The organism is Arthrobacter methylotrophus (genome assembly GCF_039539965.1).
Taxonomy (GTDB): Bacteria; Actinomycetota; Actinomycetes; order Actinomycetales; family Micrococcaceae; genus Arthrobacter; species Arthrobacter methylotrophus.
Genome location: NZ_BAABED010000001.1, coordinates 4,571,828 through 4,683,459 on the forward strand (window position 1 = coordinate 4,571,828; position 111,632 = coordinate 4,683,459).

116 protein-coding genes, 3 pseudogenes and 2 riboswitches (1 of these 121 cut by a window edge) are annotated in these 111,632 nt (G+C 64.3%); of the genes and pseudogenes, 74 read left to right on the forward strand and 45 right to left on the reverse strand.

Going from position 1 to position 111,632, the window contains the following annotated elements:
- The 3 genes from ABD884_RS23520 to ABD884_RS23530 all read right to left on the reverse strand — a co-directional run.
- Positions 1-157: the start of a hypothetical protein gene (locus ABD884_RS23520; RefSeq protein ID WP_345052923.1), read on the reverse strand. Its footprint begins 497 nt before the window's first position; the window shows 157 of its 654 coding nt (coding positions 1-157); its start codon is at positions 155-157; its stop codon lies beyond the left edge, outside the window.
- 44 nt (positions 158-201) lie between these two features.
- Complete coding sequence (locus tag ABD884_RS23525; protein ID WP_345052929.1) at positions 202-1,170, reverse strand: acyl-CoA thioesterase; 969 nt, start codon at positions 1,168-1,170, stop codon at positions 202-204.
- Positions 1,171-1,311: 141 nt separating this feature from the next.
- The gene (locus ABD884_RS23530; protein WP_345052934.1) at positions 1,312-1,746 is read right to left on the reverse strand and encodes a DoxX family protein; all 435 of its coding nucleotides are present in this window, start codon (positions 1,744-1,746) and stop codon (positions 1,312-1,314) included.
- A 398-nt stretch (positions 1,747-2,144) separates the two neighbouring features.
- On the opposite strand from ABD884_RS23530, the gene ABD884_RS23535 reads away from it, so the two are divergent.
- Both ABD884_RS23535 and ABD884_RS23540 read left to right on the forward strand, forming a co-directional pair.
- Positions 2,145-2,678, forward strand: coding sequence for a type 1 glutamine amidotransferase domain-containing protein (locus ABD884_RS23535; RefSeq protein ID WP_345052939.1), 534 nt, complete (start codon positions 2,145-2,147; stop codon positions 2,676-2,678).
- Positions 2,675-3,679, forward strand: coding sequence for a PDR/VanB family oxidoreductase (locus ABD884_RS23540; RefSeq protein ID WP_345052945.1), 1,005 nt, complete (start codon positions 2,675-2,677; stop codon positions 3,677-3,679). The genes ABD884_RS23535 and ABD884_RS23540 overlap by 4 nt, the downstream gene beginning before the upstream one ends.
- A gap of 93 nt (positions 3,680-3,772) precedes the next feature.
- On the opposite strand, the gene ABD884_RS23545 is transcribed toward ABD884_RS23540, so the two are convergent.
- Positions 3,773-5,041, reverse strand: a complete 1,269-nt coding sequence (locus ABD884_RS23545; RefSeq protein ID WP_345052949.1) for an amidase — start codon at positions 5,039-5,041, stop codon at positions 3,773-3,775.
- 170 nt (positions 5,042-5,211) lie between these two features.
- Here ABD884_RS23545 and ABD884_RS23550 point away from each other — a divergent pair, with 170 nt between their 5' ends.
- From ABD884_RS23550 to ABD884_RS23590, 9 genes are all read left to right on the forward strand, one after another.
- Complete coding sequence (locus tag ABD884_RS23550; protein ID WP_345052952.1) at positions 5,212-6,435, forward strand: aromatic ring-hydroxylating oxygenase subunit alpha; 1,224 nt, start codon at positions 5,212-5,214, stop codon at positions 6,433-6,435.
- Positions 6,436-6,580: 145 nt separating this feature from the next.
- Positions 6,581-7,504 carry an NAD-dependent epimerase/dehydratase family protein gene (locus tag ABD884_RS23555; protein WP_345052957.1) on the forward strand — a complete coding sequence of 308 codons (924 nt, stop codon included), beginning with the start codon at positions 6,581-6,583 and terminating at the stop codon, positions 7,502-7,504.
- Between the two features lie 14 nt (positions 7,505-7,518).
- Entirely contained in the window at positions 7,519-8,139 is a 621-nt protein-coding gene (locus ABD884_RS23560) for a hypothetical protein (RefSeq protein WP_345052962.1), read from the forward strand.
- Positions 8,136-9,326, forward strand: coding sequence for an oxamate carbamoyltransferase subunit AllG family protein (locus ABD884_RS23565; protein WP_345052969.1), 1,191 nt, complete (start codon positions 8,136-8,138; stop codon positions 9,324-9,326). Before ABD884_RS23560 ends, ABD884_RS23565 begins: the two co-directional genes overlap by 4 nt.
- A gap of 95 nt (positions 9,327-9,421) precedes the next feature.
- Positions 9,422-10,105 (forward strand): cupin domain-containing protein, encoded by a 684-nt coding sequence (locus ABD884_RS23570; RefSeq protein WP_345052976.1) that lies wholly within the window; start codon positions 9,422-9,424, stop codon positions 10,103-10,105.
- A 551-nt stretch (positions 10,106-10,656) separates the two neighbouring features.
- Positions 10,657-12,039: an MFS transporter gene (locus ABD884_RS23575; RefSeq protein WP_345052981.1), complete on the forward strand. Its 1,383-nt coding sequence runs from the start codon at positions 10,657-10,659 to the stop codon at positions 12,037-12,039.
- A 170-nt stretch (positions 12,040-12,209) separates the two neighbouring features.
- Positions 12,210-13,553, forward strand: coding sequence for an MATE family efflux transporter (locus ABD884_RS23580; RefSeq protein WP_345052986.1), 1,344 nt, complete (start codon positions 12,210-12,212; stop codon positions 13,551-13,553).
- A 9-nt stretch (positions 13,554-13,562) separates the two neighbouring features.
- Positions 13,563-14,117 (forward strand): hypothetical protein, encoded by a 555-nt coding sequence (locus ABD884_RS23585; protein ID WP_345052990.1) that lies wholly within the window; start codon positions 13,563-13,565, stop codon positions 14,115-14,117.
- A 73-nt stretch (positions 14,118-14,190) separates the two neighbouring features.
- On the forward strand, positions 14,191-14,550 hold the full coding sequence (locus ABD884_RS23590; RefSeq protein WP_345052993.1) for a hypothetical protein: 360 nt from the start codon (positions 14,191-14,193) through the stop codon (positions 14,548-14,550).
- Between the two features lie 128 nt (positions 14,551-14,678).
- Here ABD884_RS23590 and ABD884_RS23595 read toward each other — a convergent pair whose 3' ends face one another.
- Complete coding sequence (locus tag ABD884_RS23595) at positions 14,679-15,227, reverse strand: CGNR zinc finger domain-containing protein (protein WP_345052998.1); 549 nt, start codon at positions 15,225-15,227, stop codon at positions 14,679-14,681.
- Positions 15,228-15,297: 70 nt separating this feature from the next.
- Here ABD884_RS23595 and ABD884_RS23600 point away from each other — a divergent pair, with 70 nt between their 5' ends.
- Both ABD884_RS23600 and ABD884_RS23605 read left to right on the forward strand, forming a co-directional pair.
- A complete protein-coding gene (locus ABD884_RS23600) occupies positions 15,298-16,329 on the forward strand; it encodes an EamA family transporter (RefSeq protein ID WP_345053001.1) in 1,032 nt (343 codons plus the stop codon).
- A 39-nt stretch (positions 16,330-16,368) separates the two neighbouring features.
- Positions 16,369-16,641: a DUF2277 domain-containing protein gene (locus tag ABD884_RS23605; RefSeq protein WP_028267849.1), complete on the forward strand. Its 273-nt coding sequence runs from the start codon at positions 16,369-16,371 to the stop codon at positions 16,639-16,641.
- Positions 16,642-16,720: 79 nt separating this feature from the next.
- On the opposite strand, the gene ABD884_RS23610 is transcribed toward ABD884_RS23605, so the two are convergent.
- The 5 genes from ABD884_RS23610 to ABD884_RS23630 form a co-directional block, all read right to left on the reverse strand.
- Positions 16,721-18,964, reverse strand: a complete 2,244-nt coding sequence (locus ABD884_RS23610) for a heavy metal translocating P-type ATPase (protein WP_376953832.1) — start codon at positions 18,962-18,964, stop codon at positions 16,721-16,723.
- Positions 18,965-19,035: 71 nt separating this feature from the next.
- Positions 19,036-19,275 (reverse strand): heavy-metal-associated domain-containing protein, encoded by a 240-nt coding sequence (locus tag ABD884_RS23615; protein WP_345055262.1) that lies wholly within the window; start codon positions 19,273-19,275, stop codon positions 19,036-19,038.
- 49 nt (positions 19,276-19,324) lie between these two features.
- Positions 19,325-19,675, reverse strand: a complete 351-nt coding sequence (locus tag ABD884_RS23620) for a metal-sensitive transcriptional regulator (RefSeq protein WP_028267846.1) — start codon at positions 19,673-19,675, stop codon at positions 19,325-19,327.
- Between the two features lie 80 nt (positions 19,676-19,755).
- Positions 19,756-20,154, reverse strand: a complete 399-nt coding sequence (locus ABD884_RS23625; RefSeq protein ID WP_028267845.1) for a VOC family protein — start codon at positions 20,152-20,154, stop codon at positions 19,756-19,758.
- 35 nt (positions 20,155-20,189) lie between these two features.
- On the reverse strand, positions 20,190-21,635 hold the full coding sequence (locus tag ABD884_RS23630) for a sensor domain-containing phosphodiesterase (protein WP_345053013.1): 1,446 nt from the start codon (positions 21,633-21,635) through the stop codon (positions 20,190-20,192).
- A 289-nt stretch (positions 21,636-21,924) separates the two neighbouring features.
- Here ABD884_RS23630 and ABD884_RS23635 point away from each other — a divergent pair, with 289 nt between their 5' ends.
- The 3 genes from ABD884_RS23635 to ABD884_RS23645 are packed head-to-tail and all read left to right on the forward strand — an operon-like array spanning position 21,925 to position 23,645.
- The gene (locus ABD884_RS23635; protein WP_028267844.1) at positions 21,925-22,125 is read left to right on the forward strand and encodes a hypothetical protein; all 201 of its coding nucleotides are present in this window, start codon (positions 21,925-21,927) and stop codon (positions 22,123-22,125) included.
- A gap of 57 nt (positions 22,126-22,182) precedes the next feature.
- On the forward strand, positions 22,183-23,349 hold the full coding sequence (locus tag ABD884_RS23640; protein ID WP_345053019.1) for a WD40/YVTN/BNR-like repeat-containing protein: 1,167 nt from the start codon (positions 22,183-22,185) through the stop codon (positions 23,347-23,349).
- A gap of 8 nt (positions 23,350-23,357) precedes the next feature.
- On the forward strand, positions 23,358-23,645 hold the full coding sequence (locus tag ABD884_RS23645; RefSeq protein ID WP_345053023.1) for a MoaD/ThiS family protein: 288 nt from the start codon (positions 23,358-23,360) through the stop codon (positions 23,643-23,645).
- A 16-nt stretch (positions 23,646-23,661) separates the two neighbouring features.
- Here the strand turns inward: ABD884_RS23645 and ABD884_RS23650 are convergent, their stop codons facing one another.
- Both ABD884_RS23650 and ABD884_RS23655 read right to left on the reverse strand, forming a co-directional pair.
- The gene (locus tag ABD884_RS23650) at positions 23,662-23,898 is read right to left on the reverse strand and encodes a hypothetical protein (protein WP_028267841.1); all 237 of its coding nucleotides are present in this window, start codon (positions 23,896-23,898) and stop codon (positions 23,662-23,664) included.
- A 187-nt stretch (positions 23,899-24,085) separates the two neighbouring features.
- Complete coding sequence (locus ABD884_RS23655) at positions 24,086-25,402, reverse strand: MFS transporter (RefSeq protein WP_345053027.1); 1,317 nt, start codon at positions 25,400-25,402, stop codon at positions 24,086-24,088.
- 206 nt (positions 25,403-25,608) lie between these two features.
- On the opposite strand from ABD884_RS23655, the gene ABD884_RS23660 reads away from it, so the two are divergent.
- The 12 genes from ABD884_RS23660 (at position 25,609) to ABD884_RS23715 (ending at position 37,120) form a co-directional block, all read left to right on the forward strand.
- Complete coding sequence (locus ABD884_RS23660) at positions 25,609-26,379, forward strand: IclR family transcriptional regulator (protein ID WP_345053031.1); 771 nt, start codon at positions 25,609-25,611, stop codon at positions 26,377-26,379.
- 166 nt (positions 26,380-26,545) lie between these two features.
- Positions 26,546-27,469 (forward strand): shikimate dehydrogenase, encoded by a 924-nt coding sequence (locus ABD884_RS23665; protein WP_345053035.1) that lies wholly within the window; start codon positions 26,546-26,548, stop codon positions 27,467-27,469.
- Complete coding sequence (locus tag ABD884_RS23670) at positions 27,469-29,379, forward strand: bifunctional sugar phosphate isomerase/epimerase/4-hydroxyphenylpyruvate dioxygenase family protein (protein ID WP_345053039.1); 1,911 nt, start codon at positions 27,469-27,471, stop codon at positions 29,377-29,379. Before ABD884_RS23665 ends, ABD884_RS23670 begins: the two co-directional genes overlap by 1 nt.
- Before the next feature lie 78 nt (positions 29,380-29,457).
- Positions 29,458-30,330, forward strand: a complete 873-nt coding sequence (pcaH, locus tag ABD884_RS23675) for a protocatechuate 3,4-dioxygenase subunit beta (RefSeq protein ID WP_345055269.1) — start codon at positions 29,458-29,460, stop codon at positions 30,328-30,330.
- A 4-nt stretch (positions 30,331-30,334) separates the two neighbouring features.
- Positions 30,335-30,910: a protocatechuate 3,4-dioxygenase subunit alpha gene (gene pcaG, locus ABD884_RS23680; RefSeq protein ID WP_028267835.1), complete on the forward strand. Its 576-nt coding sequence runs from the start codon at positions 30,335-30,337 to the stop codon at positions 30,908-30,910.
- Positions 30,907-32,331 (forward strand): lyase family protein, encoded by a 1,425-nt coding sequence (locus ABD884_RS23685; RefSeq protein ID WP_345053044.1) that lies wholly within the window; start codon positions 30,907-30,909, stop codon positions 32,329-32,331. Before pcaG ends, ABD884_RS23685 begins: the two co-directional genes overlap by 4 nt.
- A complete protein-coding gene (locus ABD884_RS23690) occupies positions 32,324-33,133 on the forward strand; it encodes an alpha/beta fold hydrolase (RefSeq protein ID WP_028267833.1) in 810 nt (269 codons plus the stop codon). Before ABD884_RS23685 ends, ABD884_RS23690 begins: the two co-directional genes overlap by 8 nt.
- The gene (gene pcaC, locus ABD884_RS23695; protein ID WP_028267832.1) at positions 33,130-33,570 is read left to right on the forward strand and encodes a 4-carboxymuconolactone decarboxylase; all 441 of its coding nucleotides are present in this window, start codon (positions 33,130-33,132) and stop codon (positions 33,568-33,570) included. The genes ABD884_RS23690 and pcaC overlap by 4 nt, the downstream gene beginning before the upstream one ends.
- Before the next feature lie 79 nt (positions 33,571-33,649).
- Positions 33,650-34,879, forward strand: a complete 1,230-nt coding sequence (locus ABD884_RS23700; protein ID WP_345053052.1) for a thiolase family protein — start codon at positions 33,650-33,652, stop codon at positions 34,877-34,879.
- Between the two features lie 3 nt (positions 34,880-34,882).
- Positions 34,883-35,542: a 3-oxoacid CoA-transferase subunit A gene (locus ABD884_RS23705; protein WP_345053055.1), complete on the forward strand. Its 660-nt coding sequence runs from the start codon at positions 34,883-34,885 to the stop codon at positions 35,540-35,542.
- A gap of 1 nt (position 35,543) precedes the next feature.
- A complete protein-coding gene (locus ABD884_RS23710) occupies positions 35,544-36,206 on the forward strand; it encodes a 3-oxoacid CoA-transferase subunit B (protein ID WP_345053063.1) in 663 nt (220 codons plus the stop codon).
- An 89-nt stretch (positions 36,207-36,295) separates the two neighbouring features.
- Positions 36,296-37,120 (forward strand): IclR family transcriptional regulator domain-containing protein, encoded by an 825-nt coding sequence (locus ABD884_RS23715; protein ID WP_345053069.1) that lies wholly within the window; start codon positions 36,296-36,298, stop codon positions 37,118-37,120.
- A 16-nt stretch (positions 37,121-37,136) separates the two neighbouring features.
- On the opposite strand, the gene ABD884_RS23720 is transcribed toward ABD884_RS23715, so the two are convergent.
- Positions 37,137-37,748: an NADPH-dependent FMN reductase gene (locus tag ABD884_RS23720; protein ID WP_345053074.1), complete on the reverse strand. Its 612-nt coding sequence runs from the start codon at positions 37,746-37,748 to the stop codon at positions 37,137-37,139.
- 156 nt (positions 37,749-37,904) lie between these two features.
- Between ABD884_RS23720 and ABD884_RS23725 the strand changes: the two genes are divergently transcribed.
- The 3 genes from ABD884_RS23725 to ABD884_RS23735 are packed head-to-tail and all read left to right on the forward strand — an operon-like array spanning position 37,905 to position 40,854.
- On the forward strand, positions 37,905-39,113 hold the full coding sequence (locus tag ABD884_RS23725; RefSeq protein WP_345053079.1) for a Re/Si-specific NAD(P)(+) transhydrogenase subunit alpha: 1,209 nt from the start codon (positions 37,905-37,907) through the stop codon (positions 39,111-39,113).
- Positions 39,113-39,484 carry an NAD(P) transhydrogenase subunit alpha part 2 gene (locus tag ABD884_RS23730; RefSeq protein ID WP_345053085.1) on the forward strand — a complete coding sequence of 124 codons (372 nt, stop codon included), beginning with the start codon at positions 39,113-39,115 and terminating at the stop codon, positions 39,482-39,484. The genes ABD884_RS23725 and ABD884_RS23730 overlap by 1 nt, the downstream gene beginning before the upstream one ends.
- Before the next feature lie 14 nt (positions 39,485-39,498).
- Positions 39,499-40,854 carry an NAD(P)(+) transhydrogenase (Re/Si-specific) subunit beta gene (locus tag ABD884_RS23735; protein ID WP_376953835.1) on the forward strand — a complete coding sequence of 452 codons (1,356 nt, stop codon included), beginning with the start codon at positions 39,499-39,501 and terminating at the stop codon, positions 40,852-40,854.
- Between the two features lie 58 nt (positions 40,855-40,912).
- Here the strand turns inward: ABD884_RS23735 and ABD884_RS23740 are convergent, their stop codons facing one another.
- The 7 genes from ABD884_RS23740 to ABD884_RS23770 all read right to left on the reverse strand — a co-directional run bounded on the left by ABD884_RS23740 (position 40,913) and on the right by ABD884_RS23770 (position 47,273).
- Positions 40,913-41,050 (reverse strand): hypothetical protein, encoded by a 138-nt coding sequence (locus ABD884_RS23740; protein ID WP_345053095.1) that lies wholly within the window; start codon positions 41,048-41,050, stop codon positions 40,913-40,915.
- Positions 41,051-41,244: 194 nt separating this feature from the next.
- A complete protein-coding gene (locus ABD884_RS23745) occupies positions 41,245-41,592 on the reverse strand; it encodes a DUF202 domain-containing protein (RefSeq protein ID WP_345053100.1) in 348 nt (115 codons plus the stop codon).
- 3 nt (positions 41,593-41,595) lie between these two features.
- Positions 41,596-41,994, reverse strand: a complete 399-nt coding sequence (locus ABD884_RS23750) for a YidH family protein (RefSeq protein ID WP_345053103.1) — start codon at positions 41,992-41,994, stop codon at positions 41,596-41,598.
- A gap of 101 nt (positions 41,995-42,095) precedes the next feature.
- On the reverse strand, positions 42,096-43,541 hold the full coding sequence (locus ABD884_RS23755; RefSeq protein WP_345053106.1) for an MFS transporter: 1,446 nt from the start codon (positions 43,539-43,541) through the stop codon (positions 42,096-42,098).
- A gap of 112 nt (positions 43,542-43,653) precedes the next feature.
- Positions 43,654-44,904 carry an MFS transporter gene (locus ABD884_RS23760; protein ID WP_345053113.1) on the reverse strand — a complete coding sequence of 417 codons (1,251 nt, stop codon included), beginning with the start codon at positions 44,902-44,904 and terminating at the stop codon, positions 43,654-43,656.
- Positions 44,905-44,937: 33 nt separating this feature from the next.
- Positions 44,938-45,864: an MBL fold metallo-hydrolase gene (locus ABD884_RS23765; protein ID WP_345053117.1), complete on the reverse strand. Its 927-nt coding sequence runs from the start codon at positions 45,862-45,864 to the stop codon at positions 44,938-44,940.
- A 29-nt stretch (positions 45,865-45,893) separates the two neighbouring features.
- The gene (locus ABD884_RS23770; protein WP_345053121.1) at positions 45,894-47,273 is read right to left on the reverse strand and encodes an aldehyde dehydrogenase family protein; all 1,380 of its coding nucleotides are present in this window, start codon (positions 47,271-47,273) and stop codon (positions 45,894-45,896) included.
- A 158-nt stretch (positions 47,274-47,431) separates the two neighbouring features.
- Here ABD884_RS23770 and ABD884_RS23775 point away from each other — a divergent pair, with 158 nt between their 5' ends.
- From ABD884_RS23775 to ABD884_RS23795, 5 genes are all read left to right on the forward strand, one after another.
- Entirely contained in the window at positions 47,432-48,232 is an 801-nt protein-coding gene (locus tag ABD884_RS23775) for an SDR family oxidoreductase (RefSeq protein ID WP_345053126.1), read from the forward strand.
- Positions 48,233-48,375: 143 nt separating this feature from the next.
- Positions 48,376-49,212, forward strand: coding sequence for an IclR family transcriptional regulator (locus ABD884_RS23780; protein WP_345053131.1), 837 nt, complete (start codon positions 48,376-48,378; stop codon positions 49,210-49,212).
- A gap of 163 nt (positions 49,213-49,375) precedes the next feature.
- Positions 49,376-50,341, forward strand: a complete 966-nt coding sequence (locus ABD884_RS23785; RefSeq protein ID WP_345053136.1) for a PDR/VanB family oxidoreductase — start codon at positions 49,376-49,378, stop codon at positions 50,339-50,341.
- Between the two features lie 45 nt (positions 50,342-50,386).
- Entirely contained in the window at positions 50,387-51,586 is a 1,200-nt protein-coding gene (locus ABD884_RS23790) for a cytochrome P450 (protein ID WP_345053145.1), read from the forward strand.
- 132 nt (positions 51,587-51,718) lie between these two features.
- Positions 51,719-52,009, forward strand: a complete 291-nt coding sequence (locus tag ABD884_RS23795; RefSeq protein WP_345053150.1) for a hypothetical protein — start codon at positions 51,719-51,721, stop codon at positions 52,007-52,009.
- On the opposite strand, the gene ABD884_RS23800 is transcribed toward ABD884_RS23795, so the two are convergent.
- Positions 51,984-52,280, reverse strand: coding sequence for a type II toxin-antitoxin system RelE family toxin (locus ABD884_RS23800; RefSeq protein ID WP_345053155.1), 297 nt, complete (start codon positions 52,278-52,280; stop codon positions 51,984-51,986). The genes ABD884_RS23795 and ABD884_RS23800 overlap by 26 nt on opposite strands.
- On the reverse strand, positions 52,255-52,935 hold the full coding sequence (locus ABD884_RS23805; RefSeq protein ID WP_345053160.1) for a hypothetical protein: 681 nt from the start codon (positions 52,933-52,935) through the stop codon (positions 52,255-52,257). Before ABD884_RS23805 ends, ABD884_RS23800 begins: the two co-directional genes overlap by 26 nt.
- 381 nt (positions 52,936-53,316) lie before the next feature.
- Here ABD884_RS23805 and ABD884_RS23810 point away from each other — a divergent pair, with 381 nt between their 5' ends.
- The 4 genes from ABD884_RS23810 to ABD884_RS23825 all read left to right on the forward strand — a co-directional run bounded on the left by ABD884_RS23810 (position 53,317) and on the right by ABD884_RS23825 (position 55,206).
- On the forward strand, positions 53,317-54,363 hold the full coding sequence (locus ABD884_RS23810; RefSeq protein ID WP_345053164.1) for an iron ABC transporter substrate-binding protein: 1,047 nt from the start codon (positions 53,317-53,319) through the stop codon (positions 54,361-54,363).
- A gap of 51 nt (positions 54,364-54,414) precedes the next feature.
- Complete coding sequence (locus tag ABD884_RS23815) at positions 54,415-54,591, forward strand: hypothetical protein (protein ID WP_345055357.1); 177 nt, start codon at positions 54,415-54,417, stop codon at positions 54,589-54,591.
- Entirely contained in the window at positions 54,525-54,908 is a 384-nt protein-coding gene (locus ABD884_RS23820; RefSeq protein ID WP_345053182.1) for a VanZ family protein, read from the forward strand. Before ABD884_RS23815 ends, ABD884_RS23820 begins: the two co-directional genes overlap by 67 nt.
- 94 nt (positions 54,909-55,002) lie before the next feature.
- Complete coding sequence (locus tag ABD884_RS23825) at positions 55,003-55,206, forward strand: cold-shock protein (protein ID WP_035743560.1); 204 nt, start codon at positions 55,003-55,005, stop codon at positions 55,204-55,206.
- Between the two features lie 298 nt (positions 55,207-55,504).
- On the opposite strand, the gene mscL is transcribed toward ABD884_RS23825, so the two are convergent.
- The 5 genes from mscL to speB all read right to left on the reverse strand — a co-directional run bounded on the left by mscL (position 55,505) and on the right by speB (position 61,442).
- A complete protein-coding gene (gene mscL / locus ABD884_RS23830) occupies positions 55,505-55,930 on the reverse strand; it encodes a large conductance mechanosensitive channel protein MscL (RefSeq protein WP_345053189.1) in 426 nt (141 codons plus the stop codon).
- 110 nt (positions 55,931-56,040) lie between these two features.
- Positions 56,041-57,336: a D-arabinono-1,4-lactone oxidase gene (locus ABD884_RS23835; protein WP_345053192.1), complete on the reverse strand. Its 1,296-nt coding sequence runs from the start codon at positions 57,334-57,336 to the stop codon at positions 56,041-56,043.
- Between the two features lie 28 nt (positions 57,337-57,364).
- Positions 57,365-58,891, reverse strand: coding sequence for an aldehyde dehydrogenase family protein (locus ABD884_RS23840; protein WP_345053196.1), 1,527 nt, complete (start codon positions 58,889-58,891; stop codon positions 57,365-57,367).
- A 77-nt stretch (positions 58,892-58,968) separates the two neighbouring features.
- Positions 58,969-60,426 carry a purine-cytosine permease family protein gene (locus ABD884_RS23845; RefSeq protein ID WP_345053201.1) on the reverse strand — a complete coding sequence of 486 codons (1,458 nt, stop codon included), beginning with the start codon at positions 60,424-60,426 and terminating at the stop codon, positions 58,969-58,971.
- Complete coding sequence (gene speB / locus ABD884_RS23850; RefSeq protein ID WP_345053206.1) at positions 60,423-61,442, reverse strand: agmatinase; 1,020 nt, start codon at positions 61,440-61,442, stop codon at positions 60,423-60,425. Before speB ends, ABD884_RS23845 begins: the two co-directional genes overlap by 4 nt.
- Before the next feature lie 243 nt (positions 61,443-61,685).
- On the opposite strand from speB, the gene ABD884_RS23855 reads away from it, so the two are divergent.
- A complete protein-coding gene (locus ABD884_RS23855) occupies positions 61,686-63,179 on the forward strand; it encodes a PucR family transcriptional regulator (protein ID WP_345053211.1) in 1,494 nt (497 codons plus the stop codon).
- Between the two features lie 28 nt (positions 63,180-63,207).
- Here the strand turns inward: ABD884_RS23855 and cycA are convergent, their stop codons facing one another.
- Together cycA and ABD884_RS23865 are read right to left on the reverse strand one after the other, a co-directional pair.
- The gene (gene cycA, locus ABD884_RS23860) at positions 63,208-64,683 is read right to left on the reverse strand and encodes a D-serine/D-alanine/glycine transporter (protein ID WP_376953823.1); all 1,476 of its coding nucleotides are present in this window, start codon (positions 64,681-64,683) and stop codon (positions 63,208-63,210) included.
- A 3-nt stretch (positions 64,684-64,686) separates the two neighbouring features.
- Complete coding sequence (locus ABD884_RS23865; protein WP_345053219.1) at positions 64,687-64,848, reverse strand: hypothetical protein; 162 nt, start codon at positions 64,846-64,848, stop codon at positions 64,687-64,689.
- Positions 64,831-64,928, reverse strand: a riboswitch (glycine riboswitch). Its footprint overlaps the gene before it by 18 nt.
- A 194-nt stretch (positions 64,929-65,122) precedes the next feature.
- Positions 65,123-65,237, forward strand: a riboswitch (glycine riboswitch).
- Positions 65,238-65,315: 78 nt separating this feature from the next.
- On the opposite strand from ABD884_RS23865, the pseudogene ABD884_RS23870 reads away from it, so the two are divergent.
- The 4 genes and pseudogenes from ABD884_RS23870 to ABD884_RS23885 all read left to right on the forward strand — a co-directional run.
- Positions 65,316-65,718: pseudogene (locus ABD884_RS23870) on the forward strand (glycine dehydrogenase (aminomethyl-transferring)); the annotation flags it as partial.
- 2 nt (positions 65,719-65,720) lie between these two features.
- A pseudogene (locus ABD884_RS23875) lies at positions 65,721-66,024 on the forward strand (serine hydroxymethyltransferase); the annotation flags it as partial.
- Between the two features lie 93 nt (positions 66,025-66,117).
- A complete protein-coding gene (locus ABD884_RS23880; RefSeq protein ID WP_345053222.1) occupies positions 66,118-67,170 on the forward strand; it encodes an FUSC family protein in 1,053 nt (350 codons plus the stop codon).
- Positions 67,171-67,317: 147 nt separating this feature from the next.
- Positions 67,318-68,088 (forward strand): GAF and ANTAR domain-containing protein, encoded by a 771-nt coding sequence (locus ABD884_RS23885; RefSeq protein ID WP_345053229.1) that lies wholly within the window; start codon positions 67,318-67,320, stop codon positions 68,086-68,088.
- A 23-nt stretch (positions 68,089-68,111) separates the two neighbouring features.
- Here the strand turns inward: ABD884_RS23885 and phnF are convergent, their stop codons facing one another.
- A complete protein-coding gene (gene phnF / locus ABD884_RS23890; protein ID WP_345053234.1) occupies positions 68,112-68,852 on the reverse strand; it encodes a phosphonate metabolism transcriptional regulator PhnF in 741 nt (246 codons plus the stop codon).
- Between the two features lie 173 nt (positions 68,853-69,025).
- On the opposite strand from phnF, the gene phnG reads away from it, so the two are divergent.
- From phnG to phnN, 9 genes are read left to right on the forward strand one after another with little or no spacing between them, the layout of a single operon-like run.
- Positions 69,026-69,508: a phosphonate C-P lyase system protein PhnG gene (phnG, locus tag ABD884_RS23895; RefSeq protein WP_345053238.1), complete on the forward strand. Its 483-nt coding sequence runs from the start codon at positions 69,026-69,028 to the stop codon at positions 69,506-69,508.
- The gene (gene phnH, locus ABD884_RS23900; RefSeq protein ID WP_345053243.1) at positions 69,505-70,134 is read left to right on the forward strand and encodes a phosphonate C-P lyase system protein PhnH; all 630 of its coding nucleotides are present in this window, start codon (positions 69,505-69,507) and stop codon (positions 70,132-70,134) included. Before phnG ends, phnH begins: the two co-directional genes overlap by 4 nt.
- A gap of 3 nt (positions 70,135-70,137) precedes the next feature.
- Positions 70,138-71,226 (forward strand): carbon-phosphorus lyase complex subunit, encoded by a 1,089-nt coding sequence (locus tag ABD884_RS23905; protein ID WP_345053246.1) that lies wholly within the window; start codon positions 70,138-70,140, stop codon positions 71,224-71,226.
- Complete coding sequence (locus tag ABD884_RS23910; protein ID WP_345053250.1) at positions 71,223-72,116, forward strand: alpha-D-ribose 1-methylphosphonate 5-phosphate C-P-lyase PhnJ; 894 nt, start codon at positions 71,223-71,225, stop codon at positions 72,114-72,116. The genes ABD884_RS23905 and ABD884_RS23910 overlap by 4 nt, the downstream gene beginning before the upstream one ends.
- Entirely contained in the window at positions 72,113-72,916 is an 804-nt protein-coding gene (phnK, locus tag ABD884_RS23915; protein WP_345053257.1) for a phosphonate C-P lyase system protein PhnK, read from the forward strand. The genes ABD884_RS23910 and phnK overlap by 4 nt, the downstream gene beginning before the upstream one ends.
- Positions 72,917-72,918: 2 nt before the next feature.
- Positions 72,919-73,659, forward strand: a complete 741-nt coding sequence (gene phnL, locus ABD884_RS23920; protein WP_345053262.1) for a phosphonate C-P lyase system protein PhnL — start codon at positions 72,919-72,921, stop codon at positions 73,657-73,659.
- Positions 73,656-74,423 carry a DUF1045 domain-containing protein gene (locus ABD884_RS23925; RefSeq protein WP_345053264.1) on the forward strand — a complete coding sequence of 256 codons (768 nt, stop codon included), beginning with the start codon at positions 73,656-73,658 and terminating at the stop codon, positions 74,421-74,423. The genes phnL and ABD884_RS23925 overlap by 4 nt, the downstream gene beginning before the upstream one ends.
- Entirely contained in the window at positions 74,420-75,592 is a 1,173-nt protein-coding gene (locus ABD884_RS23930; RefSeq protein ID WP_345053268.1) for an alpha-D-ribose 1-methylphosphonate 5-triphosphate diphosphatase, read from the forward strand. The genes ABD884_RS23925 and ABD884_RS23930 overlap by 4 nt, the downstream gene beginning before the upstream one ends.
- A 13-nt stretch (positions 75,593-75,605) precedes the next feature.
- Positions 75,606-76,190 carry a phosphonate metabolism protein/1,5-bisphosphokinase (PRPP-forming) PhnN gene (gene phnN / locus ABD884_RS23935; RefSeq protein ID WP_345053273.1) on the forward strand — a complete coding sequence of 195 codons (585 nt, stop codon included), beginning with the start codon at positions 75,606-75,608 and terminating at the stop codon, positions 76,188-76,190.
- 569 nt (positions 76,191-76,759) lie between these two features.
- Here the strand turns inward: phnN and ABD884_RS23940 are convergent.
- The 4 genes and pseudogenes from ABD884_RS23940 to ABD884_RS23955 all read right to left on the reverse strand — a co-directional run.
- Positions 76,760-77,032: pseudogene (locus ABD884_RS23940) on the reverse strand (P-loop NTPase family protein); the annotation flags it as partial.
- A 79-nt stretch (positions 77,033-77,111) separates the two neighbouring features.
- On the reverse strand, positions 77,112-77,414 hold the full coding sequence (locus tag ABD884_RS23945; RefSeq protein ID WP_345053277.1) for a hypothetical protein: 303 nt from the start codon (positions 77,412-77,414) through the stop codon (positions 77,112-77,114).
- Positions 77,415-77,675, reverse strand: coding sequence for a type II toxin-antitoxin system RelE family toxin (locus tag ABD884_RS23950; RefSeq protein WP_345053282.1), 261 nt, complete (start codon positions 77,673-77,675; stop codon positions 77,415-77,417).
- Complete coding sequence (locus tag ABD884_RS23955; protein ID WP_345053287.1) at positions 77,672-77,938, reverse strand: type II toxin-antitoxin system Phd/YefM family antitoxin; 267 nt, start codon at positions 77,936-77,938, stop codon at positions 77,672-77,674. Before ABD884_RS23955 ends, ABD884_RS23950 begins: the two co-directional genes overlap by 4 nt.
- Before the next feature lie 184 nt (positions 77,939-78,122).
- On the opposite strand from ABD884_RS23955, the gene ABD884_RS23960 reads away from it, so the two are divergent.
- Positions 78,123-78,356, forward strand: coding sequence for a hypothetical protein (locus tag ABD884_RS23960; RefSeq protein WP_345053290.1), 234 nt, complete (start codon positions 78,123-78,125; stop codon positions 78,354-78,356).
- A 63-nt stretch (positions 78,357-78,419) separates the two neighbouring features.
- On the opposite strand, the gene ABD884_RS23965 is transcribed toward ABD884_RS23960, so the two are convergent.
- From ABD884_RS23965 to ABD884_RS23985, 5 genes are all read right to left on the reverse strand, one after another.
- A complete protein-coding gene (locus tag ABD884_RS23965) occupies positions 78,420-78,983 on the reverse strand; it encodes a dihydrofolate reductase family protein (RefSeq protein WP_345053293.1) in 564 nt (187 codons plus the stop codon).
- A 183-nt stretch (positions 78,984-79,166) separates the two neighbouring features.
- Positions 79,167-80,906: a PhnE/PtxC family ABC transporter permease gene (locus tag ABD884_RS23970; protein ID WP_345053296.1), complete on the reverse strand. Its 1,740-nt coding sequence runs from the start codon at positions 80,904-80,906 to the stop codon at positions 79,167-79,169.
- Entirely contained in the window at positions 80,903-81,775 is an 873-nt protein-coding gene (phnC, locus tag ABD884_RS23975; RefSeq protein WP_345053300.1) for a phosphonate ABC transporter ATP-binding protein, read from the reverse strand. Before phnC ends, ABD884_RS23970 begins: the two co-directional genes overlap by 4 nt.
- Positions 81,776-81,800: 25 nt before the next feature.
- Complete coding sequence (locus ABD884_RS23980) at positions 81,801-82,781, reverse strand: phosphate/phosphite/phosphonate ABC transporter substrate-binding protein (protein ID WP_345053303.1); 981 nt, start codon at positions 82,779-82,781, stop codon at positions 81,801-81,803.
- 175 nt (positions 82,782-82,956) lie between these two features.
- Positions 82,957-84,093, reverse strand: coding sequence for a TIGR03364 family FAD-dependent oxidoreductase (locus ABD884_RS23985; RefSeq protein ID WP_345053308.1), 1,137 nt, complete (start codon positions 84,091-84,093; stop codon positions 82,957-82,959).
- A 192-nt stretch (positions 84,094-84,285) separates the two neighbouring features.
- Between ABD884_RS23985 and ABD884_RS23990 the strand changes: the two genes are divergently transcribed.
- From ABD884_RS23990 to ABD884_RS24040, 11 genes are all read left to right on the forward strand, one after another.
- Entirely contained in the window at positions 84,286-84,990 is a 705-nt protein-coding gene (locus ABD884_RS23990) for a phosphonatase-like hydrolase (protein WP_345053312.1), read from the forward strand.
- Positions 84,987-86,111 carry a zinc-binding dehydrogenase gene (locus ABD884_RS23995; RefSeq protein WP_345053317.1) on the forward strand — a complete coding sequence of 375 codons (1,125 nt, stop codon included), beginning with the start codon at positions 84,987-84,989 and terminating at the stop codon, positions 86,109-86,111. Before ABD884_RS23990 ends, ABD884_RS23995 begins: the two co-directional genes overlap by 4 nt.
- A 5-nt stretch (positions 86,112-86,116) precedes the next feature.
- On the forward strand, positions 86,117-86,827 hold the full coding sequence (locus tag ABD884_RS24000; RefSeq protein WP_345053324.1) for a GntR family transcriptional regulator: 711 nt from the start codon (positions 86,117-86,119) through the stop codon (positions 86,825-86,827).
- Positions 86,828-86,938: 111 nt separating this feature from the next.
- A complete protein-coding gene (locus ABD884_RS24005) occupies positions 86,939-87,502 on the forward strand; it encodes a hypothetical protein (RefSeq protein WP_345053327.1) in 564 nt (187 codons plus the stop codon).
- 47 nt (positions 87,503-87,549) lie between these two features.
- On the forward strand, positions 87,550-88,314 hold the full coding sequence (locus ABD884_RS24010) for an IclR family transcriptional regulator (RefSeq protein ID WP_345053334.1): 765 nt from the start codon (positions 87,550-87,552) through the stop codon (positions 88,312-88,314).
- 123 nt (positions 88,315-88,437) lie between these two features.
- The gene (locus ABD884_RS24015) at positions 88,438-89,625 is read left to right on the forward strand and encodes a 4-hydroxybenzoate 3-monooxygenase (protein WP_345053340.1); all 1,188 of its coding nucleotides are present in this window, start codon (positions 88,438-88,440) and stop codon (positions 89,623-89,625) included.
- A gap of 94 nt (positions 89,626-89,719) precedes the next feature.
- Positions 89,720-90,259 carry a flavodoxin domain-containing protein gene (locus ABD884_RS24020; RefSeq protein ID WP_345053344.1) on the forward strand — a complete coding sequence of 180 codons (540 nt, stop codon included), beginning with the start codon at positions 89,720-89,722 and terminating at the stop codon, positions 90,257-90,259.
- Positions 90,260-90,548: 289 nt separating this feature from the next.
- Positions 90,549-92,495: an acetate--CoA ligase gene (gene acs / locus ABD884_RS24025; protein ID WP_345053348.1), complete on the forward strand. Its 1,947-nt coding sequence runs from the start codon at positions 90,549-90,551 to the stop codon at positions 92,493-92,495.
- Positions 92,492-93,709: a dimethylsulfone monooxygenase SfnG gene (sfnG, locus tag ABD884_RS24030; protein ID WP_345053353.1), complete on the forward strand. Its 1,218-nt coding sequence runs from the start codon at positions 92,492-92,494 to the stop codon at positions 93,707-93,709. The genes acs and sfnG overlap by 4 nt, the downstream gene beginning before the upstream one ends.
- On the forward strand, positions 93,709-95,076 hold the full coding sequence (locus ABD884_RS24035; RefSeq protein ID WP_345053356.1) for an O-acetylhomoserine aminocarboxypropyltransferase/cysteine synthase family protein: 1,368 nt from the start codon (positions 93,709-93,711) through the stop codon (positions 95,074-95,076). Before sfnG ends, ABD884_RS24035 begins: the two co-directional genes overlap by 1 nt.
- Positions 95,073-95,564, forward strand: coding sequence for a CoA-binding protein (locus ABD884_RS24040; protein ID WP_345053359.1), 492 nt, complete (start codon positions 95,073-95,075; stop codon positions 95,562-95,564). The genes ABD884_RS24035 and ABD884_RS24040 overlap by 4 nt, the downstream gene beginning before the upstream one ends.
- Before the next feature lie 168 nt (positions 95,565-95,732).
- On the opposite strand, the gene ABD884_RS24045 is transcribed toward ABD884_RS24040, so the two are convergent.
- Positions 95,733-96,887: a hypothetical protein gene (locus ABD884_RS24045; RefSeq protein ID WP_345053364.1), complete on the reverse strand. Its 1,155-nt coding sequence runs from the start codon at positions 96,885-96,887 to the stop codon at positions 95,733-95,735.
- A gap of 464 nt (positions 96,888-97,351) precedes the next feature.
- Here ABD884_RS24045 and ABD884_RS24050 point away from each other — a divergent pair, with 464 nt between their 5' ends.
- Genes ABD884_RS24050 through ABD884_RS24075 form a run of 6 tightly spaced genes read left to right on the forward strand, consistent with a single transcriptional unit; the run spans position 97,352 to position 105,213 of the window.
- Complete coding sequence (locus ABD884_RS24050; protein ID WP_345053369.1) at positions 97,352-97,450, forward strand: potassium-transporting ATPase subunit F; 99 nt, start codon at positions 97,352-97,354, stop codon at positions 97,448-97,450.
- Between the two features lie 6 nt (positions 97,451-97,456).
- Positions 97,457-99,124: a potassium-transporting ATPase subunit KdpA gene (gene kdpA, locus ABD884_RS24055; RefSeq protein WP_345053378.1), complete on the forward strand. Its 1,668-nt coding sequence runs from the start codon at positions 97,457-97,459 to the stop codon at positions 99,122-99,124.
- A complete protein-coding gene (kdpB, locus tag ABD884_RS24060) occupies positions 99,121-101,259 on the forward strand; it encodes a potassium-transporting ATPase subunit KdpB (protein WP_345053385.1) in 2,139 nt (712 codons plus the stop codon). The genes kdpA and kdpB overlap by 4 nt, the downstream gene beginning before the upstream one ends.
- A gap of 7 nt (positions 101,260-101,266) precedes the next feature.
- Positions 101,267-101,878, forward strand: a complete 612-nt coding sequence (gene kdpC, locus ABD884_RS24065; protein ID WP_345053393.1) for a K(+)-transporting ATPase subunit C — start codon at positions 101,267-101,269, stop codon at positions 101,876-101,878.
- A 12-nt stretch (positions 101,879-101,890) separates the two neighbouring features.
- Positions 101,891-104,539: a DUF4118 domain-containing protein gene (locus ABD884_RS24070; RefSeq protein WP_345053399.1), complete on the forward strand. Its 2,649-nt coding sequence runs from the start codon at positions 101,891-101,893 to the stop codon at positions 104,537-104,539.
- Positions 104,536-105,213, forward strand: coding sequence for a response regulator (locus ABD884_RS24075; protein ID WP_345053403.1), 678 nt, complete (start codon positions 104,536-104,538; stop codon positions 105,211-105,213). Before ABD884_RS24070 ends, ABD884_RS24075 begins: the two co-directional genes overlap by 4 nt.
- On the opposite strand, the gene ABD884_RS24080 is transcribed toward ABD884_RS24075, so the two are convergent.
- Entirely contained in the window at positions 105,203-107,083 is a 1,881-nt protein-coding gene (locus ABD884_RS24080) for an ABC transporter ATP-binding protein (protein ID WP_345053408.1), read from the reverse strand. The genes ABD884_RS24075 and ABD884_RS24080 overlap by 11 nt on opposite strands.
- A 98-nt stretch (positions 107,084-107,181) precedes the next feature.
- Here ABD884_RS24080 and ABD884_RS24085 point away from each other — a divergent pair, with 98 nt between their 5' ends.
- The gene (locus tag ABD884_RS24085) at positions 107,182-107,640 is read left to right on the forward strand and encodes a MarR family winged helix-turn-helix transcriptional regulator (RefSeq protein ID WP_345053412.1); all 459 of its coding nucleotides are present in this window, start codon (positions 107,182-107,184) and stop codon (positions 107,638-107,640) included.
- A 95-nt stretch (positions 107,641-107,735) separates the two neighbouring features.
- Positions 107,736-108,248, forward strand: a complete 513-nt coding sequence (locus ABD884_RS24090; RefSeq protein ID WP_345053416.1) for a carboxymuconolactone decarboxylase family protein — start codon at positions 107,736-107,738, stop codon at positions 108,246-108,248.
- Here ABD884_RS24090 and ABD884_RS24095 read toward each other — a convergent pair.
- Genes ABD884_RS24095 through ABD884_RS24110 form a run of 4 tightly spaced genes read right to left on the reverse strand, consistent with a single transcriptional unit; the run spans position 108,229 to position 111,582 of the window.
- A complete protein-coding gene (locus ABD884_RS24095) occupies positions 108,229-108,498 on the reverse strand; it encodes a hypothetical protein (protein WP_345053420.1) in 270 nt (89 codons plus the stop codon). The genes ABD884_RS24090 and ABD884_RS24095 overlap by 20 nt on opposite strands.
- 31 nt (positions 108,499-108,529) lie before the next feature.
- Entirely contained in the window at positions 108,530-109,783 is a 1,254-nt protein-coding gene (locus ABD884_RS24100) for a hypothetical protein (protein ID WP_345053423.1), read from the reverse strand.
- Entirely contained in the window at positions 109,773-110,534 is a 762-nt protein-coding gene (locus ABD884_RS24105; RefSeq protein WP_345053426.1) for a TIGR03943 family putative permease subunit, read from the reverse strand. Before ABD884_RS24105 ends, ABD884_RS24100 begins: the two co-directional genes overlap by 11 nt.
- Positions 110,524-111,582, reverse strand: coding sequence for a permease (locus ABD884_RS24110; protein WP_345053430.1), 1,059 nt, complete (start codon positions 111,580-111,582; stop codon positions 110,524-110,526). Before ABD884_RS24110 ends, ABD884_RS24105 begins: the two co-directional genes overlap by 11 nt.
- Positions 111,583-111,632 lie beyond the last annotated feature (50 nt).

The window sequence follows — 111,632 nt, forward strand, 5'->3', positions numbered from 1 at the left end:
AGAGATCCTCCGTGCTCGGGTCAAGCCTTGACGCCGCAGGTCCGGACGGGCTGACTGGAGCCGGAGCGCCGCTAGCGCACCCCCCGAGCGCTGCGGCGACGATGACGGCTGACAAAAGTGTTGATATTGGCCTGTGGAATGGACTCGGGATTTTCATGGGTAGCCTTCGGCATCGGTGGGACCCTCATGGTCGCGCAGCGCCTACCCGCCAGTCAGCAAGTGGTCCGGCAGCCGGTTTCCCGGAGCCCGTCCGCGGATCTCGAGCAGCTCGCGGGCGTGCGCGTGCAGGCGCCGGTCCTCGTCGGTTTTCGGGACCCATGGCGGGATCGGAACGGACGTTCCGCTCTCGTCCCTTGCCACCATAACTGTCAGGCAGTAGGTAGTGAGGTTCATCTCGCGGCTCTTCGGGTTTCCTGAGCGCACGTGCACGGCAATATGCATGCCCTTGTTGCCGGTGTAAACCAGCCGGGCTTCGACTTCCACTACATCGCCGATCAAGAGGGGACGGTAGAAGCGCACGCCGCCGGAGAACACGGCCACGGTGTCCTTGCCGCTGTAACGGGAAGCGCAGACATAGGCGGCCTCGTCAATCCACTTCATGACGATGCCGCCGTGGACCTTCCCGCCCCAGTTCACGTCGGTGGGGGCTGCCATGAAGCGCAGGACCACGCGCTCGGCCGTGCCGGCGTCGGTATATTCCTGGGCGTTCATGGCTTCGACGATCTTCTCCCGCACGGCGATCCGCGCGAGGGTGTTGTCGCGCTGCTCCGTCTCCTCCGGCGTCGACGGCTCAAACTGGGGGACCGGAACCGGGCGACCGTCGGAACCGACTGCAACGAAGATCACCAAACACTGGCTGCTCATCGTGGCGGCCCCGCCCTTGGGGTCGCCAGAGGTCACGATGGTCCGGATATGCATGGAAGAGCGGCCCGTGTAGACGATGGTGGCTTCCACCTCAACCATGTCGCCGCTGTTCACGGGATCGGCGAAATGGATGTTGCCGACGTACGCCGTGACGCAGTAGGACTTCGCCCAGCCAACAGCTGCTGCATAAGCAGCCTTGTCCACCCACTCAAGGACTGTGCCGGCGTCGACGGATCCGCTGTGTCCGACGTCGGTGGGGGAAGCAAGGAACCGCAAGGTGACGGAGTGGGAGGGGAGCTCGCTCATGACGTGAGTGTATCGACGGCGGGTCTGGTGATGCGCTGTATGACGTCAAATCGATCTGGGACGCGCAAACGGACTGGCGACGCCCGGATACGAGAGTCGCCAGCCCGTTCAGGTGTCGCCGGCGTGGAAGCGAACGCGATACTAGGCGAGGACGCCCAGCCTGGAACCCTTCCGACCGAAGACCGCGGCGTCTACCGAGATCCGACCGGCGCCGGTCAGTGCAACTGCAGCCGCTGCGGCGGCGAGGGCCAGGACCAATTCGTAGCCGCCCTTGTCTGCGAATAGGCCGGCGGGGGCGTGGACCAGGAACAGGGCGCCGAGCATGTCCAGCGCAAGGAGTGCAGCGAAGACGCGGGCCAGAACACCGGCGATGAGAGCGATGCCGCCGACCAGCTCAAGGGTAGCGACGATCGGGGCCACCATGTCTGCGGCCGGGACGCCCATCTTGCCGAAAGCGGCTTGGGTGCCGGTAATGGTGAATTCGTTGAATTTCTGCCAGCCATGCGCGGCGAAGATGAAGCCGACGATGACGCGCAGGACGGTAAGGGCTGTGTTGGTCAGGGTGGACTTGTTCATGTGATTGCATCGTTTCCGGGTAGCGGTTGGCTGTCTCGAAGCCTGCGGCGAATGCCGATTTGTTGAAGCTTCAAGTCAAGTTTCGCGAACTTTGCTTGAAGTGTCAAAAAGCGCGACCGGGGTGCATCTCGGCACGAGACACAGAGGCGCGGGAATCCGAACCCCTCTCCTGCGCCCGGCAGCCGTCTTGGCTGTGAGCATGCTCCTTCAGGCAGGTGTTAGGTAACAACCAACATTAGTCAAGGCAGGCAGGGTCAGTGCATTCTGAAATTTGTGAAATGTGCCCAAAATCCGGCGAAGTGAGCCATGGCTGCATCGCAGGTTCTTGACAAGTGTTCACTTACACAGAACACTGATGTCAGTTGATTCCTCCCCTTCCACCAAGAAAGGTACCCACCGTGTCCCTGGAGAACATCCACGTCGTAATTGTCACCGCCGACTTTTTCGAGGAGTCCGAAGTGATCTATCCGTTGTACAGACTTCGAGAAGCCGGGGCCACCGTCACGCTCGCGGGTCCCCAAGGTGGGCCGTTGGCGGGTAAATCCGGTCTTCGCTCTCTGGCCGCGGACAAGAGCTTCGAGGAACTGGAGGCGGGTTCTTTTGATGCCGTACTGATTCCGGGCGGCTTTGCGCCGGACATTGTCCGGCGGTCCGAGCCCGTGCTCCGGTTCCTATGCAGCATGAACGCCTCCGGCAAACCCATCGGCATGATTTGCCACGGGGGATGGGTGGGCATTTCCGCCGGAATAGTTGCCGGTCGAAGCCTGACCAGCGTTCCGTCCATCCGGATTGACCTGGAAAACGCGGGCGCGACTTGGATCGATCAGGGCGTTGTGGAGGACGGAAGCCTGGTGACAGCACGAGTGCCGGACGACATGGGCGCCTGGATGAAGGCATTCGTCGGCCTTTTGGAAAGGACCACGGGAAAATGACTGACGTAACGCTCCAGCGCCCGGATGGAGAGCTTGACTCCCTCCAGGAGAGTTATCCGGTGCGGGTCATCGAACGCCGTGACGTGGCCGAGGACACCATTTCCCTGGCCCTGAAGCGAATCGATGGTCTCGACTTCCCCGCGTGGGATCCGGGTGCCCACATCGATGTGGTCCTGGGGACGGACGGCAACGGCGAAGCTCTCAGCCGCCAATACTCCCTGTGGGGGGATCCGGGGAACAGATCCGTCTGGCGAATTGCCATACTGAAGGATCCCAAGAGCCGAGGCGGGTCAGTAAAGGTTCATGAGACTCTGGCCGAGGGCGTCCGTTTAACCGTCAAGGGACCCCGCAATCATTTTCCATTGGAACCTGCCGGGGAGTATGTCTTCTTCGCGGGCGGAATCGGGATCACTCCCATTCTCCCTATGGTGCGTGCCGTCGCGGCGAAGGGTCAGCCGTGGCGACTGTATTTCTTGGCCCGGAACAGGGCCCGGCTCGCCCTCCTGGACGAGATCGCATTGCTGCCCCACGGCCGGGTTGTGTTGCACTGCGACGAAGAGGCCGGACTGATCGATCTTCCGTCCATCACAGGGGAGCTGGGTCCAGATGCCGACGTGTATGCCTGCGGCCCGGGCCCCCTGTTGGATGCTTTGGAGAACCTCTCGGCACTTGGTCCCTGGACATTCCACTGTGAGCGGTTCGCCGCCCCGGCCAGCATGCCAGGTTCCGATGAGCGTCCCTTCGACGTGGTCATGTTCAAGTCCGGCAGAACGGTTCACGTTCCGGTGGGGGTGTCCTGCCTTAAGGTGTTGCGCGACAACGGCGCCGACGTGGACTGGTCCTGCGGCGAGGGCGTCTGCGGGACATGCGAAACAGAGGTGGTGGAGGGCACGCCCGACCATCGAGATGCAGTGCTGACTCCCCAGGAGCGCGGGGCTAACGAAACCATGATGCCTTGTGTCTCACGTTCAAAGTCGGCCCGTATCATCCTGAACATCTGACGGTATGTCCTCGTTCGAAAGAGTAATTCGAGAGAGTAATGAGCCGGGAGGCTGACAGGAATGTCTTGTCAGCCTCCCGGCTCATCGTCGTCTTCAGATCCCCCACAAGGATTCAAGCCGCGTCCCTGCAGCGAAGAGACTCCCCTCTTGACCCGGGAAACCAACGAATTGGTGTCCAAGCGGCATGCCCGACTGCCCGCGTGCGCCCGGCACCACGACTGTTGGGAGACCCAGTGCTTGCCATGGCCGGCTCAGCAGTGGATTTCCCGTCGATTCCAATCCAACGGGGGCGTGCGACTGTGCGGCAGGTGCAAGGACCAGCGCGCCTTGAAGCTCGGACCTTAACCAGGATTTCAGCTCCCGGATCGACTTCAGAGCCGAGATGTACGCGCGTTCCTCAATCGTCCTGCCGCGCCTAAAGAGCAAACGCAGCGGCTCGCTGAGTGACTCAGAATGCTGGGCCTCTTCCGAGCGAAGCCGCACGCTCTCATACGCCATGACGGTCATGTGGGCATCCACCAACTCTTCGGCCTGAACATCAAAGTTCAGCCCGCGCACTTCCAGACCTGATCTTTCCAGCATCTCGCCCGCGGATTCTAGAGTCGATGCCATGTCATCCGCTACTTCGAACGAAGAGCCGGGTTGCCACATCCGAACTTGTAGCGGTGCTGCCTGGACCGGGGCAGGGCCCCGGCCTACCCTGTCGACGACCCTGAGATCCTCAATCCCGGCCGTGAAAAATCCCACGGCGTCCAGAGTGCTGCTCAAGCCGGTAATGCCGGCGTGAGGATAGTCTCCAGGGGCTGTCACATGGGCCGCCACCCCGCAGTACGCGGCCGGCCGGGCAACTGATGCCGCAGTTTGAGAGCCGAGGGCAAGGGGCACCATGCCGGCTGCAACGGCCGCAGCGGACCCGGATGAGGACCCTCCGGGTGTATGACGGGCGTCGTTTGGGTTTGAGGTGGGCCCCGGACTGAAGTATGCGAATTCAGTCGTCACGGTCTTTCCCATGACAATTGCCCCGAGGGTCCGCAGTTTCCGGACCAACGAGGCGTCCGAAGCTGCCACATGGTGTTGACGGAGGATGGAGCCGCACCGCGTCGGTAATCCGGCGACATCGATAATGTCTTTGACTCCGATGGGGACCCCGTGGAGGGGCTTCCTTTCGGAAGGCGGAATCCGGTCCAGTGCGGCGGCATCCCTCAATGCGCCGTCAGCGTCCACCATCACCCATGCCGAGACCACGTCTTCGACTTCATGAATCCGGTCCAGCGACTTACCCACGGCGTCCGTTGCCGATACCTGGCCCGACTGTAGCTGGTCTATCAAACCAAGCAATGGCCACGGTCCAAATACATTCACTGCGAGCTCCTTCCGGCGACCCTGGAGACCACCATTGCCTCGAGACCTGTAGTTCAGGAATTGCTCGAGTGGATTCTCTCAGAGAACGCCCGTTGACATATGTTCTGTGTAATAGAACACTATATGAGAGCAGTCATTCCCGACAGACCCTAAACGAGAAGGAGACCACCATGCGCAGCCCCATACCCGTCGAGGCGTTCGATGCAAGTTGCGGAGACATCAACGAAGTAGTCGCCTTCCCTCCGGAGGCATTCACCTCACCCGAGTTCCACGAGTTTGAAATGGACGCCGTGTTCGGCCACGAATGGCTGTGCATTGGGCGCGCGACGGACATCCCGAACAAAGGTGACTACTTCACCGTTGACGCTCTGGATGAACAGCTTCTGATCGTCCGTCAGAGTGACGGAACCATTCGCGCGCAATCCAATGTCTGCCGCCACCGTGCCATGAAGCTGGCCGATGGGCAGGGAAACGCCCGACGGTTCAAGTGCGACTACCACTCGTGGGTCTACGGGCTGGACGGGGTCCTGCAATCTGCCCCGGATCTCAATGACAACCCCTGCTTCGTCAAGTCTGAGGTTCAACTCCCGGAGATCCGCTCCGAGGTCTGGGAAAACTTCATCTTTGTCACCTTTGACCCGGACATCCCGCCGTTGAAGGAACGGCTGTCGGCCCTCGCCAAGTACCTCACTAACTGGGGCATCCCCCACTTGAAGTCTGCAACGCCGCAGGAATTCTTCCCCGTCGATGTGAACTGGAAGATTTTCGGAGACGAGTGCTACCACTGCGCACATCTGCACTCCAAGAGCTGGTGCCCGATGTACGACACCGCCTCCGAACGCATCGACTACGACTCTCCGGTCAACGAACCGGAAAAGGGCGTCATTGCCTACGACCTGATCAGTCTGGAGAAGGATCTCTCACCTACAAGGACGGGCAAGAACCTTCAGCCGGTGCTCCCGGATCTGACAGATGACGAGCGTCGGCGCCTTATCTATGTCACGGTTGCCCCGAATCTGCTCTTGATCGCCATGCCGGACAAAGTGAAGTACTTCATGTGGCTACCGACAGGACCCACGACGTCGGTGTTCTCGGCCACGTGGATGTATCCCGAATCCACGCTTCAGAAGCCAGGCTTCGAAGAGGAGTGGAAGATGGAGGTTGAGGACCTCAAAGAAGTCATGGAGGAGGACGTCTACGCGTGGACATCAGTCCAGAAAGGGATGTTCTCCAGGAACGCCCCGCGGGGACGCTACGCACCCAGCGAGGTAGTTCTGGTCCGTTTGAATGAATGGCTTGTCGAAAAGTACCGTGCGGCCGACGCGAAGGCCCGCAATGCCCAGACTGTTCAGGACGCTGATCTGGCTCCAGCCCCGGTGAGTGCCGGGGTCTGAACTCCGGCATGGCCGCTGGCCGCAACGGACCCGCTAAGAATTCACGACATCGCAGCAGGTGGCGTATTGCGTCAGCCTTCCGTGCCCGGCCACCGAGGCAGGGCACCAGGATCCATTCAAGAATCGTTAGGAATGAGACAACTTCATGGCACCCAAAAGAATAGTAGTTACGGGCGGATCAGGGCGTGTGGGGCGCTATGTACTGGCAGAATTGGCGTCGAACTTCGAAGTGGTCAACGCTGATCTTTCTCCGGCGGATAGCGGCCCCAAGGGGGGAGCGGTATCCGATGTGGAATATGTCGCCACCGATGTCATGGACCTCGACGCCGTCAGATCCGCCCTTAAAGGCGCCGACGCGGTAATTCACCTGGCCGCCATCGACTACGACTGGAACGCCGCTCCGGAGAAATACATTCGCGTCAACACGCTGGGCACATGGAATGTGTTGCAGGCGGCACAAGAGCACGGCTTGGAGAAAGTGGTCCTTTGCTCCAGCATTTCAGCTTGCGGCCTTTCGGAAATGCGATCCGATTGGACCCCCCAGTACCTTCAAGTCGACGAAGAACATGAGATCAGGCCGGTCCAGGCATATAGCCTCAGCAAACAAATCATGGAGAACATGGGCCAAGCCGTTTCACGGGGCAGCGATGTCTCCGTCATCTGCATCCGACCGATGGCTGTCGTTCTGGAGGAGTCACTCGAGGACTTCATCCAGTTCATTGACGACCCCGATCTTAAGTGGCTCTTCTACTACATCGAGGCCGCCGATCTGGCGCGGGCCTTCCGGGCAGCCGTTGAAGTTGAAGATATCAAGTTCGGAACGTTCTTCATCAGCGCTGATGACACTTGCCATCCTGAGCCGACCCTGGAATGGTACAGGCGCTTGTTCCACGAGGAACCTGCGGAAACCGCTAGCAGTCGGGGGGTTTTCGACATCAATGCGCGGGCCTCGATATTTTCCTCGAAAGCGGCAAAAGAACGACTTCGTTGGAAGCCCACCACCAATTTCCTCGAGCTTCGCGAAAGAGGCGGGTTCTCCGTTCCTCTGTCCGTGGATTCAAAGAGTTAGGCGCCCTGCGAGAGATGAATGAAAGAGAAACCATGCCCGATGTAGTCCGCCCCGGTGCCGTCGCCTGGACCGGCGACAATCCCTTCATATACCTGAAGACCGACCCGGACGGTACATGGTCGTCCCTGTCAGTCTATTTCCGCATCGCGGCATCGAGATTTGGCCCCGGAAAGGTGAGCGTTGTTGTCGAAAACCCCTACGAAGCCCGGGAACCGGCTACCCGTCTGGTTCTGACCGACAATCTAGACCTTGCCAGGTTCCTCATCAAAGATTTCGTGTCGAAATTCGTCCTCTTCCGGCCTTCCGAGGTCATGGATGACCTCGAGTACCTCGAAGGAGCGGCGTTTACCCAGTCCCTCGATGGCCACGACTGGACGGAACGCGCAACGGTCGGCCCGCGAAGTATCGAAATGACGTGGCGAGGACTCTCGGAGCCCTTCGCGGTCGACGTTCCCGCACCCGAATCGGGGACCGGGTCCCATGAAATGTTTGCGGTCTTCAGGATCGCTGATGCAGGGGAAGTCATTGTGGATGGTCGCCGGCTACCGGGGTCGACCGTCGAGCGTGACTTCCTCAACGGGCCCGGCCAGTCCGCAGGAATGGCCATCTCCGAGACCTGGGTTGAACAACCGTGAACGTCAACGACCTGAGGGCAGCAACCGCCATCATGGCCGTAGAACCACGCTGGACAGGAATGACCACGCTGGAGACCGTCCTTCCGGAGGCAAAACGGCGGAAGTGGCTACTCCATGCCGGCCCGCCATTTAGCTCTTGGGCCGAGGTCCCGGAACCGCTAAGAAATTCGGCGATGCAGGCATGTCAGCTTGAAGGCTGGGCGGACTCGGAGGACGAGTCCCTCAGACTGCTCTCGGACGGAGACATCACACTCGAACCCGCTCAGAACCACGACTGCGTGGTTCCCTTGGCGGGAGTCATCTCGCCTGGGATGGCGCTGCATGTTGTCGAAGACGGGACCAACGCAGGCTCCCGCAGCTATGCCGCCGTCAATGAAGGAATGCAGCACTGCCTCAGACTGGGCATTAGGGACCCCCACCTCACCGCACACCACACCTGGCTCAACAGCACACTTGCTCTGTGGCTCACCGCGGTACTACGCGAAACAGGACCGGTGGACCTCCTGCCACTGATGAGGAACTCCTTGGAGCTCGGTGACGATGGGCATAACCGCACGATTGCAGGCAGCCGGCTTGTTACCGAGAGGCTGCTCTCCAGCGCTACGGGTGAGACTCCGCCGGGAATCAGGGACTTCCTTGATTCCTGTCCGGCCTTTGCATTAAACCTGTGGATGGCGGCCGCAGCGCTGTGCCTCAGAGCTGCCGAGGGAATCCCGAAGACATCGTCGATTACCCGGGCGGGCGGGAATGGAGTTTCGTTCGGAATCCAAATAGGCGCCAAACCAGGAGTCTGGTTTAGTTGCGCAGCAGAGCCTCCTCGCGGACCCCGCGAACGAAACTACGATGGACTCAAAGTCCTCGGGGCCATCGGAGACAGCGCGGTCGTGGACTTCTTTGGCATGGGCGGGGGCGCGCTCGGCCACGCGCCGGACACCGTGACGGCGCTGTCAGACTATGCGCCCTTCAATGCGCTCAGCCGTCCGCAATCCGTGATGACGGCACAACATACAGCCTTGCCGATCCGGACGGGGGTCTCTTGTGATTCCGTGCTGAATGCAGGATTGGCGCCCATCGTTCTCCTCGGGATGATTGAAGCCTGCGGACTCGAAGGACGAATCGGCGGCGGAGCATACGAACCATCTCTTCAACTATTCAAAGCAGCCGCGATTTCGGAAGAATCCGTCTGAACAACGAACCGGACCGTGTTCGGGCTGCACCGTAGGGTGCCGCCCGAACACGGCCTTCCGCTGTCATCAAATACCGAACGAGTACCACATAATGGATGGTGACAACTTACATTCCAAAAGCGGAGGTACCGACTGTGGCAACGACGGCGGAATCCAAGGAACGCAGCGCCACGGAAGCCTCCCGCCTGGCTGTCGGAACCAGAATCCGTTCTGCACGTACCGAGCGAGGGACCTCGCTGCGCGAGCTGGCCAGAAGGCTTGGCGTCTCGGCCGGACACATTTCTCAAGTGGAGCGGGGCATGGTGGCGCCTTCGATCAGCCTCCTGTATTCCATCGCATCGGAGTTGTCACTGTCCATGGATACTCTCTTCGGCGAGGACAGAACAGGCCCGGGGGAGTATGAAGGAATTGAAAAGAGTCCCGGCGAAGAAAGGTTCATTACCCGCTCGGCCGAACGCCGGAAGATCGACTTGGACACCGGCGTCCGCTGGGAACTCTTGACTCCCACGCCACATGAAGTCGTCGATTTCCGGGAGATCGTTTATGCCCCCGGGGGCGGATCTTCCAAGCCCGGAGAGTTCATTCGCCACAGCGGACGTGAATACGGCTTAGTCCTTGAAGGCGTGCTTCATGTTCAGCTTGAATTCGAGGACTTCATGCTGGGACCAGGCGACTCCATAGCCTTTGACTCCAGAGTCCCCCACAGGCTCTGGAATGAGAATGACAAGACCTCGGCGCGAGCGGTGTGGTGCACCTATTCCGAACCGGTTGATTCCTGATTTGACGTGCTGATAGCACGTCCTTTGCGTCGCCCCTGCTCCGAAGGGCAATTTGGCGCGCCCGAACGCGCCGCGCCCAAGCCGGCAATGATGAAGTGCCCGGATCGTGTGGCCTCGTTCCGCACCGCGATGCCAGATCCTTCTTCAACCGACCACAACCGCTCCCGTGGCCGAGTTGAAGTGTTTTCTTAAATCAAACGTTTTGTGAGACTTCGGAGTCGGTGAAATCCACCCGACGCGAAGCCTAACGCGATGCATCCTTCATGGGCACGCGAGAAAACCCTGCAACAAAGCGGCAAAAGCCCACCTCACGTTATGGGCGCGGGGTGTCTGGGAGCTAATTTCCCTAAGAAATTTTCATGTGACTCTTGACACGCTGTATTCTGTGATCGAACATTGAATCTATCCCGGGCGAACAGGGCATCGAAAGAGCGGCCCTTTTTGTCCCACCATTTGTTTGTCCCACCTTGCCGGGACACCTGGTACTCATTACCACCCACCCAATCCGTTCATGCGCGGCTTGAAACCGACACACCCACGATGGAGTTTGGATGTCAAACAATTCGGTAATCGATAGCAGCCCTTTGCTGCCTTTTCACAAGAAGCTGCTCATCCAGTCCGCCGGAGGCCCGTTCCTGGACGGATGGCTGCTGAGCATCGTCGGCATCGCCCTCGTGGGGATGGTCCCCGAGCTTGGTCTCGGCACTGCGGAACTCAGCTTTGCGGGCGCAGCAGCGCTCATCGGGATTTTTGCCGGAGGACTCATCTTCGGACGTCTGACGGACCGCATTGGTCGACAACTGATGTACACGATTGACCTGATCGCCTTGGTTGTAGCTTCGCTGCTCTGCGCATTCGTGACCGAGGCCTGGCAGATCATCGCACTGCGTTTCATTATCGGCGTGGCCATCGGCGCCGATTACCCCATCGCCACAGCATTGCTGACTGAATGGCTCCCCATCAAGAAGCGTGCCGCCATGGTGGGCTCGCTGGTTGTCTTCTGGTTCGTGGGTGCCGCCGTGGCGACCATGGTTGGATTCGGCTTCGCTGCAGTATTCGGTGACGGGTCCTGGCGGTGGATGCTCGCCAGCGGGATCGTTCCCGGTGTCATCATCTTGCTGCTGCGCATCGGCACGCCGGAGTCCCCTCGCTGGCTTATCTCCAAGGGCCGTTTCGAGGAAGCCCACGCCGTCGCACGACGGGTCTATGGCCAGGACGTGGATGTTCACAATCTGGTTGCCACGGAAAGCGAAGAAGTCAAGAAAGCCGGTTTTGCCGCCCTGCTCAAGGGGGCATACCTCCGTAGGGTCGTCTTCTGTGGAGGCTTCTACCTGGCAGCAGTCACCCCGCTTTTCGCGATGTACACCTTTGGCCCGACCATGCTCGCTGCATTCGGACTCTCCAGCGGCAACAGCAGCTACCTGGGCGAAACCATTATCAGCGTCCTCTTCCTCGTCGGATGCATCATCGCTTTGCCGCTCACTGAATCTGTCGGCCGACGGCCCTTGCTGATCTGGTCCTTCGTCCTCATGCTCATTCCGTTGACAGTTCTCGGTGCTCTCCCGCAGGGGCCGGCATGGCTGATCATCGTCGCATTCAGCGCCTATGCCCTCTTCTCCGGGGGACCCAACATCCTGGAATGGTCCTACCCCAACGAAATCTTCCCCACCGAAATACGCGCAACGGCGATGGGCGTCGTCACCGCGATCAGCCGCATCGGCGCCGCGGTGGGCACCTTCCTGCTTCCCATCGGACTGGAAAAGTTCGGGGTAGGAGGAGTCATGTACATGGCAGCCGGGCTTACCGCCGTCGGCCTCATCGTCTCGGTCATCCTCGCCCCCGAAACGCGGGGCCGTTCCCTGGCTGAAGCCAGTTCGATCGAGCCCGGCCGCACCACGCAGAAAGAGAGGGCAGGGATAAAAGTCGGTCTCTAGACCCCGGAACCTACTCGACATATAGAAGCGGAGGCGAGCGATCCAGGACGGATCGCCCGCCTCCGCTCGGTTCCGACCGGCGGGCGAGCTGATGGGACGGACTCCTGGCGGCTAGCGGATCGGGCACCTTCGACAATCTACCCGTCGGTGCCGCCCGCTAGGCTGGGAAAGTGCCCCAAACAGTGACCCGCCGCACCGCACCCTCCAACGCCCGCGAGATCCTGCGCCTGGCCGTCCCCGCTTTCGGTGCGCTCATCGCCGAACCCCTCTTCCTCTTGGCAGACTCCGCGATCGTGGGCCATCTCGGAGTCCCTCAGTTGGCTGGCGTGGGGCTTGCCTCCACCCTGCTGTACACCGCCGTCGGACTTATGGTCTTTCTGGCGTATTCGACGACCCCGGCCGTTGCGCGCGCCATCGGGGACGGAAAGCTCGCCAAAGCGCTGGCAGCAGGGCGCGACGGCGTCTGGCTGGCCTTGCTGCTGGGTACCGTGCTGGCGGTGGCCGGATTCCTCGCGGCCGAGCCGTTGCTCGGGCTGTTCGGGGCCGGCGGCGACGTGCGGGCATACGCCATCGAGTATTTGCGCTGGTCCATGCCGGGGCTCGTGGCCATGCTGCTGATCTTCGCTGGAACCGGCGTGTTACGCGGTCTGCAGGACACCCGTACCCCCTTGGTTGTCGCAACGGCGGGCTTCGCTGTCAACATTGGCCTGAACTGGATCCTCGTCTATGGCATGCACCTGTCCGTGGCGGGTTCGGCGATCGGCACCAGCATCGCGCAATGGGCCATGGCCGCCGTGTATCTGGTGATGGTGGGACGCAATGCCCGGCGACACGGCGTTCCACTCCGGCCGGATTGGCGAGGAATCCGCACCATGACCACTGTGGGTTCGTGGCTCATGCTCCGCACCCTCAGTTTGCGCCTGGCGATCCTGGGCACGATCCTGGTGGTCACCGCCCAAGGGCAGATGAACCTGGCCGCGCACCAGCTTGCGATGACCATCTTTTCCTTTCTTGCCTTCGCGCTTGATGCCTTGGCCATTGCTGCGCAGGCCCTTATCGGCAAGGAACTGGGAGCTTCGCATCCGGCACGGGCACGCGAACTGACCCGTACGATGATCCGCTGGGGCGTCGCCTTCGGCGTGGTGACAGGGGTGTTCCTCGCGGTGGCGGCACCGTGGGCAGGCTTCATCTTCACGTCCGACGCCGGCGTCCAGTCCGCGCTCACCGTGGCACTGTGGGTACTCGCCGTCGGACAGCCTCTCGCCGGCTATGTTTTCGTCCTGGATGGCGTCCTGATCGGCGCGGGCGATGCCCGCTACCTGGCGATTGCCGGCGTCGTGAACCTTGCCGTTTATCTGCCGCTTTTGGCGGCAGTCCACCTTGCCCGGCCCGACGGCGCGGCGGGGCTTGTGTGGCTATGGGCGGCGTTTGCGCTGGGCTACATGCTGGCCCGCGGAGTCACTCTGGGGCTGCGGGCGCGTACGGACAAGTGGATGGTCCTGGGTTCGCACTAAACTGGACTGGTGACTCTCCCCACCTCTTCAGCGACTCCATCCACGCCTACAGCAGCCGGCCTCTGGAAGCCCGTACTTGTCCGAGCCGGTGTTGCCCTGGTATTCGGGGCCGTGACAGTCTTCTGGGGCTCGCCATCCGTCCACGTTCTGGCCTGGGCTACCGGCGTCTACCTGCTCGCAACCGCGGGCGCCGCGTTCCTGGCTGAGAGTGTTCCGGCAGCCGCAGCGGTCGTCGTTGGCTTGGCAGGGGTGGGTGCCTTGATGACGCAGTCTGACACGGGGGTTGGCGTTTCCGCGCTCGTAGGACTGCTGCTGCTCGGAGTCTTTGAATTGGTCCAGGGGTACCGGAAGCGGGGACGGCATGTGCTTGGCCGCGACTGGATCATTTCCGGCGTGGTGGGCATCGGCACCGCCGTCGCACTGCCGTTCTTTATCAGTCTTGGAGCACACGCATTACTGGGTGTTGCCGGTGGTGGCGCCATCATCTCCGGAGTCTTGTGGGTGCTTTCCGGACTGAGCCTGCGGCACGATGGGCGAACCCCCTCCGCCGAGGCCGTAAACTAGTAATGGCACGTTCTACTCATCGTAGAAATCTCGCGGCGCGCACGGCGCCTGCACCCCACGCCACATTGGAGGAATGACCTTGGCTGACCAGAAACCAAGAGAGCCGCGCAAGATGCGGACCTCGGTGAAGGGACCGCTGATGTTCTCCGCGTTTTGGGGCGTCCTGATCTTTTTCGCCGTGCTGATTTTCGCCTCCGGGGGTAGCGCCCGCACCCCGCGCTTTGACCTCGCCTTTACCGGTGCAGGCATCGCATTCATTGTGAGCCTCGTCCTCGCCGCCATGCTTTCCATGAGCCACAAGGAAAACGCCGAGCACCTTGGCAAGGGATCTGGCATCAACCTGAGTTCCAAGAAGCCGGGTCACAGCCACGGTTCGGCGCCGTCCCCCGTCGCGGGCAGCGAGACCGAAGCGCCCGACGGCGACTCCCGCTAGCTCACTGTCAGGGTCGCGTCACGCCACGCAACTTTTAGCCGACTAGTGACCCCGCCAACTCCTCAAACATGCGGCAGGCCGCCGTCGTACGCGCTGAAAACTTGCCGCAAGTGACGCGGGCCGTTGGTTCATTCCTTGCCTGAGGCTTTCCGGGCGCGGTACGCGGCCACGTGAGTTCGATTGGCGCAGTTGCCGGTATCGCAGTAGAGCTTGGAGCGGTTGCGGCTCAAGTCCAGCACGACGGCGTCGCAATCATCCGCGGCGCACACCCGTAAGCGGTCCATTTCCTTACTGCGGATGGCGTCCACAAGTGCCATGGCGGCTTCCGTGCCCAGTCGTTCCGCAAGGGGTGCCTCAGGCGTTGTGGCGTGCAGGTGCCAATCCCAGTGATCGTGCTTGACGAGTTGGGGGAGTGCATGCGCGTCGGCGAGGAGTTGGTTGACGGTCTTCGCGGCCGCGTCCTCATCGGCTGTCCATAGAGAAGCCAGCTGGCTACGCAGGCCCTTCACACTGAGCAATTCTGATTCGGTTCCCTCCCTGGCTCCCGTGAATTGTTCCGCGTCCAGGAATGCTTGGAGCTCGGCGACGCCGGGGAGGGATTCGGTGCCGTTGGCGGCCGTATTGATCAAAGCGACCACGCTGCGCAGCGCCACTTCAGTGTCAGGTGCAAAAAGCACTTTGACTCCTTACATCTCGCGAGAGTATTGTCAGTAGCGTAACCCATTTTACTCCTGACAGGAGGCTGCTGTGTCAGCTGCAACCAACCGGGCTGGCGCCGCGGGCTTCATGGCATCGGGCCTGGGGCTCGCGCTTTTTTCCTCGGCGGTCTTCGGCTTGTCCGGCTCATTTGCAAAGTCCCTCCTGGAAACAGGGTGGACCCCGGGCGCGGCAGTTGCCATCCGGCTCAGTGGTGCTGCCCTGATCTTGGTGATCCCCGCTGTCGTCGCTCTCCGTGGCCGTTGGCACCAGCTTAAGGACAACTGGCTCACTATCCTCCTGTTCGGCGTGATTGGTGTTGCAGGCTGCCAGCTCTTCTACTTCAACGCGGTGTCCAGGCTGTCCGTGGGGGTCGCTCTCCTGCTGGAATACCTCGCGCCCACCATGATCGTCCTGTGGTTGTGGGCTGCGAGCCGACGCCGTCCCCGGAAGCTCACCGCCATCGGTACGCTGCTTTCCCTTGGCGGACTTGTCCTGGTGCTGGATCTCACCGGTGCCGTGACAGTGGACTTCGTCGGAGTCTTGTGGGGCATGGCCGCAGCCGTCTGCCTGGTGATCTACTTCTTCATCACAGCCAAGCAGAACGACACCTTGCCTCCCATCGTGCTGGCCTCCGGGGGCCTCATGGCAGGTTCAATCCTGATCTGGACCGCCGGGGGGACCGGGCTGCTGTCCATGACTTTCGCCAACGCAGACGTTCAACTCGGCCCGTGGACCACACCGTGGTGGGTTTCCATTGCCGGTCTCGTCGTCCTCTCTACGGTCCTGTCCTACGTCACGGGGATCATGGCCGCCCGCAGCCTCGGGTCCAAGGTTGCGTCATTTGTCTCGCTCACGGAAGTGCTGTTCGCCGTGGTGTGGGCTTGGCTCTTGCTGGCCGAATTGCCGGGAGCCATCCAGCTCGTGGGCGGCATGCTCATCGTGTGCGGAGTGATCCTGGTGCGCCTCGATGAACTGCGGGCCGGCAAGCGTGATGCCGCTGAGTCCGCAAACTTCAGGGCGGCGCGGGAGCTTGACCACGCGAACGACGTCGAGCCCGTCCCTTCCGAGAGGGTCCTCTAGACCTCCCCTGCCTAGGCCAGGCTGGCCTAGCATGTTGGTATGTGCCGCAACATCCACACCCTTCACAATTTCGAGCCACGAGCCACCTCGGCGGAGGTGGAAGCTGCAGCCCTGCAATACGTGCGCAAGATCAGTGGAAGTACAAAGCCGTCCAAAGCCAACGAGGAGGCTTTCGCCGAAGCCGTCCACGAGATCGCGCACATCACCCAGCATCTGCTTGATTCCCTGGTGACCCACGCGCCTGCTCGGAATCGCGACGAGGAGGCGGCCAAGGCCAAGGCGCGGTCCGCTGTTCGTTTCGGAACGGCCTAGGCGCCCAACTAGCTCGCATTTGGTGTCGTTTTGAGGCTCGAAAGCGACAACAAATGCGAGCTAGTTGGGGAGGCAGAGGCTACTTTGCGAAGGACCGCAGCCGAAGCGAGTTCGCGACCACCAGGACCGAGCTTGCAGCCATGGCCGCGCCGGCGATCATGGGGTTGAGCAATCCCAACGCCGCCACCGGGATGCCGATGGCGTTGTAGAAAAAGGCCCAGAACAGGTTTGTCTTGATGGTGCTGAGCGTCTTCCGGGACAGCTCGATGGCTTGCACCAGCTGGCCGAGATCGCTGCCCATCACGGTCAGGTCCGAGGCCTCAATGGCCACGTCCGTCCCCGATCCCATGGCGATCCCCAGGTCTGCTTGCGCCAAAGCTGCGGCATCGTTGACCCCGTCCCCGGCCATTGCCACCGTGAAGCCCTGGGCTTGGAGTTTCTTGACCGCGTCCACTTTTCCTTCCGGCAGCACACCGGCGAACACATCTTCCGGGGCAATCCCGACGGCGGTAGCCACTTGCGCGGCCACAGCGGCGTTGTCTCCGGTCAGCAGCAGGGGGCGGATTCCAAGCTCCTTGAGCCTCTCGATTGCAGCGGCCGAGCTTGCTTTGATGGAGTCCCGTAGCGTGATGATTCCTGCGGGCTTCCCGTCCACAGCAACCCAAATGGCCGTAGCACCACCGGTTTCCTCGGTGGCCAGTGCTTGGCGTTGAGCGTCGCCCGGGAAGATTCCGTTGTGTTCCAACCAGCCCGTCCTGCCCACCACGACAGTGCGGTCAGCGCCGGTTCCATTCAGCGCAACTTTCCCACGGACTCCGCCGCCCGGGGCTGAACTGAAGTCCTTCACGGCAGGGAGCGGGCCGGCGTCGCGCATTGCGGACTGTGCGGCAACGGCAATGGCATGGGCGATGGGGTGCTCGGATGCTGCCTCAACAGCGCCTGCGAGAGACAGGACGTCGGCAGGGGAGTGGCCGTCCAAGTCCAGCGTGTGCCCGACTGCCAGCTTGCCGAGGGTGACGGTGCCCGTCTTATCCAGCAGGATGGCGTCCACCGTGCGCGTATCTTCAAGTACCTGTGGACCCTTGATGAGGATGCCGAGCTGGGCCCCACGGCCGGTTCCGGTGAGGAGGCCGACAGGTGTGGCGAGTCCAAGCGCACACGGGCAGGCAATCACGAGCACAGCCACGGCCGCCGTGAACGAGGCGTTGAGGTCCCCGCTCAGGGCGAGCCAGAAAACGAAGGTGACAACGGCGATGAGCAGAACCACCGGAACGAAGACGGCACTGATGCGATCGGCGAGCCGCGCGATCGGGGCTTTGCCCGTCTGTGCCTGACTCACCAAGCGTCCCATTTGCGCGAGTGTGGTGTCGGAACCGACCCTAGTGGCTCTGACCAACAGCCGGCCCGAGGTGTTGATGGTGGCGCCTGTGACCTGGCTGCCGGGTCCGGCCTCGACGGGAACGGATTCGCCGGTGACCAACGAAGCGTCTATGGCAGATGCACCGCTCGTCACGACGCCGTCGGTGGCGATCTTCTCTCCGGGTCGAACCACGAAGATATCGCCGGCCAGGAGTTGTTCGGCCGGGATCTTGTGCTCGACGCCGTCGCGGAGCACCGTTGCGTCCTTGGCCCCCAGATCGAGGAGGGCCTTGAGGGCATCCCCGGCTTTGGCCTTGGCGTTGGCCTCGAGATAGCGGCCGAGAAGCAGGAACGTAGTAACCACTGCGGCCACTTCGAAGTACAGCCCGCCGCCCATGGACTCCATGCCAGGGTGTTCATTGATCATGGGGTCGGCGAAAAGCTGCCACGCCGAATAGAGGTACGCGGCCAGGACTCCAATGGAGACGAGCGTGTCCATAGTGGAGGCGAAGTGGCGGGCGTTGATTGCGGCGGCGCGATGGAAGGGCCAAGCAGCCCAACTCACCACCGGAAGTGCCAGGACGGCCGCCACCCAGCCCCACTGCGGGAACTGCAACGCCGGGATCATCGAGATGGCGAAGACCGGGACGGTCAGCACTGCGGCCGTAATCAGCCGTGGTTTCAGCTGGCGCGCAGCAGGCCCGTGATGCATGTGGTCGCCAGCCATGTGTCCCGCATGGTCGACCGCCATGACATGGTGCTCGATGAGCGGAGGGTTTGGCCTCGATTCGTGGATCCGGGCTTTGTAGCCCGTTGCGTTGACCGTGTCCACGATTTGTTGGTCCGTGACGTCGGCCGGGACTTTTACCTGGGCTGATTCGAGCGGGAGGTTGACGGAGGCCTCCACGCCGTCGAGCTTGCCTAGTTTCCGTTCCACACGGGCAACGCACGATGCGCATGTCATCCCCTCGATGTCGAGTTCGATGATGCGCGTACCCGACTGATGGAGGATGTCCTGATTGTTCACATTGGCCCCTAGGCCTCGTTGGCGACTACCAAGTAGCCGGCTTCGGCGACGGCTTCGCCGATCTCCGACGGCGACAACTCCTGAGTGGAGGTGATGGTGACTGTGGAGATTCCGCCGTCATTCAGATCGATCTCGACACTTTCCACGCCGGCCAGGGACTCGATTTCCTCGCTGACGGCTGAAACGCAGTGCCCGCAGGTCATGCCGGAAACACTGACGTTCGTTTGGATGGTTGCAGTGTGGCCCATGGCGTACTCCTTGGTGGTGAGTTGGATGGTGTGGTGGGTGCTGGCGGGATTACCGCAGCAGGCGCCCGATGGCATCAGCAGCCTCCTTGACTTTGATGTCGATTTTCTCCGCACGGATTTCCGGGTCTGCCTCGGAGGCGGCGCCCGCTACGCAGTGTCCGATATGTTCTTCGACGAGTCCTAGGCTGACGGCGTGCAAGGCCTTGGTGGCGGCAGCAACCTGGGTGAGGATGTCGATGCAGTATTTGTCCTCCTCCACCATGCGGGCAATGCCGCGGACCTGACCCTCGATGCGTTTCAGGCGGCGCAGGTAGGCGTCCTTATTGGCTGAGTATCCGTGCACGGCTGCAGGCTCAAGCTCGATGACCGGGGGGTTGATTTGCAGGTCTGCCTTGCTCATGTCATTACGATATACCCCCAGGGGGTATCAATACAAGTACCCCCTGGGGGTATATCAATCTAGTGACAGGGTGTCCAGCGTCAGCTTCCTGGCCGGCTCACTAGCTGGATGAGGTTACCGCAAGTGTCATCCAGGACTGCCGTAACCACGGGACCCATGGGCGTTGGCGGTTGCATGAAGGTCACGCCCAAGGCTTGGAGTTCCTGGTGGGCTGAAGCGACGTCATCCACCGCGAACGAGGCCGCGGGAATTCCATCGGCGACGAGTGCCTGTTTGTAGGTCTTCGCAGCAGGGTGCTGGTCCGGTTCAAGGAGTAGTTCAACGCCTTCGGGTTCTCCGGCGCCAACAACCGTCAGCCACCGGTAGTCCCCGGCGGGCACGTCCGCCTTGGGAACGAATCCCAGTTTCCCGGTATAGAAGGCCAGCGCCTTGTCCTGATCGTCGACAAAGACGCTGGTTACATGGATGCGGGGCTGCATGGGAATCTCCTGATCGTTCCGGGCACTGGTGGCGGTCATGGTTGTTCGGTGGTTGTCGATCCTACTCTTTGCCATCTCGAACCCGCCGACTCATTGCCCCACTCTGCCCAGTCTTCGGGTCGGAGCGAGGGGCGGCCGAGCAGGTAGCCTTGCGCCGCGGTCATCCCGAGCTTGGCGACCGCAGCCAACTCGGCTTCGGTCTCGATCCCTTCGGCCACTAGGGTTGCTCCTATTTCCGAGGAAAAACCAACCATTGCGGCTCCCAGGGCCCGCTGTCCCGGATCTGCGTCGATTCCCGCGATGATCCCGCGATCAAGCTTGATCAGCTCCGGCTTGAGCTGCAGGATGTGGCGCATGGAAGCAAAACCCGCTCCGGCGTCGTCGACGGCGATTCGCAGGCCCGCGCGACGCAGCGGTGCCAGTGCTTCAGCGAGCGGTTCATAGTTGCAGACTTCGTGGCGCTCGGTGAGTTCGAGCACGATACGGTGCAGGGGGAGGGCGGATTCTCTCAGTGCGGCCGCAAACCGAGGGTCAAGACACGAGCGTGGCGAGAGATTCGCACCCACGTACAGTCCCGGCGGAAGTCCGCCTGCGGAGGCCAACGCGGTCCGGAACGCAAGGATTTCAAGTTCGATATCCAGTCCGATGGAAGCCGCCTCAATAAAACGAACTTCAGTGGATGCTCCCGCCCGTCCGCCGAATCGTGTCAAGGCTTCCACTCCGACGACGTTGCCCGTTTCCAACGATGTGATCGGTTGGAAAGCCGTCGTGAGCGAGTCCCCCGTGAGCAATTCCCTGGTGCGGGCAGTGGCTGCCGCGCGGGACAACGCGGACTGTGCGTCCAGGATGCGAGAGTTACCCTCAAAGCCGCGAGCCTTGCCTTCCCGATCACGCACTGGCCTCCCGGACACGTCCACCAAGACCCGGCTGCCATTCCGGTGGCGGCATACCGTGACCACCCGGGACCATGAGGAGTCCCCGTCTTCCCTGGCTTTCCAGTCTTCCCGGGCTTCCGTCAAATCGGCGCGGTCGATCACCGCGGTGATGTGCCTTCCCAGCAGCTCCGCCGGTTCGTATCCGGTGATGTCCTTGCAGCCCGCACTGCAGAAGGTGAACCGGCCGTCGGGGCCGATGGCCCATAGCCAGTCGAGGCTTACGCGCAGGGCAGTGTCCATCAAATGGGAGGTGCGGAATGCTTGGCTTCGTTCCTGCTGTTGCTGCCGCACGAGGCGCCATGCTGCCAGGACCACCAGGGGCACTACCAGCAGCGAAAGAAGACCAGGGAAGGCCGTGGAATCGTCGATGCCTCCCCACGGCGGGTATCCAAGAGCCATGGGCAGGCGAATAGACAGGGCGACCGCGGCCTCGACAAATATGACGATCAGCAGCCACCATCCAGTCGAAGCCGACGCCAGCCGGGTCGCTTGGCGTTCTCTTCGGTAGGGCATCTTCTTGAGCCTTGGAACGCGCATGAAGGGCATCACCCAATAGTGCCACCAAGCTCGGGGATTGGGGGGCTTAAACAAAGAGCTCCGGAGTGCGTTATTGGGGGATACGCACTCCGGAGCGGACTTTGGAGCAGGTTCTTTGCTTCCTGCTGACAATTAGCTTACGTGCCCTGACTGCCCTCCGCTACCAATCCGAATAACTACTTTCACTTTACTTTTTACGGGCCTGAATCTGCGGCCGGATCCGGTGTTTGAACGACGCCCCCTTGTAGAGCACCCTGCGCGGGCCTAGCGTTAACTTGCACAGGAAGGGGTGGTCCACGTGGAGATCTTCATGTGGTGGCTGGACATAGACCTCAAGAGCAAGGAATGGTTGCGCGAAAACCTCCGTTCCACGGAACTTCCGCAGGAAGTTCTGCAATGTATCGCCGATGCCGGCGGCCCGCACCTTGATGACTTGGCCGGCGGCCTGAGTGATGCAGACTGGGACTTCATCGAGACGCAGTCCGAGTTCGTGGACTGAACCGGTTTCCTCGACCGGTCCGCAAAACCGTTGCGGCTCCCGCGCGGGAATGGTTGCATGGGGTTCATGGCTACCGCAGAGAGTTATGTCTTGGCGATCGGGACCAAAAAGGGACTGTGGCTGGCGCGCAGCACAGACCGCAAAGACTGGTCCCTCTCCGGTCCGCACTTCCTCATGAGCGAGATCCCCAGCATCGGGATCGACACCCGTGGGGACACTCCCCGGATCATGGTGGGCGTGCGATCCGAACACTGGGGGCCTACCGTGGCCCACTCCGATGACCTAGGCGCCACCTGGAGCGAGCCCGAACAAGGCGCCATCAAATTCCCCGAGGACACTGGGGCCGCGCTGGAGCGGATCTGGCAGATCTACCCCGATTCGGCGTCCCGGCCCGGCGTCGTCTGGGCCGGTTGCGAACCGATCTCGGTCTGGAAATCGACGGACGGGGGCGAGCACTTCGAGCTGAACCGGGGACTGTGGGATCACCCCCATCGCAGCGAATGGGGGGCAGGGTACGGCGGCGCTGCCGCCCACTCGATCGTGGTCAACCCTTCCGGGGAGAACGTCCACGTCGCCATGAGCACCGGCGGGGTTTACAGATCGCTCGACGGCGGGGCCTCCTGGGAGGCCCGCAACAAGGGGATTACGGCTCGCTTCATGCCGGATCCCTACCCGGAGTTCGGCCAGTGTGTGCACAAGATCGCCGCGGATGCCGCCGTCGAAGGCCGACTGTATGCGCAGAACCACCACGGCGTGTACCGCACGGACGACAACGGCGAGAACTGGATCTCGATCGCGGACGGGTTGCCAGCCGATTTCGGCTTCGTGATGCTCACCCATCCGCGCCGCGAAGGAACGGCCTGGGTGGTCCCGATCAAAGCGGACAGTGAGCGGATTCCGCCAGATGGCCGGCTTGCAGTGCACCGCACCGACGACGCCGGGAAGACCTGGAAACGCCTGGATGTGGGCCTCCCGGACCATGAATACAACGCCGTGCTCCGTGACGCGGCCGCGGTGGATTCGGCCGAACCCGTCGGGGTGTACTTCGGAACACGCGGTGGCTCGGTCTACGCCAGTGCCGACGAAGGCGAGACTTTCATTGAAGTTGCCTCGCACTTGCCTGATGTTTTGTGCGTCCGGGCTGCCGTTGTCTCAGGCGTTGTCTCCACAGATGGGGCCGCCGAAGTGGCCGCTGCCTCTGCGGCATCTGCCCTGCCAGCCTAGGACGGACCTTGCCCGATATCACCGTGGTTTTGCCCAGCATCCTCCAGCCACTCGCCGGCGGGCAGTCCTGCCTGACTGCGCCCGCCGACGGAGCTGTAACCGTGGAAAGCTTGCTCGACGCGGTGACCGGGGACTACCCGGTGCTGGCCCGGAGGCTCCGGGATGAAACCGGTTCCCTCCGCCGCTACGTGAATATTTACGTGAATGGCGAGGAGGTCCGGCGTCTGAAGGGTCTGGATACTGAGGTTGCGGCCGGCCAGGAGGTCTTGATCATCCAGTCCGTGGCTGGCGGCTGAGCGGTTCGGGGCCAGGTCAGGCCACTCGCCAGACGGTGCATTCGTCGGTATTGATGGCCTTGCGCAGTCCGCTCAGCTGATCCATGATCCAGACGACGCCGATGCCCGGAGCCGTTTCCTGGACGCTGCCCCTGCGGATGACCACGTCATCGTAGGAGGGTCCGACGGAAAGGCGGGCTTCGATTTGGTCGCCGCGGTGCAACTGGTCAAGTGCGCGGACTCTTGTGGGCTGGGTTGATAGGTCCTTCAACATGGTTGGCCTCCCTGGCTGGAGCTGCCAGCGTTTGCCGGCCATTCCAGTGTGGCGGGCCAATGTTGCAGGGTGATTTCGGCAGGGTTAGCCGTGGGTAAGACTTCGGTAGCCAAAATAATCCATTGCCCCGCCTACCGGCGAAACGGCCGGGGAGCGGGGCAATGGATTGGGGGGTGAGGCGAGGGACTTACTTGAGGCCGAGTTCCGCCGTCGGGGTCTTGAAGGATTCCCGGGCAGTCATCGCGGCGACCGCTGCGATCACGCAGATGACGCCGGTGAAGATGCTGGTCTGGACCCAGCCGCCGGCTTTGGTGCCGCCCATCGCGGTGACGATTGTCGGGGCGAAGCCGGCCATGAGGAAGCCGATCTGGGTGCCGATGGCCAAACCGGAGAAGCGGACTCTGGTGCTGAACATCTCGCCGTAGAAGGAGGGCCACACAGCGTTCGCGGCGGCGTATCCGAGAGCGAAGTACACCACGGAGACCAAGAACATGAGGGGCACGTTTCCGGACTCGAGGGTCAGGAAGAACACCGGCGTCATGATGGCGCTGGCTATGGCGCCGTAGATGAAGACGGGCTTGCGGCCGATCCGGTCAGCGACCTTGCCGAAGACCGGCTGGGTGCCGAGAGCCACGATGTTGGCTGCCACGACGAGCCACAGGGTGATGGTGCTGTTGACGTGGGCCACGTCTTTGGCGTAAGCGATGGCCAAGGTGCCGAAGACGGTGCTCACGGCGGAGATGAAGGCGCAGCAGACAACGCGCAGGACGTCTGCCCAGTGCTGCCGGAGGAGGTCGGCCACCGGGAGCTTGGCGATCTGGTTGTTCTTCTTGGCCTCGGCGAATGCCGGCGGTTCGTGCAGGGTGCGGCGGATGAAGAACGCTACCAGGACCACCACGGCGCTGAGCCAGAACGGGATACGCCAGCCGATGCCGTACTTGACCTCGTCCGGCAGGGCGACGACGGGGATGAAGACCAATGCCGCGAGGATCTGGCCGCCCTGGGTTCCCGTGAGGGTCCAGGAGGTAAAGAAGGAGCGGCGGTTGTCCGGGGCATGTTCCAGCGTCATGGAGGACGCGCCGGCTTGCTCGCCCGCAGCGGAGAGGCCCTGGCAAAGGCGGGCGAAGACCAGCAGCGCAGGAGCCCACCAACCGATGGCCTTGAAGTCGGGGAGGCAGCCAATGATGAACGTCGCACCGCCCATGAGCACCAGTGTGAACATCAGCACGCGCTGGCGGCCGATACGATCGCCGAAATGTCCCAGGATGATGGCGCCGACCGGCCGAGCCACGTAGGCGAAGCCGAAGGTCGCGAAGGACATGATGGCGGCGTTGGCGTCGGCGCTGGGGAAGAAGACGTGCGGGAAGATCAGGGCCGCGGCCGAACCGAAGATGAAGAAGTCGTAGTACTCGACGGCGCTGCCGAGGAAGCTGGCGAGGGCGGCCTTCTTCGGCGTTCCTGCCGTGGCAGTGCCCGGCGTCGTAGACGGGATCGTGTGACTCATGGTGTTCCTTAGTGTGACGGCGATGTCGCATCTGGCTGAATATTGCGTACCTGAACACTGGGGTGGGTCCGGCAGCGGCCTCACACTGTAGCCACATTGTGAGAGCTACTTGTGCGATACAGCAATGATGGCTGTGAGCGTAGTCACTTGTCAAGATATTTACTCACCATCTAGATATAACTCTCACGATGTGGCAATCTTTAGCTATGGATGTGAAGGAAGACACAAAGACCGACATGATCGGCAAGGCCCTGGGCCTCCTCGTTTTGCTGGGCAATGAGCCGAAGGGCGCCAGCGCCTCCGACCTTGCCCGCCAAGCGGAGCTGCCGTTCAGTACCACTTACCGCCTGCTCGGATCCCTGACTCGGGACGGATTCGTGGACTACGAGCCCGATGGCCGCCGGTATCACTTGGGCCTCCGCGTCTTCCAGCTTGGGCAGCGGGTGTCCAATCACCATGGCTTTGCGGGAACGGCCCGGCCCATTCTGCAGCGCGTGACGGAGGCGACCGGCGAGGCCACCATCCTCTCGGTCCGGGATGGCCACCACCACCTCACTGTCAACAAGGTGGACGGTCCCCAGATGTTCCGGGTCACCAGCGATCCGGGGCATCTTGGAATGCTGCACACCACCGCCGTCGGCAAGGCGCTGCTTGCCTTCGCGGACGACGACGAGCGGCGGCGGCTGGTGGAAGAGCTTGAGCTGGAGCCCCTCACGGAGTCCTCCATTACCGATCGCGACGTCTTCCGCCTGGAAATCGAGAAGGTCCGGCGCCAGGGCTACGCCATCATGGACGAGGAGAACGAGGTGGGCATGCGGGCCGTCGCCGTTCCTGTCCTCAATTCCCAGGGTGTCGCCTTCGCGGCGCTTGCCACCGCGGTCCCTGTTTTCCGGATGAGCGTGGAGCAGTTGGTGGCGGTAGTTCCCTTGCTGAAGAGTGCGGCGTCCGAGCTTGCCGACCGTTTACCGCAACGCTGAAGCGTCAGCGGCACTCACTTTTGTTCGCGATAAGAACACTAGTGCAATATGTGAACATTTTGTGTAGTCTGATTCATACCGCCCGGGGGAGCAGCCCACTTTGGATGACTCAATGCGATCCAGAGAGAGCCAACCCGCGGGTGCAGTTGTCAAAGGAGCAATGAGCATGAGCAACCGAGCCGAATCCTTCTTGGTGGGCCTGATCGGTGAAGGCGTATCGCCTTCGCTGACGCCGCCCATGCATGAGAGGGAGGCCGACGTCCAGGGGCTCCGCTACCTGTACCGGCCCATCGACCTCCTGGAGCTCTCCCTGCCCGGCTCCGCCGTCGGCGATTTGCTGACCGCCGCTTTCCGGCTTGGTTACAACGGCCTCAACATCACGCATCCGTGCAAGCAACTCGTCCTGCCCTTCCTGGACGAGGTTTCCGAGGACGCAAGGCGGCTCGGCGCGGTGAACACCGTGCTGATCCAGAACGGCCGCTTCATCGGCCACAACACGGACTTTTCGGGTTTCGGTTCAGCTTTGGCCAACGGACTCCCCGACGCAGCCCTGGAACGCGTCGTTCAGCTAGGCGCCGGGGGTGCCGGCTCCGCCGTCGCATATGCCCTCCTTTCTGCGGGAGTCAAGACACTGGACCTTGTGGACGTGGACCCCGCGCGCGGCGCCGAACGGGCGGCGGAACTCGCTGCCCTGTTCCCTGACAGCACCGTCGCGGCGCGCACGACGGCGGAGCTCCCGCCGCTCATGCTGCTGGCCGACGGTCTGGTGCACTGCACTCCAGTAGGCATGGCCGCACATCCCGGCCTCCCACTGGACACGTCCCTCGTGGAACCCCGCCACTGGGTAGCCGACATCGTCTACCGTCCCATCGAAACCCAGCTGGTTCTCCAGGCCCGGGCCAAGGGCTGCCGCGTGCTCGACGGCGGACGCATGGCCGTGGGGCAGGCCGCCGACGCTTTCCGCATCTTCACCGGCCGCGACGCCGATCCGGAACGGATGCGGTCACATTTCCTGGAGCTGGTAAACGCCGAAGAATCCATGGCTGAAGAATCGAAGGCTGACAAGGCGCTCGCTGGAGCGGGGCACTGATGCGCACGGGAATCGCTACCGTCTGCCTCTCCGGCACGCTCAAGGAAAAGATGCAGGCCTGCGCCATCGCGGGCTTCGACGGCATCGAGATCTTCGAACAGGACCTCGTCACCTCCTCCCTGAGCCCCGAGGACGTGCGGAAAATGGCCGCGGACCTGGGACTCGGTCTTGACCTATACCAACCGTTCCGCGACTTCGACAGCGTCCCCGAGAACATCCTGCGGGAGAACCTGCGACGGGCCGACACCAAGTTCAAACTCATGTCCCGCCTGGGCATGGATACCATCCTCGTGTGCACCAATGTGGGAACCGCCACGATCGACGACGACGAGCTCCGGGCCGAGCAGCTCGGCCGCCTCGCGGAACTGGCGGAGAACCACGGCGTCAAAGTAGCGTACGAGGCCCTCGCTTGGGGCAAATACGTCAGCGACTACGAGCATGCGCACCGCCTCGTGGACGCCGTGGACCACCCCAACCTGGGCACGTGCCTGGATTCCTTCCATATCCTCTCCCGCGATTGGGACACGGCGCCCATCGAGGCCATCAAGCCTGAAAAGATCTTCTTCGTCCAGGTGGCCGACGCTCCGAAGCTCGCCATGGATGTGCTGTCCTGGAGCCGCCACTACCGGGTCTTCCCTGGCGAAGGACAATTCGAGCTGGCCAAGTTCATGGGCCACGTTGCCCGCGCAGGCTACTCCGGTCCCGTCTCCCTGGAGATCTTCAACGACGTCTTCCGCCAATCGGATGTGGAGCGCACCGCCGTCGACGCCATGCGTTCGCTGATCTGGCTCGAGGAACAGAGCGCCAAGTGGCTCGATGCGAACGGTGACGTTCCGGATAACGCCGCCAATCGCCGTCGTTATCCCATGGAATTGGCCACACTGCCTAAGGTGGCCGAACCGGCAGGATTCAACTTCGCCGAAGTCAAAACCGATGAACCCGCACAGCTCGAAACGCTGCTGGGCCGCCTCGGCTTCGAATTCGACGGCCGGCACCGGACCAAGGACGTGCAGTTGTGGTCCATGGGACAGGCGCGCGTCATCATCAACGAACAAGCGCCGTCGCACAGTGAGCCTGCCATCGCGGCGCTGGGGTTCGACGTCGACTCTCCTGTGATTGCCTCGGCCCGCGCCCAACAACTGAAGGCCCCCGTGGTGCCGCGCAAAGTCCAGGCGGACGAGGAAGTGTTCCAAGGCATCGCCGCACCGGATTCCACCGAGATCTTCCTGTGCCAAGGCAGTCCGGACGGCACGGCGGCCTGGACTAGCGAATTCGGGCAGAGCCGAGAGTTTGGCGAGGGTCTTGAGCACCCGTCGTCGGAAACCCAAGCGGTGATCGACCACGTGAATCTCGCCCAGCCATGGCAGCACTTCGACGAAGCCGTCCTCTTCTATACGAGTGCCCTCGCCCTCGAACCCCAGCCGTTTGCTGAAGTGCCGAGCCCCAGCGGATTGGTGCGATCGCAGGTCATGCAGACGGCCGACCGCGCGGTGCGCCTGGTGCTGAACCTTGCACCCGTCATCCAGCAAGAACCCGGCCGGCAGGGCGTTGGGCAGAGGAAGAGTTACCAGGAACACATCGCCTTCGCGGTGGACGACCTCGTGGCTACGGCACGGGCAGCGAAGGGACGCGGGCTGGAGTTCCTCCAGATTCCAGCGAACTATTACGAGGACCTGGACGCACGTTTCGCCCTGGACCCGGTCTTCCTTTCCACCCTCAAGGAACTGAACCTTCTCTACGACAGGGATGCCAACGGTGAATTCCTCCACTTCTACACCGCCACCGTGGGCAGCGTGTTCTTCGAAATGGTGGAACGCCGCGGCAACTACGACGGCTACGGCGCCCCCAACGCCCCTGTGCGGCACGCCGTCCAATACGACTCGCTTCACGCCCAGAACCTGCACCGCTAAGCAGAAACCCAAGCAGAAACCCAACTAGAAACCCAAGCAGAAACCACGAAAGCAACCACCCGAAAGGAGCCGGCCGTGCTGCTAGACGCAAATGCCGGGAACCACCAAGACGACGAGCTCGTACCGGCGGCCGAACCGCATGCCGGGCACGCGTCGTCGGACGCCGCTGCCGAGACCCAAGCGGATCTCAGCGCCGAGATCAAGGCCATTGGCGAGTCATACGCCCGGGCGCTCAAGGACGGTGCCGCACCGGAAACCCAGCCCCGCCTGGACTTCGCTCCGTACCGCAGCAGCATCCTGCGCCACCCCACCAAGAGCCTGCACCACGCTGACCCGGAGACCATCGAACTGTACTCGCCGGCTTTCGGGCACCAGGACGTGCATGCCTTGGAATCGGACCTCACCATCCAGCACAATGGCGAACCCCTGGGCGAGCGGATCATCGTGCAAGGCAAAGTGCTAGACGGCGACGGCCGCCCCGTTGTGGGCCAACTCGTGGAAATCTGGCAGGCCAACGCTGCCGGCCGCTACATCCACAAGCGTGACCAGCACCCGGCACCACTGGACCCCAACTTCACGGGAGTCGGACGCTGCATCACCGGAGCTGACGGCTCTTACCGCTTCACCTCCATCAAGCCCGGCGCCTACCCGTGGAAAAACCACCTCAACGCCTGGCGTCCGGCGCACATCCACTTCTCCCTGTTCGGCACGGACTTCACGCAGCGCATCGTCACGCAAATGTACTTCCCGGGCGACCAGCTGTTCCCGCTGGACCCCATCTACCAGTCGATTGTGGACCAAGAAGCCCGGGACAGACTCGTGGCCACGTACGACCACGATCTGACAAGCCCCGAATGGGCGCTCGGCTACACCTGGGACATCGTCCTGAGCGGCTCGAAGCGGACCTGGACCGAAAATGAAGCCTTTGGCGACGCCGGAGACGAGGAGTAAGCACATGAGCAAGTTGATCCCCACCCCCGGCCAGACCGTTGGCCCGTTCTACGGCTACGCACTCCCCTTCAATAAGGACAACGAGCTTCTTGCCCCGGGCAGCGTCGGAAGCATCCGCCTGCAAGGCACCGTGTACGACGGCAACGGGGAAACCATCCCGGACGCGATCCTGGAGATTTGGCAGCCCGACTCCGAAGGCAACGTGGTCCAGCGCACCGGCTCCCTGGTCCGCGACGGCTACACCTTCACGGGGTGGGGCCGCGCCGCGGTAGGCAACTCGGGTGTATTCACCTTCACCACGGTCAATCCCGGGCCCACTGAAGCAGGAGCTGCTCCGTTCATTTCAGTGGCCGTCTTTGCCCGTGGCCTCATGAACCGCCTCTTCACCCGCATCTACCTGCCGGAAAACGAGGAAGCGCTCGCGGCCGATCCGTTACTCAGCTCCCTCGACCCCGAGCGCCGAAGCACCCTGATAGCCCGCCGCGATCCGGATGGCGGCCTCACGTGGGACCTGCGCCTGCAGGGCGAGAACGAGACGGTATTTCTCGACTTCGAGCGCGTCGAAGGCGCCTCCCATTGAGTGGCGACGGCGATTTCGGGCTACTCAGCCCGGTTTCGGCGTCGCCCGCCGTGGCGGCACTGACGAGTGACCGTGCGGTCGTCGCGGCCATTCTCGACGTCGAGGTCGCCTGGGCGTCGGTGCTCGACGAGGCGGGCCTCGTGCCCGCCGGTTCCGCCGCCGTCGTCGCGCAAGCTGCCGACGACGGCGCCTTCGACGTCGCTTCCATCGCTGAACGCGCACAAGGCGGCGCCAACCCGGTCATCCCGTTGCTGGCCGACCTCCGGCTCCGGGTCAAAGAACTGGACGCCAGCGCGATGGCCGCCGTACACACCTCGCTGACCAGCCAAGACGTTCTGGATTCTGCCCTGATGCTGCTGGCGCGCCGCGTCGTCTCGGCGCTTCTCGTCGAAGTTAGAAGTACGACGACGGCGCTCGCCGCCTTGGCGGAGGAGCATGCCGAGACGCTGTGCGTGGGCAGGAGCCTCACCCAGCACGCGCTGCCGTATACCTTCGGGCTCAAAGCGGCGCAGTGGTTCCACGGGGTGGCCGCAGCGGGGCGACGCCTGGAATCGCTGCAGTTGCCCGTTCAGTTCGGCGGGGCCGGCGGCACCCTGGCTTCAGGCACCGTACTGACGGAAGGTTCGTCGTCGAACCCGTTTGCGCTGGCAGATGACCTGGCCGCGAAGCTGGGTCTGGCTGACGTTCCCGCTCCGTGGCATACCAGCCGGCTGGCCGTCACCTCTCTCGGCGATGCTCTGGCGTCCTTGACGGACTCCTTTGGCAAAATCGCTGCGGATCTCCTGTTCCTTAGCCGCCCCGAAGTCGCCGAGTTGGGGGAGCCCCTTGCCGCGGGCCGTGGCGTTTCCTCGGCGATGCCGCAAAAGCAGAACCCGGTGCTGTCTGTGCTCATCCGCAGTGCGGCGCTCCAGGCACCAGGCTTGGCAGCGCAACTGCACCTGGCTGCGGCCAATTTCAACGATGAACGCCCGGATGGGGCCTGGCACAGCGAATGGCAGGCTATGCGGGGATTGCTGCGGCTGGCTCTCGGTGCCGCAATCCAGCTCCGTCAGCTTGCCGAAGGACTTCGCGTCTTCCCCGAGGCGATGCGGCGCAACCTGGACATCTCCGGGCCATTGCTGCTCAGTGAAGCCGTGGTGTCCTCGCTTGCTCCGCTCCTTGGCGCGGACCGAGGTGAGGCGAAAGCAAGGCTGCAAGCCGTCGTCGACGAGACCCTCCAGGCGACCGCAGCGGAGCAGCCCCGGATCTACACCAAGCTTCTTCGCGAGGCCGTCCCGCCCAGCAAGCTGTCAGACGAGGAACTGACGGCGCTGCTGGACCCGGCCAACTATCTCGGCGAGGCCGTCGAAATCAGCCGCCGCATCCTGGCCGCTTACCCGGAATTTTCACACCCCAACCCGAAGGGAGCCGATCGTGGCTAAGCCCAACGTCAAGGCCGTGTTGCTATCCCCGCAGCGCATCCTGGGGGAGAAGCCCCTCCTCGTCGTGGGGAACTCGCTCGGAACGTCTACGGTGCTGTGGACCGAGACAGCAACCCTGCTGGGTGAGGAGTTCGACATCATCGGCTGGGACCTTCCGGGCCATGGAGTTTCGCCGGCGGCCGCCGAAACTTTCAGCGTGGCCGAACTGGCCGATGCGGTGGTGGACCTGGTGGATTCGATCGCGCCCGGCGCGGTGTTCCACTACGCGGGAGTTTCCCTGGGTGGGGCAACGGGCCTGCAATTGGGTATCAAGCACGGCGAACGCCTCAAGAGCCTGTCCGTGCAGTGCACCGGGGCGAAGATCGGCACGCCGGAAGGGTGGCTGGAACGTGCCGAGACGGTCCGGGCGCAGGGTACTGCCGTAATGATTCAAGGTTCCGCGCAGCGCTGGTTCGCCCCGGGTTTCATGGATCGTCAACCGGTGGTCAGCAGCCGACTCCTGCACGTCCTGCGGGATGCCGACCGCTTCAGCTATGCCTTCTGTTGCGAAGCCCTCGCTGGTTTCGATGTCCGCGCCGAGCTCGGCGGCATCACCGTCCCCACGCAGGCGCTGGCCGGCGTCGAGGACACTGTTGCGCCGCCGTCGTTCGCTGAAGAAATCGCCGATGGCATCAACAGGGGGACCCGCGCAGGCGGCGCTGTTTCCGTGGGGCTCGACGGCGTCGGGCACCTTGCGCCCGCGGAGGCACCCGGCGTCGTCGCGGAGCTCATGCGAACGTTCATGACGGAGGCCGGCAAATGAGCGCCAATCCGTCCCAAGGCGCTGTCCAGCGCGGTGCCACCTCGCAGGAAATCTACGACGCCGGTATGGTGGTCCGCCGTGAAGTGCTTGGCGATGCCCACGTGGACCGCGCCAACGCCAAGAAGGATCCTTTCACCGAGGACTTCCAGGACATGATCACGCGAATCGCCTGGGGCGGCATATGGACCCGACCGGGCCTGACGCGGCAAATGCGCTCTGCCGTCACGATCACCGCCATGGTGGCGCACGGGCACTGGGAGGAGCTGGCCATGCACATCCGCGCGGCCATCACGAACGGGCTGAGCAGGGACGAAATAAAGGAAATCCTGCTGCAGACCGCCATCTACTGCGGAGTCCCCTCCGCCAACACAGCTTTCAAGACTGCGCAGGCCGTCTTCGCCGAGCTCGACAACACCCCCATCCCTTCCCCCAACTAGCTCGCAGTTGTTGTCGGTTTGAGCCCTCATAACGACAACAACTGCGAGCTAGTTGGGACTACCGAATGTAGAGGAACTTATGAAGCAGGCTTTTGTGTACGATGCCGTGCGCACCCCTTTTGGAAAGTTCGGCTCCGGTCTTGCCGGGGTCCGTCCGGATGATCTCGCGGCCCATGTGGTGCGCGAAGCCGTCAAGCGCGCCCCGGCCTTGGATGTTGAGCGGATCGATGAGGTGGTCTTCGGGAACGCCAACGGTGCGGGGGAAGAGAACCGCAACATCGCCCGTATGGCCACCCTGTTGGCGGGGCTGCCGGTCTCGATCCCGGGCACCACGGTCAACCGCCTGTGCGGCTCGTCGCTGGATGCTGCCATCATTGCTTCGCGCCAGATCAACGCCGGCGACGCCGAGCTCATGTTGGTGGGCGGGGCCGAGTCGATGTCCCGTGCCCCGTGGGTACTGCCCAAGACTTCCAAGCCGTACCCGGCCGGTGACATGACCCTGGCTTCGACCACCCTGGGCTGGCGGTTGGTCAACCCGGCGATGCCGAAGGACTGGACCGTTTCCCTCGGTGAGGCCACGGAGCGGTTGCGGGAGAAGTACGGGATTACCCGGGAACGGCAGGACGAGTTCTCGGCTGCCTCGCACAACCTGGCTGCAGCTGCCTGGGATGAGGGCTTCTATGACCAGTTGGTGACCCAGGTTCCTGGCACGGATCTGGTCCGCGATGAAAGCATCCGGGCAGGCTCGACGGCGGAGAAGCTCGCCGGGCTCAAGACGGTGTTCCGGCCCGAATCGTCCGGTGTTGAGGGCGGAACCGTCACCGCCGGCAATGCCTCGCCGTTGTCCGACGGCGCCTCCGCGGCGTGGATCGGCAGCGAAAGCGCCGCCGGGCTGCTGGGACTGGAACCGCTGGCACGGATCGCGGGCCGCGGGGCCCACGGCAACGATCCGCAGTTCTTCGGCTACGCGCCGGTGGAGGCCGCGAACAAGGCACTCGCGAAGGCAGGCATCGGCTGGGACCAAGTGGGCGCCGTCGAACTTAACGAAGCATTCGCCGCGCAATCCCTGGCGTGTATTGATGCGTGGGGGATCGACCCGTCCATCGTGAACCGGCACGGCGGCGCGATCGCCATGGGCCACCCTTTGGGTGCTTCCGGGACCCGGATCCTGGGGACGCTGGCCCGCAGCCTGCAGGCTTCCGGTCAGCGTTGGGGCGTCGCGGCGATCTGCATCGGCGTCGGGCAAGGCCTGGCCGTGGTACTCGAAAACGTCACTGCCGGCACGTCGGCACAAGCGGTTAAGGGTTAGGAAATGCTGAATTTTATTGACACTGTCGGCGAGGCAGTCTCCGGCATCAAGGACGGCTCCACCGTGATGATCGGCGGCTTCGGCAATGCCGGGCAGCCGTTCGAACTGATCGACGCGCTGCTGGACTGCGGCGCCACCGAGCTCACTGTGGTGAACAACAACGCCGGCCAGGCCGATCAGGGCCTGGCGCTGCTCATCAAGGAAGGACGGGTCCGCAAGATGATCTGTTCCTTTCCGCGCCAGTCCGATTCCTGGCACTTCGATGCCAAGTACAGGGCCGGGGAAATCGAACTCGAGCTCGTTCCGCAAGGCAACCTGGCCGAGCGCATCCGGGCCGCCGGCGCCGGAATCGGCGGCTTCTTTACCCCCACCGGCTACGGAACCATGCTGGCAGAGGGCAAGGAAACCCGGCTGCTGGACGGCAAGTGGCAAGTGTTCGAGACCCCTATCCACGCCGACGTCGCGCTCATCAAAGCGCTCAAAGCGGACGGCAAGGGAAACCTCGTCTACCGCAAGACGGCCCGGAACTTCGGCCCCATCATGGCTGCCGCGGCCAAGCACACCATCGTCCAGGTCTCCGACATCGTTCCCACCGGCGCCATGGACCCGGAGAACGTGGTGACCCCCGGAATCTACGTCAACAGCATCGTGAAGGTGGCATGACATGAGCATCCAAACCAACATCCAGACTTCGGCCACGCCACTGGGTCGCGACGACCTCGCGCGGCTCGTGGCCCGGGACATCGCCCCTGGTTCGTTCGTGAACCTTGGCATCGGACAGCCCACGCTCGTTTCCAACTACCTCACGGAAGAGCAGAACATCACGCTCCACACGGAGAACGGGATGCTCGGCATGGGTCCTGAAGCCAAGGGCGACGAGATCGACGGCGACCTTATCAACGCCGGCAAGATTCCCGTCACTGAGCTCCCGGGGGCGAGCTACTTCCACCACGCCGATTCCTTCGCGATCATGCGCGGCGGCCACCTGGATATCTGCGTGCTGGGCGCTTTCCAAGTCTCCGCCACGGGAGACCTCGCGAATTGGCACACCGGCGCGCCGGACGCGATCCCGGCCGTCGGCGGGGCGATGGACCTGGCCACCGGCGCGAAGGACGTGTTCGTCATGATGACGCTCCTGACCCGCGACGGCGTGTCCAAACTCGTCGATACCTGCAGCTACCCGCTCACCGGTGTGGGCTGCGTGACGCGGGTGTACACGGAAAAGGCCGTGTTCCTGACAGGGCCCGACGGCGTGAGGGTGCGTGAGACGTTCGGCTGCACGTTCGAAGAACTCCAAGCCTTGGTCCCGGTCCCGCTGCTGCACTGACAACCGCCAGCGCGAACTGGCGGCAGATGCCCTCTGGAAAGACTTTAAAGGGCATCTGCTGCCAGTTCGCGCCAATAAGATTGGTAACCATGACCGATGCAGCAGTAGCCGGGGCGCCGCGGACACGCGCTCCTCAGGCGAGTGACCAGTACGTGCAATCACTGGCCCGTGGCTTGTCCGTGATCCGCGCGTTCGACGCAGCCCACCCCGTCATGACGCTCAGTGAGGTGGCGGCGCGTACCAACCTGACCCGCGCCACCGCCCGCCGGTTCCTGCACACCCTCGTGGAGCTGGGTTATGTCCGCACGGACGGTAAAACCTTCGCCCTGACGGCGATGGTGCTGCAGCTCGGCTACTCCTACTTGTCGGCATTGTCCCTGCCCCAGCTCGCGCAGCCGCACCTTGAAGACCTCTCACTGAACCTGGGGGAGTCCACGTCGGCCGCGGTGCTCGATGGCATGGACATCTTCTACGTAGCCCGGGTGACAACGCGCCGCATCATGACGGTCGGCATCTCGGTGGGCACCCGCTTCCCGGCCTACGCGACGTCCATGGGGCGCGTGCTTCTGGCGAATCTTCCGCCGCAGAAACTGGACGAATACCTGTCTGCGGTGGAGTTCAAAGCCCTGACGCCACGCACCATCACGGCCCGTGAAGAACTCGTGGCCGAGCTGAACCGCGTGCGCAAGCAGGGCTGGTGCCTGCTGGACCAGGAGCTGGAAATCGGACTCATGTCGATCGCCGCGCCCGTCTGGAACCACAATGCGGGCCATGTGGCTGCCGCGGTCAATGTCTCGCTTCAGGCCCAAAATGTCGCCGCGCAGCCGAACCCGGAGGCCTACCTCGAATCGGTCAGGGAGCAGATCGTGGAAACTGCCAGGGCGATATCGCGGGACGTCTCGGCAAAGCACTAGGCCGGGGGCGCCTGGGTTACCGCGTCAGTTTGGCATCGTCAGGGTGCTCGTCGCCGATGTGCCCTGGTGCGTTGGCGGCCAGGACCCGCTGGACGAAGGCGCCGTATTCCTCCATGTAGTGGCGTAGGACGGACGCGGTGCCTTCGTCTTGGACCGTTCCGTCCTCGTTGTAGGCGGCGGGATTGAATTTGATGTAGGCCTCCGGAGAGTTCAGTTGCGGTGCGTCGAGGAAGCTCAACACGCTGCGCATGGAGGCCTGCATCACGGCCGTACCGATGCTGCCGGGGGACGTGCCGATGATGCCCGTGGGCTTGCGCGCGAAGGAGTTGGTTCCCCAGGGCCGGGATCCCCAGTCGATGGCATTCTTCAGGGCGCCGGGGATGGAGCGGTTGTACTCGGGGGAGATGAACAGGATGCCGTCCGACGCTGCGATCGCCTCCTTGAGGGCGCGTGCCGCGGGAGGGTAGTCGGCGTCGTAGTCCGGGCTGTACAGGGGCAGGTCCTTGAGGAGAATCTCGGTGAATTCGAGTTCCTCCGGCGCTACGCTGATGAGCGCCTTGGACAGAACCCGGTTGATGGATCGGCTTGAGAGGCTGCCGACGAAGTATCCGATCTTGTACGTGGCCATGGCAGCGAGCTTAGTAGAGCAGTCTGAAGATGGAAATGGCCTGGCAGCCCCGGGCACCTACTCCCGCCCGCGCCTTCCGCGTCCTAGACTCAAGCCAACGACGGCTCGGGGCAATGATGTCCGGAAAGGCATTGAGGTTTCGGGAAGGGAGCGCGGGTGAAACTTGGCATAGCGCGGGAACGCCTGGACGGCGAACGGCGGGTGGCTGCGACGCCGGAAACCGTCAAGCAGTTGGCGGGACTCGGGCTGGAGGTCTTGGTCGAAAGCGGAGCAGGAACCGCCGCGGGCCACAGCGATGAGGACTACCGGCAGGCTGGCGCACTCATCGTCCCCGCGCTGGATCTCGCAGCTCTGAACGTTTACGCGCATGTCCGCCCCCTTGAGCCCACGACGGCGGCCGCGCTGCGCCGGGGGGCCGTCACCGTGGGCCTGGCCTCGCCGTCGTCGGAGCTTCCCACCGTCCGCGCGCTCGCCGAAGCAGGCGTGACCTCGTTTGCCCTTGAGTTGGTACCACGTATTTCGCGGGCACAGTCCATGGACGCGCTCACTTCCCAGGCGCTCGTGGCCGGGTACCGCTGCGTGCTCGAGGCCGCGATGCGCCTCCCGCGTTTCTTCCCGCTTTACATGACCGCGGCCGGAACCATCCCCCCGGCCCGCGTGCTGGTGCTGGGTGCCGGCGTGGCAGGCCTGCAGGCCATCGGCACCGCCAAACGGCTGGGCGCGCGCGTCTCCGCCAACGACATCCGGCCGGCGTCAGCGGACGAGGTCGCATCCATGGGCGGCACGTTCATCAAGCTCGACGTCGAGACGGCGGAGGCCTCGGGAGGCTACGCCCGAGAGCTCAGCGCAGACCGCGGCGCCTTGCAGCGCGAGCTGCTCGCCCCGCACGTGGCCCAGGCGGACGTTCTCATCACGACGGCGTCCGTCCCCGGGCGGCGGGCACCGCTTCTGGTAAGCCGCGAGATGGTGCAGCACATGCGCCCCGGATCGGTCGTCGTCGACCTCGCCGCGGAGTCCGGCGGCAATGTGGAAGGCTCGGTGCCTGGCTTGGATCTTGAGATCCCGACGGCGGATGGCCAGGGCATGGTCACCCTGGTGGGGATGAAGGATGTCGCCTCCGCGATGCCGGCGGACGCTTCGCGCCTCTACGCGAAGAATGTCGCGAACTTCATCGCCCTCATGGCCGCGGAGGGCCAGGTGGTGCCGGACTTCGGCGATGAGGTGGTGGCAGGTGCGTGCCTGACGCACGACGGCGAGGTGCGGCATGGCCCGACGGCTGCGGCACTTGCGGCGCTATCAGCCGAGGCTGCCGAATCCGTGGGCTCCGCAGGTTCCGTCAGCTCGGCGAACGAGGGGGTTTCCTGATGGACGGCATCGCACTGCTCACCATCACCGTGTTGGCGGTGTTCGTGGGCTTCGAAGTGGTCTCCAAGGTCTCGAGCACGCTGCACACGCCCTTGATGTCCGGGGCCAACGCCATTCACGGGATCATCCTGGTGGGCGCCATCATCGTCGCCGGGCAGGCCTCGGACCCGTGGGTTCTCGCGGTAGCCTTGCTCGCCGTCGTCCTCGCTACCGCCAATTTGGTGGGCGGTTTCGTGGTGACGGACCGGATGCTGGAGATGTTCCGCGGACGGAAGCGGGATTTATCGGCGGACAAGGAACCCGTGTCTAAGACCCCCGAGGTCAAATCCCCCGAGGTCAAATCCCCCGAGGTCAAGGAGGACTTCCGGTGACCGCCATCAATCCCATGGCGACCTCGCTCCTCTACCTCGCGGCTGCCGTGTGTTTCATCCTCGCCTTGAAAGGACTGAACTCTCCGCGCACGGCCAGGCGCGGCAACCTGGTGGGCGCTTTCGGTGCGGCGCTCGCCGTCGCGACGGTCTTCTTCTCGGTCAGAATGGACAACGTGCCCTGGATCCTGGGTGCGATGGTAGCCGGTTCGGGGGTGGCCGCGCCGGTCGCGCGGCAAGTGAAAATGACCCAGATGCCGCAACTAGTGGCGCTCTTCAACGGAGTGGGCGGTGGTGCAGCGGCGCTCGTGGCGCTGCTGGAACTCGCGCACACGGAGGACTCCTGGGTGCGTGTGGCCATTGTCTTCACCCTGTTGGTGGGGGCGGTGTCGTTTGCGGGTTCAGCCATCACGTTCTCCAAGCTGCAGGAGCTCATGACCACCCGACCGGTGGTGTTCCCGGGTCTGCCGACGCTCATGGGAGCGGTGCTGCTCGCGGCGGTGGGTGCCGCCGTCGCGGTCGTTTTCAGTGGCTCCCTCGCGCTCGCACTGGCGCTGTTGCTGCTGGGGCTCGCGGCGGGCGTGCTTCTCGTGTTGCCGGTAGGCGGCGCGGACGTGCCGATCGTGATTTCGCTGTTGAATGCCTTCACCGGACTGGCCGTGGCGGCGTCGGGATTGGTGCTGGGCAATGTGCTTTTGGTGGTGGCCGGCACGTTGGTGGGCGCCTCGGGCACTATCCTCACCCGGGCCATGGCCGCGGCCATGGGCCGCAGTGTTGCGGGTATCCTCTTCGGCGCGTTCAAGGGAGGCTCGACGGCGGGCTCGACGGCGGTGAGCGAGCGTCCCGTCCGATCCTCCAGCCCGGAGGACGTGGCAGTGCTTCTCGGCTATGCGCAGCGGGTGATCATCGTTCCCGGCTATGGGCTCGCGGTAGCCCAAGGGCAGCACACGGCCGCCGAGCTTGCGCTCACGCTTGAGGCTCGGGGGATCGAGGTGGATTTCGCGATCCACCCGGTGGCCGGTCGGATGCCGGGCCACATGAACGTCCTGCTTGCCGAAGCCAACGTGCCCTACGAGTCGCTCAAGGAAATGGGCGAGATCAACTCGGAGTTCCGCACGGCCGACGTCGCCTTGGTGGTCGGCGCGAATGACGTCGTCAATCCCGCGGCCAAGACCACTGCGGGTTCGCCGATCTACGGCATGCCTATCCTCGAAGTTGCCGACGCGCGTCAGGTGGTCTTCCTGAAGCGGTCCATGCGGCCGGGATTCGCGGGGATCGAGAACGAACTCATGTACGAACCGCAGACCACGCTGTTATTTGGCGACGCCAAGGAATCCCTGGCGAAGGTATTGAGTGCTGTTAAGGCGCTCTGATTTCCCCTAGGGTGCTGGGGTTTCGGCGAGGTCGAGCCGAGCAGCTCCCCGCTGGCCCTCACGACGCGCTGGCCGCCCCGGGCGATTCCATCCCGGTGGTGCCGCTCAGGCACCCGTCCGCGCGGCCATCGCCGTCGTCCTCATCCTTGTCGCCTTGAGCGCCATGCGGGACATGGCCGTGAACCAGCGGTACCACTGGGATGTCGTCGTCGCGCCGTCGCTCCCTAACCCGCGGGGGAGGAACTCACGGCAAACTGTCAGAAACCGCGGGGCGCATGGGATGTGCTCTTCGATGTCCAGGGTAAACGGCAGTCCGCGGGGATTGTCTGCAGTTGCGCCGATGACGAATTCGGGCCGAGGAAATCGTTCATTATTTGACCTTCGGTTCAGCTAGGGGTGTAGGGGTAAGAGCAAGACGGTGAAGATTCCCAGCCCTGCTAGGACGACAACGCTGGCAGAGAGGGCGGCTATTGAAGTCGTAGCGGGTGTAATTGCTTCCTGGTTGATGCCGTGTATCGCGCGGTGGAATCGTCGCTTGCGGGTGCTACCGATGGCCATGGCTGTGACGATTGAGGTCGCGACGAGGGTGCCGACGAACCAGCCATGGTGGGGCATCCACCGCAGGAACACGACGGCCGCGATCGTCATGGACATTGTGGTCCGGCCCCAGGCCAGCTCTGTGCGTTCCGGCTGCAGGCCGGCGTCGCCATGGGTTGGCGTGTAACGTCGCGAAGGCACGGGTCAGAGGGGACGAGCGAGAACGAAGACCACCAGTACGGCTGCGACGAGTGCCCCCCCGATCGCCAGGACCGGGGCAATCCAAGGCAAAGGAAGCGGAGTTTGGCGGCGAATCGACCGTTCAACATTCAGCCACCGGAAGAACGCGCCCCCGCCAATCAGCAGTGCCAGCATGAGCAGCAGAACGGAGATGGCTTTGCGCAGTTCTGGACCAAAGAGGTCCGCCATGAATGCTTCCACGGCAACACCGCCGGCGAGCAGCGCCAGCGAGGTGCGGATCCAGGCCAGGAATGTGCGTTCGTTGGCCAGAGTGAACCGCGGGTCCGGTTCCGTGCCGCCGCCCAGGATCCGCTCGGAGAGGCCGGTCCGTCCTCCGCCGCTCCGGGACTTGAGATCCTCCATGGGTGGTTCCTTCCTGGGTGTGTCGTTGTTTTTTCAGCTCATGCGATGGCAGGCGAGCCGCGATTGGGCGCCTTCGCTGGATGCTTTTGCGCCGTAGTGGCTTAGGCCTTGGTGACTGCCACTTTGGAAACAGGCTCCGCTCCGGCTGATGAGGCAGAGGCGCCCGGGGCTGGTGCCGCCGGCGAGTAGCTTACGGCTGTGTCGAGGCCCAACCTGCGGCGGTCGCGCTGCTGGTTGACGAACATCAGGGCCAGGATGCCGAAGGTCAGCATGAGGCCCCCCGCGAGGGCGAAGGCCGCACGGTATCCGTCACCAGGGGTGGCAGCGCCGCCGATCAGGAAACCCGAGACTGCCGGTGCGAACACGCCGCCGGTGGTGAGGACCGCGTTGGCGATCGAGAGGTTGGCGCCGCGCTGGCCAATGGTGGTCAGTTCTGCCACCACCAGGTATGTGATGGCGAAGAGCGCAGGGGCGGTGCCGAAGCCGAAGACCATGAGGGCGATGGACAGGACTGGGGAGGTGGTCATGGTTGCCCCCACCAAGCAGGCGCCGGCGAAGGTTCCGGAGGCGCCGAGTACCCAGCCGCGGGCCTTCCGCGTGGGAACGCCTTTCAGGTGCAGGCGCTGGGTCAGTGCGCTCAGGCCGACGGTGGCGATGGTGCCCCAGGCGGCGGGCAGGGCGATCATGGTGCCGGACTGCTGCCCGCTGAAGCCCAGGACGTTCTGGAAGTACGCCGGCCCCCAGGACATGGCCAGGGTGAAGGTCCAGTAGCCGAAGAAGGAGGCCAGCACTGCGAAGATCCAGCTGGGGGAGAGGATGGTGCGCCAGTAGCGGACCTTGGTCTCCGCCACCACAGGAGCTTCTTCCGGCGCGATGCCGTCGATGTCCTGCTCTGCCTTCCGGCTGGTGTAGGGGCCTTCCTTGCCCACGATGAACCAGAAGACGGTCCAGACCAGCCCCACGACGGCGAGCACGGCGAAGGCGGTCTGCCAACCGAACTGCCCGATCACCCAGGCCAGGACCGGGGCGAACGCCACGATGCCCAGCGTCACGCCGGAGGACGCCAGTGCCGCCGGGGTGGCGCCCTTCTTCTCCGGGAACCACTTGTAAATGCCGTGCATCAGCACCGGCGCCAGCGGGCCTTCGCCGGCGCCCAGTAGGAGGCGGCTGGCCCAGAGGGCGGGCAGCGACGCGAACAGCAGGATGGGTGCCTGCGCCAGGGACCACAGCAGGCACAGGACCAAGAGGATCCACTTGCTGGAGATCTTGTTGGCGATGGGTGCGGCCACGATCTGGGCCACGCCGAAGGTCAGGAACATGGCACTGCCGACCAAGCCGAACTGCTCCGGCGTGATGCCTAGCTCTTTCATCAGCGGCACGGCGGCGATGCCCAGCACTGCCTTGTCCGCCCAGCTGAGCATCATCAGGAAGAGCAGGGTGAAGGTGATGATCCAGCCGTAGCGGTTGCGTTTGGCATGGGGCCAGTTTCGGGGATTGCGGGAGTTCGCGGAGCCGGTGGCCACGTCCGGAAGGGGAGTTGCAGACACAGTATGCCCAATCGTTGAAGTGGGAGCCTTTGCTGGATTGCAGCGGCGTTTCCTTGACTCTAGGCTCGTGTGATCGGTCTTACATTTGAGTATTCCGTTGGATGGAAACCGTTTATCCGACTGCAGTCTCCTGGCGTTGCCGCTGGTCGGGTTTGCCAAGGAAGGCCAGCAGAACCATCCCTAGAGCACTGAGCCCGCAGGTCAGCCACCAGGTGGTGCCCCAACCCCCGGTTCTGGTGGCGAGGAGGGCAAACAGCATGGGACCCAAGAAATTTCCCACGTTGAAGATTTGCTGTGTGAGCCCCAGAACGGCCGTGACTGACCCGTCCGCGGGTGCCATGTGCACCGAGTAGCTGGTCACGGCGGCAGGAATGAGGCCACCGACGGCGGAAAACACGGCTATGAGGGCCCACTGGACAAGGACGCCGTTTGCCGTGCTTTCCCAGCTGACGGCGAAGGTGCCCACGGAGGCAGCGGACATCGTCAGGAAGGTCCAGAAGATAATCCTCCTCTCGGAGACTCCTCGTTGGATGAGGGGTCCTGCGCTGAGCGCTCCTATCGCGTTGATACCGCCCACGATGGCGCTGAGGATGCCGGGCCACGGCCCGCCGAGCCCGGCTGACCGGTAGATGGACGGCAGGAATCCGAGTACGGCCATCCACTGCGCCGTGTAGCAGGCGAAGACCACTCCGATGATCCAAGGGCCGCGGGTGGCGACCGTGCGGCCCACCCGGCGGAGCGCGGACCGGAACCTGGCGTCGGCCGCTAGCACGTCCCTGGGTATCCGGCGTAGCAGCAGCGGCACGGGGAGCAGCGTGACCATGGCCATCACCAGCCACCACTGGCGCCACCCGGCGGCCTGGAGGAACAGCGCACCCGCTGACAGGCCAATCATCGTGGCCACACCCTGAAACGTGGCCCACGATGCCAGCGCGACGTGCAGCCGTCGGGGGGCCGACACTTTGCGGATCAGGGCAGGAGCGGGAACGACGACCAGCAGGAAACCAACGCCCTCCAGGGTGCGTGCCGCCATCAGCAGTGTGGTGCTGGGGGCTGCCGCGCCGAGCACTGAGGCGATGCTGAGCAGGACCAGTCCTGCGAGAAGGAGGCGGCGGAGACCTACGATCTCCCCGCCCACGGCCGTGACCACGCCGCCCACCACGCTGGCCAGTTGGATCATGCCCAGCAGCAGTCCTGCCTGGACCAGCGTGATGCCCAGATCCGTTTGAATGCTGGCCAGCGCGGCTGGCAGCTTCCAGATATGCATCGCTGCCGCGATTCCCGCGGCGAGGACGGCGAGCCAGGCCCCGTCCCCGGCCGTTCTTTGGTCATCAGGTGCTGTGATTGGCGACGGGAATGCCAAGAGCTCTCCTTGCTGGAGCGTGAGCGGAATTCCTTAGGCGGGAGCGAGGGCGGGACTGCCCATACGGAAGCGCTGGCCACTGACGGCTACATCCACAAGCCCGTCAAAAGTTGAGGCGGCACGGCTGCGCCACCACTGTGGCTCGGCCCGGCCCGCCAGGTGGGAAAGCACCAGGCGCCCCACCCCGGCGGCCGCGGCCACGCGGCCGGCACCCTCCGGGGTGGTGTGCGCGATCCGTTGGTGGTTCAGGAACTCCGGCGCGAAACCTTTACCCGCATAGAAATCGAGGTTCACCGCTTCATGGACCAGGACGTCGGCGCCCCGGGCGAGAACTGCCATGGCATCGCATTCGGCGGTGTCGCCGGAAAACACCACCGATCCGGCGTCGGTATCGAAGCGGAACGCCAGCGCGGGGCGGACGGGCGGGTGCTCCACGAGGATGCCGGTGACCTTGACGCGGTCATCCTCGTAGACGTAGAAGGGGCGTCCTGCCTCCGGTGTCCCCACCGGGGGCGTGGTGAGGTCCACGGTGTGCACGAGGGAGGCCAGAGGTGGTCGTGCTTCATCGTGGACGCGGATGTCGATGTCGTAGGAGAAGGCCTCCAGCGAGTGGGAGACCAGCTCGCTGGTGCCGGAGAGCCCCGCGCCACCGGAGCGGGTAGCGTCCTTGCCCGGTCCCACCACGGAGACCGGGCCGGTGAAGCCCTCCACCGGGTTGCCCCAATTCCACAGCAGGAAGCCGGGCAGCTCCACCACATGGTCCGAGTGCAAGTGGGTGACGAAGCCGGCCACGAAGTCCTTGCCCCGAAGGCCTGCCTCATGGGCGGCGCGGGAGCAGCCGAGGCCGAAGTCCACCATGTAGAAGACATCGCCCACCACCAGTGCGCTGGAGATGCCGTTTTCCGGTCCGCGGATAGCCGGCCCGGCGGCGGTGCCAAGAGTGATCAGTTCGACGCTCACAGGAAAGTCCTTCTGCAGAGTTGGCGGGGTCAGGAGTGGGGGCGGGCGTTGATGACGCGGGTTTCCAGGTATTCCTCCAGTCCCCAGCGGCCGCGCTCGCGGCCGACGCCCGATGCCTTCCATCCGCCGAACGGGGCGTCCGGTTCCACCAGGGTGTGCTGGTTTACCCAGACTGTTCCGGCCTCAAGGCGAGAGGCGGTTGCGTGGGCGCGCTCCAGGTCGGGGCTCCACACGGATGCACCCAAGCCGAATTCCCCGGCGTTCAGCCCGGCGATGGTCTCATCGAGGTGGTCGTAGGCAACAATGGGCAGCGCCGCGCCGAACTGTTCCTGTTCCACTAGGTCCATGCCCGGTTCGGCGTCGATCACCACAGTGGGGGAGAGGAAGTAGCCTGGCAGGTCGCAGCCCGGGGTGCCGCCGGTGATAATGCGGGCTCCGGCACCTACAGCGGAGTCAACCAGGCTGTGGACCAGCTTGAGCTGGGATTCGTTGTGCATGGGGCCCATGGTGGTGCCGTGCGCGATGCCGTGGCCCAGCACATGGCGGGATGCTTCGGCGGCGATGGCCTCGGCCAGCTCCGTGCTGCGGCAACGCGGGACATACACGCGCTTGACCGCCATGCACACCTGGCCGGCGTTGCGGAAGGCGCTCCCCACGATCCCGCGGGCGGTGACGGCGATGTCCGCGTCGTCCAGCACGATGGCAGGATCGTTGCCGCCAAGCTCCATGGTGACGCGCTTGACCGTGGACGCGGCCTGCTGTGCGATGGAGATACCCACCTCCGTTGAGCCGGTGAAGGAGATCTTGCGGATGCCCGGGGAGATGCTCAGCGCGACGTTCACTGTCCGCCGCGAACTGGTCCGGGCCTGCAGCACGCCGGCGGGGAGGACCTCGTTGAGCAGGTTGACCAGCGCGAGGGTGGACAACGGCGTGGAGGGGGAGGGCTTGGCGATCACGGTGCAGCCGGCCAGCAGGGCAGGGGCGAGTTTCACGCAGAGCAGGGAGATGGGAAAGTTCCACGGCGTGATGGTGCCAACAATGCCCACCGGCCGGTACTGGACTTCAAGGGTACGGTCGGCGCGGGGTTTCAGCTGTTCGGTTTCGTCCCAGACCAGGTCCGCGTAGTACTCAAAGAGTCCTGCGGCCACCGTGAACTCACCGGCGGCGTCGGCCTTGGGCTTGCCCTGTTCCCGGGAGAGCAGGGTGGCCAGCGCGTCCAGGTCGCGACGGATCAGTGCCGCGCCTGCACGCATGGCGTTGCGGCGCGTTTCCCGGTCCGCGGCCCAGTCGGCCGATGCTGCTTGGGCTGCCGCAACCGCGGCCGCAACGTCCTCTGCTGTGTTTTCCGGAGCGTGTCCGATGAGCTCAAAGGTGGCCGGGTCGAGGACCTCGTACTGGGCTGCCGTCATGGTTTGTCCTTTCGGCCGGGAGGGAATTCCTATCCCAGTGTCATAGCACCGGTCACATCCGTGGGCACTCTTTCCATCCAACGGAAAGTGCGCTGCCAGAGCACGCGCTAGCTTGCCACTATGGAGTGAAGCACGTCACGCACTAACGAGGAGCCTGCATGTCCCAAGAGCAACTGCCCATCGTACTTACCGGGGTCTCCTCGGGCATCGGGGCCCGGACGGCCCGGATCCTCGCCGGCCGCGGCGTCCCGCTGATCGGCATTGACCGCAACGCGCCCACCGGGTTCAGCGGCACGTTTGTCCAGGCGGACCTTTCGAGCCAGGCCGGCATTGACACCGCCGCGGCTGCAGTCAAGGCTGCAGCGCCGAACGGCATCGCGGGACTGGCGAACATTGCCGGGGTCCCCGGCACCGCACCGTGGCGGACGGTGCTGTCCGTCAACGTCTTCGGCGTCCGCGGGCTGGTCCGGGCGCTGGCACCCTTGCTTGGCGAGGGGTCTGCCGTGGTGAACCTCGCCTCCAGCGTCGCCGTGAACTGGCGGGAGGTCAAGGCAAAGTGCTCCGCTTTCGCGCTTGCCGGCGATCAGGCTGCCGCCCTGGAGGCAGTTGCGGGCGATGACGAGGTCACGGCTGAGTCCTACCTCTTCTCGAAGCAGTGCGTCCGGCTCCTCACCGAGCACCTGGCCGCCGAACTCTTGCCGCGGCAGATCCGCGTCAACAGTGTCAGCCCGGGACCCGTGGCCACCCCCATCCTCGAGGACTTCAAAAAAGACCACGGCCGGGACAAGGTGGAGGGCGCCGGTGCCCTGCTGGGCCGCTTCGGCGAGCCGGACGACATCGCGCCCGTCATCGACTTCCTGCTCCGCCCCGAATCGGGCTGGGTAAACGGTTCGGATATTCGCGTGGATGGCGGCCTGGGTGCGCACCGCGGCTCCGGCCTCGCCGCTGTGGCCGGCTGAACGCCTTCGTCCCACGGCGGATGCACTAATGTACGACGCCGGCGCCTCGCCTTTCGCGCCAGGGGGCACCGGCGTCGGGCCTTAAAATGGCTGGAGAGCGCTCCGCCACATGCAACGCTCCCCAGCACTCAGAAGGGTGACTCATGGCAAACGCCGCCCCGACGGGCCGTACCACCCGGACGGTTACGGCGGCCGCGCCGAAGCGTCCGTCCGGCGACGGCGGTGCTGCCGACCACCAGGCGACCAGTGTCACGTCACGCGCCCTGGCGTTGCTGGGCACCTTCGATACCGAGCACTCGGTCCAAAGCCTCAGCTCAATGGCCCGGCGTGCAGGGCTGCCAGTGGCCACAGCTCACCGCCTTGCCGGTGAGCTGGTGTCGTGGGGTGGCCTGGAGAAGGTGAACGGCGAGTACCGTGTGGGTCAGCGGATCTGGCGCCTTGGCCTGCTGGCTCCCGCGCAGCAGAACATCGCCGAAGTGGCGGCTCCGTTTATGCAGGATGTCCTTTTCGTCACCCATAACGTGGTGAATCTGTTCATCCTGGATGGGGAGGAGGTCCTGCTGGTGGAACGGATGTCCGGCACTGGAGCGGGTCAGCCGTTCCGGCGGGTGGGCGCGCGGCTGCCGTTGCACGCCAGCGCTGCGGGCAAGATCATGCTGGCCTATGGGGCCAAGGAGCTGTTTTCCGCGGCTGCGCAGCGGTTGGAGCCGCATACGTCCCGCACCATCACCAGTCCCTCGGTGCTGGCCGCCGAGATTGAACGGGTCCGGACCAATAGTTACGCCACCACAGAGGAGGAGGCGGGGCCTGACAACTACGGCCTGGCCGTCCCGGTGTTTTTGCCGAACAAGCAGGTGGTTGCCGCCCTGGGCATCGTCACCCGCGGCCGTCCCGCACCGGTGGGCAGCGTGGTTCCGGTGCTCAACATCGCCTCGCGGGGAATCGCCCGGCGGCTGGGTGTGGAGCACCTGCCGCAGTAGTTCGTTCTTTCCGCCTGCGACAGGCCAGTCTTTCCGTTGGGTGGAAAGCTGTGCCTTGCCTGTGTCGTGGAACACCTAACCTCAAGTGAGCCGTTAAAGCGGCCGGATCTCCGGCCGAAGCCTGCTTTGCAGGCGAGCCGTTCCAAAGGAAGTGAATACCCTCATGACTGCACCTGCAGGAGCCACCATCGACGCCGTCGTCGACCAGGTGGACGTTGTGGCGGACCAAGTGGTCTCCCTGGTACTGCGGCGCGTGGACGGCCAGCCGTTCCAGCCCTGGCAGCCCGGCGCACACATAGATGTCCATGTGGGCGACGGCCTGGTTCGCCAGTACTCCCTGTGTTCCTCGCCGGATGAGCTGGACCACCTGCGGATTGGCGTGCTGCACGTGCCGGATTCCCGCGGTGGATCAAAGGCGGTGCACGCGCTGCTGGCCGGCACACCGCTGACCATCTCCGAACCGCGCAACAACTTCCCGCTGCGCGAGTCGCGGCGTTACCTCTTCATCGGGGGCGGAATCGGCATCACCCCGCTCATTCCGATGCTGGAGGCGGCCCAGGCTGCCGGCAAGGAATGGACCCTTATCTATGGCGGCCGGAGCCGGAACACAATGGCATTCGCGCAGCAGCTGGAGGACCAGTACGGCCCCGACCGGATCCGGATCATAGCCGAAGACGAGGTAGGCCGGCTGGATCTGGACCAGATCCTCGGCATGCCCCGGGCACACATGCTGGTGTACGCGTGCGGCCCCGGCGGGCTGCTTGGCGCGGTGGAGGAACGCTGCATGGGTTGGCCTCCGGGCACCCTGCACACCGAGCGTTTCGTTGCCTCCACACTGGGCGCAGCGGCGGCCAACGCGCCGTTTGAGGTGGAGCTGGCCCGGACCGGGGCCACCGTGACCGTGCCGAATGACAAGACCATCCTTGAAGCCGTGGAAGAGGTGGGCGTCCGCGTCCTGTCCTCCTGCCGCGGCGGATTGTGCGGCACCTGCGAAACCCAGATCATTTCGGGTGAGCCGGAGCACCGGGATGCCGTCCTCACCCAGGAGGACCGTGACGCCGGCGAAATCATGCTGGTCTGCGTCTCGCGTGCAGCCGCCGGCTGTCCGCGCCTCGTCCTGGACCTCTAGCCACTTCACTTACCCCGCCAAGTTTCGTCCCCAGGAGTGTTTCCCATGACCGTTATCACCCATGACGCCAACGTGTTAGGCGAGGATCCGTTCGACACCGTCAACCTTCTGGACCCGTACCCGTTCCTGGGGCGGCTCCGCGATGCCGGCGCCGTCTCCTATCTGGAGAGCACCGGCAGCTATGCCGTGGCGGGGTATCAGGAGGTCTATGAGGTCTTGACGGACTTCGAAACCTACATCTCCTCCGGTGGCCTGGGCCCGCGGGATATCCGGAAGGATTCGGGCTGGCGTCCGCCCAGCATCCTGGAATCGGATCCTCCCATCCACACCGTGATGCGCCGCGCTTTGACCGGCGTCATTAACCCCGGCACGGTCCGTGCCTTGCGGGAGCCGTTCACGCCGCCCGCCGTGGAGTTGACGGAGCAGCTGGCCCGACGCGAGCGGTTCGACGCCATCACGGACCTCGCCGAAAAGTACCCCCTGCGTGTCTTCCCGGACGCAGTGGGGATTCCCGACGTTGGCCGTGAACACCTGCTGCCGTACGGCAACATGGTGTTCAACGCGTTCGGCCCGGAGAACTACATCTTCAAGCAGGCTTTCGCCGAGGGCGATGAGCACGCTGCCGCGGTAATGCGGAACTGCCAGCGCGAAAACCTGGACGACGTCGGCTTTGGCGCCCAGATCTGGAAGCGCGTGGAGGACGGGCTGATCACCGAGCAGCAGGCCACGCTGCTGGTCCGTGCCCTGCTGTCCGCCGGAGTGGACACCACCATCTTCGGGATCGGCAATACGCTCTCGGTGCTGGCGCGCTACCCGGAAGCCTGGGCCCAGCTGCGGGAGAACCCCAAGATGGCGAAATTTGCCGTGGATGAGGCGCTGCGCCTGGAATCGCCGTTCCAAAAGTTCCACCGGACCGTTGCCGTGGACACCGTCCTCGGCGGCGTGCACCTGCCTGCCGGCGCCAAGGTCATGGTGTTCCTAGGGGCCGCGAACCGTGACCCGCGCAAGTGGGGTGAGAACGCCGATGACTTCGATCTCAACCGCAATGCGTCCGGCCACGTCGCGTTCGGCATGGGCCTGCACCAGTGTGTGGGGCAGCCGATCGCCCGGCTCGAAATGGAAATCGTGCTGCAGCAACTGCTCCAGCGGGTAGCCACCATCGAACCAGACGGCGCTCCGGTGCCGATTCTGCACAACGTGCTCCGCGGGTTCGAGTCCCTGCCGGTGCGGATCACGGCGGCTTAGGTCTTTGAAATTTGCTCGCTGGGACTTGAAGGTACTCATCTCATGCTGATCGAATAAGTGCTCCTAGCTGGCCCAGTCCACGTCCACTACAGAAAGGAGAGGCGGGCTGGGTCTTCTGAATCAGCTGACAGTATGACCACTAATAAGCTCGTGGACGCCGGGTCAGGCATCTGGTGTCAGCTCGAATCCGGGTTCCGTGGCGCGCCAAATCAGGTACGCCAGATCTCACGCAGTGGCCTCCCTCGGAAGAGTGCGGAGAACCGTCAGGGAGGCCCGAGGACCGCTCCTCTCACCGGGGCCGTGCTGCTGACCGGCGGAAACGCCGATTTCTTCAGGAACGGGAGTTCTCGCAGCTACTTCCAACCCCGTGCTTTTGACGCCGATAATGGACGCGTCGTCAGCCTGAGCTGGGGGATCGGCTAACGCGGTTTGTAGACGTCGGAGCGGTGTTCGAGCGGTGGACGTACAAAATGTGCTCTTCGATGTCGAGGGTGAACAGCACCCTGTAGTCGCCGCGCCTCGCGGTGCGGAGTCCGAGCCGTTCGTTCGTGAGGGGCTTGCCCAGCCCATAGGGATTGTCGGCAAGCGCGCCGGTGACGAATTCGACGATCGCTGCCGCGGCTTTCTCCGACAGCCGCCTTCGCCGGCCGGTTCGAAAGAGCCACTTACTAATGAAAACCAGCCTGACCCACACCCCGTTTATCGGACAGTCCCGAAACCGCGGGACTGCGGACAGCGCCGGGACCCGGTTCGGTCTCCACATAGTAGATCGTCCCGGCACCGAGGGCACGGAAGGGGTGTGGTGCGTGACGGGTTGGCCGGTAGTTGTGTCCGAAGGGGTCGCGCACTGTCACTCGTTCAAGATGATCCAGCCGAGCGAGGAGGCCATCGACTTCCCTGAGCGTCGCGGGGTGCGTTTCTTTGCCCCCTAGGTCCAGGAGCCAAGGGGAGTCGGTGGCCTCGCTCGCGATTTCGAGGGTCAGGGTTTCAAATATTCCGGCCAGAAGGGCATCCAGGTTTGTGGGGTAGAAGCGAAGTAAACGATGCGCTTCCGGGTCCCGACGCCGGTCGTTCATCCATGTCTGACGGAGCCAAGTGAATTCCACTCGGCCGAACGAGTGGCTAAGCCGGAGCGTCCGTCCTCCCTCCAACGTCAGGCGGAAGTCGTTGCCGGCGCGGTCGAAAATACTGGCCGCTTCGTTTACGGACTCCATGTCTTCGAGCATCGCCGTCTCGGACGGGTAGTAGGTGAAATCACCGAGATCATCGACCACGACGAAGTCTTTCCGAAGCGAGCCGGGGAGCTCCGGATCGTCTGCGGCACCGTTGGTGGGGATCATGCGTTTCATGGTGAATTCAGCTCCAATGGCGAGTCGGCCCGATGATAGGAGGGCCGTTTCTTCCCTCCTATCATCACATCACCCTTAGGGGCGGCCGCTTCCGATCTTGATGGATTCCTTACACCGACGGGCAGGGATTTTGCGCACTCTTAACGGGTGGAACCGACGGGGACGGTAGGGGGCTGAGCCACGAGGCCGGTGGCCGTTCGTTTGTAATACTGGATTACCGCGCGCCCAGAATTACGCAACAATGGCATGTTGTTATTATAGTTAGGTTTGCCTTGCCTAGCTCAACCGTTCAGGAGCTGGACGAACGCTTCAATTCAACAAGCAAACACCACCCCAACACTCAAGGGTTCCGCTCCCACCGGAACCTTCGAAAGGCCTCCCATGAGATTCGGCATCAAAACCGCAACGGCCTTCGCCGCAGCCACGGCCACGCTGCTGGCTCTTTCGGCCTGCAGTGGCGCATCCACAGGGACTGCGAGTGGTAGTTCCGCGGCCGGCGGCGACAGCATCGTCGTATACAACGCGCAGCACGAAAACCTCACCGGCGCGTGGGTGGACGCCTTTACCAAGGAAACGGGAATCAAGGTCACGCTCCGCAATGGAGACGACCTTGAAATGAGCAACCAACTCAGTGAGGAAGGCAAGAACACCCCCGCGGATGTCTTCCTGACGGAAAATTCCCCGGCCATGGTCCGCATAGCGGGAGCAGGCTTGCTCGCCCCCGTCGATCAGGCAACCCTCAATCAGGTACCGGCCCAGTACCGGCCCTCGACCGGCGACTGGACGGGCATTGCGGCCCGATCGACTGTGCTTGCCTATAACAAGAACAAGCTCACGCCCGAGCAGCTGCCCAAGTCCCTCATGGACCTCGCGGACCCGTCATGGAAGGGACGCATCGGCGCGTCCACTGGCGGCGCGGATTTCCAGGCCATCGTCAGCGCCATGCTTGAGCTTAAGGGAGAAGACGCAACCAAGAAGTGGCTGGAAGCCGCGAAGAGCAACTTCAAGTCCTACAAGGACGACACTCCGGTGCTCGCGGCGGTCAACTCGGGAGAGGTTGACGCCGGCGTGCTGTACCACTACTACTCCTTCGTGGACCAGGCCCAGACCGGAGAGAACAGCAAGAACGTCGATCTCCACTACTTCAAGAACCAAGACCCCGGCGCGTTCGTCAGCGTCTCCGGCGGGGCCGTCCTGGCCTCCAGCAAGAAGCAGGCCCAAGCCCAGCAGTTCCTGAAGTTCATCACCGGCAAGGAGGGTCAACAGGTCCTTCAAACCGGCAACTCCTTCGAATACACCGTGGGCTCAGACGTGCCGGCCAACTCGAAGCTGGTACCCCTCAAGGATCTCCAGGCTCCTTCGATGGACCCCGCCAAGCTCAATAGCGAGAAGGTCACCGAGCTGATGACCGAGGTCGGGCTTCTGTAACCAAGGCTGCTAGGCTCGCAACTGATACCCTTCTCCCGGATTGAGGTTGTTATGTCCCCTCTTATCGTCATCGGCCTGCTCGGAGCTGTTGGCATCGGAGCAGCATCCATGTTTTTCCGGCGCCCGGCCCGGGTTGGTCGCCGCGTTGCGTTGGCTCTCGGATGGTTTTGGGCATCCGTGGTTTTCTATGCCACCCTTGCCAGTCCTTCCGGGGAGGTTCGGTGCTGAATCTGGTTCCCCTCGATCTGACAAACCCGCTCGACCTTAAGGACTTTGCCCTTAATATCCTGTTGTTCCTCCCTGGAGGCGTCTTTCTTGGGATCTGGGGGATGCGCTGGACTCGAGTGCTCGTCCTCGGATGTGGAATGTCGATGGCCATCGAAATTACCCAGTACGTGACCGCCTCTGGCCGGACGGCAGACATTAACGACGTGTTAGCCAACACCACCGGAGCTCTGATCGGCTTTCTGCTGGTCGCAGGCGTCCGGAAGGTCGTTCGCCGTATGCGCGGAACTAAGCGTCAACGAATATCCTTGCGCGGCTGAACCCTGCACCGTAGCTTTGAGGAAGCGGACGTATGCGTTCGGGGGCATCGGGGTCGAAGCCGATGGTCAGTCAGATTCAGAGAAGGACACGGCTGTGGCAACAGGTATTGTCAAATGGTTCAACGCCGAAAAGGGTTTCGGCTTCATAGCCCCCGACGACGGTTCGGCGGACGTCTTTGCCCACTACTCGGCGATCGCCTCGAGTGGGTACAGATCACTGGACGAGAATCAGCGGGTCCAGTTCGACGTCGTACAAGGCCCGAAAGGCCCTCAGGCGGAGAACATCCAACCCCTGTGAGGTTAGGCCATCCATTCCCGCAGGGATGGTGGCGCCGTAAAGGTTCGTGCACAAGTAAATGAGCGCGTCCGGGTTCGAGGCTGAAAGTGCCAAGGACCCGGACAGCATTTTCACGTCCGTGACCCACGCAGGCCTTGGACGTGAGGGGCAGCATTGCGCCCCGGATCTGACCCTGCATGACGACGCGCAAATGGCTACGGGACGCGGAGAAAGCCCCGGGACGCGCGAATATGAGCCGCGCCATGGACTATCCGTGTCGCCAGGCTTTCGGAGTGTCCGACGGCGACCGTTGGATGGGCTACCGGGAGGCTTCTTTGTTGGCGGCGGCGAGTTCGGTCAGGAGGTCGCGGATTTCAACCAGCAGGGCGGTGTCGGCTGGCATGGGCTCGTCCTCGGGCTCTTCGATGGAGGCGCGGCGCTTGGTCAGCTCGTTGAGCTTGTTCATGGGAGCTACGAAGATGAAGTACACCACGGCGGCCGTGATCAGGAAGGTCACGAACGCGGTGATGACCGCGCCGAAGTTAACGAAGGTCTTCGCATTGTCCGGCCAAATGGAGAAGCCCAGGCCCTCGGCGTTGACGCCGCCAGCAGCGGCGATGACAGGGTTGATGATGTTGTTGGTGAATGCCGTGACCAGGGCCGTGAACGCGGTGCCGATGACCACGGCGATGGACAACTCGATGATGTTGCCGCGAAGAACGAAGTCTTTGAAACCTTTGAGCATGGAAAATCCTCCGGGCGGTGCGCGTGTCTGGCTCAAGCAGAGATCAAACTACCATTCCAAGGTTTCAACGAGTGTATTGGGCCCGGTTTCGCCGGGCCCAATACACTCACCTAGCCTAGGAGGGCGCGAGTGTGGTCGTTGAGGAACATTCCGTGCGGATCGAACTCGCGGCGTACATGGATGAAGGTGTCCAGCTCCGGGTAGAGGCGTTCCAAGCGGTTCCGGGTCATGAAGTGGATCTTTCCCCAGTGCGCACGTGGTTCGAATTCCTGGAGCAGCGCATCGGCATCCCGGAAGAACTGCCAATAGTCGGTACCGGGTTCGGTGGTGAGAGTAATGACGGTGCTGTCGCGGCCTTGGAACTGGGACATGTAGCCCTCGTCGGCCTTCACCCAGCGGACCTCCACGGGGTACCTCTGCTCGGGATACTTGGTGCGGATCAGGTCCTGGATGGCTTCGACGGCGGCCAAGCCGTCGTCGCTGCGGACGAAGTACTCGAGTTCGTGGAACTGCGTGGTGAAGCCGCCCGGATAGATCCGATAGGAGCGATCAAGGCGGGCGCCCTCAACGGTTGAGATATCTCGCTCGTCCTGGATGTGGGCCACGTTATATCGCTTCGTGTAGCTGCGGTTTGCCATGCTCAGGCCGGGCGCGCCGGGGAGGTCCAGAAGCTCGCACGAATCGTTCTCGGGACACCAGAGGAATGAGTAGTGCCTGTTGGAATCGATATCCGTATCCCAGGTCGAAGCGGTCTCAGCCCACGTGGGGTAGGTGATCTGCTCTTGCAGGTAGTAGCGGTCCTCAACAGCCAGTTCTACCTCCAGAAAAACCCCGAGGGTACCCAACGCGACCTGGGCGGCTCTGAGTTCGCGCAGTTGCCCCTCGCCAATCTCCACGATTTCGCCGTAGCCGTTGATCAGCCTTACCCAGCGAAGGTTGGACGAGAAGCTGCCCAGGTTCTTCCCCGAACCGTGGGTACTGGTAGCCAGCGCCCCGGCGATCTGCTGTTTGTCGATGTCGCCTTGGTTACCCAAAGCCAGCCCCTGCTCCCAGAGGGGATCGCCGAAGGCGTTGATGGTGGTACCGGCCAGGGCCCTTGCACGACGCCGCTCGCGATCGGTTCCGGTGATCGCCGAAAGAGCGGACATGTCCATCAGGACGCCACCTGTCTGGACCAGCGGCGAGGACGAATGCCCCGAGCCGACTGCCCGCACAGGCAGGCCTTCGCGGATGGCGAAACGGACGGCGTCGAGGGCTTCTTGTTCATTGCGCGGCCGGACGGTGAAGGCCGGCGTGGCGCTCTGGTTACCGCCCCAGTTGGTCCACGTGACGTCCGTGCCGAAGGGTGCGGACGGGGTGGCGGCGCGTGCCGGGGATGCCCTGCGGGGAAGGTTCGCGGTGGTCATTGATAAGCTCCGTTGCTAGTCTGAACGCTCATGCGCCGTGGTTGATCATGACGTGCTTCGTGCGGGAGTAGTCGTCCAAAGCGTAGAGCGAGAGGTCGCGGCCGAAGCCGGATCCCTTGAATCCGCCCCACGGTACCTCGCAAGCCAACACCAAGTGAGAATTGACCCAAACGGTACCGAAGTCGAGTTGCTTAGGAACGCTCAGCGAGAGGCTTGAATCCCGGGTCCACACTGAAGCGGACAATCCGTAAGGGCTCTCGTTTGCGCGGGTAATGGCCTCCACGGTGGAACTGAACGTCTCCACCGTGACCACGGGACCGAAGATTTCGTGGGTGGCGATTTGTGCCCCGGCCGGAACGTCGCTGATTACTGTTGGCTCGATGAAGTAGCCGGGGCCATCGAGGGCCGAACCGCCAATGGCGACGTGCAGTCCAGCGGCCTTCGCCTCGGCGAGCGATTCCTTGACGCGTTCGAAGTGCGGGCGCGAAATCATGGGACCGATTTCGACGTCGTCCCCCGCCCCTGGTGCCCCGACCACCAACGTGCTGACTTCGCGCACGAGGTGTTCGGTGAACTCGGCAGCCACTGACTCGTGGACGAGGACGCGGCAGGCAGCGCCGCAGTCTTGGCCCGCGTTCCAGTAGCCGGCGTTCCGCACGCCGGCAGCGGCCGCGCGGAGGTCGGCGTCGGGAAACACAACGACGGGAGCCTTGCCGCCGAGTTCCAGGTGGACGCGTTTGACCGACTTCGCGGCGGTCTGCGCCACGGCCTGTCCGCTGACGACGCTCCCAGTCAAGGCGACGAGGGCAACGCCGGGGTGTTCGGAAAGCCGCTGTCCAACGGTCCGGCCTTGGCCTGTGACGACGTTGAGGATGCCATCCGGAATGCGCCCGGCCACGAGTTCCGCCAGCTTCAGCGTTGACAGTGGCGTCTGCTCGGAAGGCTTGAGGACGATGCTGTTTCCGGCGGCCAAGATGGGCGCGATCTTCCAGGCTGCCATCAGGAGCGGGTAGTTCCACGGGGTGATGACGCCCACCACGCCCACGGGCTCCCTGAGGATGACCGAGGTGTGTCCCGTGGCGTAGTCGCCGCCGGCCATGGAGGTCAGCGTGCGGGACGCTCCGGCCATGAAACGGAAGGTGTCAATGGTGCTGGAGACGTCGTCTTCCGCGACGGCCCGCGGTTTACCCGTGTTGGCGGACTCGATGGTTTCGAACGCGTCCCGGTTCGCTTCGATGATGTTGGCGATCAGGTTCAAGACCTCGGACCGCTCCTTCGGGGTGGTGGCTCCCCAGGACTTCTGCGCAGCCACGGCTGCTTCAACGGCAACGTCAACATCTGCGGCGGTGCCGGCCTGAACGGAGGCGATGACCTGCTCGGTGGCGGGATTGACGACGTCGATCAGCTCCGCGGAATAGCCTGGAACAAACGATCCGCCGATGAAATGACCGCCGGGAGGCAGCGGCAAGATGCCCGGGACGTTGTGGGCCGCAGTGGAGCTATTGTCTTCGCTGACGCGGCGGACTGTGAACTGTTCGGTGTCAAGGGGTGTCATGATTTTTGCCTTTGTTTTCTGGCGCCGGTCGCGGCGTCGGGAGTTTATGGGAAGTGGGGGCCCAGCCCCGCGATGCGTTAGACCAAGTCGGTTGCGAGTGCGGGGGCCTGAAGCGGTGCGGCCGCGGTCTTCTTCCGGAACGTGCGTGCCGCGACGTAGTAGAGCGGAGCAACCACGACGAGTCCGACAATCCAAGAGAGGTCCACGCCGCCCATGGCTGCCGCGACGGGTCCGGTGTAGATCGCTGTTGCCGAGAATGGAAGCTGGACCAAGGCACCTGCCACGTAGGAACCGATGGCGACCCAGTTGAACCTCCCGTAAACTCCGCCGTCGCGCTTGAAGAAGTCTTCAACCCTGTAATCGCCGTGCCGGAGGAGGTAGTAGTCCACCAGGTTGATGGCCGTCCAGGGAACCAGCACATACATCAGGAAGGAGAGGAAGTTCGTGTAAAACAGGATGAAATTGTCGCGTGCGAACAACGAGATCAGGAGTGCGAACGTGAAGAGGATGATTGCCGCAACGCTCCGGGTCTTGGCGCGAGGCAACCAGCTCGGCTTGAACGTCTGCCCAATCGTGAGGCTGCACAAGACTCCGCAGTAGAGGTTCATGGCGTTCGACGCCGCGACGCCGAGGCAGAAGATTCCGACGACGGCCAGGGTCCACGGCTGGAGCAACGCTCCCATGCTGCCCACGATCTCGACATTGCCGGCGTCTGCACCGATGGTGACCGCGAGGGTTCCCACCAAGGCACCCAGGATCATCGGGAAGAGTGTTCCGAGGACGCAGCCCGAGTAGGACGCCCAGAAGGCCGGGGCCGAGCCGGTCCCTTGTGGCATGTAGCGGGAGTAGTCCGAAACGTAGGGAGCGTACGCGAGTTGCCAGAGGGCGGATACGGAGACGGTGGCCATGAAGCCGACCCAGTTGAAGTTTCCCTGGTACAGGAACGTGGCGGGCAGCCCGTGGACGAACATGATCCAGACGAAGGCCAGCAGCAACGCCAAACCAGCCACGACGCTGAGGAAACGAGCGTAGGCGTGGATGAGTCGGTAGCCGAAAATCGTGGCAACAACACTCACGACGCCGATGAGGATGATTCCTGCGTCAACACTGATGTCCGGGCTGACGGCGGCCATTGCTTCGCCGCCAAAGACGAGGTTGGCCGCGAAGAATCCGACGTACATGATTACCACGATGATCACGATCAGCAGCGCCCCGAAGGAGCCGAATTGGCCGCGCGTCTGGATCATCTGTGCCACACCCAGTTGGGGTCCCTGGGCGGAGTGGAGCGCCATGAAGACGCCACCGATGACGTTTCCAAGGATGATTCCCACGATGGCGGGCACAAAGCTGAGCCCGAACACCGTAGTGGCGAGTCCGCCGGTCACGATGGTCATGATCATGATGTTGGAACCGAACCAGATGGTGAAGAGGTCCCGGGCCTTTCCATGCCGTTCGTCGAGCGGGATGGGCTGGATGGTCTTGTCTTCGAGCCGGGGCACTTCGGTGGCTGGGGCAGGATTGCTTCGGGTGTTCATGATGCGGTCCAGGAGGCTGCTTGCAGCTCACGGGCATCGTCGAGGGAGACGGCGTTCGTCTCGGCCTTGCTGCGGTTTACCATCAGCGCGAGGAGGTCGAAGACAAGGGTGGCCGCGGCCACCGTGGTGATGTCTGCGTGGTCGTAGGCGGGAGCGACCTCGACGACGTCGGCGCCCACAATGTTGATGCCGTTCAGCCCGCGGAGCAGCGCCAGCAGCTCGCGGGAGTGGAGTCCGCCCATTTCGGGTGTGCCGGTGCCCGGTGCGTAGGAGGGGTCCAGGACGTCGATGTCGATGGAGACGTAGACGGGGGTATCTCCGAGCCGTTCCTTGACCCGCTCGATCGCTGCGGGAACGCCGATGACGTCCAGGTCCGAGCAACGGATGATCTGGAAACCGAATTCATGGTCGCGGAGGAAGTCGTTGCGGTCGTAGACCGGCCCCCGGATGCCGACGTGCATCGACTTGTCTTCTACCAGGAGGCCTTCTTCGAATGCCCTCCGGAAGATGGTTCCGTGCGTGACCGGCTGGTCGAAGTAGGTGTCCCAGGTGTCCAGATGGGCGTCGAAATGCAGCAATGCGACCGGTCCGTGGACCGTGTTCAAAGCCCGCAGCATCGGGAGGGCGATGGTGTGGTCGCCACCGATCGAGATGAGCTTCTTGTCTGCGCTGATCAGGGGCAGTGCCTGCTCTTCGATTTCGCGGACGGCCCGCGTGATGTCGTACGGGGTGCATGCAATGTCGCCGGCGTCCACAACCTGGACTTCGTACACGGGCTCGACATCAAGTTCGGGGTGGTAGCCGGGACGAAGCAGCCGGGAGGCTTCGCGGACCGCGGCAGGACCGAAACGGGCGCCGGGTCGGAAGGACGTTCCGCCGTCGAACGGTACTCCGACGATCGCAATGTCGTAGTCCGGCACGTGGTCGATTTGGGGAAGCCTGGCGAAAGTGCCGAGGCCCGCATACCGGGGGACTTTTGTTGCGTCGACTGGGCCGATGGGCTTGTGCGTTGTCATGCCGGGATCCTTCGTGCAGTGCTGCCGAGCGGCTTGCCGGCAGCTTTCGGTGTTGGGAGGAGGGTGCTCGCCTTTGAGCGGGAATGCGGAGTCGAAATGTTGGGGAAGTAAGTAATCCAATTCTTGGTGACGCACATCACTGCGTATAGCGGTAGATTGACTACAAATGGTCGAGGCGCTTAGACAAATGTCTAAGCGCCGCGAAAACGGCCGGAAACCAATGATCTGGGAGTGCATCTTTCAATGGCGATTACAGTGGCCGAGCTCGCGGAGGAACCCCAGTTGGGATTGACGCTTCTGGCCGGATATGCAGGCAGCGGCAACCGGATCACGTGGGCCCACACCTCTGACCTGCCGCGGCTGTGGGAATGGGTCACCGGCGGCGAACTGATGATGACCAACGGACTGTCCATCCCGGCCGACGCCCCAGGCCAAGTTGCACTCGCCGAGGCGCTCGTCGATGCAGGCGCCAGCGCGCTCGCCATCGGAGAGAAGATGCACGCGCCGGAGTTGACGCCGGAGTTCCTGGCCGTATGCGAGCGGTTGCCGCTGCCGCTGCTGAGCATTCCGTACCCGCTGCCCTTCATCGCCATCGCCCGCACCGTGGCCGAGTCTTCCCTACTGGAGGAATCACGGCGCCTGCGCCAGACCGCCAGGGTCTATGACTTGCTGCGCACCGCGGGAACAATTGAGGACCACTGGCACGGCCTCCTCCAAGGCCTCGCGGCTGAGCTCGATGCGGAGCTGTTCGTGGTGGACCGGAGCTGCCTGCATCCGTGGCATCCGGATGGCAAGCCGCTGCCGGATATTTTGCAGACGGAATTGGCTCCGCTGACGGGCCACATACCCTTGGCCGGGAAGAAGTTCCAGTGGCATCGGCTAGGGGATCGGCACGTGTTGATGATGGACATCCCCACCCACGCCAATGCACTGCTGGTGGTGCTGCCCAAAAGCGATCCGCACCCTGACGCCGTCGTACTCCTCCACGCAGCAACAGTGCTAGGGCTGGAACTTTCACGAACGGTCCTGTCCTTGGAAAGCCAACGCCGCCTGGCGGGCGAGTTCCTCCGGCCGGCCGTTGATGGACGCCTGGGAGTCGCGGAACTGGAGAGTCGCCTGAGTGCTTTTGATGTCCCGGCCCAAGATTTCGTGATGGTCGCGATAGCGGCCGACGACGGCGAGCGGCTGGCGAACGTCCACGTGGAACTGTGGCGCCACGGATTTCCAGCCGCCTGCCTCCGGCGTTTCAATACACTTCATGTGGCGGTCTCTACAGCGGTTACCGACGACGTCTTGATCCATTGCGCGGGGCCCGATGTCCGGATTGGCATCAGTTCACCGACGTCCGCCGCCGGCATCCAGCGTGCACTGCAGGAATCGCTGTGGGCGCTCGGTTCAGCCAAAGGCAACGCCGTCAACCTGGCCCACTACGCCGACGGACCGTCCTGGCTGGGCCTCACGAGTTTCGAGGAAGGCACGGCGTTGGTCCAGCGGCTGCTCGGCCCGATCTTCGCATATGAACAGGGCCAGGAAGGGGACCTCATCGTGACTTTGAGGACCTACCTGGACACCCAGAGGTCGTGGCAAAAGACCGCTGCGGCCCTCTTCGCCCACCGGCAAACCGTCATCTACCGTATCCGGAAAATCGGCGAATTGACGGGGCTGGACATGGGCGAAACGTCCACGTTGGCGCAGCTTTGGTTTGCTCTCCAGATTCACGAGGCCATGCATCAGTAGGCTCTCCTGCCGGGGCGTGCGGCTTGGGTCAGGGAAGAGCGGCGGCCTGGTTCGCGGCATCCTGCTCGGACTCGAGTTCTTCCTGGAATCTTGCGTACCGGGCCAAATGGGTGCTACGGCGCCGTAGGAAGAACCATGCGACGCCGAGCATGATGAACCATGCCGGGGTCGCCAAGAGCGCCACGAGGGTATCGGGCTGCGTTGTCAGGGTCCACAGGACAAAGCCGAAGAACGCGAACACTACCCAGACCATCACGATGCCACCGGGCATCTTGAACTTCGAGGTATCGTGCAAATGCGGGCGACGACGGCGGTAGGCGAGGTAGCTGGCCATGATGATCGACCACACGAAGACGAAGCAGACGGCCGACACGGTGGTCACCATGTCGAACGCCTTGCCGATGTCCTGTCCGGCGTACATCAGAACGACGCCGGACAGCAGCAGAACGCAGGACAGGAACAAGGCGTTGCGGGGGACCTTTCGGCGGGAAAGGCCGCTGAACACGGCGGGCGCGTCACCCTCCTGGGCCAGGCCGTAGACCATGCGGGACGTGGAGTAGATGCCGGAGTTGGCCGATGACATGGCCGAGCTGAGCACCACGAGGTTCACCACGGTGGCGGCGGCACCCAGTCCAGCAAGGGAGAACATAGCGATGAACGGGCTGTGGCCGGCGGCGAACTGGGTCCAAGGAGTGACGGACATCAGGATGATGAGGGCGCCCACGTAGAAGAGGAGCACGCGCACCGGGATGGAGTTGATCGCTCTGGGCAGGTTCTTCTCCGGGTCCTTCGCTTCTGCGGCGGTGGTGCCTACCAGCTCAATGCCGACGAACGCGAAGACTGCGATCTGGAAGCCGGCCACGAAACCCATGAACTCGTTCGGGAAGAAGCCCCCGTGGCTCCATAAGTTGCTGAAGCTTGCCGGTCCGGCGCCGGACCGGAACCCGCTGAAGATCATGAACAGGCCAACCACGATCAGGGCGGCGATCGCGATGATCTTGATGAGTGCGAACCAGAATTCGGTCTCGCCGAACGCCTTTACCGTGGTCAGGTTCAGGAGCAACAGGATGGCGATGGTCGCCAGGCCAGGAACCCATAGCGGGAGGCCCGGCCAGAGTTCCTTTGAGTAACCGGCGATGGCAATGACATCCGCGATGCCGGTGATCACCCAGCAAAACCAGTAGGTCCAGCCAGTGAAGAAACCTGCCCACGGACCCAGGAGGTCCGCGGCAAAATCGCTGAAGGACTTGTAGTGCAAGTTGGACAGCAGCAGTTCGCCCATGGCGCGCATGACGAAGAACAGCATGAAGCCGATGATCATGTAGACGAAGATGACCGAGGGGCCGGCCGCGGAAATGGTCTTGCCCGAACCCATGAACAGACCAGTGCCGATCGCCCCGCCGATAGCAATCAGCTGGATGTGCCGGTTGCTGAGCTGGCGGTCAAGATGTGGTGTTTCGACGGCTTTGGCGGGCGGGTGATGAATCGTCAAGAGGAACTCCATCGTTCAAGTGACACCAAAGGCGCCACGATGATTCGGGGTTCCTCCCCGCACTGTCTTGGACCTGAGAGATTCCGCAGCGCCGTGCTTTCGCATGGTTCCGCTTGCCCCGTCGGTGAGCCCGGTTGCCGGGCTGCTTTCCAGAGTTGCCTCGCCGCGGCGGTACATGGGCCTGAGAGTTTCCTGGGGAGGATTTGCTCCTACGGCGCCTACTGAATGTACCGGCAGGGCTCTCCCGCCGCAGATCATAAGCAGTATTCAGTTGGGTGAAGAGAATCGCGGATGTGGAGGATCGGCCCTTCCGGGTGGCCACCGATTCAGTGTGGGATAGCTCACCAAGAAATGTCAATTCCGCCTTTGTTTCGTCACCTAGGTGCCCGCTGAGTGCCGTTTTCGAACCAGATGTTGCCCCGACTCTGACCTTGTGTGTATGGTGTGAGCCGAATCACCCTCTGGAAAGCAGCAAGGCTCCGGCCTGGCTCACCGACGGTGCAAGCGCAACACAAGGTGACAATGTGTTCTGCGGAATCTCTCAGGTCCAAGACAGTGCGGGGAGGAACCCAATCCAAGCCGTGCCACTGTGGCCGGTCCTATCTTGGAGTTCCTCGTGACTGTTCAATCAACCCTCACCGCTTTTGGCCAACGCCTCCTTGCTGGACGAAGCGACCGCCGTGGCCGAAGCGGTGTTGATGATGCGCAGGGCGAACAAGAACAAGTCCGCTCATGATGGTAAGACCGTCCTTGACGCCGACTGCTTCGGGCCGGGTGTTCGATCACTCTGCCGTGATCGCCGCCGCGAATGAACGCGGCGCTTTGGTCACGGTTGCCGCTGATCTTTTGGCGCCGACCTTGATTTTGGCGCCGACCTTGATCATGCCTCCAGGCGAGCAGGGCGCCGACATCGCCGTCGGCTCCACGCAGCGCTTCGGCGTTCCGCTGTTCTTCGGCGGCCCGCACGCGGCCTACATCGCCGTCCAGAAGGGCCTTGAACGCTCGATGCCGGGCCGCCTGGTGGGCGTTTCCAAGGACGACGCCGGGCCGAGTTCAAGGAACGCCAGGAGCGTGTTCTGGCCGGTGCCCGGATCCTGGCCGACGTGACTGCGAAGGACCGCGACGCGGTTCCGTTCGACCCGCGCCCGCCCATGGTCACGTCCGGTCTGCGGATCGGCACCCCGGCACTGGCCACGCGCGGCTTCGGCGAAGCGGCGTTCCGCGAGGTTGCGGACATCATTGCCCAGGCACTGATCGCCGACGCCGACGCCGACCTTTTCCGGCCTGCGTCACCGCGTGGAGGCCCTCGCCGCCGCGCACCCGCTCTACCCGGGCGTCGCGAACCTTAGCTGATGGAGAAGCCCGGCGCCCGGAGCGTAAGATTCGAAACGGACGCCAGCGCCGCCGTCGTACTTCTTGACCCTGCGATGAGAGGCAAGCCGCGACGTGAACGCCTTGGCAGAGATGTTCAGGATCGGTCCCGGCAACAAGGACCATTACCCGGCTGTGCGCTGTGCCGTGGGCGTCTTCCTGCCGTTGATCATCCTCGTGTTGTTCGGACGGCTGGACCTTGTGGTTTTCGCCAGTTTTGCTGCGTTCACCAATATTTATGGCCGCAACGAGCCCCACAGCCACCGTTTTCGAAGCCAACTCCGGGCAGGTTCGTTGCTGCTGGGCATCATCCTGCTCGCTACTTTGACGGCCAGGGCTGCGCAGGGCTCCGACGCGTACGTGTGGATCCTCACGATCGGCACCACGTTGGTTGCTGCGCTTTGCTCCGTGACGACTGCGCTGTGGCGGCTTCGACCGGCAGGTTCCCTCTTCCACATTTTCGCTTTTGCTGCGATCGCCTCCGTGCCCCAGCAGCCGCCCCTCTGGGAAGGGATGCTGGCTGCCGTTTTGACTGCGGTGTTGGCGTTGCTGATCGGAATGTCTGCGCGGGTGGTCCCAAGCCACCGGACGCCGTGGAAGCGACCGCCGGCGGATCGGTTGTTGCCGCAGGAAATCCGGGCAGCGTGGCTGGAAGGCTTGGGCTACTTCGTGGCTGCCGGGCTGGCCGGGACGCTTGCCACCTTGGTTGGGCAGTGGCTCGGGTTCGGACACGGCTATTGGGCCATGGTGGCGGCAGTGGTTCCCCTGGTAGGGCGCAGTACCCGGCATCGGATGCAACGGGGAATCCAGAGGATCGTTGGGACCCTGCTCGGTTTACTGGTGTTGGCCGGAATCCTCTGGCTCGGCCCAGCGCCATGGCAGATGGTGTTGGTGATTGCCGCATGCCAGTTCGGTGCTGAGCTCTTCATTGCCCGCCAATATCTTGTGGCACAGATATTCGTCACGCCGCTGGCGCTCATTTCCACTCTGCTGGTTGCCAACGTCCCGCCGGGGCTCCTCCTGCGGGACCGCGTCGTGGAGACCGTCATCGGGGCCGCCGTCGGCGTGGCTGTCGTCGTGGCGCCCGCGGCATGGTCCCGGCTCAGGGCGCGGCGCCTTCGGGTCTAGCGAACGACGGCGAGCGGCCGCGGTTCAGGCGATGCCGAAAAGAACTTTTACCAGACTTATCCCACAAGGATATGGTGTGTGACTGTGGACGGAGGGGCTTATCATTTTCACACACCCCCACCCGCATATTCGCTTGGAGAACGCGCCATGCTCCCTGAAGAATCGACTCCAACCACCGTCGACCAAGTCCAGAACCTGATCCTGGAAAGTGCTGACTTCGAGGACTTCCTCAATGAACTGGCACGGTTCTCTGCCCACCAGATGGCGGGCGACGGCGATGATGCGCTCTGTGGAATAACCCTGCTGCGCGAGCGGAAGGCAGTCACCATCGGGTGGAGCAGCGATGTGGCGCGCGAAGTGGACGAGATCCAGTATTCCTTGGCCCAAGGGCCGTGCTTGACGGCCGCAAAGGAGGAACGGGAAGTCCTCGTTCCGGATCTTCTTGAGGAGAACCGCTGGGGCCCGGACTACGCGAGTGCGGTTGCGTCATACGGCCTGAGGTCCGTTCTCTCCCTGCCGTTCAACCTTGAGGGCGAGGCCAAGGCAGCCCTTAACCTTTACTCCGAGGCGCCGTACAAGTTCAACGAAAGGGCCACCGACCGGGCCCGGGGCTACACCCGCGAAGTATCACAGGCCCTGCGGCTTGCCGTCAGGTTCGCCGTCCATAAGGACAGTGCCAACAATCTCCGGGCTGCGATGGAGTCGCGCACGATCATTGACATTGCCGTGGGAGTTGTCATGGCGCAGAGCCGCTGCAGCCAGGAGGACGCCGTCCGGATCCTGACGGAAGCCTCGAGCAATCGCAACATTAAATTGCGGGATATTGCCAAATCCTTGGTGGATTCTGTTGGCGGAGCGGGCACCCTGACCCACTTCCAGGAGCCGGTATACCGTCAGGACCAAAGCCAAGCGGGGTAGTTTGATTCCACATGGCACCCGCCTCAGCCGGAGGCCGGGTGCTCGACGTCGAGCTCGACGCGAGAGGCGGCGAACCGTGTGACGCCAAACTGGAGCGGGGTCCCGTCGGGCAGGGCGTCGAGTGCCCGCACTTCGAGGACCACGGACCCCACGGGAAGCCCGAGGTCCTCGGATTCCTCAGGAGTCGCATGCCTGCCGCCGACGGAGGTCGACGCGCGCACGTAGTCAGTGATCCCCAGCGCGTGCAGCGCCCCTGTGATCGTCCCGAGGGCCGCGAATTGCTTGGGAAGGCCGGGCACGGAGTCCGCGGCGTACCACTGCGTGGCCCGTGAGACCGGGACGCCGTTGACCGAACGGACCAGCTCCAGCCGGAGCGCTGGCCGGCCGTCGAGCCGCAGGCGCGCGGCGATCCCCGCGGGCGGCGCGGGCTCAACGGCGCATTCGAGCAGCTGACCGGAAGCCACGGAGCCCTCCCGGAGGCTGTCGCTCAGCCGGGTGCGGGTTCCGATGCGGTGCACGAGCGTCCCGTGTGCGGCGACGAAGGTGCCGCTTCCGCGCCGGGAGTCCACCAGTCCCTCAGCCGTGAGGGCCGAGACTGCCTGTCTGACCGTGTTGCGGTGCACCCCGAACCGGGCCGCGAGCTCGTTCTCCGATGGCAGTCTCGATCCGGAGGGGGCTGCCCCGTCGAGGATGTCGCGCCGCAGACCCTCGGCGATAAGCCGCCATGTCGAATACCCACTGGGGGACCGGGTCTGTGATGACATAGTGGTTCACCCTATCGGACCTGTGCCCTCCGGGCGGCCATCTGTTCCCAAGGTTCTCCCGCCTGTTCCGGAACGTTCACTTTGGGGGCCCGTTCCGGCAAGCCACGTCAAGTTATCTAGGCATCTAGACAACTCTAGGTTGCGGTAAGTGCGGAGGACGCGTGGAGCAAGTGATGAAAGAGGCCGGACCGGCCGGGGATGCCATCCGGGAGAGGCAGGGCTGGATGCGCACCCTCGCGATGGCCAGCGGACAAGAGCTTGAGGCCGCCTGGAAGGCCTGGACTCCCCGCCCGACGGTCGAGGCGGTCCGCGGGCCCGAGGAGGGCCTCGTGATGGTCCGGAGCAGGATCGACGCGGCTGGTGCGCGCTTCAATCTGGGCGAGGCCACTGTGACGCGGGCCACCATGCGGCTCCACGGCGGCCCGCTGACCACTGACGTGGTGGGCAGCGCGTACGTGCTCGGTAGCGATCGCGAGCATGCGCGTCTCGCGGCCATCTTCGATGGCCTGCTGACCGACAAGGACCAGCGTCCTCGCGTCATGGCCGAAGTCATCGAGCCCCTTCAATCGGCACAAGACGAGCGTGACGCGGCGAGCCGCATTGACGCCCGAAGCACTCTTGTCGACTTCTTCACGGTCGCTCGGGAGCACGAGTGAGTGCCCCCGTCGGCCGGGCCCCCGCGATCCCGGCACCGGGCTTCGCCGATCCTTCAAGGGACGCCCAACGGGCGTTTCGGGCGATCCTCGACGCGCTCTCCCACCCCACTCGCAGCTATCCGCTGAGCGGACCGGCACAACCGCCGGCGGCGCTCGGGCCGGGACTCGCTGCCGTCGCGCTGGCTGTCCTAGATGAGGAATCGGCTATCTGGCTCGGCGGGGCGCTCGACGACGCGGAGGTCGCGGCGTGGCTTGAGTTCCACACCGGGGCGCGGCAGGTCGAAGCCGCCGCAGCGAACTTCGTCTTCGCGACTCCGTCCTCCATGCCCGCACTGGGGTCACTGCGCCTGGGCAGCGACGAGGAGCCGCACCTGTCGGCGACGATCGTCCTGGATGTGCGCGGGTGTGCCGGCTCCCGCCGCTTCGCGGTCCGCGGGCCCGGCATCAAGGGAACCGTGGAGCTCGAGGCGCCGTGGGCCGACCCCGGCTTCGCCGGGCAGTGGTACGCCAACACGGCTGCGTTCCCGCGCGGCGTCGACCTTCTGCTCATCGATGCCGAGCAGGTCTCGGCACTGCCGCGCACCACACGAATCGCGGCAGCGGCCGCCAACGGACAGGAGGGCTGAGCGGTGTACGTTGCAGTCAAAGGCGGCGAAAAGGCAATCGCCAACGCCCACGCCCTGCTAGCGAAAGAGGGGCGCGGAGCCGAGCAGTTCCCGCCGCTCGAATCCGGTGCGGTGGGAGGCCAGCTCGCGGTGCTTGTGGCCCGCGTCATGAACGAGGGCTCGCTATACGATCCCGAACTCGCGGCGCAGGCCATCCTGCAGGCCCAGGGAGACGTGCTCGAGGCGGTCACCCTGGTGCGCTCGTACCGCACGACCCTGCCCCGTTTCGGTTACACCGAACCGGTCGACACCGCGCAGCTTCCGCCGCAGCGCCGTGTCTCGGCCACGTTCAAGGACCTGCCGGGCGGCCAGCAGCTTGGGGCGACATTCGACTACACGCACCGGCTCTTTGCCGATTCCGGCGTCGACGGACCGCTCATCGATGCGGAGGCTGATGCAGAGGCTGACGTGGACCACGCGGAGGAGATGCCACGCGTCGCCGACCTGCTCGGCGCCGAGTCGCTCATGGAACCCGTGCCTGAACCATCGGGCTCCGGCGACCCTGAGCCCGCAGACCTGACCCGGGAGCCCACCGTCTTCCCCATGAGCCGGGCCGAGCGGCTCCAGTCGCTGGCCCGCGGGGACGAGGGGTTCCTGCTCAGCCTCGCGTACTCGACCCAGCGCGGCTTCGGCCGCACGCACCCGTTCGCCGGCGAGATCCGCGTCGGCGAGGTGGAGGTGGAGTTCGTCGCCCCCGGGCTGGGCTTCCCGGTGCCGCTCGGGCGCATCGCGGTGACGGAATGCCATATGGTCAACCAGTTCACGGGCAACGCGGACACTCCGGCGCAGTTCACCCGCGGGTATGGACTCGTTTTCGGGCGGGCCGAACGCAAGGCGATGTCGATGTCGATCGTGGACCGGGCGCTGCGTGCCGACGAGTTCGGGGAGCGCGTCGTCGCGCCCGCACAGGACGAGGAGTTCGTGATCCACCACGCGGACAACGTGCAGGCCACCGGATTCGTTGAGCACCTCAAGCTGCCGCACTACGTTGACTTTCAGGCGGAACTCGGCCTCGTGCGCAAACTGAACGCAGAACGTGAGGAAAACGCATGAGCACCGCCCGGAAGCCCAGCTACAACCCCGGCTACCTCGACGAGCAGACCAAGCGGATGATCCGCCGCGCACTACTCAAGGCGGTCGCCATCCCCGGGTTCCAGGTCCCGTTCGCTTCCCGCGAAGTCCCCATGCCGCGAGGCTGGGGGACGGGCGGCGTCCAGGTCACGGCGTCGATCATCGGCGCGGACGACGTGCTCAAGGTCATCGACCAGGGTGCCGACGACACGACGAACGCCGTCTCGATCCGGGCCTTCTTCGCCAAAGTGACGGGTGCACGGACCACCACGCATACCGCCGAGGCATCGATTATCCAGACCCGCCACCGCATCCCCGAGACGGAGCTGAGGGAAGGGCAGACCATGGTCTACCAAGTGCCGATCCCCGAGCCCTTGCGGTTCTTTGAACCGCGTGAAACCGAGACCCGGCGCATGCATGCGCTCGAGGAGTACGGGCTGATCTACGTCAAGCTGTACGAGGACATCGCGAAGTACGGGCACATCGCCACGACGTACGCATACCCGGTGCTGGTCAACGGCCGCTACCTCATGGACCCCTCGCCGACGCCGAGCTTCGACAACCCCAAGCTGAACCAGAGTCCTGCCCTCCACCTGTACGGCGCGGGCCGTGAGAAGCGCATCTACGCGGTGCCGCCCTACACGGACGTGGTCAGCCTCGGGTTCGAGGACCACCCGTTCGAGCCGCAGCGCTTCGACCAGCCTTGCGCCGTCTGCGGCTCGACCGGGGTGTACCTCGACGAGATCATCACCGATGACGCCGGCGGCATCATGTTCGCCTGCTCCGATACTGACCACTGCGAGCAAACTGCGGCTGCCGCCTCGGGTGACGCCTATACCGAGAACGACGTTACGGAGGAGCCGCAGAAATGACGCTCGACAGACTCAGCTTCGACGACGAACAACGGCCCTTGCTCGAAGTGCGGGGAGCCGGCCACCGCTACGAGGACGGCCACGGATGCCGGGACGTGAGCTTCGATCTTTGGCCCGGCGAGGTGCTCGCCGTCGTCGGTGAATCCGGCTCCGGCAAGTCGACGCTTCTCCGCACGCTCTCGCAGCACATCAGCCTCACCGAGGGGAGCATCCGCTACCGCCACGGCGACGGCACCGTCGTCGAGCTCTCCGAGCTCAGCGAGAGCCACGTCCGCCGGCTATGGCGCACCGAGTGGGGATTCGTCCACCAGAACGCTGCGGACGGCCTCCGCATGCATGTGAGCGCCGGGGGCAACGTGGGCGAGCCGCTGATGGCGACCGGCTGGCGGCACTACGGACAGATCCGGTCCGCCGCCGCTGAATGGCTGAAGCGGGTGGAGATCCCGGCGGACCGCATTGACGACACGCCCGCCTCCTTCTCGGGGGGCATGCGCCAGCGCCTCCAGATCGCCCGGAACCTCGTGGTTTCGCCGCGGCTGGTCTTCATGGACGAGCCGACCAGCAGCCTGGACGTGTCAGTCCAGGCCCGCCTCCTCGACCTGATCCGCACGCTCGTCGCCGATCTGGGCCTGGCCGTCGTCATCGTCACCCACGATCTGGCCGTCGCCCGCCTGATCTCGCACCGGACGCTCGTAATGAAGGACGGGTACGTGATCGAATCCGGCCTCACCGACCGCGTGCTCGACGACCCGCAGGCCGCCTACACCCAGCTCCTCGTTTCCTCGATCCTGCAAGGATGACCGTGACACGCATCAGCCCCCCAGAGCCGACCCTCGCCGTCGCGGGCGTAGGCAAAACCTTCACTATGCACCTCCAAGGCGGAAAGCAGATCGCCGTGCTGCGCGGCCTGAGCTTCACGGTGGACCCCGGGGAGTGCGTCGTGCTCGGCGGAACCTCCGGCGCCGGGAAGAGCTCGATCCTGAAGATGGTCTACGGGAACTACGCCGTCGACACCGGGAGCGTGGTCATCACCACCGGCCACCCGGCGTACGGCGGCCCGGTCGACATCGCAGCCGCGGACCCGCGTCGGGTTCTCGCCGCGCGCCGTGACGCCATGGGCTACGTGAGCCAATTCCTCCGCTGCGTGCCACGCGTCCCGGCCATCCAGATCGTGGCCGAGCCGCTCACGGAGCGCGGCGTGGGCTCCGAGGAGGCGCTCGACCGCGCTGCCGCACTCCTCACGCGTCTCGCGATCCCCGAGCGGCTATGGTCCCTCCCACCCGCGACGTTCTCAGGCGGCGAGCAGCAGCGCGTCAACATCGCCCGCGGCTTCATCCCCGAGCTGCCGCTGCTGCTGCTCGACGAGCCGACCGCCTCGCTCGACGCGCACAACAGCGATGTCGTGGTGGAGCTGATCGCCGAGAAGCGCGCCCGCGGAGTAGCGATGCTCGGGATCTTCCATGACACCGCGGTGCGCGAACGGGTCGCGGACCGCGTGATCGACGTCCAGGCGTTCGCACCGGTCCCGGCGGCGATGGCATGAGCGGGCGGGTCGCCATCTATGCGGCTCCCGGAACGTCCCCGACCGACGTCGACGGTGGGCAATTGCGCCGCCGGGCGGAGTTGTGGCTCGGCCGTAGCGTAGCAGGCTTCCCGGTCACCGCGTCCTCGCCCGAGGGGTGGACGCGGGGCGCCGTGGATGAGATCACGGCCGATGCACGCCGCTACGGTTTCCACGGCACGTTCAAGGCGCCCTTCCGCCTGGCGGAAGGGCGCACGCTTGGAGAAATCGACGCCGCCCTCGCCCGGTTCGCCACCGGGCATCCTCCCGTGGTCCTCCCCGAGCTGGCCCTGAGCCGGATCGGGAGCTTCTTCGCCCTCGTCCCCGGCGCCCCGGCCGAGCCACTCAACGCGCTTGCGGCCGAGCTCGTGCAGGAGTTCGACGGATTCCGTGCCCCGCCGGACGCGGCGGAGACCGCCCGCCGAAAACCGGGCGCCCTCAGTGGCCGGCAGCGCGAGGCGCTTGAGCGCTGGGGCTACCCATACGTGCTCGACGACTTCCGCTTCCACCTCACGCTCACCGACCGCATCGAGCTCCGACGCCAGGGTGAGGTCGACGCGGTCCTGCGACGTTGGTTCGCAGACAGCCTGGGCCGGACGATCCAGCTCGACACCCTGGCTCTTTTTACCGAGCTCGCGCCCGGCGAGCCGTTCATGCTCCATTCGGTGCATCCGCTGCGCGGGGCCATCGACCCGCTCCTCCCCGACCTGCACCGCCCCGACGTCATGGCAGAAGGAAACGCATGAGCCACGAAACCGTCCTCAGCAACGCCCGCCTCGTGCTTGCCGGAGAGGTGGTGCATGGCTCCGTACTCATCCGCGACGGTGCAATCGCCGACCTCAGTTCGAGAACCACGCCCTCGGGCGAGGATCTCGACGGCGACTACCTCCTCCCGGGGCTCGTGGAGCTCCACACAGATCACCTTGAGGCGCATGTCCAGCCGCGACCCGGCACACGCTGGGACCCGGTCCCCGCAGTGCTCGCACATGACGCACAGGTCAGCGGGGCCGGGGTGACCACCGTCTTCGACGCCGTCCGGATCGGTTCGATGACCGGGCGGGAGAACGACGGCACGGCCCTCGCGGCTGAGATCGCCGCGGCGATCACCTACGCCGCGGCCGCGGAGCTGACCCGGGCCGAGCATTTCATCCACGTCCGCTGCGAGGTCGCCGCTCCCGGCACGGTCAGCGAGTTCGAGGCGCTCGACAAGATCTCCGACATCCGCCTCGTGTCCCTCATGGACCACACCCCGGGGCAGCGCCAGTACGCCGACGTCGAGGCATTCCGAACCTACATGGTCGGCAAAGGCAGGGTATCGAACGACGCATTCCTGCCATTCGTCGACGAGCTCAAGAAGGTCGCAGAAGTCCACTCCGTGCCGAACCGGGCCAAGATCGCCCGGCTCGCCCTCGAGCGCGGCATTGCCCTCGCCGCGCACGATGACGCAACCCTTGAGCACGTCGAGGAATCCGCGGGCTTCGGCGTGCTCATCTCCGAGTTCCCCACGACGCGCCTCGCTGCCCAGGCGGCTCGCGAGCACGGTCAGCTGATCGTCATGGGCGCGCCGAACATCATGCGCGGCGGCTCGCAGTCCGGCAACGTTGCGGCCAGCGAGCTGCTTGAGGCAGGCCTGCTTGACATCCTCTCCTCCGATTACGTGCCCGCGAGCCCGCTCCAGGCCGTCTTCCTCCTTGAATCCGAGGGGGTGCTTCCGCTGCACGAGGGTGCCAAGCTCGTCGCGAGCAACCCGGCGCGCGTCGCGGGCCTCGAGGACCGCGGCGTCATCGAGGCCGGCCGCCGCGCTGACCTGGTGCGCGTCCACGCTCATGACTTGCCGGCCAGTCCGAATCGTCCGCGCGGCCACCGCGTCCCCGTGGTGCGAGCCGTGTGGCGCAGCGGAGTCCGGGTCTCCTGACGCGATGGGTGCAATGGACCATGCTCAGCCGGCGGCGTCGACGACCACCGGCCCGGGAGCCTTCCTCGCCATCGTCGGCGCGAGCGGCGTCGGAAAGGACGCGCTCATCTCCTACGCCCGCGAGCGGCTCGACGAGGCCGCGGTGCACTTCCCCCGGCGCGTCATCACCCGACCGGAGGGAGCGGGCGAGGACCATGAGCCGATCGACGAGGCAGGGTTCGCGGCTGGGTGCGCTTGCGGCGACTTCGCCGTCTCGTGGCGGGCCCACGGGCTCGGTTATGGCATTCCGGCAGCCGTTGACGACGAGATTCGATCCGGCCGCACAGTCGTCGCCAACGTCTCGCGTGGCGTGCTCGGCGTTCTCGCCGCGCGCTATCCGGGGCTCGTCGTGGTCCGCGTGACTGTCTCCGACGACGTTCGTGCAGAACGCCTGCTTGGCCGCGGCCGCGAGGCGGTGCACGACGTCGTCCAGCGCCTTTCACGCACTGACCCAGCGCCCGATCATCCCGTAGACGTCGAGATCCGCAACGACGGAACCGTCGCCGAAGGCGGCGACCGCTTGCTGCGGGCCATCATGAAGGCGCAACAGCTCGTCTGAACCCCGCCGGGTTTTCCGCCGGGTTCGGTGTATCCAGCAGTCAGCTTCCGAAGCCGTCTGCACGGAATGTCCGCTGCAGGCAGAAATCCCGGAAGGCGCGGGCGGGCGTGGTCAACACGTTCATGCTGCAAACCGTGCTCGAGGTCCCGGAGTTCAATGAATTGCTCGAGCCAGAAGACCGCAGGGGTCTGACGCCCTTGTTCTGGACTCATATCAACCCCTACGGACGATTCCCCCTCGACATGAACACCCGCCTTGACCTGGGTCCGGTGTCTCCGGAGCCGCGTGACCGTGCGGTGGGCCCGTCTGGTCCGGGCGGCTGGTGTAGCGAGCAGGGCACCGTCGGCGCCCTTGGTGATGATGGCCAGGCGCGCGCCATGGTGCAGCTAGTGGGAGGCCACGTCGTCCGGGGACCATCCGGGGTAGAGCCAGTGTGCATCTTCGTCGCTGAGTTTGACGACGTCCGTGAGCGGGAGCAGGTCCTCGAAGATCGTCGTTGCCTCGGTGTGGCTGCCAAGGAGAACGGGACGGAGGAGGGAGCTCCGGTGGAGCGCGGTGCCGGGTGCCTATCAGGCCTTTGCGGCTCCTGTCATGATGGCGACGGCGTCGGTCATGCTGTGGGACTGCGGGTTGATGGTGGCCACGCACTTGCCCAGGCGCTGGATGTGGATCCGGTCGGCGACGTCGAACACGTGCGGCATGCTGTGGCTGATCAGGATGACGGGCAGGCCGCGGTCGCGCAGGTCGCGGACCAGTTGGAGGACCTGGTTCGATTCGCGCACGCCCAGGGCCGCCGTCGGCTCGTCCAAGACGACGACCTTGGACCCGAATGCCGCTGGCCGAGGGGGATTGTTCGCTGAACGGGTCTTTTGCTGCGGGATCAGGGGGCGCGTTCTACGAAGACTTCGGTGACAGCTGGCTTCACCGGCTTGAAGTTGTCACCCGTCGGCCCCGGAACGAAACCGATCCTCCCGCGCGGCTGATCGCCGCGGCCGGCTCGAAGATTCGGGAGGCTTGCCGGGGTACAGGGAGATTCTGGATGTCCTCCCCGACTCTGCCGGCTCGGATCACGTCGAAGTGTCGGAATGGGTCGCCGGGGTTATGGGCACCGACGAACCTTACGATCCCGGCGGGCTGGATATCGAAGCGGTGAACCGTGCCCTCGCCGACAGGTCCTGGGCAGTCCGAATCCTGACATGCCGGGCGGTGGGGGATCCCCCGCATCTAGTGCTGGTAGATGTCCCGCCGGTGTCCCATGGCGAGCACCAAGACGATCAGTTGTGCGTCCCGGATCTCATAGATGATCCGGTAATCGCCGGTGCGGACACGCCAGTCACCGCTGCTGCCGGAGAGCTTCTTTGCTCCCGGCGGACGCGGCGTTTCGGCCAGGAGCTCGATCGCAGCCTGAATGCGCCTGCGAGCGTCCGGCGGGAGCTTGCGCAACTGCCGGACGGCGGCCGGCGCGACCTGCACGGAATAGCTCACGCCAGGCCCAGCTCCGCTTTGACTTCCTCCCACGGCACCGGGCTGTCGCCGGTCTCCGCCATTTCCGTCCGGGCCGCGTTCGCTGCCCGGAGATCCTCCAAATCCTCGGCCGCCTCGATCAGCGTGGCGAGATCCTCGGCGTCGATCAACGCGGCTACGCGGCGGCCCCGGCGCAGCAAATACACCGGTTCGTGGCTCACGCGCGCGGTATCGACCGCCTCGGAAAGCCGGCTCCGCGCGTCAGTCACTGTCATCTCGCTCATTGCTCAATATTAGGCCATGCGCGCCGAAATGTACATAATCGCGAGAAGTGCGAAAACGCCGATAATGCATCGTCGCCGTGGCGATGGGGCATCGCTCAATGGTCTACGGCGTCTGACAGCCCCGGAGCGCATGCAGAGGCCCGCCCGGTGTCGGGCCTCTCCATGCTCGTGCAATACTGCGTTGATGAAGATCCTCGAGTGGTGGCCTCTGGTCGGTGCGGAAACGCGCGACTGGCTCATTGAGCACAACGGCGAGCCGCTGCGGCCGAATGTAATCGCCGACATCATGGCGGTTACGGGCGGCACCACCGATTCTGAGTGGTGGGCTGCCGAATCAGCAGACGGTCCCCAGCTTTCCGACGCGGCTGTGGATTGGATCGAGGCTGTCGCCAACGACGAGGAGCCGACTGGCGAGTGAAAACTTCTCCCTCCCGCTGAGGGTTCGACTTACAGGCAGAGCTGCCTGCTGGTGGAATCGCGCTCAGCGCCTCGTCTCGTACCTGGTCAGGACCACGCCGCCGGGAAACGTCCGCGTCTCCACCAGGTTCAGGTTCACCCAGCTGTCCAGCGAGGTGAAGAACGGAGTGCCGCCGCCCACCAGGACCGGATGGGTAACGATCGCATACTCGTCGATCAGCCCGGCCCGCATGGCCGCCCCGGCGAGCGTTGCCCCGCCGACGCTCACCGGGCCGCCGTCCCCGGCCTTGAGCCGGGTGATCTCGGCGACCGCGTCGCCCGTGACCAGTCGGGTGTTCCAACCGACCTTCTTGATCGTCGAGGAGAACACCACCTTTGGCGTGTCCCGCCAGTTCCGCGCGAACTCGACCTCCGCCGGGGTGGCGTTGGGCTGCTGGTCGCCGGTGGGCCAGTAGGAGCTCATGGTCTCCCAGAGCTTCCGGCCGTACAGCGACAGGCTGCTAGCCCGCTCCTGATCGAGCCACCACTGGAACAGTTCCTCGCTCGGCCCGCTCCAGCCGATGTCGTCGCCAGCCGCGGCGATGTAGCCGTCCAGGGTCAGATTCATGCCGTAGATCAGTTTCCGCACGGCGCCAGCCTTCCGTCTCGTAGTGGGCGAGGGCGTCATGGAACTCTGTCGTCCCGCATATGATCGGAAGCATCCTGTCCCTCATGGAGCCACCGTAACTACCCATGATTCGGATGCGATAGCTTTCGGTCCGCGTTTCAACTGAGCTGCCCGGCAGCCGATGGGCTTGCGGGCGAGCGGTGTTCAGGCGAACACGCGGCGCATCCAGGCCGCGACGCCCTCGACAGCGAGTACCGCAACGACCACCATGAACACCAGCGTGGTCACTTGGCCGTGCAGCGTGAGGACAGTCGAGGCGTTTGTGAGGTAGAACCCGATCCCGCTTCCGCCGACGATCCCCAGGATCGTGGCCGCGCGGATGTTGGTGTCGACGAGGTACAGCGAGTTGCCGATCAGCGACGGCAGCCCCTGCGGCCACGTCGCGGCGAGATAGCGCTGCGACCGCGTTGCCCCCGCAGCGGTGAGCGCGCGCTCCGGACCGTTGGGGACCTCTTCGAACGAGTCCGCGATGAGCTTCCCGAGCAGACCGATCCCACCGAAGGCGAGGGCGACGGCGCCGGCCTGGTTTCCGAGGCCCGTCACCATGATGAGGAAGATCGCCAGCACGAGCTCGGGGACCCCCCGGAACACGACGAGGATGACCCGAAAGGTGTTCCGCACGGGTCCGCTCGGAGCAACATTGCGGGCGGCGAGCGAGCCGAAGATGAGCGAGAACACAAGGGAGAGAAGTGCTGCGGCGAAGGCCACCTGGATGGTGATGAGCAATGCCTCGGCGAAGTCGCCGAACGCGTACGAGCCCAGCGACGGCGGCCAAAAGCTCTCGATGGTGCGCGGGACGAACTGCCACTGCACCTGGGAGAAGTCGATGCCCGACATGAACCACGCGGCGATGACCACGACCACAGCGACAACGGCCCACCCGGTGTCGCGGGTGCGTTCACGGGTCCACGGGCGATGCAGCATCTGATGCACATCGACCGTGGCTGACGCCCCGGACATCCTGGGGGCAGGTGCGGGCCGGTTCCTTGTGGTCGTCCGGACGATCCGGTCACCGAGGCCCCTGCCGGAGGGCTGCACCCCGAGGAGGTTGCGGCGGATGGTGGAGGAGACGATCTCGAGGACGACGCACATCACGAAGATGACGCACGCGATCCCGAGGCCACGGCCGTAGCCTGTGGGGAAATCCGCGAACGCGACCTTCATGGCGTAGCCGAGACCGCCCACCCCGGCATAGCCAAGGATCGCCGAGCCGCGCAGGTTGATGTCGAAGCGGTGCAGGGCCGTTGCGATCCACGAGGGCAGCACCTGGGGGAAGGCTCCGGACCAGAATTCCTGGGCGCGCGAGCCGCCGGCTGCGCGGATCGCGAGGCGAGGTCCGTCGTCGGACTGCTCGATCGCGTCGGCGAAGAGCTTCGAGATCATGCCGATCGAGTGGATGCCGAGGGCGAGCACGCCAGGCAGTGGGCTGCCGAGCGCGAAGGTGAGGGCGAAGGCCAAGGCGAGGACGACGTCGGGCACGGCGCGGGTCACGACGCCGATCGCGCGTCCGAGCCAGCGGAGCCAGCGCGACGGCGCCGTATTCTGCGCGGCCATCAGAGCCACCGGGACGGAAATGAGGGCCGCGACGAGCGTGCCGAGCACCACGATGCCGACCGTAATCCCGATCAACGAAAACAGGTCTGTCGGCCCGGGCAGGCTGATCGGGTCCATGCGCGAGAAGACCTTCTCGGCGTTGGTCCAGCTCGTGGCGACGTGGGCCCACGAGAAGTCCAGCTGTCCGAGCGACCAGATCGCGAAGAGCAGCATGGCCAGGAGGACGAGGGTGGCGATCTTCCGCTCCACCGAGGCGGGGCGACGAGGGGCACGGTCGGCGATGTCCAGTGAGGACTCGACAGGGGTCGAGGCGAGGTCGAGGGCCGTCATCGGGTGCCGCCCACGGTGAGCCGCGAGGCTCCAACGGAGGCCTCTGCCTCCATGGTGAGCCTCGATTCCTTGAGCTCACTCTCGATCGCGTCAAGCTCGGCGGTCGAGGTGGACACCCGGCCGTAGATTTCCATGGCCCGTTCCTTCGAGAGACCCGCGGTCGGCGTGTCGAGTACGACTTGGCCGTGGCGCAGGCCGACGATCCGGTCGCCCCAGCCAAGGGCGAGGTCCACTTGGTGCAAGCTGCAGACGACCGTGAGGCCGTGGTCGGCCGCGATCTCACGGATGAGGCGCATCACCTGTTCGCTTGACTCGGGATCCAGGCTTGCTACCGGCTCGTCGGCGAGAAGGATCTCCGGACGCTGCATGAGGGCCCGTGCGATCGCGACGCGCTGCTGCTGGCCACCGGAGAGCTGGTCGGCGCGCTGGTACGCCTTCTCGAGCAGGCCGACGCGGTCAAGATGAGTGAGTGCGGCGATTTTGAGGGCCTTCGGGTAGGCCCAAAGTCCGAGGCGCGGTCCCCTGAGCCGGGACAACGCGCCCGTCAGCACGTTCTCGAGCACCGTCAGGGACGGCACGAGCTCGAACTGCTGGAAGATCATGGCCACACGCCCGCGGAACCGGCGCAGTTCCCGGGGCGCAAGCCCGGGGATGTCCTGGCCAAGGACCTCGACGGTCCCGGCCGTCGGCAGCTCGAGGCCGTCGAGGTGACGGAGCAGTGTCGACTTGCCGGACCCCGAGAGGCCGAGCAGTACGACGACCTCCCCACGTTCGACTACAAGCTCGACCCCGTTCAGGGCACGCGTCGAGCCGAAGTCCTTGGCAACGCCCGAGAGGCGGATGACCGGAGAGGCTGTCGTACTGTTCATGATGGCGTTCCTTGATCGGTGCCTACTACTTCGAGCACTTCGCGACGAGGATCTGCGAGCAGAGGTCCTTGATTGTCTGGTAGTAGTCGGCGGTCTTCGCCTGCACCCCGAAGTAGCCGGAGTTGAAGCCGGGGGTTGTGGCGATGCCCGCGGTCTTGATGGCGTCAGGTGTGGCTCCCTGCAGCGCGTCGGTGAGCTTCTTCTGAGCGTCGGCCGGCAGCCCGGTCGAGATCGAGAACGGACCGCCAGGCACGTACTCCTTGCCGATCACTTTGACCTCGCCCTTCTGCGCGCCGGCCTCGGCGATGCTGTCCTCTGCGAAGCCAACATCGCACTGCCCCGAGGCGACCGTCTGCTCGGACTTGTCGTGGGCGCCCGCGAAGTGGACCTTGAAGTCGGCGAACGTCGGATTGCCCGAGGCGTCCTTGCCGTTCGAAGTGACGTCAAGGCCTGCCTTGTGGAGCTGGTACAGACCGAACAAGAAGCCAGAGGTCGAGTTGGGGTCGACGAAGCACACCGTCTTGCCCTTGGCGTCAGCGAGGCTCGTGATAGCAGAGTCCTTCGGGACGATCGCCTCGGAGTAGTAGCCCGGTTCCTTGATCTTCGACGAGTTGATCTGGGCAGCGACCGGGGTGAGGTTCGCGCCCTTGTTGATGGCCATGACGTATTGCAGGGCGCCGGAGGACATGACGTCGACCTTGCCCGCCGCGGCAGCAGCGATCAGGGCGGTGTAGTCGGCGGTGGGGTAGTACTCGACCTTGTAGCCGGTCATCTTGGCGACGTAATCCTCGATCGGCTTGATGTTCGAGTCAGAGCCGGCTTGGTCGGGCACGGCGCCGATGACGATGGTGCCCTCGGCCTTCGCCCAAGAGCTCTGGCTGGCTCCTGCGGCCGCGTTGGCCGGGGTGGAGCTGGGGGAGGAGCAAGCTGCGAGGACTGTCACTGCCGAGAGCGCGGCGACGACGGTCGCGACGGCGCCGAAGCGCTTTGTGCGGGAGACGAACATGGGATTGGCCCTTCGATTCAGGCGCACGTGTGTTGGGAGGAGCTTCAAGTCCTAGTGCGCATCGGGTCTAAACGTAGGAAGCCGCGCCTAAGACTGGACCACCGGCGGGTTACCAGCACCTTAATGAGGTCCATACATCTAGACATCTCTGCAAAGGTGTCCGTTCCACCGCGCTCTACAGGCCGTCCAGCGTGTGCCGGGCGAGCCCGAAGGAGAGGGTCATCCCGATACCCGAGGTCACGGTCGCGACCGTCGTGCGAGGATCGGTGCGCTCCGCGACGAGGTTCGTCAGTGCGCTCGAGGCATACACGCCCTGCCAGCGTTCCCGGATTCGCGGCGTGGTCCCGAGGACCGAGCCGATCTCCTGCAGCAGCCGGTCGGTGACACCCTCATCCATGAACGGGCGGCTCGTCGGGGCGTAGTCGTGCGAGTCTCCGAGGAGCAACGAGCCATCGGACAGGCGGGTGAACATGACGTTGGCCACCATGTCCAGCAGCTCGGGAGTCTCCCGGTGTACCTCCTCACGCAGGGCTTCTGCGGCAGGCATCGCGGAAAACCCCCCGTATCGCAGCATCGAGGTGCCGGTGAGGACCGCGGAATCGAGCGTGTATCCGGGCAGGGCCGTCGAGCGGGCCATCTGCAGCGCACAGCGCACGATCTCCCAGCGCTCGGCAACATCCGGGAACAGGTGGTCGACGTCGTGGCCCGCGCACACCACCACGTGGTCACCCGTGAAGGTCCCGCGTGAGGTCTCCACGATCCCGTCGGCCACCTCGCGCACCGACGTGCGCCACGCGATGGTGGCGCCGTCCTGCGCCTCGAGCCAGGCGGCTATCGCGCCCACCGTCGCGCGGGGGTCCACTCGCAGATCGGCTGGGAGGAACGCTCCGCCCAGGATCGCGCCGCTCGGTCGCGCGTCGTCGGCGTGCAGGCGCCGTCGTACCTCCCCGCCCGTCAGCAGCTGTGCGGCGTCGGTCCCCCGTGCGTCGCGGAACTGCTCGAGGACCGCCATCTCTTCGCGGCTTCGGGCGACGACGACGGCACCCGCCTCCGGGGCCCAGAACCCGATGGTGCGCGCGGCCTCCAACCAGCCCCGGCGCGACTCCTGCGCCATCGGCAGCTCGCTCGCCGCCTGCGCGGTGATGCAGGCGTGGCCGAAGTTACGCACGGAGGCGCCGACCGCGGCGGAATCCCGCTCGATGATCCGCACGGTCAGGCCGCGCGAGAGTGCCTCCACCGCATGCGCGCACCCGAGGATGCCGGCGCCGACGACGACGAGGTCAGTGTGGTGATTCTGGTCCAAGTTCTTCACTTAAGAATCTTTTCCGATAACCGGTGAGCAAGGGCGCACGTCCCACAACCGGCGCCTATGTTAACCGGCAGTTCACCCTCCCGTTCGCCCTGAGAGGCCGGACATCGTTCGCACACCCCTAGGGTTTTTGACCAGTTGCATTTACCGGCGGCGACGGATTCGGCGCCAACTCCCACACCCTTGGAGCCCCACATGATCACCCTTGCCGTCTTCGATATCGCGGGGACCACAGTCGACGAGCGAGACGAGGTTTACCGCACCCTGCGGGCCGCCGTCGAGCGCGAGGGCGCCACGGTGTCACCCGCGGAGCTGCAGAAGTGGATGGGCACGGAGAAGCGTTGGGCGATCCGGAACCTCATGCAGGCCGGCGGGCTCGAGCCGACGGACGCCGTCGTCGACTCCGCTTATGCCTGGTTCTTGGACTCGCTCCGCGATTCCTACCGCACCAACCCGCCGCAGCCGCTGCCGGGTGTCCCGGAGGCGATGGCGGTCCTCCGTGCCCGCGGCATCAAGGTGGCGCTGACCACCGGGTTCTCCACCGAGATAGCCGCCCCGCTGCTCGCCGGCCTAGGGTGGACGGCGCACGACGGCGACCCCTCGGCCACGCTCGACGCGGTAGTTTGCGCGGACATGGTGGCCGCCGGCCGTCCCGCGCCGTACATGATCCACCGGGCCATGGAGGCAACGGGCATCCAGGATGTAGCCCAGGTGGCGGCCGCGGGCGACACGGCCGCCGACGTGCTCGCCGCGCGCCGTGCCGGGGTGCTCAGCATCGGCGTGCTCACGGGCCACATGACGCGGGAAGACTTCGCGCCTCACCCACACGACGCGATAGTGGACTCGGTGGTCGACCTGCTCTCCGATGCGCGGTTCGCCGGCACAGGCGTCACCCGATGAGTGCCCAGCCTGGGGCGCTGCGGGCGCAGGTATGGAACGGCGGCGGAGACTTCAGCCTGCGCACGTTCCCCTTCCCGGAGCTGGGGCCCGGCGAGGCCATCGCATCGATCGACCTCGCCACCGTCTGCGGTTCGGACCGGCACACCGTGGGCGGCAGGCGTGCCGGCGCGCACCCCTCGATCCTGGGCCACGAGGCGGTCGGGCGACTGGCCGAGATCCACGGAGGCGGGCTCGTCGACGTCCGAGGCGAGGCGCTGGAGCCCGGAGACCGCGTCGTCTGGGGCGTCACCGCCTCCTGCGGAACCTGCGACCGGTGCCTCCGAGGGCTCACTGCCAAGTGCCGCCAGCTGCTCAAGACCGGGCACGAAGCCCTCCACAGCAGCTGGCCGATCTCAGGTGGGTACGCCACACACATCCACCTGCGCCGGGGACTGGCCCTCGTGCGGGTCCCGGACACCGTCAGCGATGCGGCAGCCGCAGTGGCGGCCTGTGCCGGGGCGACGGTCGTAGCCTGCCTCGACGCGGCCGACGCCGGGAGCGGCACCCGTGGCTTGGCCGGGCTGAGGGTCCTCGTCAACGGCGCCGGCATGCTCGGGCTGTTCGCGGCAGCTGTGGCCAACGCCCGCGGCGCCGCCGTTGTGGAGGTCCGCGACCCCTCGCCCGAGCGCAGCGAGCTGGCCACGCGGTTCGGGGCAACGCGCCTCGCGGCCATTGCCCCGGGCGGAACGCGGGCCGGGGGGACCGCCGGATTCGACATCGTGGTCGAGCTCTCCGGGGCTCCCGAAGGGGTCCGCAGCTGCTTGACAGCGCTCGACGTCGGCGGCTGCCTCGTGCTCGCCGGCAGCGTCTCGCCGGGCGACGTGATCGCCCTCGACCCCGAGGCCGTGGTCCGCGGCCGCCACACCGTGGTCGGCGTCCACAACTACGAGCCCGAGCACCTGCAGGCCGCGATCGATTTCCTCGGCTCGACGGCCGGGACCTTTGACTGGGGCTCTGTCGTGGCCAGACCGCTGCCGCTGGACGCCCTCCCGGGGCTGCTGACGGGTCACGAGAGCGATCCGTCGATCTTGCGCCGCTCCGTCGCACCGGGTTTGACCATGGTCGAGTCCGACCTAGGATGAGAGGCATGGCCCAGCCCGCCGTCGCCGAGCTAATCGACCTGCTTGCAATCGCGGTGAGGGGGATGCAGGCTGGCCAACGGATTCCCAGCGAGCACCAGATCATGGTCAAGTGCCAGGTGTCGCGGGCCACGGCCCGCGCTGCCGTTGAGACGCTCGAGGACCTCTACTTGGTGCGCCGCGTTCAGGGCACGGGAACTTTTGTCAACAGGCGGATCGACTATCCGATCTCGCAGTCGCGGGCCCCGTCCTTCCATGGCATTGTCCGGGCCGCGGGGGCACAGCCGCGCACCGTCCTCGCCGGCAAGGGGATCTCGCCCGCGCCCGAGGACGTGGGCTCGCGGTTCGGGATCCCTCCGGGAACCGATGCGCTGCGATTGGAGCGGCTCGGGTACATCGATGGATTCGAGGCATGCTTCTTCGAGGAGTGGTTCAATCCCCGCGCCGTTGCGAACCTGGACGTGGCCCTGAGGGTCTTCGAATCGGTGGCCGAGGCTTTCGAGGCCAGCGGATTCACCCCCGAACGCACGGAATGGTTCGGAACCGTCGACATTGCTCCGGCCCATGTGTGCACCCGGCTCGGGCTGCCGCGCAACCACCAGACGTGGCTCGTGGAAAGCATCGTCAGCGATGTGGACGCTGAGCTGCCGCTCATGATCAGCCGAGCCTGGAGCCGACTGGACCAGGTCCGAATGGTCTTCGGTGCCTCGGCCGGATGAGCCTTGGCTGCGCGGGACCGGGGCAACGCCGCGGGTTGTGCAAGCGCGCGTCAGGAGATAGCCTTCTTGAGGTTGAGCCGTCGGCCATAGACACCCTTATTTGGAGTACCTATGGACCGAAAATTGCACGCCCTCGTAAAATTCGATGTTTCAACGGATGCCGTCGAGATCGACGTGCGGGGGAGCCTGAACCAGGATTCCCGCCCCGCACTCGTGTACATCGTCCGCCGTATCCGGCGAATGGGCATCACTTCCCACGTCAGGGTGGGTTTCTCCCACGCCACGCTTGTTGAATCGCAGGCCTTGGCGGGACTTCGCAACGACCTCAACGCGATCGACGGCGGCGCTACCGAAGGGGGCCACTCCACGGGGTCCGGGGTTTCGCTGGAATTCATGGCGCGGCCTTCCGTCCTCTCCAACGAGGCCGCGGCGGGGTCGAAGTCCATGGCGCTCACCGGCGACTTCTCCGCCTCGATCGATGCCGGAGGATTCGGGCCGCTGGACAAGTACTCCGATGATGAACTCTTCGCGGCCAGCGACTTCGTCTTTGGCCTCTTGGACCAGCCCACAACCTTTGGCACCCCGGAACTACGGGCGCAATACGACACCATTGGCACGGAAATCTCGCGACGGGAAATCAAAGATGCCACGGTGGATCCCTCAGAACCGCTGTAAACTGGAGCCCACCATTCAATGGAATCCGTGGGAAGTGGTGAAGCGCAGTGGCGAACTCGGCATCCGGAGATTCGGTGGTGGACCGCATCGTCCGGATCATCGAAGCCTTCCCCGAAGGCACTACCTCCTTGCAGCTTTCTGAACTCGCAGGGGCCGCGGGCTTGCCGCTCACAAGCGCCCACCGTTTGGTCCGGCAGCTCGCCGAGCACGGGCTCCTGGATCTGTCCCCAGGTGGACATGTCCGCCTGGGACTGCGTTTGTGGGAGCTCGTCAACCGGAATTCGCCCACCCTGGCCCTTCGTCAAGCGGCCTTGCCGTTCATGGAGGACATCCAGCAGGTCCTGAACCAGAATGTGAACCTCGCAGTGCTCGACGGGTGGGAGGCGCTGTTCGTGGAGCGGCTGTCCCGCCGGGGATCCGTGGCCAACCGGGCCCGGGTGGCCGGCCGCATGCCTGTCCACATCTCTTCCGCCGGGCTGGCGCTGATGGCGAACCAGCCCCGAGAACTGCAGGCCCAGTACCTCGCGCAATTCGGCGACCCTGCCGGAAAGGTGACGACCGACGTCGTCCGTCACCTGCTTGCCGAAACCGCCCAGCAGGGGTACGCCCAGCTCGCCGGTGTGGTGGACCCGGATACCTGGGGCATTGCGGTGCCGGTGGTAGATGGCAAGAGGCGTACGGTGGCGGCACTCGGCGTCGTGGTTCCCCTCGCTGAGATGCGACTGCAGGCGCTGGTGCCGGCGCTGCAGACTGCGGCACGCGGCATCGGACGGCAACTCAAGGAGCAGCTCAACGAGCAGCGGAAACTCTAAACTAGCTTCCGTTGAACGGAATTCGCCTAACGCCGACCCTGCGGTGCGGGTCACACTGATCTTCAGGACATCCCAACCGCAGCCCTTCAGCCGCGGTTCCGCAATGAAGCGAGGAACACACTAATGGCACGCAAAATCATCACCACCCAAGTGGCCATCATGGGTGCGGGCCCGGCCGGCCTCATGCTTTCCCACCTGCTGGCGAAGTCGGGGATCGAATCCACCGTCATTGAAGTCCGCAGCCATCAGGAAATCGCCGAAACAGTTCGCGCAGGCATCCTGGAACACGGTTCGGTGAACCTGCTCGTGGACAGCGGAGTATCCGACCGCGTGCTGCGCGACGGCGACAGGCACGATGGCATCGAACTGCGCTTCAACGGCGAAAGCCACCGGATCGACTTCAAGGGGCTTGTGGGGGAATCGGTCTGGCTGTACCCGCAGACGGATGTCTTCCTCGACCTCGCTGCACGGCGCAAGGACGACGGCGGCGACGTCCGCTACAGCGTCACGAACACCACCATTCACGACCTCGAAGGCAAACCCAAAGTCTGGTTCACCGACGCCGAGGGCCAGGAATTCGAGATCCAGGCGGACTTCCTGGTGGGCGCCGACGGTTCCCGCAGCCACTGCCGCTTTCAAATCCCGGAAGCCAACCGCAAATGGTACTTCCACGAATACCCCTTCGCCTGGTTCGGCATCCTGGCCCAGGCTCCCCGCAGCTCGGACGAACTGATCTACGCCAATTCGGAGCACGGCTTCGCGCTGATCAGCCAGCGCACGGAGAGCGTGCAGCGCATGTACTTCCAGTGCGATCCCAAGGAAAACGTGGCCGATTGGGACGATGAGCGCATCTGGTCCGAATTCCGTAAGCGCGTCAACGGAAACGGCTTTGAGCTCAAGGAAGGACCGGTCCTCGAAAAGATGGTCCTGCCGTTCCGCAGCTTCGTCCACACCCCGATGCGCTACGGGAACATGTTCCTGGCCGGAGACGCCGCCCACACCGTCCCGCCGACGGGCGCCAAGGGTCTCAATTTGGCCCTGCACGACGTCAAGGTGCTCTTCGAAGGCCTGGAGTCCTTCTACTCGAACGGTTCCACCGCTCTGCTGGAATCCTATAGCGACCGTGCACTCGAACGCGTTTGGAAGGCTCAGCACTTCTCCTACTGGATGACTTCCATGCTGCACACTGTTCCCGGTTCGGACGACTTCGGACGTGCCCGCCAGCTTGGCGAACTCCACTCCGTCGTGTCTTCCCGACATGCCCGGGCGTACCTGGCCGAGTCGTACACCGGGTGGCCGGGCGCAAAGTAACCGCATCCTGAAGCTCTCGCTGGCACCGGGACCTATGGCACGGTGCCAGCGGACCACTTTCCGTCAGACTAAGGACGAAAAGGGAGGGCTTCAAATGACGGTTCTTGTTGCATATGCGAGTGCGCTGGGCTCCACCAAGGAGATGGCTCAACATGTAGCCTCCCGGATGGCGGGGGTGCTGGGCGACGTCGAGTGCCGAGCCGTGGCGGAGATTGAGTCCGTCACTGGATACGAGGCCGTAGTGATCGGCAGTGCCATCCACAATCAGGCATGGCTGCCCGAGGCATCACTGTTCTTGAGACGTCATGCGCCGGGGTTGGCCAAGCGAGCCGTCTGGGCTTTCAGCGTTGGAATGGCTGACGCCCTGCCAAAGCCGTTCCGCAAGCGCGCGGCCGCCTTCCAACAGGAACGGATTGCGCGGGTCCTGTCCAAAGAAGTACCGCTTCGAGCCCACAGAGTCTTCTCCGGTGTCTACCGGCCCAGCCAGATGTCGGCGCCGCTCCGCGCCTTGTTCCATCTGAGCGGCGGACGCTTCGGCGACCTCCGGGATTGGGCCGCCATCGACGCCTGGACCGATCAAATGACCGCCCAACTGGCTCATACTGAGCCGTCTCCGGGCAGCACCACCACCTAGCTGGCTGCTCGCCGGATGGTGCCAGTACCTGAGCGAAGATCTGCCCGCTCCTGAACGTGTCCGAATTTTCAACTGAGGAACAGCTTGCGTCGGGCGCCTTGCGGAATATTACGCTGCAAGAATGGCATATTTTGAGTCGGCGCCGAGATCCGTTTTAGTTGAATAAACCATCGAACGCGGCCAAAAGGGGCCGGATCGATGAGACCGTAACCAGCGTTTCGCCAGCCGGGCGAGCTACCCAGTCCGCGTGCGCCGAAGGTGCCAAGCCAGGAAACGATGGAGTATTGCTATGTCCCAGCAACGTGATGAAGTCACGGACGATTTTGTGGCGTTCTGGGAGGCGCAGGCCCTCCGCTTGGACTGGGCTGAACGATCGAATGGCAGGCCCTGGGAAACGGCCCACAGTTGGGTGCCAAGCGACGTTTCCGCAGGCCGTGGACCCGACATCACGTGGTTTGACGGAGGAAAGCTCAACGTCGCGTACAACTGTGTGGACCGCCACGTCGCCGCGGGACGGGGAGACAAGGTTGCCCTCTACTTCGAAGGCGAACCGGGCGACCGCCGCGCCATCACTTATGCGGAGCTCCTGCGCGAGGTTTCCAAGGCTGCAAACGCCCTTCTGGCACTCGGCATCGGCAAAGGCGATCGCGTTGTGATCTACCTCCCCGTGATTCCCGAAACAATCATCATTACCCTCGCAGTGGCGCGCATCGGAGCGATCCATTCGCTCGTGTTCGGAGGTTTCTCCGCCGAGGCCCTGCGCTTCCGCGTCGAGGACACCCAGGCGAAGCTCCTTGTCACTACGGACGGTCAGTTCCGGCGGGGCGTCGCGGTTCAGGTCAAGGAAAACGCGGATGCCGCCGTCGCGGGGGACAACGCTATCGAGCGGGTACTGGTCGTCAACCGCACCACTGCCCGCGACGAACTCGACACGATCCCCATGGTGGCCGGCCGCGATGTGTGGTGGCACGACGTCGTCGAACCGGCCTCGGAAGTGCACGAGCCTGAAGCCTTCGACGCCGAGACTCCACTCTTCATCATGTACACCTCGGGGACAACCGGTAAGCCAAAGGGCCTCGTGCACACTTCGGGCGGTTACCTCACGCAAGCCTCATGGAGCTTCGAGCACCTCTTCAGCAACCCGGATCCGGCACTGCGGGACAGCGACGTCCATTGGTGCACCGCCGATCTCGCATGGGTGACAGCGCACACCTACGAGATTTACGGGCCCCTCTCCAATGGCGTCACCCAGGTGATTTTCGAAGGCACGCCCAATACGCCACATCCGGGCCGCCACTTCGAAATCATCGAACGCTACAAGGTCACTCAGTACTACACGGCGCCCACGCTGGTCCGTTCCCTGATGGGCTGGTTCCCGGACGGCGTGCCGGACACCTACGATTTCTCGTCCATCCGCCTCCTTGGCACGGTAGGCGAGGCAGTCAATCCTGAAGCATGGCGATGGCTCCGCAAGAACCTTGGCGGCGGCAGCGCTCCCGTCGTCGACACCTGGTGGCAGTCGGAAACCGGCGCCACCATCCTTTCGCCAGCCCCGACGGACACGGACTTCAAACCAGGTTGCGCTGCCCGGCCGCTGCCTGGAGTCAGTGCCAAGGTAGTTGACGACGCCGGCGCCTTGGTACCGGCGGGCGTCCACGGGTTCATCGTGGTGGACCGTCCCGGCCCGGCGATCGCGAGGACCGTATGGGGCAACCCGCGGCGCTACTTCGATTCGTACTGGAGCAAGTACGCGGCACAAGGGTGGTTCCTTGCCGGCGACGGAGCGAAATACGACTCCGACGGCGACATCTGGATCCTCGGACGGGTGGACGACACCCTCAATGTCTCCGGTCACCTGTTGTCCACGATCGAGATCGAGTCGGCCCTCGTGTCCCATCCGGACGTCGTGGAGGCCGGGGTCTGTCCCGTGCCCGATCCTAAGACGGGGCACGCCGTCGTCGCGTTCGTAGTCCTCAAGGGCGGAGCTTCACGTGAGGTTGCCGCGAAACTGCGTCACCACGTGGCCCAGGAGATCGGCCCGATCGCAAAGCCGCGCGACGTCGTCGTCGTGGCTGACGTACCCAAGACCCGCAGCGGCAAGATTATGCGCCGGCTGCTCACCCAACTCTTCGAGGGAACCGCCTTGGGCGATACAACCTCACTCCAGAACGAACCGGCGATCGCCGGCATCCAGGACGTCCTGCGCGAGCGGGCCCTAGTAAAGGAAAATTCATGACCGAGATCAGCAACGTCGCGCGGCTCTCCGAACCGCTCAAGTTCGCCTACTGGGTGCCGAACGTCTCCGGGGGCCTGGTGGTTTCCACCATCGAGCAGCGCACCGGATGGGACTTTGACTACAACAAGAAACTGGCCCGCATCGCGGAGAATTCCGGATTCGAATACGCACTGACCCAAACGCGCTATGCAGCCTCGTACGGTGCTGACAAGCAGCATGAGGCGACGTCGTTCAGCCTCGCCTTGCTGGCCGCCACCGAACGACTCAAGGTCATTGCCGCCGTCCACCCGGGCATGTGGCATCCCGGGGTACTGGCGAAGTACATCATTACGGCGGACCACATTTCCCAGGGACGCGCCGCCGTCAACATCGTCTCAGGCTGGCTGAAGAACGAGTTCACGAATTTCGGCCTGGAATGGCTGGAACATGACGAACGCTATGTCCGCACTGAAGAATTCATCAAGGTCCTCCGCGGGCTGTGGACCGAGCAGGAATACAGCCAGTCCGGGAAGTACTACAACATCACCGATTTCACCCTCAACCCGGCGCCGGTGCAGGTGCCCGGGCGCGCCCACCCGGAGATCTTCTTCGGCGGCAACTCGACAGCCGCGCAGGCCACAGCCGGCCGCGTTGCGGACTGGTACTTCTCCAACGGGAAGGACCTTGAAGGATTCAAGGAGAACATCGCCGGCGTGGTCGCGGCATCCGGCGAGAGCGGGCGCGGCACCGAGGGCGCTCTCCCGGCGCTGCCTTCTCCCAAGTTCGGCCTGAACGGCTTCGTCATCGCCCGCGATTCCGAGAAGGAAGCGCGCGACACGCTCCGGGAGATCGTCGAGAAGGCGCACAAGCCCGCCGTCGAAGGATTCCGCGCCGCGGTCCAGGAAGCGGGAGCTTCCACGAAGGACGGCAAGGGCATGTGGGCCGACTCGAGCTTTGAGGATCTGGTCCAGTACAACGACGGCTTCAAGACCCAGCTGATCGGCACCCCGGAGCAGATCGCGGAACGGATCGTCGAGTACAAAAAGATCGGCGTGAACCTTTTCCTCACCGGCTACCTGCATTTCCAGGAGGAGGTGGCCGCCTTCGGCCGGGATATTCTGCCGATCGTCCGGGAACTTGAGGCTGATCTGGCCCGCAAGAACGGCGTCGAGCTGGACCTCTCCGGGACACCCGTGGCACAGGCCGACTCAACCACCAAGCTGGTGAACGCGTAATGACGGAGCGCAGTTTCGGCTTCCGCACCCGCGCCCTGCACGCCGGCGGGACTCCTGACGCCGAACACGGCGCCCGCGCGGTGCCGATCTACCAGACCACGTCCTTCGTCTTCAAGGACACCCAGGATGCCGCCAACCTCTTCGCGCTGCAGAAGTACGGCAACATCTATTCCCGGATCGGCAACCCCACCGTGGCTGCGTTCGAAGAGCGCATCGCGTCCCTGGAGGGCGGAATCGGCGCCGTGGCTACGTCCTCGGGCATGGCGGCGGAGTTCATCACCTTCGCGGCGCTGACCCAGGCGGGGGACCATATCGTGGCCGCCTCCCAGCTCTACGGCGGTACGGTGACCCAGCTCGACGTCACGCTGCGCCGCTTCGGCGTGGACACCACGTTCGTTCCCGGGACGGACCCGGCGGACTACGCCGCCGCGGTGCGCGAGAACACCAAAGCGATCTTCGTCGAGGTGGTGGCCAATCCCTCCTCCGAGGTCCAGGACCTTGAGGGGCTGGCCAAGGTGGCGCACGACGCCGGGATCCCCCTCGTGGTGGACGCCACCTTGAGCACGCCCTACCTCGTGCGGCCCTTCGAACACGGTGCGGACATTGTGATCCACTCGGCCACCAAATTCCTCGGCGGACACGGCACCACGCTCGGCGGCGTCATCGTGGAAAGCGGAAAGTTCAATTGGGGCAACGGCAAATTCCCCACCATGACCGAACCCGTTGCTTCCTACGGCAACGTGTCTTGGTGGGGGAACTTCGGTGAATACGGATTCCTCACCAAGCTGCGCTGCGAGCAGTTGCGCGACATCGGACCGGCCCTGTCCCCGCAATCGGCGTTCCAGCTTCTGCAAGGCGTGGAGACGCTCCCCCAGCGCCTCGACGAGCACCTCCGCAATGCCCAGGCAGTGGCTGAATGGCTTGAAGCGGACCCCCGCGTGGCCTATGTGAATTTTTCCGGGCTTCCTTCGCATGCGCACTTCGAGCGGGCCAAGAAATACCTGCCGCTGGGACCAGGCTCGGTCTTTTCGTTCGGCGTCAAGGGCGGCCGTGCCGCAGGCCAGAAGTTCATCGAGGCCCTCCAACTGGCCTCGCATCTGGCCAATGTCGGCGATTCTCGGACCCTCGTGATCCACCCCGGATCTACCACCCACCAGCAGCTCAGCCCCGAACAGCTGGAATCCGCGGGTGTTCCCGAAGACCTCGTCCGCATTTCGGTGGGCCTCGAAGACCTCGAGGACATTCTCTGGGATCTGGACCAGGCACTCACGGAAGCACAGGACGCCCTGGCGGAACCCGCCGTCGTCCTTGGGGAGGCTGCGGATTCCTGCAGCCTGGACAGCAAGAGCATTGGAGCGGGCGCATGAGCAACAACGGAATCCGCACCTGGGAAGGTCCATCCGCGCCGGAACGGCTTAACTTGCTCCGCCAAGCCAAGACGATCGCGATCGTCGGCGCTTCGGACAAGCCTTCCCGTGCCAGCTACTTTGTGGCAAGCTACCTGAAATCGTCCACCAAGTACCGCCTGTTTTTCGTGAACCCGGTGGTCAAGGAAATCCTGGGCCAGCCCACGTACGCTTCCTTGGCCGATCTGCCCGAGTCCCCGGACATTGTGGACGTTTTCCGTAAGCACGACGATCTTCCGGGGGTACTCGAAGAAGCCGTGGCGGCAGACGCCAAGACCCTGTGGCTCCAGCTCGGTTCCTGGCACGAGGAGGTTGCCAGGAGTGCCCAGGAAGCAGGACTGAACGTGGTGATGGACCGCTGCGTGAAGATCGAGCACGCGCGCTTCCATGGCGGCCTTCACTTGGCTGGCTTCAACACCGGGGTCATCTCGTCGAAGCGGCAGATCTAGAACGCGGCTCTCCGTTGGTTCGGGGTTGGTTCGGGCGACACGGTAAGTGCCTGGCGCCGCGGTAATTGCCTGGCGCCGCCCGTATTCGGGGGTCGTCAGACCTTTTCCGTGTCGGCTCGCCATTTCCGCGTCGCCACGTTCCTGCCGGGACCCGGGAAGCGCCGCGAATCATCCGTTCTTCCGGCGAGCAATCATTTGCGGATCGTCCGGCTTGACCTCCTTGGCGGTACGGTTCTTCGGCCGGTGCGGCATGATCGGCTCGGACGCGAAACGTCGTGCGCCGCTCCACATTGAGGGCGGGGCGTCAATCGCGTAGGCGAGTGCGTAGGCGACTTTTTCGTAGTTGACGCGCCAGCCCCTGAAATGGGGCCACGCTTGTTCCGCGCTCACCTCCACCGGGTAGTCGACGGTTCGCAGGAGTTCCACGGCGGCTTGAAAGTCTTCGAATTTCACGTCGAGTTCGGAATCGGGATCAGGATCGTCGTCGACCGGGATACGGATGGCACGTGCCACTTGGTTCAGGCATGTGAACCCCATTCGAAGGACCAGCCGTGCCCGAGTGCTCGGGGCAGACTCCGGGCTCAGGGAAAGCTGCAACGCGGCCGCGTCCATGACGCTGAGGAGGGAGTTGAGCCAGTTCGATTGCGGCGAGGGTGAACGGAACCATACCAAGGTGAGGTAGGTGCTGTGTGACTCGGCCACGTCAGCGGCCCATCGCTCCCACGTGCGGTAAAGCTCGCTGAGCTCGCTGGTGCTGGTTTGAGCGGCCATGCCGAACCGCGTGCGCACTAGAAGTTCCGGTCCCCATGAGGGTGAGCCTGCCCTCGATACCAGGAGTGTTACCTCCGCTTCACGCCTGTTGAAAGCTGCGTAAAGCGTTGGCAGGTAACCGATCTGCAATGCGATGACTATCAGTCCGGTGTATGCGGCCACGTAGACCAATACTGTGTTGCCGACATTCGAGGGGGCAGCGTAGCCGAGCGTGAACATCGCGGAGCCGGCTTCGCTTGCGGCTTGCCACATGTCACCGTCGACGAAGGGGAGCAGGAGGAGGCTGAACGACAAATCGAACAGGATGACCCAAACCAGCAGGCGGACGAAGAGCGACATCGGAGACTGCCAGGCAAGGATCCGATCACGTACTTCGTAAGAGGCGACGGGTTTTGTGATGGCAAGAAATACCCTCATTGTGGCCAAGGCGGTCACCCGTGAAAGCGTGCTGCGCAGCGAGCGCGGCACTATGAGCGTTCCGATCACGCTCATCCAGGTCAGGAGCAATCCCGCCATCCCGACCGAAAAACACGCCCACACGATGACTGTCACTACGCTCTTTCGACAAGGCCGGACACCAACTTGGCGATTGTCCAGGGGAAGGGACAAAGCTGGTGAGGCTCGTATCATTCATGTCTCGCGGGGGCTCTGTCAAGGGTGCGGGCGTTGTTGCCGTCGGGGTTGGTACGACGCTCGATCACCTCTTTGTGAGCGAGCGTTTGGGATTGAGGCCGCATATCTGATGGAGGATCGTGTTCTGCTGCCGGGTAGCTGGGGCGGCATTAAGACCGCGTCAAGATAAGCCGGGACCGCATTAAGGAACCGTTAGGAACGCCTTTTCGTCGCTCGCCACGGAGTTGACTGGCATCAGCCCCACAAACGGGGCGCGGATGAAAGGACGTTCCAATGGCCGACGTGGCTGTTGTGGGGATCTTCGTGGTGTCCATGGGGATCGTGATGTGGATAGCCCACCTTTTGGGGAAGATCGTGGATCGCGACGGGCCGGTGAGTGGACAGTGAGCGCCGACGCCGTGATGTGGTTGGTCCTGTTCGTTGCAGGCCTCTGCTTGTTCGGCTACCTGCTGGCCGTTTTGATCCATCCGGAAAAGTGGTGATCGCGGATGGTTTTCAGCGTTGCCTCCTTCATCACCCAGGTGGCAGTCCTGCTCATGCTGCTTGTCTTGATGCACAAGCCGCTGGGCGTGTACCTCGCCCGTGTCTTTGAGGGCAAGAAATCTAGCCGCGCAGAAAAGCTGTTCTATCGGCTGGCCGGGGTGGACCCAGACACCGAGCAGGTCTGGTCGGTCTACTTGCGCAGTGTCTTGGTCTTCTCTGCAGTGTCCATCTTGGTGGTGTTCCTGCTCCAGCGGCTCCAAGGTGTCCTGCCCGGAAACAATTCCTTGCCTGGCGTCGATCCCTGGACGGCCATGAACACGGCTATCTCCTTTGCCACCAACACCAACTGGCAGACGTACGTCCCTGAATCCACCATGGGCATCTTCGTGCAGATGTGCCTCCTTGCCGTGCAGAACTTCCTCTCTGCCGCCGTCGGGATCGTGGTGGTGGTCGCCCTGATCCGCGGCATCGCAAGAACCCGGACGGACAGGCTGGGGAATTTCTGGGTAGACCTGGCCCGCACCTCGTTCCGTGTACTGCTTCCGATGGCTGCGCTCGCGGCTGTTGTGATGGTCATCGGCGGCGTGGTGCAGAATTTCTGGTCCACCGACGTCATCAACCAGGCGACGGGCGTCACCCAGACGATCCCCGGCGGACCAGTAGCGTCCCAGGAAGCCATTAAGATCCTGGGCACCAACGGCGGCGGCTATTTCAACGCCAATTCCGCGCACCCGTTCGAGAACCCGAACGTCTTCATCAGCATGTTCGAGGTCTTCCTGATCCTCCTCATCCCTTCTGCGTTGCCGTATGCCTACGGCCGCATGGTGGGGGACCAGCGGCAGGGCTACACGGTAGCCGGGGTCATGGGCACGCTCTGGCTGAGCTCCACGGCCCTGATGGGCTGGGCCGTCGCCTCCGCGGAAGGCACCGCGACGGCGGCTGCCGGAGGTTTGGGCGAGGGCTTCGAGCAGCGACTCGGTGCCGCCCAAAGCTCGATCTTTGCCACGGCCACCACCTTGACCTCCACGGGAGCCGTCAATGTGGCCCACGATTCCCTGCCGCCCCTGGCTGGTGGGGTGGCCATGGTGAACATGATGCTCGGTGAGGTCGCCCCGGGCGGCACGGGATCAGGGCTTTACGGCCTGCTGGTCCTCGCGATTGTGTCGGTGTTCATTGCCGGGCTGATGGTGGGCCGCACTCCGGAATTCCTGGGCAAGAAGATCGGGCCCCGGGAAATGAAGCTCACGGCAATGTACATCCTCGTAACACCCGTCGTGGTGCTGGCGCTCGCCGGTGTCACCGTGCTGCTTCCGGACGCCATGGCCAACGCGCCAGCTTCCGGGCCGCACCAATTCAGCGAAGTGCTCTATGGCTTCACTTCCGGGGCCAACAACAACGGCTCGGCGTTTGGCGGGATCAGCAGCTCGGGACCCTATCTGTCCACCATGATGGGACTGGCCATGTTGCTCGGCCGTTTCCTGCCCATGGTCCTCGTGCTGGCGCTCGCCGGTTCCCTGGCAAAACAACCCCGTGTCCCGGCGTCGTCCGGCACTGTCCCGACCCACGGCTGGCTCTTCGGTTCCCTCTTGCTCGGCGTCACGGTGATCATGACCGCCTTGAGCTACTTCCCGGCCCTTGCCTTGGGCCCCCTCGCAGAAGGACTCCTCAAATGACCAAGTCCGGCACGGCCTTCGCCAAGGACACCGCCGCCCAGACCTACGCGGACGGCAATCCCCTCGGCACCCCGGGGGAGCACAAGCACCACACCAAGGCGCCAGCCAAGCTAGACTTCGCCAGCATCCGGGCTGCCCTGCCAGTTGCTGTGCGGAAGCTGGGGCCGCGGCAGATGATCCACTCTCCGGTGATGTTCACCGTGCTGGTAGGGGCGGCTCTCTGCACGGCCATCTGTATCTTCAAACCGGCCGTGTTCGGCATCTCGGTCACAATCTGGCTTTGGCTGACGGTGCTCTTCGGTACCTTGTCGGAAGCCATTGCGGAGGGCCGTGGCAAGGCCCAAGCCGATAGCCTCCGGGCCAGCAGGAAAGGCGTTGTAGCCCGGCTCCGGCTTGAGGACGGTACCACCAAGGAGGTGCCGGGAACGGAACTGCGGAAGAACGACGTCGTGATTTGCGAAGCGGGAGACGTCATCCCCTCCGACGGCGAAATCATCGAGGGCCTGGCGAGCGTAGACGAATCCACCATCACCGGTGAGTCCGCGCCCGTCATCCGCGAATCCGGCGGCGACCGTTCCTCGGTGACCGGCGGCACCAAGGTCCTTTCGGACCGCATCGCCGTCCGCATTACAGCGGAGGCAGGCGAAACGTTCATCGACCGGATGATCAAGCTCGTGGAAGGCGCCGTCCGGCAAAAGACGCCCAACGAGATTGCCCTCCATGTCCTCCTTGTTTCCCTGACCATCGTGTTTTTGGCCGTCACCATGAGCCTGGCCCCGTTCGCCTCTTTGGCGGGCGCAACGCCGTCGCCCATTGTCCTGGTGGCGTTGCTGGTCTGCCTGATCCCCACCACCATCGGAGCGCTGGTGCCGGCCATTGGCATCGCGGGCATGGACCGATTGGTGCAGCACAACGTCTTGGCCACGTCCGGTCGCGCCGTGGAGACTGCTGGAGACATCACCACGCTTCTGCTCGACAAGACCGGCACCATTACGTACGGCAACCGCCGCGCGGTCAACTTCTTCCCTGCCCACGACGTCGAACGGACGGAACTCATCGAAGCGGCCCGGCTTTCCAGCTTGGCGGACGAGACACCGGAGGGACGCTCGATCGTGGAGCTCGCGGCGGAAAAGGGCGTCAGCGGCCCGGACCTGCTTGCCCTTCTGAAGGGCTCGGTAGATTTCGAGGTGGTCGAATTCAGCGCCAGCACGCGCATGAGCGGCCTGGACCTCGACGGGCGGAAGATCCGCAAGGGCGCCGCCACCGCCGTCGCCAAGTTCGTCGCCGACTTCGGCGGGCAGACGCCTGCCGAAGTGGACCGCAAGGTGCAGGAAATCTCCGCCCAGGGCGGCACGCCGCTCTTGGTCGCCGGAGTCGCGAACGACGGCGGAGCCCGGGTCCTGGGCGCCATCCACCTGGCCGATGTGGTCAAGCCGGGCATGCACGCCCGCTTCGCCGAACTGCGGCGGATGGGCATCCGGACGGTGATGATCACCGGTGACAACCCCATCACGGCCAAGGCCATCGCCGCCGAATCCGGGGTTGACGATTTCGTCGCCGAGGCCACTCCCGAAGACAAGCTGGCCGTCATCAAGGACGAGCAGGCCCAGGGCCGGCTCGTGGCTATGACCGGTGACGGCACCAACGATGCCCCCGCGCTCGCCGCGGCGGATGTGGGCGTCGCCATGAACTCCGGTACGCCGGCAGCCAAGGAAGCTGCCAACATGGTGGACCTGGATTCGGATCCCACCAAGCTCATCAACATCGTGGGCATAGGCAAGCAGCTGCTCATCACCCGCGGAGCCCTCACCACCTTCTCGGTCGCCAACGACGTCGCGAAGTACTTTGCGATCGTTCCGGCGCTCTTCACGGGCACTTTTCCCGGGCTCGGGCTCTTGAACATCATGGGCCTCGCGTCGCCGTCCTCCGCCATCCTGTCCGCGGTGATCTTCAACGCCCTGATCATCATCGCCCTGGTTCCGCTCGCCCTGCGGGGCGTCAAGTACCGTGCCGTCTCGGCAAACCAGGCCTTGGCGAGGAACCTGGCCATCTACGGCCTCGGTGGACTCGTGGCGCCTTTCGTCGGGATCAAGCTCATCGACCTGCTCATTTCCCTCATCCCCGGCATTGGCTAGGAGCATCATGAACACCCTTCCCGGCTATCTTCGGCAAGCAGGAACGGCCCTGCGGTTCCTGCTCCTGGCCACCGTGGTCCTTGGATTGCTCTACCCGCTGGCGATTTTCGGCATCGGCCAAGCGATTGCACCCTTCCAAGCCAATGGCTCCATCGTGAAAGACGCGTCCGGAAAGCCCGCAGCATCGGCTTTGATTGCACAAGTCTCCGCGAACGACGCCGGCACCCAGAGTCCCCTGTGGTTCCATGCCCGCCCCTCGGCCGCCAAGTGGGACCCGGGGGCGTCCTCCGCCAGCAACCTCGGACCCAACGATCCGAAACTGCTCGACGCCGTCAAAGCCAACCGTGCTGCCGTCGCTGCGGCAGAGGGGGTCAAGGAGTCCGAGGTCCCTGCCGACGCCGTGACAGCGAGTGGTTCCGGGCTGGATCCGCAGATCTCGGTGGCCTATGCCCGGCTCCAAGTGCCCAGGGTGGCCAAGGCACACGGACTCAGTCCTGAAACGGTGCAGGCCATGGTGGACCGGCGCACGGTCACGGGACTCGAGGCCTTCCTGGGACAGCCTTCGGTCAACGTCACGGAATTGAACCTGGATGTCGCCGCGGCAGCACCGGCCAAGTGAAAGAATGACCACATGGCACGGGCAACGCTGCGTATTTTCCTGGGGGCTGCCCCGGGGGTCGGTAAGACCTACGCCATGCTTGAAGAGGCCCACCGGCTGAGTGGACGTGGTGAAGACGTGGTGGTGGCTTTCGCCATGGACCATGGGCGCGGCGACACCCGCGCCTTGATGGACGGCTTGGAAGTCATTCCGCCGCACACCATCACGTACCGGGACACGAGCTTCCAAGAGATGGACGTTGACGCGGTCTTGGCACGCAAGCCGCGCACCGCCGTCGTCGACGAATACGCCCACTCGAATATTCCCGGAAGCCGCAATCCGAAGCGCTGGCAGGACGTCGAGGAACTGCTCGACGCCGGTATCAACGTCCTCTCCACCGTCAACGTCCAGCATTTGGCGTCGCTCGGCGACGTCGTCACCGCCATCACGGATGTCCGGCAGGCGGAGACAGTGCCCGACGACGTGGTGCGGCGCGCGGACCAGATCCACCTTGTGGACATCTCGCCGGAGCTGCTGCGGCAGCGGCTGGGCGACGGGAAGATCTATTCGGCGGACAAGATCGACGCCGCGCTGTCCAACTATTTCCGGCTCGGCAACCTGACCGCATTGCGGGAACTGGCCCTCCTCTGGCTCGCCGACCGCGTGGACGAAGGACTGGCCAAGTACCGTTCGGAGCAAGGGATCGAGGCGAGCTGGCCCGCCCGGGAACGGATCGTCATCGGCCTCACCGGCGGTCCCGAGGGGGAAGTCCTCATCCGGCGCGCCGCCCGGATCCTCAAACGGGTGAACGGTGGCGACTTGCTCGCAGTGCACGTCCGCGCGGCCGATGGCGTGGCGTCGGAATCGCCGCAGGCTTTGGAAGCCCAGCGCTTGTTGGTCCGGGATCTGGGCGGGAGCTACCACACGGTGGCAGGGGAGGATCCAGCCAAGGCGTTGCTCGATTTCGCCCGCAGCGTTAACGCGACCCAGATCGTCGTCGGGATTTCCCGGCGACGGACCCTGGTGGGGCGGCTGACCGGCCGGGGAATCGGCAACCGGGTGGTGCGGGACTCCGGTGATATCGACGTGCACATGGTGTCGCATCCTTTGGGCGGCAGGGGAGTCGACCGGACGAAGCAGCGTGACCTCGGCCGCACTCGAGTCACCTTGGGTTTTGCGCTGGCCGTTGTCCTTCCCATTGTTCTGCAGCTTCTGCTGGCTGCGAGCCCTTCGCACAACATTGCGACGGCCGTCCTTGTCCAGCTCACGGGCTCTGTTGCCGTGGCGTTGCTCGGCGGACTGTGGCCGGCACTGCTGGGCGCCCTGTGGAGCAGCCTGTTGGTGAATTTCTATTCCATACCGCCCGAGGGCACCCTGACCATCAGCGATCCGGAGAACATCCTGGCATTGCTCGTGTTCGTGGGCGTTTCCGTCGCTGTAGCCGCAGTGGTGGACGTCTCGGCCCGGCGTTCCAAGGAAGCCGCCCGGGCCAGGGCCGAAGCCACCACCCTGGGCGACCTCACCCGGGGTGCATCGAGCGCCGAAGACACCGTGGAAGGACTCTTGAAACAGGCACTGGACGTCTTCCAGATGCGCGGGGCGGCGCTGTTCAGGACCGCCGGCGCGGGTTCCACTGGTGGGACGGCCGGCGGCTGGAGGCTCGTCGCAAGAGCGGGGGAGGCGGCACCCTTCTCGCCCGACGGCGGCGACAACACCGAACAGATCGACGCCGGAACCCGGCTGGTCCTGTCCGGCCGGATCCTGCCTGCGAGCGACCGCCGGCTGCTCAGCGCATTCGGCGCGCACCTTTCGGCCCAGCTTGAACGGCGGCAATTGGCCGTTAGCCGCCGTGAAGTCATGCGCTTGGCGGAGAGCAACACCATGCGCACCTCCATCCTGCGCGCGGTCTCCCATGACCTGCGGACTCCACTGGCCGGGATCAAATTGGCCGTGGGCGGCCTGCGGCAAAGAGACGTCCACTACACGCCCGAGGAAGAGCAGGAACTGCTGGCGACCATCGAGGAATGCTCGGACCGGCTCGACGTCCTGGTGGGGAACCTCCTGGACATGTCCCGCATTACCTCGGACTCGGTGAACGCCCTCATCCGCCCGGTGCGCTGGTACGAAGTGATTCCGGCCGCCCTGCATGGCGTACCGCAGGGAAGGGTCCGCGTTGACCTGCCCGGGAACATGCCGGAGATCGATGCCGACGCCGGGATGCTGGAACGCGTCATCGCCAACATCGTGGAGAACGCCATCAAATACGCTCGGGATTCCGACGTAGTGCTGGTGGGAGCCGCGGGCGGCTTCAGCTCTTCGACATTGAACGGGAAACCGGCGGGAGAACTGCGCATCATCGATCACGGGCAGGGCGTCCCGGCTGAAAGCGTTGTCAGGATGTTCCAGCCATTCCAACGGCTTAACGACGTCCCTTCCACCACCGGGGTTGGCTTGGGGCTCGCCGTGGCCAAGGGATTCACGGAGGCCATGGGCGGAACCCTCACCGCTGAGGAGACACCGGGTGGCGGCTTGACCATGGTGATCCGGCTTCCCCTCTCCACCGGGGCGACGTTCCCGCACGACTCAGCGCAGGCTCCCTTGGAAGCGCAATCGGTGCTCTTGGAGCGCCGCCACATGCCGCCGTCGGGCAGTCCGGATGACGTTTCCCGGGAGGCGAGATGAGCAACGTCCTCGTGGTGGACGACGATCCGCATATCGTCAAGGCGCTGCGGATAACGCTCCAGGCCCACGGTTACAAGGTGGCTACGGCGTCCGACGGCGAATCGGCCTTGCGCTCGGCAGCGAAGCATCCGGTGGGCGTCCTGATCCTGGACCTGGGCTTGCCGGACATCGACGGAACCACGGTCATCACGCGTCTGCGTGCGTGGAGCAGCGTGCCCATTCTGGTCCTCTCCGCCCGCCACGGCTCCGAAGACAAGGTCGAAGCCCTCGATGCCGGCGCGGATGACTACATCACCAAACCGTTCGGCCTCGATGAGTTGCTGGCGCGCCTCCGGGCGGTCCTGCGGCGTACCGCGGACCCGGGCGAAGAACAGCCCGTACTGGTCACCGAGTCGTTCACCGTGGACTTGGCCATGCGGCGGGTGACGCGAGACGGCGAGGATGTCCGGCTCACGCCGACGGAGTGGCGGATCCTGGACCTCTTCGTGCGGAATCCGGAGAAACTCATCACCCAGCAGCAGCTCCTCAGCGAGGTCTGGGGTCCGGCCTACGCCAAGGAAGCCAACTACGTGCGCGTGTACATGGCCCAGCTCCGCCGGAAGCTTGAATCGGAGCCGGGGAACCCGCGCCACCTGATCACCGAGGTGGGGATCGGGTACCGGTTCATGCCGTGAGTCCGGCCAGGGCTTCTTCAGTTTCACTGCCCTCGGCAAGCCGGGTCTCGGCAAGCCGTGCGTAGGCGCCGCCGGCATCGCGAAGCTGGCTCGGAACTCCGAGCTCGACGATCGCACCACCGGCCAGGACCGCCAGCTGATCTGCCTTCTCCACGGTGGAGAGCCTGTGGGCGATGGTGAGCGTCGTCCGGCCAACGGCCAGCCGATCGAGCGCCGCTTGGACCTGGGCCTCGGTGGCGTTATCCAGGGCGGAGGTAGCCTCGTCGAGGACCAGCACTTTGGGGTTGCGCAGGATGGTGCGGGCAATGGCCAAACGCTGCTGCTCTCCGCCGGAAAACCGGTGGCCCCGGGCGCCGACCATCGTCTCCAGGCCGTCGGCCAGTCCCCCGATCAGGTCCGCGATCTGCGCGGAGGCCAGTGCGCTCCACAAGAGTGCGTCGTCCGCCTCGGGTGCGGCCAGCAGCAGGTTCTCCCGGATGGTGTCATGGATAAGGTACGTCTCCTGGGACACGACGCCCACGATTTTCGTCAGGGTCTCCGGGGCGATGTCGCGGACATCCACGCCGTCGATGGTGATCCGTCCGGTAGTGACGTCATGCAGGCGGGGGACCAGCGAGCCCAGCGTCGATTTCCCGGAACCTGTGGGCCCCACGATTGCGGTGCTGGTCCCGGCCGGGAGCGTAAGGTTGATGCCGCGCAGAACGTCAGTGCCGCCGTCGTACGCGAAACGGACGCCCTCAAAGCGGACTTCGCCGCGCACAGCGGCCGGATCCAGCGGCACGGGCTGCGCCGGGGCCGTGATCTCGGGAGTCAGGTCCAGGTATTCAAAGATGCGGCTGAACAGGGCCATCGCGGTGACCCATTGGACGCCGAGGTCCAGCAGGCTCATCACGGGGCGGAAGATGGCGGATTGCAGCGCGGTGAACGCCACGAGCGTGCCGATGGTCATGCCTCCGCTGGTGACGGGTAGTCCAGCGGCCAGGTAGATGAGCGCCGGAATGGCCGAGAAGATGATGCCCATGGTGGACATCCGCCAGCGGCCGGCCAGTTGGGAACGCATCTCCAGGCCGATCAGCCGTTTGGAGCTTTCCGTGTAGTGGTGGGCGTCGCGCTTGGTGGTTCCGAGGGTTTTGGAAAGCCGGACGCCGGAGACCGACAGCCCTTCCTCCACCTGCGTGTTCATGGTGGCCAGTTCGCTCTGCAGCGTGGACGTGATGTTGCGCCGGAGCAGGGCCACCCGGCGGGTGAACCAGACAGCCGGCGGGATCACTATCAGCGAGAGGAGCGAGAGCCCGGGTGAAATGGCCACCATTGCGATGGCGGTGGCAATAGCCGTGGTCAGGTTGGAGGCAACACCGGTCGCGGTGGACGTGATGACCTGCTGCAGGCCGGAAATGTCGTTGTTCAACCGCGACTGCACCTCGCCGCTGCGGGTCCGGGTAAAGAATCCCAGTGATTGCTGCTGCAGGTGGGTGAACAAGCGCGTGCGCAGCGAGTGCATGATCTTCTGCCCCATGCCGGTGGTCATCCAGGTCTGCAGCACGCCAATGAGCGCGGTTGCGGCTGCCACAGCGATCAATCCGGCGGCAAGCCACGCGAGAAGCGGCAGATCCTTGCCGGGCAGTGCGACGTCGATGATGTGGCGGACCAGGAACGGCTGCGCCAGGCCGATGATGCTGGAAGCGCTAATGAGAAGCACGACGACGGCTATGGTCGCCTTGTGCGGCGCGAACAGTCCGGCAATCCGGTTGAGGCTCACGGGATGCTGTTTCAGTTGGCCGCGATCGGCGGGATTGAGGCGCGCAGGACCACGACCGGGATTTCGGGAGCCGGAGCCTGATCCATGGGGATTGGGGGTGTTCTCCGTCATAAGCACCACCTCCAGTGGTGAACGGGCACGGGATTCGTGCTTCTAATACAGAGGTTACCTCACTATGTGGTTACGGGTCAAATTGTTAGACTAGCTGCATGCACTCACAGCCCTCCGACCCTGCCGACCTCGGCGACCTCTTTCATGCCGCCTTCCGAGGGCTGCGCCGGACCTGGGCCGAGCAACTGTCGCCTTGGGAGCTGACGCCGCACCAATGGCGGGCGCTCATGACCCTGATGCGAAGGCGGGATGCCACGGCGGGAATCGACGCACCGGCTGGGAACCCCATGCGACTGAAGGACCTCGCGGAATGGCTGCGTATTGCACCACGTTCCGCCACTGAGGTAGTGGACCAGCTCGAGCTCAAGGGTCTCGTGTGCCGAACCGCCGATCCCACGGACCGTCGCGCCACCCTGCTCGCCGCCACGGCAACAGGGCAGGAACTCTTTGCGAAAATCAGTGCCGAACGGCGTGGCAAGTCTTCCGAGTACTTTGCCCGGCTCAGTGCAGGGGATCGTGCCGAACTGGCCCGGATCCTGGAGCAGTTGGGCGATTGAGCCCGTCTGGCGGCGCGTGTCCTGCAGCTCGCCGGTCGGGCGGACTTGCCGCACCTGAACTCCTAAGTTGACGCGCAGTAGGTAGAGTCGAGCCCATGACTAGTCGGAGGGTTCGAGGTGCATTCGTCTGGGAACGGCCCGAGTTGGCCAATCGAGACCGGAGCCTCAATACCGTTCCTTGTCTTGTGACGAGCGGCAGCTCCGAACAGCTTTTTGGGCACCTGCGTCTTGCCAAGGCCAACGGACTGAGCGAGGCCGAATTGAGCGAGGCGATTACGCACCTGACGTTCTACGCGGGCCGGCCGAAGGCGATGTCCGCCATGGCCGGAAGTCAGGCTCTCGGGGGTTGCCCTTGGAGGAAGGCAATCTGCGCACGGGCGGCTGCGATGAGCTCCTCATTAGTGTTGGCGTGGCCGTTGAGGCCCCAGCGACACTGTAATTGCCTGGCGCCGCGGATATTCCGTGGCGCCGCCCGTATTCGGGGGTCGTCAGACCTTTTCCGTGTCGGCTGGCCATTTCCGCGTCGCCAGGCGCCTGCCGGGACCCGGGACGCGCCCCGAATCACCCGTTTTTCCTCTGGGCAATCATTTAGGGGTCTTCCGGCTTGACCTCCTTGGCGGTGCGGTTCTTTGGCCGGTGCGGCATGATGGGCTCGGACGCGAAGCGTCCTGGGCCGCTCCACATTGAGGGCGGGGCGTCGATTGCGTAGGCGACTTCTTCGTAGTTGACGCGCCAGCCCCTGAAATGGGGCCACGCTTGTTCCGCGCTCACCTCCACCGGGTAGTCGACGGTTCGCAGGAGTTCCACTGCGGCTTGGAAGTCTTGGAATTTCACGTCGAGTTCGGCAGACACGTTCACGGCCGCCGAGCCGTCCGTTTGCCCAGTTCGTTCAGCCGCACCAGCTCGGGAGAAACCCGGGAACGCTTTTCAGGATGGTGCCAGATTTCAGGTCCACGAGGTCTGTCCGCATGGGGGACGGTTCGGGGCGGACGGGATATTGGTCGCCGACATATTGCGGGGCGGCCGTTTCGACGGCGAGGTAGTCACGCGCCGGAGAAACGCATACATCCAGGAGGCGGGACCATTCGGCTGCTGGCTGGTAGAGCACGCGAGTGCCGTTCTTGTCGGTGAGAGTAATGTCAGAGGTCTCCTTCCCGGCGTCGTACTTTCTCACCACCTGCGCGTACTGGCCGGAACTATCGAGGACCAAGGGCTGGCCGTCGGCGGTGGTGCCGCTTTTGGTGTTGTCGGGCGGAGCGCCTCCCGCGAGGGGCAGCGGCGCGAGGGCGCCGTTGGAGAGATTGATGATCGAGTACCGCGGCGGGTCAATGCCCACCTTCAACCCCGGGTCGCTCACGGCGAGCTCGTTCGTTCCGGGGAACCCGAGGATCCCCGCGTGCGTCCCCAGGGGCGATACTTTGCCGCTGTCCAGCGGGTCAATGAGAAACGTGGACCCGTCATCTGTCCGCGCAACCAATGTGGCCGCTCCCGGGACAAATCGCCAGTCCGCGGCTGAGACAGGACCGTGGATTCCCTGGACCGCCTGCGGACCCGCAGACGGATCATTGATGTCGTAGACGAAGAGTGTATTCCAGTACTGCCCGGTGGTGGACGAAGCGGTGAAAGTGAAACCTATGAGGTGATTGGATCCCGCTGCGTGAAGATTGCCCACGGTCCCCAGGCTCGGCAACGGAACAAGCGTGGGCGGCCCGCCCGTGAGGGGGACGATCTCGAGCGAACTCGTGTTGTCGTCATTGAGTGTGACGACGGCGAGGGCGGAGGGGAGGGCGGCATACTCCTGGATGCGGTGGGCGCTGACGACGACAGTGCCTTGGTCGCTCCCGGAGAGGCTTGTGCCAAGGATGGTGTCCGGCTTCTTCAGCCCCGTGTTGTCTTTCGCGGTTTCCCTTTGCAGGCTGTACAGGGCGAACGCCGCGGGGGTGGCGGAGTGGGCGAGGGCCGAGGTGGAGTTAGGGTGCGGCAGCTTCGAAAGGTCCGCGGCGGTCAGGCCGCCGGCAAGGAGGGCGAGGATCACGATGGTGCCGTAGAGGCGACGGGCGAAGCGGCGTCCGGCCAGGAGCTCGGCCGCGGCCGCGATGGCTGCAGCCCGTTTGGCCGAGACGGGACGGCGCTTAGTAGACATAGGGCTGCGCCGGCTGTGTCGTGGGGGTGATGGAATCCGGCATCAAAACGATTGCCTCGCGGCTGGTGGGGTTGGGATTGGCCCGGAAGCTGCTGGTGATTGTGACCCAGCTGTCGGTTTTGTACTGGTCCTGCCACCCGGGGTGATAGACGGGAACGCCAATCGGTTGGGCATCAACTGCACAGCAGGTCACCACAAATCGGGCCACGAAGAAAACATTGGAATCACTCTTATCGGGGGTGATAAAACCGGTGACGGTGGCGGTCTTGTCGGCGAAAAAGTCCTGCCCGGCACCGGAACGAAGCAACGACGCCCAGTCCCTCACCGTGAAAGCGGAGTAGTCTCCCTTGCTCGGCAGCGCGGGTGCTTTCAGCGTGAGGGCGGACGCTGAGCCGTTGAGGTCGCGCTGGGCGACAGTTGCCGTGGTTAGGGTCGACGGCGGCAGGATCAGCAAGGCGACGATCGCGGCGATGATGGTCAGCACGCTTCCGACGGGCCACAGCCAGCCCCACCGGGAATCGCTCTCCTCGTCGTGTTCGTGGTCGTGCCGGTCCTGGACCGTGGGAGCAAATGCGAAGGCCGCCAGGGCAAGGACGGCGGCGATCACTGCCATGATGATCGTGAACACGAAATATCGTGGATGGATATACAAGGCAAGCTGCCCCGTCAGACCCAGCCAGATTGTGGCGATGAGGCCGATCAGGCTGAGAACCACACCTTGCCAGCGGGCTACGAGGCGCCTAATGACCATAATTGACCGCCAATCCGAGGACGGCCGCGCATAGCGCAACCAGAAGGCTGAGCTGAAGGAGGGTTTTCGCGGTGAAGGTTGTCCGCATCAGGGCGAGCATTTTCACGTCGATCATCGGACCGAAGACGAGGAAGGCCACGATGCCTCCCGGCATGAACGTTGCTCCGAACGAAAGGATAAAGAAAGCATCCACGTTTGAGCAGATCGCGACGACGAACGCCAACAGCATCAACGCCAGGACAGACCAGACCGGATTGCTGCCCAGAGTGACCAACACTTCGCGGGAGACGGCAACCTGGATCAGCCCCGCCATCCCTGCACCAATGAACAAGGCAGGCATCATCGCGCGCGTCTCCTGAGAGAACATCTGCACGCTGCGCCGCACCTTACCGGCCGAGCCGCGCTGGTGGTCCGCCACGGTACATGTCTCCTGGAAGCGAGTGGTCAGCAGCTCCTGGGGGCGCGGATGCCTGCTGTAGATCCAGCCGACAAGGTTTGCAATAAAGAAACCACCAAGGACCCGGGAGACCAGGATGCCGTTGTCCCAGCCAAACGCCTGCGCTGTGGTGACGATGGTCACGGGGTTCAGGATGGGGGCTGCGAACAGGAAAGTCATCGACTCCGCAACCGTGAGGCCCTTGACCACCAAGCCCCGAGCCAAGGGAACATTCCCGCACTCACAGACCGGTAGCAGCATGCCCAGAAGCGAAAGGACCAGCCTCCGCAAGAGCGGGCTCCGTGGTAGGCGACGCAGCAGGACGCCGTCCGGCAACCAGACCTGGACGGCGATCGAGAGGACAATCCCGAGGAAAACGAAGGGAAGGGACTCGATGACCACACTGATTGACAGCGTGGCAAAGTCGCGGGCGGCGTCGGGAAGTACAAAGGATTCTGACGCCCGCGGGGCGAGCACCCGCACGACCGCGAAGAGCGCAACGATGGCGAGGCCGACGACCAGCCGGACAACAGATTTCGACGCAAAGCCGCGGGCCGGGTTCTTGTGCTCGTGTGCAGGCTGTTCGCGTTTGTCGACTGCAGGCAGCGTCACAAGCACTCCTTACTCCTCGGACCCGGTCGGGCGAGCCTGACCGAAAGGGG

Coding starts and splice junctions, on each gene's coding strand:
- ABD884_RS23845 (WP_345053201.1), bottom strand. CDS start 60,426: ATGAACACCCGAAGCAATCCTGCCCCAGCCACCGAAGTGCCCCGGCTC.
- ABD884_RS23945 (WP_345053277.1), bottom strand. CDS start 77,414: ATGCGGGGGATCCCCCACCGCCCGGCATGTCAGGATTCGGACTGCCCA.
- ABD884_RS23820 (WP_345053182.1), top strand. CDS start 54,525: ATGGTTTTGGGCATCCGTGGTTTTCTATGCCACCCTTGCCAGTCCTTC.
- ABD884_RS23625 (WP_028267845.1), bottom strand. CDS start 20,154: ATGCAGCCCCGCATCCATGTAACCAGCGTCTTTGTCGACGATCAGGAC.
- ABD884_RS24015 (WP_345053340.1), top strand. CDS start 88,438: ATGGCACGCAAAATCATCACCACCCAAGTGGCCATCATGGGTGCGGGC.
- ABD884_RS23980 (WP_345053303.1), bottom strand. CDS start 82,781: ATGTTCGTCTCCCGCACAAAGCGCTTCGGCGCCGTCGCGACCGTCGTC.
- ABD884_RS23525 (WP_345052929.1), bottom strand. CDS start 1,170: ATGAGCGAGCTCCCCTCCCACTCCGTCACCTTGCGGTTCCTTGCTTCC.
- ABD884_RS23670 (WP_345053039.1), top strand. CDS start 27,469: ATGCGCACGGGAATCGCTACCGTCTGCCTCTCCGGCACGCTCAAGGAA.
- ABD884_RS23560 (WP_345052962.1), top strand. CDS start 7,519: ATGAATGAAAGAGAAACCATGCCCGATGTAGTCCGCCCCGGTGCCGTC.
- ABD884_RS23540 (WP_345052945.1), top strand. CDS start 2,675: ATGACTGACGTAACGCTCCAGCGCCCGGATGGAGAGCTTGACTCCCTC.
- ABD884_RS23705 (WP_345053055.1), top strand. CDS start 34,883: ATGCTGAATTTTATTGACACTGTCGGCGAGGCAGTCTCCGGCATCAAG.
- ABD884_RS23885 (WP_345053229.1), top strand. CDS start 67,318: ATGCTCCCTGAAGAATCGACTCCAACCACCGTCGACCAAGTCCAGAAC.
- ABD884_RS23555 (WP_345052957.1), top strand. CDS start 6,581: ATGGCACCCAAAAGAATAGTAGTTACGGGCGGATCAGGGCGTGTGGGG.
- ABD884_RS23790 (WP_345053145.1), top strand. CDS start 50,387: ATGACCGTTATCACCCATGACGCCAACGTGTTAGGCGAGGATCCGTTC.
- ABD884_RS23785 (WP_345053136.1), top strand. CDS start 49,376: ATGACTGCACCTGCAGGAGCCACCATCGACGCCGTCGTCGACCAGGTG.
- ABD884_RS23715 (WP_345053069.1), top strand. CDS start 36,296: ATGACCGATGCAGCAGTAGCCGGGGCGCCGCGGACACGCGCTCCTCAG.
- ABD884_RS23620 (WP_028267846.1), bottom strand. CDS start 19,675: ATGAGCAAGGCAGACCTGCAAATCAACCCCCCGGTCATCGAGCTTGAG.
- ABD884_RS23750 (WP_345053103.1), bottom strand. CDS start 41,994: ATGGAGGATCTCAAGTCCCGGAGCGGCGGAGGACGGACCGGCCTCTCC.
- kdpA (WP_345053378.1), top strand. CDS start 97,457: ATGGTTTTCAGCGTTGCCTCCTTCATCACCCAGGTGGCAGTCCTGCTC.
- ABD884_RS23815 (WP_345055357.1), top strand. CDS start 54,415: ATGTCCCCTCTTATCGTCATCGGCCTGCTCGGAGCTGTTGGCATCGGA.
- ABD884_RS23530 (WP_345052934.1), bottom strand. CDS start 1,746: ATGAACAAGTCCACCCTGACCAACACAGCCCTTACCGTCCTGCGCGTC.
- ABD884_RS24070 (WP_345053399.1), top strand. CDS start 101,891: ATGGCACGGGCAACGCTGCGTATTTTCCTGGGGGCTGCCCCGGGGGTC.
- ABD884_RS23650 (WP_028267841.1), bottom strand. CDS start 23,898: ATGTTGAAGGACCTATCAACCCAGCCCACAAGAGTCCGCGCACTTGAC.
- pcaG (WP_028267835.1), top strand. CDS start 30,335: ATGAGCAAGTTGATCCCCACCCCCGGCCAGACCGTTGGCCCGTTCTAC.
- phnF (WP_345053234.1), bottom strand. CDS start 68,852: ATGTCATCACAGACCCGGTCCCCCAGTGGGTATTCGACATGGCGGCTT.
- ABD884_RS24020 (WP_345053344.1), top strand. CDS start 89,720: ATGACGGTTCTTGTTGCATATGCGAGTGCGCTGGGCTCCACCAAGGAG.
- ABD884_RS23630 (WP_345053013.1), bottom strand. CDS start 21,635: ATGCCCTTCATGCGCGTTCCAAGGCTCAAGAAGATGCCCTACCGAAGA.
- ABD884_RS23995 (WP_345053317.1), top strand. CDS start 84,987: ATGAGTGCCCAGCCTGGGGCGCTGCGGGCGCAGGTATGGAACGGCGGC.
- acs (WP_345053348.1), top strand. CDS start 90,549: ATGTCCCAGCAACGTGATGAAGTCACGGACGATTTTGTGGCGTTCTGG.
- ABD884_RS23955 (WP_345053287.1), bottom strand. CDS start 77,938: ATGAGCGAGATGACAGTGACTGACGCGCGGAGCCGGCTTTCCGAGGCG.
- sfnG (WP_345053353.1), top strand. CDS start 92,492: ATGACCGAGATCAGCAACGTCGCGCGGCTCTCCGAACCGCTCAAGTTC.
- ABD884_RS24085 (WP_345053412.1), top strand. CDS start 107,182: ATGCACTCACAGCCCTCCGACCCTGCCGACCTCGGCGACCTCTTTCAT.
- kdpC (WP_345053393.1), top strand. CDS start 101,267: ATGAACACCCTTCCCGGCTATCTTCGGCAAGCAGGAACGGCCCTGCGG.
- ABD884_RS23700 (WP_345053052.1), top strand. CDS start 33,650: ATGAAGCAGGCTTTTGTGTACGATGCCGTGCGCACCCCTTTTGGAAAG.
- ABD884_RS23805 (WP_345053160.1), bottom strand. CDS start 52,935: ATGAAACGCATGATCCCCACCAACGGTGCCGCAGACGATCCGGAGCTC.
- ABD884_RS24105 (WP_345053426.1), bottom strand. CDS start 110,534: ATGGTCATTAGGCGCCTCGTAGCCCGCTGGCAAGGTGTGGTTCTCAGC.
- ABD884_RS23780 (WP_345053131.1), top strand. CDS start 48,376: ATGGCAAACGCCGCCCCGACGGGCCGTACCACCCGGACGGTTACGGCG.
- kdpB (WP_345053385.1), top strand. CDS start 99,121: ATGACCAAGTCCGGCACGGCCTTCGCCAAGGACACCGCCGCCCAGACC.
- mscL (WP_345053189.1), bottom strand. CDS start 55,930: ATGCTCAAAGGTTTCAAAGACTTCGTTCTTCGCGGCAACATCATCGAG.
- ABD884_RS23930 (WP_345053268.1), top strand. CDS start 74,420: ATGAGCCACGAAACCGTCCTCAGCAACGCCCGCCTCGTGCTTGCCGGA.
- ABD884_RS23970 (WP_345053296.1), bottom strand. CDS start 80,906: ATGACGGCCCTCGACCTCGCCTCGACCCCTGTCGAGTCCTCACTGGAC.
- ABD884_RS23640 (WP_345053019.1), top strand. CDS start 22,183: ATGGGGTTCATGGCTACCGCAGAGAGTTATGTCTTGGCGATCGGGACC.
- ABD884_RS23910 (WP_345053250.1), top strand. CDS start 71,223: ATGAGCACCGCCCGGAAGCCCAGCTACAACCCCGGCTACCTCGACGAG.
- phnC (WP_345053300.1), bottom strand. CDS start 81,775: ATGAACAGTACGACAGCCTCTCCGGTCATCCGCCTCTCGGGCGTTGCC.
- ABD884_RS24000 (WP_345053324.1), top strand. CDS start 86,117: ATGGCCCAGCCCGCCGTCGCCGAGCTAATCGACCTGCTTGCAATCGCG.
- ABD884_RS23570 (WP_345052976.1), top strand. CDS start 9,422: ATGGTGACAACTTACATTCCAAAAGCGGAGGTACCGACTGTGGCAACG.
- ABD884_RS24035 (WP_345053356.1), top strand. CDS start 93,709: ATGACGGAGCGCAGTTTCGGCTTCCGCACCCGCGCCCTGCACGCCGGC.
- ABD884_RS23735 (WP_376953835.1), top strand. CDS start 39,499: ATGGCGACCTCGCTCCTCTACCTCGCGGCTGCCGTGTGTTTCATCCTC.
- ABD884_RS23710 (WP_345053063.1), top strand. CDS start 35,544: ATGAGCATCCAAACCAACATCCAGACTTCGGCCACGCCACTGGGTCGC.
- ABD884_RS23865 (WP_345053219.1), bottom strand. CDS start 64,848: ATGTACCGCCGCGGCGAGGCAACTCTGGAAAGCAGCCCGGCAACCGGG.
- pcaC (WP_028267832.1), top strand. CDS start 33,130: ATGAGCGCCAATCCGTCCCAAGGCGCTGTCCAGCGCGGTGCCACCTCG.
- speB (WP_345053206.1), bottom strand. CDS start 61,442: ATGACAACGCACAAGCCCATCGGCCCAGTCGACGCAACAAAAGTCCCC.
- ABD884_RS24005 (WP_345053327.1), top strand. CDS start 86,939: ATGGACCGAAAATTGCACGCCCTCGTAAAATTCGATGTTTCAACGGAT.
- ABD884_RS23665 (WP_345053035.1), top strand. CDS start 26,546: ATGAGCAACCGAGCCGAATCCTTCTTGGTGGGCCTGATCGGTGAAGGC.
- ABD884_RS23610 (WP_376953832.1), bottom strand. CDS start 18,964: ATGACATGCGCATCGTGCGTTGCCCGTGTGGAACGGAAACTAGGCAAG.
- ABD884_RS23925 (WP_345053264.1), top strand. CDS start 73,656: ATGAGCGGGCGGGTCGCCATCTATGCGGCTCCCGGAACGTCCCCGACC.
- phnN (WP_345053273.1), top strand. CDS start 75,606: ATGGACCATGCTCAGCCGGCGGCGTCGACGACCACCGGCCCGGGAGCC.
- ABD884_RS24090 (WP_345053416.1), top strand. CDS start 107,736: ATGACTAGTCGGAGGGTTCGAGGTGCATTCGTCTGGGAACGGCCCGAG.
- ABD884_RS23810 (WP_345053164.1), top strand. CDS start 53,317: ATGAGATTCGGCATCAAAACCGCAACGGCCTTCGCCGCAGCCACGGCC.
- phnK (WP_345053257.1), top strand. CDS start 72,113: ATGACGCTCGACAGACTCAGCTTCGACGACGAACAACGGCCCTTGCTC.
- ABD884_RS23720 (WP_345053074.1), bottom strand. CDS start 37,748: ATGGCCACGTACAAGATCGGATACTTCGTCGGCAGCCTCTCAAGCCGA.
- ABD884_RS23770 (WP_345053121.1), bottom strand. CDS start 47,273: ATGACGGCAGCCCAGTACGAGGTCCTCGACCCGGCCACCTTTGAGCTC.
- ABD884_RS23990 (WP_345053312.1), top strand. CDS start 84,286: ATGATCACCCTTGCCGTCTTCGATATCGCGGGGACCACAGTCGACGAG.
- ABD884_RS24075 (WP_345053403.1), top strand. CDS start 104,536: ATGAGCAACGTCCTCGTGGTGGACGACGATCCGCATATCGTCAAGGCG.
- ABD884_RS23550 (WP_345052952.1), top strand. CDS start 5,212: ATGCGCAGCCCCATACCCGTCGAGGCGTTCGATGCAAGTTGCGGAGAC.
- ABD884_RS23590 (WP_345052993.1), top strand. CDS start 14,191: ATGACCTTGGCTGACCAGAAACCAAGAGAGCCGCGCAAGATGCGGACC.
- ABD884_RS23840 (WP_345053196.1), bottom strand. CDS start 58,891: ATGACACCCCTTGACACCGAACAGTTCACAGTCCGCCGCGTCAGCGAA.
- ABD884_RS23835 (WP_345053192.1), bottom strand. CDS start 57,336: ATGACCACCGCGAACCTTCCCCGCAGGGCATCCCCGGCACGCGCCGCC.
- ABD884_RS23655 (WP_345053027.1), bottom strand. CDS start 25,402: ATGAGTCACACGATCCCGTCTACGACGCCGGGCACTGCCACGGCAGGA.
- ABD884_RS23605 (WP_028267849.1), top strand. CDS start 16,369: ATGTGCCGCAACATCCACACCCTTCACAATTTCGAGCCACGAGCCACC.
- ABD884_RS23855 (WP_345053211.1), top strand. CDS start 61,686: ATGGCGATTACAGTGGCCGAGCTCGCGGAGGAACCCCAGTTGGGATTG.
- ABD884_RS24100 (WP_345053423.1), bottom strand. CDS start 109,783: ATGTCTACTAAGCGCCGTCCCGTCTCGGCCAAACGGGCTGCAGCCATC.
- ABD884_RS23960 (WP_345053290.1), top strand. CDS start 78,123: ATGAAGATCCTCGAGTGGTGGCCTCTGGTCGGTGCGGAAACGCGCGAC.
- ABD884_RS23575 (WP_345052981.1), top strand. CDS start 10,657: ATGTCAAACAATTCGGTAATCGATAGCAGCCCTTTGCTGCCTTTTCAC.
- ABD884_RS23660 (WP_345053031.1), top strand. CDS start 25,609: ATGGATGTGAAGGAAGACACAAAGACCGACATGATCGGCAAGGCCCTG.
- phnG (WP_345053238.1), top strand. CDS start 69,026: ATGAAAGAGGCCGGACCGGCCGGGGATGCCATCCGGGAGAGGCAGGGC.
- ABD884_RS23730 (WP_345053085.1), top strand. CDS start 39,113: ATGGACGGCATCGCACTGCTCACCATCACCGTGTTGGCGGTGTTCGTG.
- ABD884_RS23775 (WP_345053126.1), top strand. CDS start 47,432: ATGTCCCAAGAGCAACTGCCCATCGTACTTACCGGGGTCTCCTCGGGC.
- cycA (WP_376953823.1), bottom strand. CDS start 64,683: ATGGAGTTCCTCTTGACGATTCATCACCCGCCCGCCAAAGCCGTCGAA.
- ABD884_RS23615 (WP_345055262.1), bottom strand. CDS start 19,275: ATGGGCCACACTGCAACCATCCAAACGAACGTCAGTGTTTCCGGCATG.
- ABD884_RS24040 (WP_345053359.1), top strand. CDS start 95,073: ATGAGCAACAACGGAATCCGCACCTGGGAAGGTCCATCCGCGCCGGAA.
- ABD884_RS23795 (WP_345053150.1), top strand. CDS start 51,719: ATGACCACTAATAAGCTCGTGGACGCCGGGTCAGGCATCTGGTGTCAG.
- ABD884_RS24080 (WP_345053408.1), bottom strand. CDS start 107,083: ATGACGGAGAACACCCCCAATCCCCATGGATCAGGCTCCGGCTCCCGA.